Below are 112297 nucleotides of genomic sequence, written 5' to 3'. Positions count from 1 at the left end.
TGCGGACGGTCTGAAAGTCCTTTGCCCGGCGTGTTCAGACCGGCGGACGCGTATAGCTTCGTCTCGTCTACCATGGCGACCACCACGCCCCAGCCAGCCACCGGCACGATAATATGAAACCCGCTTTTACCAGAGGCCAGCCGGGCCGGGCCTGTCGTCATCGGGTGCATGGTGCTTTGGGCAGCTGCCACAGCTGCGCGCAGGTGCTCGACTTGCAGAAGGTCGGTGTTGAGCACCTCACGCATCTGGGACGCGGGATAGGCCACGCGAACAATGCCCGCCGGCGCCAGCGCCAGATACATCAGCGATGGGTTCTGCCGTAAGGTCAGTTGCGCATGCTGCGCCAATGTCGGCATGCTGATTCCCGGCTTATCCGTTATCACGTTGGTCAAGCCGCGAACGCTGATAACGGATGTATTGATCTCGCTGATCATACGCGCGGCAATCAACTCAAGCTGATTGCCTGTCCGTAACGATAATTCTTTCTGAAACACGGTTCGGCTGCGCAATTCCACCGCGTAGCCGATCCCGACAATGATCACTGTCGCGATGCCAGCCGGAATCAGCCCAAGTCTGACCCAATGGGTCAGGGCATGTCGAACCCCAGCAGTGCGGGCCAGCCTGATCAATCGTCTCTCCCCTTTAAATTAATGATTAGAAATATAAGTAATAAATAAATTGTAAAGTTTTTGGAATTTCAGGCAGAGTGCCAGCCGACGGTCGAGCCGACCGGTCAGATCATCTAAACGCTTCATTAACCATGATTATTTGGAGGAAGGCAAACCTGAAATGGCCTTGAGGGCGAGCAATTTTTGCCACATTCAGCTGGCATTCATGATGCCACGATGATTGACCTGATTCCCGAAGGTGTGAACCGATGCGCTATGTTGTTGCTGCCCTGATGGCCACCGCCAGCTTTTTATCGCCGCTTTCTGTCTTTGCCGAAAGCGCGGATATCGAGGCCACGATCACGAAAGTGGATACGAATGGCCTCAGCCTGTCGCTGGACGACGGCAAGAACTACCAGGCTCCCGAGGAGTTCAATTTTGATGGTTTGCAGCCGGGCGTGAAGGTCGTGGTGTTCTACACCGAGGTGGACGGCAAGCGCGTCATCAACGATCTCGAAATCGTTCAGTAAGCCTGCCAGCGCGTTTTCGTCCAACGGGATTTCGCAAACGCGCTTTCACGCTTGCTAGAGCATTTCCAGGGGAAACGGATTCGTTTTCACGTCCGCACAATGCGACAAATCAAAGAGTTCAAGCACCTCTGGTGAACATGCGTTAACTGGAAGTGCTCTAAATCCAGCGAACGCTGTCGCCGTTGATTTCCAGAATACGATCCTGATGCATTTCGGCCATGGCGGCTGCATCTTTCGTCATCGCGCCGGTCAGTTTGAAAACCGTGCGGATAATGCCGCCATGGGCAACGCAGACGGTTGGTTGCGTGACACTCTGCAACCATGAACCCACCCGCCATGACAGGATTTCATAGCTTTCCGCATCCTCGCCCGGCGGGATGAAGTCCCACTTGGCGCTCTCGCGTTCGCGGACCCGCTCCGGGTTTGCGATTACCAGCTCTTCCATGGTCGAGCCTTCCCAGTCGCCGAAAGACACCTCCTTGAGGCGGTCATCTGTCCGGTAACCCTCAGCGGGCAACCCCATGGCCACGCGAATGCGCTCCATGGTCTGGCGGGTGCGGGTGAGGGGGCTGCTGACGAAATCGAACGTGCCGACCCGGTCGCCGATCAGGCGACCCAAAGCGAGGCCGTTACCGGTTGCTTGCGCGCAACCGGTCTCGTTGAGCGGAATATCCTTTTGCCCTTGCAGCCGGGCTTCGGCGTTCCAGCTCGTCTGGCCGTGGCGGATCAAATAGATCAGCATGACCGGCGTTTATTCCTTGATGACGGAGATATCCGGCGCGTCCACAGCTTTCATGCCGACTGTGTGATAGCCGGAGTCGCAGTGGTGAATTTCGCCCGTCACGCCAGTGGACAGGTCTGACAGCAGATAGAGCGCCGAATTGCCGACCTCGTTGATGGAGACCGTGCGCTTCAGCGGCGCATTGTACTCGTTCCATTTGAGGATATAGCGGAAATCGCCGATGCCGGATGCGGCGAGAGTCTTGATCGGACCTGCGGAAATGGCATTGACGCGAATGCCGCGACCACCGAGATCGACTGCCAGATAGCGCACACTGGCTTCCAGCGCGGCTTTCGCGACACCCATGACGTTATAGTGCGGCATGACCTTTTCTGCGCCGTAATAGGTCAGCGTGATCATCGAGCCGCCGTCATTCATCATCTTTTCTGCGCGAGCGGCAACAGCGGTGAACGAGTAGACGGAGATATCCATGGTGCGGGCAAAGTTGTCACGGCTGGTCTCAACGTACCGGCCGGTCAACTCGTCCTTGTCGGAAAAGGCGATGGCATGCACGACGAAGTCGATCTTGCCCCATTTTTCTTCGAGTGTATTGAAGACGGCATCAATGGTTGTCAGATCAGTCACGTCGCAATGGCCCGCCATGACAGCATTCAGTTCTGCGGCCAGTGGCTCCACGCGCTTCTTCAACGCGTCACCCTGCCATGTCAGCGCGATTTCCGCGCCGGCGTCGGAACAGGCCTTGGCAATGCCCCAGGCAATCGAACGATTGTTGGCGACGCCCATGATCACGCCGCGCTTTCCCTTCATCAGGCCAGATGTGTTCGTTTGTTTGTCCTGACCGTCAGCCCCGTCAACCATGGTATGTCCTTTTTTATATCGCAACTCGCCCTGTGCACGGCATACCGCAAAGCCCGCACCGGCATACATATCCGCTTGGGAATGCCAGCCTCTGACATTCCCTCAAATTCAGGTATCAGCCTATGGCATAGGCTTCATCCCGGTTCAAGCGTGGGTGGTATCAGGAACTGTTAGTGACCGTAATAATGGGTGCGCAACCCGTTTCACTGCGAAACCGTGAGGTGACAGCTTACAAATACAGTCCCTCGCGCATGCTGCGCAGCAGGTCGGTAATTTTCGGGTCGGGTGTTTTCCACAGCATCAACCGGACATCCACCAGCAAATCGCCGCGTCCTCCATCGGGTTTCGGAAGGCCTTTGCCTTCCACACGGATGATCCGTTCGGAGTCCGACCACTCCGGCACGGTAATGGATACCAGCCCCGTGGGCGTCTCCACCGTGGTCTCGCATCCCAGAACACCGTTGGTCAGATCAAGCGGCAGCATAACGTGCAGGTCATGACCCTCGGCCCGGAAGCGCTCGTCGGTCGCAATGCGCACCGTCACCAGCGCATCGCCGCGCCGCATGTCGGGAAACCGGTAACCCTGGCCGGTCATGCGAATCACGTCGCCGTCCTTGACGCCGAGGGGCAGGGACAGCTTGACCGCCTGCCCATTCGGCAAGGTGACGGTTACGCGGGCTCGCGCAAAAACCTCGTCCAGTGTCACCACCACATCGCAGGCAATATCTGGAACCTGCTCCGGCGGTTCGGCCCGGCGCAAGGCCGCATCGCGGATTTTGCGCACGATGGACGATACCAGATCGGAGGCAGGCGCAGCGGTGCGCGCAGCCGTCGGGGGTGCCTCGGTATCGTTGCCTTCAGATGCTGGCTCTTCAACTCTTGCCGCTTGTGGCTCGACACCAAAGATCCGGGCAATAATGTCGTCGGCTGTTTCGGTCTTCTGGTCGTTCTGCGGGGCCGCTTCGGCTTCTGCCTGTTCCTGCATGCGGGCCTGTTTCATCCGTTCCATGCGGCGCAACTCGGCTTCGCGCCGCAGTTCCGCCTCGCGGCGCATGCGGTCATACCGGTCGCGCAGCGTGGGATTTTTCAAGACCTCGTAGGCTCTGCCAGCTTCGGCAAAACGCGCCGTGGCATCGGGATCGCTCTGGTTCTGGTCGGGATGAACAAGCTTGGCCAAGGCGCGCCATGCGGCCTTGATTTCTTCAGGTCCGGCATTTCTTCGAACACCCAGCACAGAATATGGATCGCGCATTGCCTCACCCCTGAACCGTCCGTCAACCCGAGATCATGTGGTTTCAGGCGTCTAATATAGCATCGAAACGCGCGTCATTCATCTCCGGTTCCGCTGGCAGATGAGGATGATCCCGAAAATATTAACGATGCCTTACCGAAGCTGTCTGCTAAGCAGCAGCTTCGTGTTCATCCGGTGTTTTAGAGGATTGTGGTTAATGTGGTGCTCAGCCCTGCGGCGCAAAGCTTAACATGTGCCATTCACCATTGGGCAGAAGGCAGGTCTGGCCGTTGAAGTTGGCAATGCCGCCATAGGAATGGCGCGTGGTGCTGAAATCCCGGCAGACGGTTCCGTCGGGGTCACGTTTTTCCGTAACGGCATTAATCACACCGGCGCTGCCCGATGTGGTGTTGGCCCACGGAATAGGCTGTTTGCCGACCATCGACAGATCGGCAGAGGTCACGGCATTGCGAACGGTCACCTGATCGGACACGTTGTCGGTGCTCTGGTCCTTCGGCAGGGAGCCGGTCTTCACCGTGCGATCTACCTTGAAGCTTTCGGCAATATCCAGCCCGCCGCCCATACATCCGGTGAGCATGATGCAGCTACAAATTGTCGCCACGCGCGCTGCATGTCTGCGCGCAGCCTTGGTCTTTGCCTTCGTCTTTGCTATGTGTCGCACGGATACCCTGTTCACACTTTCGAGCCTTGGCAATCAACTTGGCAACACACTTGCCAATATCAAGTACAGGACACTAGCATGACGGAAAATGGGTTAACAACCGGTGACTTCACAGAAACGAGCGAACCTTTTTCCCTGTTTGAAGGCTGGCTGAAAGAGGCCACAGCCAGTGAGATCAACGATCCCAACGGCGTCGCGCTGGCGACCGTCGATGCCAATGGCCTGCCGGATGTGCGCATGGTGCTGCTCAAGGGTTTCGATGAGCGCGGCTTTACGTTCTATACCAATTTCGAAAGCCAGAAGGGCCAGGAAATTCTAGGCAATATGAAAGCGGCCATGTGCTTCCACTGGAAGTCGCTGCGTCGTCAGGTGCGCATACGCGGCCCGGTTGAAATCGTCAGCGATCAGGAAGCCGATGAGTATTATGCAACGCGGCCCCGCGGAAGCCGGATTGGTGCCTGGGCTTCCAAGCAATCACGACCGCTGGAAAGCCGGTTTGCGCTGGAAAAGGCAGTGGCGGAGTACACCGCCCGCTATGCCATCGGCGAGATTCCCCGGCCTGCCCACTGGTCCGGTTTCCGCATCATGCCCACCTCCATCGAGTTCTGGAAGGATGGTAAATTCCGCCTGCACGACCGCATCGAGTTTCGCCGCGCGAGCATCGATCAGGGCTGGGACAAGGTGCGGATGTATCCGTAATCAGATTTTTCGAAGCCGAAAGGGGATGCCGGAGGCAAGCGCTGATACCGTCTCCGGCGTCTGATAATATCCATTGAGCGAAATGCGGGGCAGGGCGGTCAGTTCCTCGGTCACGTCTCCGGTCAGCACGCCCGGATGGGTGGTAACCGCCACCGCCACCCCGACTTGGCGTGCCAGCCGATACTCTCGCTCCCCGGCGCGGTGATCGCCGTAGGGATAGGCGAAGGTCGTGGGCCGCTGGCCGGTGATGGCCTCGATACTGTCCAGCGAGCCTGTGATTTCCCCGAGTGCCTCATCTTCGGTCAAGCGCGCCAGCGCGCGGTGGCTGATCGTATGGCCGCCGAGACTTGCCAGCGGGTTCAGCAAAAGCGTTTGCAGTTCCGTCGCGTGCAGCGTCAGCCGCTCCACGATCAGGTCCGGGTCCACCCGGTAGCGCCGTGCTGCGCGGTTCAGCGCTTCCACGGCTTGCGCCTCGTCACCGGTCGCAATATGGCTGGCAAACCGGTCGAATGCAGCCTGCCGCTCGGCGCTTGAGTGCAGGGGCACGAGGCGTTCACCCTTGCCAAAATCGAAGGTGATTTCGCTGTTGTTACCGAGCAGTTCGGCAAGTGTTTCCCACCACAGTGTGTGGGTCTTGTCGGTAAAGCCGCCGGTTACAAACAGGGTAAACGGCACCCGGTGCCGGGTGAAAACCGGCTGTGCATGTTCCACATTGTTGCGATAGCCATCGTCCAGCGTAAAGATCGCAACGGGCTGGCTGAAATCCCCTGCCGCCAGATAGGCGGGCAGGTCGGACAAGGCAAGAAAACGATAGCCGTCGCTGGTAAGTTGCGTCAGCGCGGCATCCAGAAACTCAGGCGTGACCTCCAGATGCGCGTTGGGTGCAAACTCCTTGTCGATCCTTGGTCGCACATGGTGCAGCGTAAAAATCGCCCCGATCCCGCGTGCGCCGGTCATTAGCCCGGCCTTCTGCATCATGCGGGATGCTTCCAGTCCGCCCGTGGTAACGGCACGGCGAAGCGAGTTGCGAAGTCGGTTAAAAATCATGGTCAGTCCGTACGCAATACAAGGTTATGAAGTGAGAAAGGCCAAACACACAACCCTTCAAAGGTCTTGCTCAGTCCTCTCCACCTTCATCTCTGTGCTTGGTCCACAGGGATCCACAGTTTCTAAACGGCAAGTGTTCGTGTGGGTGAATTCCTGTGGACCAAGCACAGGAATGAGGGAGGAGACAGGCGCGGCTGTGATCAGCATCGCGATGCTGTCGTAGTGCTCAGGCCAGCTTAAGTCCCCTTAAGCCCGCGTACCACCCACGGTAATCTGGTCCATACGCAAATGCGGCTGGCCCACGCCCACCGGCACCCACTGGCCGGCCTTGCCGCAATTGCCAATGCCGGTATCCAGCTTGCTGTCATTGCCGATCATGCTGACCCGTTGCATGGCATCGGGACCATTGCCGATCAGCATCGCCCCTTTGACCGGCGCGCCGATCTTGCCATCTTCAATCAGATAGGCTTCCGTGCAGCCGAACACGAACTTGCCGGAGGTGATATCCACCTGCCCGCCGCCAAAGCTCACCGCATATAGGCCCTTCTTCACCGATGAAATGATCTCTTCCGGCGTTTTGTCGCCCGAAAGCATATAGGTATTGGTCATGCGGGGCATGGGCGTGTGCGCATAGCCCTGACGGCGGCCATTGCCGGTGGCAGTCATGCCCATCAGGCGGGCATTCTGCCGGTCCTGCATGTAACCCACCAGCTTGCCGTCCTCGATCAGCACATTATAGGCCGAAGGCGTGCCCTCGTCATCGATTGTCAGCGAGCCACGGCGGGCGTCGATGGTGCCATCGTCCACCACCGTCACGCCTTTTGCCGCCACCTGCTGGCCCAGCAAGCCGGCAAAAGCAGAGGTCTTCTTGCGGTTGAAATCGCCTTCCAGCCCATGGCCGACCGCCTCATGCAGCATCACGCCCGGCCAGCCGGACGACAGCACCACATCCATCGTGCCCGCCGGTGCGTCGATAGCGGTGAGATTCACATGGGCCTGACGCAGGGCCTCGTCGGCGCTTTTCTGCCAGCTCTCCCGTGTGATGAAATCGCCGAAGCCGCGCCGCCCGCCGGTGCCGAACGAGCCTGTTTCCTGCCGGTCGCCATCGCCAACGACAACAGAAATGTTCAGCCGTGTCATCGGGCGGATATCGTGCATCCGGTGGCCATCGGCGCGTAGAATATCAACCACTTGCCAGCTTGCAGCAATCGACGCACTGACCTGCCGCACCGCCGGATCGCGGCGCAGATAGGCGTCGATCTCGGTCAAGAGCGCTGCCTTTTCCTCAAAAGAGGGTGCGCCGATCGGGTTTTCATCGCCGTAGAGTTTGCGGTTGGTGCCATGCGGAGCCGCAGAATAGGTGCCTTCATAGCCGCGCGAGACTGCGCCCACGGCATCACCGGCACGGCGCAACGCCGCCAGCGACAGTTCGCCGGAATGGGCATAGCCCACGGCTTCGCCCGCCACGGCGCGCAGACCAAAACCCTGATCGGTGTTGAAACTTCCGCCCTTCAGGCGGCCATTGTCGAACGACAGGGATTCCGACTGGATATGCTCAATGAAAAGTTCGCCATCATCGGCGCGCCCAAGCGTTTCGTTGAGAACGCTGCGAATAGCAGCCTCGTCGCCGTCAAACAGCGTAAGAAGATCGGTGTTCATAGCAATACTCCGCTCCGGCGCTGTCTTGCGCCGTGCTTATCGACCGCATGTAGGCGGCGCGAAGCGCTACGCCAAGATACAGTTTCAATATTATGGAAGGGCGTCGTAGCCCGCGCCAAAGCCCTTGAGGTCCACGGGAATGCCGATACCTTCTTCGGGGGTCTGGAAAACGATGAAGGTTGCGCTCGCGCCGCTGCGGAAAGTTTTCAGCAGTTCGTCTTCCAGAACGACTTCAGCATAGCAGCCATCGGCAAAACAGCGCACGAAATAGGCCCGGCCAATGTCCTTGCCATCCACGTTCAGCCCAAGACCATTGGGTAAAAGAACGCCGAGTGGGGCCAGAACGCGCAGGATTTTCGCTTTCCGGTCTGCCGTTTTCAGCACCACCACGGACAACCCAACCTCAGGCCGGTCCTCGGCAATCACGTTCTGCATCAGCGCGCATTGCTCGGCAGATGCGCCGGCGGGCTGATCGCAGACAATGGACCATGCGCCATGGCTGGACTTGACGGTACCTGGTGTTGTTGGACCGGGCGTTGTTGCTGGTCCCGGTGTGGCTGCGCCCGGCTGGGCCGCTGGCTGCTGTGCAGATGCCAGTCCGGGCGTGAGCGCTGGAAGGGCGATGACGGCAAGCCCGAATGCGACCTTCAACAGTCGGGAAAGGGAGAACAGGCCCATGAAAACCTCAAAAACTCGAATCATTGCGCTATTCTTGGAGTGCTGGTCTCCAAATGAAAAGCCCCGACGCTTCATTTCCAGCCGCATATGGCGGAAATTGGACGGTGCGTGCCCTCAATGGTGGCTGCTTTGCGGCAAACTGTGCTATGGTGTGCGTCGTGAACACTTTGTTGGACGCTTTAAAAGCAAGGCACGGTTTGTGCAAATTGCCGCATGACAGAGCTCTCGCGGCTGTTGCGGCGGCGCGGAAACTGTGGTTTGAACACGTATTACTATAGGGATCATGAGTTTCGGTTTGATTTCGGTCAAACCCTCGAGGGAGATAGGTAGTGACAAAGAGAGCGTATGCAGCGCTGGCAGCGATTGCCTGTCTGCTTTTTGCTTCCGGTGCGTATGCAGACAAGCCTGCCCCATGGCAGACGAATTTTCAGCCCGCCGCGACGAAAATGATGGAGGAAATCACATGGTTCGAGCATTACACACTTTGGTTTATCGTTCCGATTACACTGTTTGTGCTCGCGCTATTGATCACTGTCGTCATACGCTTTCGTGAGAAAGCGCACCCCACGCCATCCAGAACCAGCCATAACACGCTGATCGAAGTGATCTGGACCATTGGTCCGGTGGTGGTGCTGCTGTTTTTGGCGATTCCCTCGTTCCAGCTTCTGACTGCGCAGCTAACCCCGCCGCAGAACCCCGATATCACCGTCAAGGCCACGGGCTTTCAGTGGTACTGGGGCTATGAATATCAGGTGGGTGAAACGCCTGTGACGTTCGACAGCATTCTGTTGCAGGACGCTGACCGCGCCGGCCTTGGCAAGGACGACCGTACCGAATATCCCCGCCTTCTGGCTGTGGATAACGAGATCGTCGTGCCGGTCGGCAAAACGGTCCGTCTGCTGGTGACCGCTGCCGACGTGATCCATGCCTTCGCCATGCCGTCCTTCGGCGTCAAGATCGATGCCGTGCCCGGCCGTCTCAACGAAACCTGGTTCAGGCCGGAGCGTGAAGGTCTGTTCTACGGGCAGTGTTCCGAGTTGTGCGGCAAGGACCATGCGTTCATGCCGATCGCCGTGCGCGTCGTCTCCCAGGAAAAATACGATACCTGGCTTGCCGCTGCCGCCACCAATGTAGGTGAGGCGAACAAGGCTCTGATGGCATCTATCGATAGTGCGACACCCTCTGTCGCCGTCGCCGATGCTGCGCAATAAGAAGAAAGAGTGAGACCCATGGCCGGAACAACCGCACCTCACATTGGGCACCCCGGTCGCGAGACCTCGGAACATCTTGGTCGCGAGACCTTGACCCCGGATGCTCACGAACACGCCCCTCATGACCACAAGCCGCTCGGCTTTTTTGCCCGCTGGTTCCTATCGACGAACCACAAGGACATCGGCACGCTCTATCTGATCTTCGCCATTATGGCCGGGATTATTGGTGGTGCGATGTCGGTTGCCATCCGCGCGGAACTGCAGGAGCCCGGAATCCAGATTTTCCACGGCCTTGCGTCGATGGTTTACGGATTTGAAGGCGACGCTGCCACGGATGGCGGCAAGCAGCTCTACAACGTTTTTGTAACCGCCCATGCGTTGATCATGATCTTCTTTATGGTCATGCCTGCGCTGATCGGCGGGTTTGCCAACTGGATGATTCCGATCATGATCGGCGCGCCGGACATGGCTTTCCCACGGCTGAATAACATTTCCTTCTGGCTGATCATTCCCGCTTTCCTACTGGTCTGTCTTTCCATGTTCGTGGAAGGCCCTGCGGGCGGATTTGGCGCGGGCGGGGGGTGGACCATCTATCCACCTTTGTCGACGGCGGGAACGCCGGGTCCGGCGGTTGACCTCGTTATCCTCGGTTTGCATATCGCCGGTGCCTCGTCCATTCTCGGTGCCATCAACTTCATCACCACCATTCTCAACATGCGCGCCCCCGGCATGACGCTGCACAAGATGCCGCTGTTTGCCTGGTCGGTGCTGATTACAGCCTTCCTGCTTCTGCTGTCGCTGCCGGTTCTTGCCGGTGGTATCACCATGCTGCTCACGGACCGCAACTTCGGCACGGCGTTCTTCGCGCCGGAAGGTGGCGGCGATCCGGTGCTCTACCAGCATCTGTTCTGGTTCTTCGGCCATCCGGAAGTGTATATTCTGATCCTGCCCGGCTTCGGCATCATCAGTCACATCGTGTCCACCTTCTCAAGAAAGCCCGTTTTCGGTTATTTGGGCATGGCCTATGCCATGGTCGCCATCGGCGCGGTTGGCTTCATCGTGTGGGCGCACCACATGTACACGGTCGGCCTGTCTCTGGATGCGCAGCGCTACTTCGTGTTCGCCACCATGGTTATCGCCATCCCCACCGGCGTGAAAATCTTCTCGTGGATCGCGACGATGTGGGGCGGGTCGATCCGCTTCACCACGCCAATGATCTGGGCGATTGGCTTCATCTTCCTGTTTACCGTGGGCGGCGTAACGGGCGTTCAATTGGCCAATGCCGGTCTCGACCGCTCGCTGCATGACACCTATTACGTCGTAGCACACTTCCATTACGTGCTGTCGCTCGGTGCCGTGTTCGCCATCTTCGCAGCCTGGTACTACTGGTTCCCCAAGATGAGCGGGTACATGTACAATGAGACCATCGGCAAGCTGCACTTCTGGGTGATGTTTGTGGGCGTGAACATGGTGTTCTTCCCGCAGCACTTCCTTGGTCTTGCCGGAATGCCGCGTCGCTACATTGACTATCCCGATGCGTTCGCAGGCTGGAACCGTGTGTCGTCCTACGGCTCGTACATTACCGCGTTTGCCGTTCTGATCTTCCTCGTCGGCGTTGCTGAAGCATTCATGCGCAAACGCTTGGCGGGTGATAATCCGTGGGGTCCCGGTGCCGATACGCTGGAATGGTCGCTGACCTCGCCACCGCCGTTCCACCAGTGGGAGCAGTTGCCGCGCATCAAGTAAAGACGGCTTCAACGACCCGACAGCGCCGCGCGTCAGTCATGACGCGCAACGGACGCTGTAGGACTTTTAACGCTGCATAATTTGATCCTCAATCGGTTCCGATTGAACGAATTATGCAGGAGTTGCGGCAATTTGGTAAATTGTGAAAGTGGCGGGATGTCCTAAATAAGCCTTTGGACAAAGGCTTCCGCCACCCCAAGCCTCTCTGATGACGCATCGGTCTCCGGGTCCGATGCTGTAGGAACTGCCATGACGGTGATTGACACCAGCGCACCTTTTGCGACCGCTCCCTTTTCCGGTGATGACATTCGCCTGTCGGAGGCAAGCCCGCGCGATTATTTTCAACTGCTGAAACCACGGGTCATGTCGCTCGTGGTGTTCACGGCGCTTGCGGGCATGGTTCTGGCACCGGGACATATAAATCCCGTCATCGGGCTCGTTGCCCTGCTGTGCATTGCGGTCGGTGCCGGTGCATCCGGTGCGCTGAATATGTGGTATGATGCCGATATCGATGCGGTAATGACCCGCACCGCCACGCGGCCCATTCCGGCTGGCAAAATCCTGCCCAAGGAAGCCTTGGGTTTTGGCCTGACACTGTCGGCCTTTTCCGTCTGCATTCTCGGTCTGGTGGTCAACTGGCTATCGGCCGGCCTTCTGGCCTTCACCATCTTTTTCTACGCGGTCATCTACACAATCTGGTTGAAGCGCTCGACACCACAGAACATCGTGATCGGCGGCGCGGCCGGTGCCTTCCCGCCCATGATCGGCTGGGCCTGCATCACCAACAGCGTGTCGGTGGAAAGCATCGTACTGTTTCTCATCACCTTCCTGTGGACGCCGCCGCATTTCTGGGCGCTGGCGCTGTTCAAGATGAAGGAGTACGGCGCGGTCGGCATTCCCATGCTGCCGAATGTGGCCGGGCAGGCGACCACCAAGACACAGATCCTGATCTATGCCGTTCTCACCGCCATCATCGGCGTGGTGCCATCCTTGATGGGCTTTGCATCGGTCTGGTACGGCGTATTTGCAGCCCTGCTGGGGATCGGTTTTGTGTGGTACTCTATCGGCGTCTACCGCATGAATGAGCGTGACGAGAAGATGATCCCGGCCAAGAAGCTGTTCGGCTATTCGCTGGTCTACCTGTTTGCCATCTTTTCCGGGCTGATGGTGGATCGCGGAGTGCTGGCGGCAGTCGCCACTTTCGGGGCGGCATCATGATCGAGACTGTGACGCCTAGCGAAGCACAGAAGAAATCCCGGCGCGGACGCAACATCGCGCTTGGTCTCGTGCTTGCAGGGCTGGTCGTGCTGTTTTACGTTGTAACCATCATCAAGTTCAGTAACGGCATGTCAGGCTGATCATGAAGTGGGAGGGGACAGTGGACACAGCGAGGAAACCAGCAGAACGCCGTAACGGCGTTGTCGTCGCGTCCTGCCTGACCTTCGTCGTCGCCATGGTCGGCATGTCCTACGCGGCGGTGCCGCTTTATGATATGTTCTGCCGTGTTACGGGCTACAACGGCACGACCCAACGGGTGGAACAGGCGTCGGATGTGATTCTGGACCGCGATATCCGCGTCAGTTTCGATGCCAATATTGGCTCAGGCTTGCGGTGGGAGTTCAAGCCGGTGCAACGTTCCGTCGATATCAAGATCGGTGAAACGACGCAGATTATGTACCGTGCGAAGAACCTGTCGAAGGAGCCGGTAACGGGGCAGGCCATATTCAATGTAACCCCCATGGAAGCCGCTGTTTACTTCAACAAGGTGCAGTGTTTCTGCTTTACCGAAACCACACTGCAGCCCGGCGAGGAACTGGACATGCCGGTGGTGTTCTTTGTGGATCCCGCCATTGTCGAGACGGTGGAAACCCGCGATATCAAGACACTGACACTTTCCTACACATTTTACCCGCATGAAAAGACCAAGCCCGTGGCCTCTGCCGAGCCGGGCTTGCCAGTTTCATCCGGAAATCTTTGACACTTGAGGCGTTTCGGGATCAGATACCGAAATGAGGTTTAGAGCATAATCCGATCGGAGCGAAGCAAGGATCGATAAGATTATGCTGAACATATAGAGTTAGAGCGCCATCTGATGCCATCAGTAGAACGGCGCTCTAAAACACCGACTGGGGACACGACTATGGCCGATGCGCATCAGAAGAACCACGATTACCATATTATAGACCCTAGCCCATGGCCGTTTCTGGCGGCGGTCTCGTCCTTCGTCATGGCGTTTGGTGGCGTCTGTTATATGCGCTACCTGTCGGGTGGCGCGTTCAATCTATTCGGCTTCAACATGGCAAACCCGTGGGTGTTCTTCATCGGCCTCGTGCTGATGCTCTACACCATGTACGGCTGGTGGTCGGATACGATCAAGGAAGGCAATGAGGGCCACCATACCCGCGTCGTCTCGCTCCACCTCCGCTACGGGATGATCATGTTCATCGCGTCCGAGGTCATGTTCTTCGTGGCGTGGTTCTGGGCCTATTTTGATGCCAGCCTTTACCCGCATGAGGCGATTCAGGCGTCGCGTCTTGCCTTTACCGGCGGCACATGGCCACCAAAGGGCATCGAGGTTATCGACCCTTGGCATCTGCCACTTTACAACACCATCATTCTGCTTTTGTCCGGCACCACGGTCACATGGGCGCACCACGCGCTGCTGCACGGGGATCGCCGCGGCCTCATTCAGGGCCTCACGCTGACGGTGGTGCTGGCCGCGCTGTTCAGCTTCGTACAGTTCTACGAATATGCCCATGCGCCATTCGCTTTCAAGGATTCCATCTACGGTGCCACCTTCTTCATGGCGACCGGTTTTCACGGGTTCCACGTCTTCGTTGGCATGATCTTTCTGGCGGTCTGCCTCATCCGGGCCATGCGCGGCGCGTTTACGCCCACGCAGCATTTCGGGTTTGAAGCGGCGGCGTGGTACTGGCACTTCGTGGACGTGGTGTGGTTGTTCCTCTTTTTTGCCATCTACATCTGGGGTGGCTGGGGCGCGCCGCTCGCTGAGGGTTGAGAATGGCTGAAGGCTGATCATGTCCGACGACAACGCCCATTACGCCCCGGTCGAGCCCGTCATGACGGGTTTGAAAGGCCGTTGCCCGCGCTGCGGGCAGGGCAAGCTGTTTGATGGTTTCATCAAGGTGAAGCCGTCCTGCACCAATTGCGGGCTGGATTACAGCTTTGCCGATTCCGGCGATGGGCCGGTCGTGTTCGTTATTCTCATCATCGGCTTTATCGTGCTTGGCATGGCCCTGTGGATGGAGGTTAACTACAACCCGCCACTCTGGGTGCACTTTCTGTTGTGGATTCCCATTGCCGTGGTTGCCAGTCTCGGCCTGATGCGCGCGCTGAAAGGCATCCTCATCGCATTGCAATACCGCCATAAGGCGCAGGTGGGTACCATTGATCGCGGCTGAGCATCGGCCCCCCAACCAGCCAAAAAGCAAACTGGTCCTAACGGCGGTCGCAGCTTTGCTGCTGGCAGTTTTCGCCTGCCTGATTGCCCTTGGAACATGGCAGGTTCAGCGCCTGCACTGGAAGGAAAACCTGCTGTCGGCCATTGCCGAGCGCCGCACCGCGCCACCTGTCACGCTGCGCGATATCGAGGATAGCCAAGCGTCCGGTGCGGATATCGACTACCGCACCGTCACCGTATCCGGTACATTCGACCACAGCAAAGAGAGACACTTTTTCGCGACATGGCAGGGCCAGACAGGGTTCTACGTGTTTACGCCTCTGATGCAGGCCGATGGCCGCGCCGTGTTCGTCAATCGTGGTTTCGTGCCCTATGAGCGCAAGGAGCGCGCAACGCGTGAGATGGGTGAGGTGCCCGGTCCTGTCACCATCCACGGCCTTGCCCGCGTCAAACTCTCCGCCAAACCCTCATCGCTGGTGCCGGACAATGACGAAGCAAAAAACATCTTCTACTGGAAGGACCTCGATACCATGGCCCGCACGGCGGGGCTGGCCCCCGGTCAGGTTCTGCCCTTCTTCGTCGATGCGGATGGCGCGCCCAATCCCGGCGGCGTGCCGGTCGGCGGCGTCACCCAGTTCGATTTTCCCAACAGCCATTTGCAATACGCGCTGACCTGGTACGGGCTGGCGGCAACACTGGCTGTCATCTGCGGTGTGTCTTTCTTTCGCAGGAGATAAGCTTGTGTCGGCCCGTAACGGAGTTATATAAGGCACACAAACTTCGTTTCCTTTCGTGAAAGATGGCGCGTCCCATGCCAAAGCCACCGCTCACTCTTCGCCTTTGCGGCCCGCGCGGCTTCTGCGCCGGGGTGGATCGCGCCATTCAGATCGTCGTTCTTGCGCTGAAAGAGCACGGCGCGCCCGTCTATGTGCGACATGAGATCGTGCACAATCGCTACGTGGTGGAAGGGCTGGAAGCCAAGGGCGCTATCTTCGTCAAGGAACTGCACGAGATTCCGCCTGAACATCATGCGCAGCCGGTGATTTTTTCCGCCCATGGCGTACCCAAATCGGTGCCGGAGGATGCCGAACTGCGCAAGCTGTTCTACCTCGATGCGACCTGCCCACTGGTTTCCAAAGTTCACAAGCAGGCCATGCGCCACCAGCGGCTGGGCCGCCATGTGGTGCTGATTGGCCATGCAGGCCACCCGGAAGTTATCGGCACCATGGGACAACTGCCGGAAGGCAGCGTGTCGCTGGTGGAAACCGTGGAAGACGCCGCCGTCTACATGCCGCCGGACCCGGACAATCTTGGGTTTGTCACCCAGACCACGCTTTCCGTGGACGATACCAAGGGCGTGATTTTAAAATTGATGGAGCGGTTTCCGAACCTTACCGCGCCTGCGGCGGATTCGATCTGCTATGCCACCACCAACCGGCAGGAAGCCGTCAAACAGGCGGCCCCCGGTTGCGATGCATTCCTCATCGTTGGTGCGCCGAATTCCTCAAACTCCCGGCGGTTGGTGGAAGTGGCACTGAAAGCGGGCGCAAAACAGTCCGTTCTGGTGCAGCGCGCCTATGAGATCGACTGGGAAACCATGCGCGGAGTGCGCACGGTTGGCATTTCGGCGGGGGCGTCGGCGCCGGAGGTCATCGTCAACGAGATTATCGAAGCCTTCCGCGAGCGCTTCGATGCGACGGTGGAACTGGCCGATACGGTCGAGGAAACGGAAAACTTCCTCGTCAGCCGGGAATTGCGCCATGTGCCGCTGACCACAGCGGATATGGCTTTTGTGAATGGGGACTAAAGCATTTCCAGTGAAAGCGGCAACGCTTTCACATCAGGACAATGCGACGAGCAGGAGACCAAGCATTTGCAGTGAAAGTGGCAACGCTTTTTACATCAAGACACTGTGAAATAACTGCATATTAGAGCCTTATTATAGGCTCTAAGGGGAAAATAATGGCCGTCTATACTGATATCACCGAGGACGATCTCGCCCGGTTTCTGGAGGCCTATGGGGTAGGCCAACTCACCTCTTACAAGGGCATTGCGGAAGGGGTGGAAAACTCCAACTTCCTGCTGCACACCACCAGTGGATCCTACATCCTCACGCTGTACGAAAAGCGGGTGGAGCGCACTGATCTGCCGTTTTTCCTCGGCCTGATGCAGCATCTGGCAGATAACGGCCTGTCGTGCCCGCTGCCATTGCCCCGTGCCGATGGCGCGCTGTTGGGGGAACTGTCCGGCCGTCCCGCCGCCGTTATTTCCTTTCTGGAAGGCATGTGGCTGCGCAAGCCGGAGGCGCGCCATTGCCGCGAAGTGGGCAAAGCGCTGGCTGAGATGCATCTGGCCGGAGAGGGGTTTGACATTACGCGGCGCAACGCGCTGTCGGTCGAGGGTTGGCGTCCGCTCTGGAACAATGCTCAAGACCGCGCCGATGAGGTGCAGCCGGGGCTGGTGGATGAAATCGGCACAGAACTGGCATTTCTGGAGGCAAACTGGCCGCAAGACCTGCCCGCCGGTGTTATCCACGCCGACCTGTTTCCCGACAATGTTTTCTTTCTCAATGACCAGTTGTCTGGCCTGATTGATTTCTATTTCGCCTGCAATGATCTGCTGGCCTATGATGTGTCGATCTGCCTCAATGCCTGGTGCTTTGAGCGCGATGGGGCCTTTAACCTCACCAAAGGCATGGCGCTCATGGAAGGCTACGAGTCCGTGCGGCCCTTGAGCGCGGCTGAGCGCGCTGCCCTGCCGGTGCTGGCGCGTGGCTCGGCGTTGCGCTTCTTCCTCACCCGTCTGTATGATTGGCTGATGACGCCTGCCGGTGCGCTGGTGGTGAAAAAGGACCCGCTGGAATATTTGCGCAAGCTGCATTTCCACCAAACGGTCAGCGACGCCTCGGCCTATGGACTGCGGGACGCATCATGAAGCAGGTTGAAATTTTTACCGACGGTGCCTGTTCCGGCAATCCCGGTCCCGGCGGCTGGGGCGCGGTGCTGCGCTATGGCGAGCGGGAGAAGGACCTGTGCGGCGGCGAGGCTGAAACCACCAACAACCGCATGGAGTTGCTGGCGGCCATTACTGCGCTGACCTCGCTGAAGGAGCCTTGCGAGATCAACCTTCACACCGATTCCAAATATGTGATGGACGGCATCGGCAAGTGGATTCACGGCTGGAAGAAAAACGGCTGGCGCACGGCGGACAAAAAGCCGGTGAAAAATGCCGAGCTTTGGCAGCAACTGGACGAGGCCCGCTCCCGCCACAAGGTCACCTGGCACTGGGTCAAGGGCCACGCAGGCCACCCGGAAAACGAACGCGCAGACGAACTCGCCCGCAAGGGTATGGAGCCGTTCAAGCGTGGTGGCCGGGTGGCGGTTTAGCTCACTTTGCGCGCCGGAAGCGTTCACAAAAAACCCCGCTGTTTCCAGCGGGGTTTTGTTTGCAGTCTCTACTTCACGTCACCGGGATCCTTGATCTTCGACGCAATCGAGAAGGTCACGATGGCCGACAGAAGCATCAGCCCGCCAACGATGAACATCGGCAGCTCGTACAAGCCGGTCGCGTCTTTCACGTAACCGGTGATGTAGGGAGCGGCAAAGCCTGCCACATTGCCCATGGTGTTGATGAGTGCAATACCGGCTGCCGCACCTGCACCCGTCAGGAACCGCGCTGGCAGCGACCAGAAGTTTGGCAGAGCCGAGAAGATTGCGCAGGCCGTGATGGTGATGACGGCGATGGTGGTTGCAGGCGATGGCATGAACAAGGCCAGTGGAATGGAGAAGGCCCCCACCAGCGCCGGAATGCCGATATGCCATGGCTTTACACCGCGCCTGCTGGCATCGCGGCTCCACAAGGTCAACGCGACAGCGGCTGGCAGATACGGAATCGCCGTGATCAGGCCGCGCTGCATGACGGTGAACTTTGTGCCAAACTCCGCCTCGAAGCCGCCAATGATGCTCGGCAGGAAAAAGCCCAGCGCATACAGCCCATAGATGAAGCCGAAATAGATCAGCGACAGCAGCCACACCCGGCCGTCCATCAGGGCCTTGCCGGTCATTTTGCCGTGTGAGCTGACTTTGGCGGTTTCTTCCCTTGCGAGTTCATTGGTCAACCACTGCTTTTCGTCAGCGTTCAGCCATTTTGCATCATTGGGGGTATCCGGCAGGTAGAACCATGCGACGAAGCCGATGACGATGGCGGGAACGGAAACGCCGAAGAACATGATCCGCCAGCCTTCAAGGCCGAATGCGCCATGCGCTTCGATCAATGCCGAGGCCAGTGGCGCGCCGATGACGGTGGTCAGCGGCTGCGCAACGTAGAACACGGCTAGCACCTTGGCGCGGTGACGCGACGGCACCCACATGCTGAGGAACAGGATAGCGCCGGGGAAGAATCCCGCTTCGGCAATACCCAGCAGAAAGCGCAGGCCCACAAGCTGCGTATAGCTCTGCACCCAGGTAAACAGCAGCGAGACAATGCCCCAACTGACCATAATGCGCGACAACCAGCGCCGCGCGCCGTATTTGTGCAAGGCCAGATTGCTGGGAATTTCCAGAATGATATAGCCGAAAAAGAAGATGCCGGCGGCAAAGCCGAACTGCGCAGCGGTCAGGCCGAGATCGGCAGACATGCCGTTGGGACCGGCAAAGCCGATGGCCGTGCGGTCCAGAAAGTTGATGAAGAACATAAGGCCGATAAACGGTACAAGCCGCCAGATGACCTTGCTAATAGCAGTCTTTTCGACCGCAGATGGAACGAGCGTAGACACGGTAATCTCCCCCTTCAAACGTCACGGGTTTCTCCTAAACCCGGTACATCAGAATTTCCTACGAAGCTCCGGGACGCGGCGCAATCGATTTAAACTCTTAAGCCTGTGACTTGAAATCACACCAAAAGACACGCTATAGCCCTTAGGCAAGGAGTTTGCCATGGTCCAGCCGTTCCCTTCCGTCAACGCGCTTCGCGCTTTTGAGGCTGTCGCCCGCCATCGCAGCATGACCCACGCGGCGCGTGAGCTGCATGTGACCCACGGTGCCGTCAGCCGTCACGTCAAGGCGCTGGAGGAAACGCTGGGCGTGCTCCTGCTGACGCGAAACCCGCAATCGACCGATCCCACGCCGGAAGGCATCCGTCTGGCCGATGGACTCAGCACCGCTTTCAACCTGATGCGCGCCAGTGTGGAAAGTGTGAAGCCGGGCCCACTGACCCTGTCCTGCTCGTCATCCATCATGATGGGGTGGATTATCCCGCGCATTGCCAATTTCCACCTCCAGCACCCCAATATCGATATCCAGTTCAACATGAACTATGATCAAATCGACTTCGTGCGCGACAAGATCAGCGTCGCCATCCGTTCCAGCACCATTGTGCCGCCCCGTGATGCGGTCATTCGTGATCTGGTGACAGAGTGGATCGGCCCGGTCTGCTCACCGGATTATCTGCAAACCCACGGGCTGACGGAAATAGCTGATCTTGCGGGCGCGCGGCTTTTGTCCACCCGCACGCGGCCCGAAGCATGGGCGGATTGGTTCGCCCTGTCGGGCCGTGAATCACTGGACATTGGCGAGCAGCAAAGCTTCGATCATTTCTACCTGTTGATTCAGGCAGCGGTGTGCGGGCTCGGGGTGGCGCTGGTGCCGCAAATGCTGGTGCTGGATGATCTTGCGTCCGGCAAACTGGTGGCCCCGTTCGGCTTCACGCCGGGCCCAAGGCGGCTGATGCTGTGGATTGCCGGGCATCTGGCGGGCCGTGCCGATACACGGGCGCTGGAGGAGTGGCTGACGCGCGAAATGCGCGCCAGCGTTGAAGCTGGGCCCTAAATCTGTTCCAGAATGGCAGCGGCGGCCGATACGGTCGCCTGACCGGGATTTTCTTCCAGATTGACGGATTTGACCACGCCGTCTTCCACCACCATGGAGTAGCGCTTGGAGCGAACGCCCATGCCGCCCTTCGACAGATCGATGTCCATGCCGATGGCCTTGGTGAACTCGGCATTCCAGTCGGACAGAAAGCGGATCTTGTTGATGCCGCCGCTGGCGGTTGCCCATGCGCCCATGACATGCACGTCGTTGACCGCGACCACGACGAGTTCGTCTATGCCGCGCGACCGAATGGCGTCGTAGTTTTCCAGATAGCCGGGCAGATGGTTCAGCGAGCAGGTGGGCGTGAAAGCACCCGGCACGGCAAACAGAACCACACGCTTGCCCGCAAAAATGTCGCTGCTGGCAACATCAGCCGGGCCGTCAGTGGTCTTTTCCTTAAACGTTGCTGCAGGCAGCGTGTCGCCAACGGATATCGTCACATGCTTCTCCTTGAATCCGCCCCGCGAAAGCGAGGACCTCATCGCGAAAGATATAAGCGGGTCCTACTGAAACGCAAGCTGCGTTTCCATGGCCCGCCCATTTGCGGTGACAATCAGACGGCCTTCTTGCCCGCTGAGGCTCGTACCCTTGGGCGTGCGAAGCAGTTTGAACACCACGTCTGCGGTGTTTCCTGCGCCGCGCTTGATGTCCGGCTCGCCAAACGCAAAACCGGTTGGAGGCGCGAGAAACGCATTCAGCGCGTCCCCGGTCGTTTTCGGTGGCACAGCAAGCGTTATCCTCACCGTGCCATCAACAGGTGCCCTGACGGTCAGAACGCGAAACTCCGGCTGCGGCCCCGCTGGCATGGCCTGTTGCGCGGCAGTGTAAGCGAGCCGTTCCTGAGGGTTGACGTTTGCATCACTCGCCGGATCAAGGGTCAGCACGCCCTGCACCGGAATGCAGATATCCTTGCAAATGCCCAGAAAGATGGTCGCCGACAGCGGCGCTGCACGGGTTTCCGGCAGCCGTTTGAGCGTCATCGTAAACGCGACCGGCCGATCATACCCGGCATAGGCAACCGTGCCATCATCGAACAATTTGGGTGCTGGCATATGAAGGCGCGTCAGGTTCGTGCCATCGGCAAAGTTGATTTGCGGCGGAATGCCGCTTGCTCCCGGTTCCAGCCAGTAGGTCTTCCAGCCGGGTTTCAGATCAATGTCCAGCAGGGCTTCCACCGTGCCATCGGGAGAGGCGGGCAGGGCGGTAAGACGCACGCGCCCGCCTTCTGACACCAGCCACTGCGATGTGGCGGCATGGGCAGGTGCGCCTGCCAGAAGGACAAGGCCAAGCAACAAGAAGCGGAGGGTGCGCGACAGGATCATGCCGCTGTCTTAACGCCTGGAAGCGCACAGGTTCAACATTTTCCAGCTCACAGGCCATCATATTCACTTGATCGATTTGCGGGAGGGACTACCTTGAGCCATGAGGGGCACAATGGGAAAGGCAGCTTCATGGTTATCGCCACTTTGGACCCCAAGCGGGAACGCGGCTTTCTGGATGGGCAATTTCTGATTGCCATGCCGGGCATGGCCGAATCCAGTTTCGCCCGAACCGTCGTGTATATCTGCGCCCATTCCAGCGATGGTGCCATGGGCTTCATCATCAACAGGCCCCAGCCGCTGACATTCCCGGATATTCTGCGCCATCTGCAATTGATGGGCGAGGAGGAGATGATCCAGCTTCCCGGCCATGCCCGTGATATGCAGATACAGGAAGGCGGGCCGGTGGAAAGCGGGCGCGGTTTTGTGTTGCATTCGGATGATTTCCTCAGCGAATCCAGCATTCCCGTCAGCGATGATCTGTGCATGACCGCCACGCTCGATATTGTCAGAGCCATATCCAGCAACCGTGGACCCAGGCGTGCCCTGATGATGCTTGGTTATGCCGGTTGGGGTGCAGGCCAGCTGGAAAGCGAAGTTGCAGCCAATGGCTGGCTGAACTGCCCTGCCAACGACACCCTGATTTTCGACCGCAGCCTCGATACGAAGTACGACCGGGCTTTGGCATCCATGGGGGTTACGCCCGCCATGTTGTCCATGGATGCCGGACACGCCTGAAACAACACGCGTGAAACGAAATGCGTGAGGCATTTTCCATCGGTTTTTCCGAAAATATGGAACCTTTGCCGCCCTGATCCGTTCTCTGTGTACAAGGCTGACGCAGTCGGCGAGGCCTTCAACACTTAACGAGGAGACGTCATTATGGGTAGCATGTCCGACAAGATCAAAGGCACTGCAAACGAACTGGCCGGCAAGGCTAAGCAAGGTCTTGGTGACGCGATGGACGACACCAGCATGCAGGTCGACGGCGCAGCACAGGAAGCCAAGGGCAAGACCCAGAAGGCTGTTGGCGAGGCCAAGGACAGCGTCAAGAACACTGTCGACAAGATCTAAGTATCGGAGTGCGGCCTGAGCCGCGCTGAGATAACAAGAAAGTGCTCGCAAGCTTTTAGCTGCGAGCATTTTTTATGGATGACGACGACCCGTAGAGCGGACCGGTTCAGATGAAGCTTTTTACCTGTGACAGCTGCGGCCATGCCGTTCACTTTGATAACCGTGGCTGCGTAACATGTGGTCACCGTCTGGGCTTCAACACGGAAACTCTGGCCGTTCATGCGCTGGAGCCGTTGAACGATCTGGAATGGCGCATCCATACCCAACCGGACAAAGCATGGAAATTCTGTGCCAATGCCGCGTTTGATATCTGCAACTGGCTGGTGCCAGCGCAGTCCGGTGATCCCTACTGCATTGCCTGCCATCATAACCGCATCGTTCCGGTGACCAATACACCGGAGGGCCTGTCGCGCTGGCAGCGGATCGGGCAGGCGCAACGCCACCTGTTCTATTCGCTGCTGCGCTGGAAGCTGCCGCGCCCCACCCGTGCCGATGATCCACAGGGCGGGCTTGTTTTTGACTTTCTGGCTGATGAAATCGGGCCGGATGGCAATCCCGTCCCGGCGATGACCGGCCACGAAGACGGGTTGATCAGCCTTCGTGCTGCCGAGGCTGACGATGCCACACGGGAATCAATTCGCGTGGCCATGAACGAACCCTACCGCACACTTCTTGGTCATTTTCGCCACGAGATCGGCCATTTCTACTGGACGCAGCTGGTGCGCGACGACGAAACGCTGGCCGAGGCCCGCCGTATCTTCGGGGATGAGCGCGCGGATTATGCGCAAGCTCTGCAACGCAATTATGAGCAGGGCCCGCCCGCCGACTGGCAGGAGCGTTTCATCAGTACCTATGCAAGCTGCCACCCCGCCGAAGACTTCGCCGAGACCTGGGCGCATAATTTTCATATCGTCGATACGCTGGAAACCGCACGGTCGTTCGGCCTGACGGTCGATCCGGTACGCCATGATGACATGCAGGCCGAAGTGGATTTCGACCCCTACAACGTCTCCGATTCCAAGCGGCTGATTGACGCCTGGGTGCCACTCAGCGTTGCTTTGAACAGTATTCAGCGCAGCATGGGCCAACCGGATAGCTATCCATTTGTGCTCAATCAGCCGGTTATGGAAAAACTGGATTTTATCAACAGGTTGATCTACCGCGCAGGACATTAGCACCCCAACGTTACAATGGAATGACTGCGAGAAGTTGTCGGTGAGTTTCCTTAAATTGATTCTAAAATGCTCATTGCTGGTTCTACTTTAACATGTAATTAGCAATCTATGTATTAGGTGCACTGCAGCACGATTCATGCAGGTGACACCATGCTCTTCACACTTCGCAATACCCTCATCAGCCTTTTCATCGTATCCAGTCTTGCCCTCGCTTACGTCCTTGGCACGCAGATGTTCACCTCTGCCAAGCGATCCCGCGATCTTGCGGAAGTGGCGCAACTGGTTGCACTCGATAAGGCTTTGTTTGACGTCCTGTTGAGCTTTCGCAGCGAGCGGGGTGACAGCGCATCCGCCGTTACGCTGCCGCCCAATGAAAATTCCGGCTCCATTACGGCAGTGAGGGCTGCACGGCAGAAGGTCGATGTGGCGATGACCGCTGTCCGCGAACAGGCCAGTGCATTAACTCGTCCGGAACTGGTGCAGGCGCTTGCGCGTGTGGAGGATATCTTTACCCGGTTCGGCAGAGTGCGCGAAAAGGTGGACGCCAATATCGGCCTACCCTTGGCAAGCCGCACGGCGGGACTGGACAAGGAGATCCTGTCGACGGGCAATGATTTTCTGGGGTCGCTGGAAAGCGGTGCCGTGGCACTGGAAAACCAGATACGCTCGTTGGATGACACGCTGACGGACCTCATTCAACTGCGGTCCTTCGCATGGTCTACCCGCGCCTTGGGCGGCAGTGCCGCTGTCGTTGTCAATGGTGCTCTTGGCGGGGCGGGAACGCTGACGGAAACGGAGTATCGAACGCTTTCCTCCTACGATAGCAGTGCTGCCTTCGCGTGGAAGGCCGTGGGCGTGCTGATTGCGCATCCCGATACGCCCCTGTCACTCAAGGAGCAGTACAAAAAAGCTGACGAGACCTATTTCACCGGGCCGTTCTCTGTACAGCGTCGCGATTTGATTGCCGATCTTGCTGCCGCCCGGCCCGCCCCGATGACGCTGGATGCGTGGCGCACGGCAGTTACCGCCGCCCTGGGTGAAATCGCGAAAGTCTCATCGCTTGCGATGAACACGCTGAATGCGCAAGCCGATGATCTTGGCTATCAGGCATCGCTGGCGGCCAAAGCGTACCTCGCCGCGTTCCTGCTCTCGCTGCTGTTTTGCGGGCTTGGCACGCTGGTGATTGTGTTGCGGGTCGTCAAACCCATCGGTGACCTGACGCGCTGCATGACGGCACTGGCACAGGGAGACCTGACCGTGACGGTGCCCGGAGCGGCGCGACGGGATGAAATCGGTGCCATGGCACAATCGGTTGAAATCTTCCGGGCAGGCGGGCTTCGCAACCGTGAACTGGAGCGGGAGGCTGACGTAGCCAGAAACAAGGCGGAGCGCGACCGCATCGCACTGCAGCGCCACGCGGAGGAGGAGGCCAACAAGCGGCTGACCCTTGCCACGCAATCGCTTGCCAACGGGCTAAAGCGGCTGGCGTCCGGAGATATGCTGTGCGAAATCACGGTGCCGTTCGACGCGCAGTTTGAGGCCTTGCGCCACGACTTCAATGCGTCCGTCAGCCAGTTGCGCGAAGCGCTGGCCCGTGTCGGCCAGACGGTGGCCGTGGTAACAGAGGGGTCGCAGGACATCTCCGCCGCATCCGACACGCTCTCGCAGCGGACGGAGCAGCAGGCAGCTTCGCTGGAGGAAACCGCATCCGCACTGGAGCAGATTACCGCCAATGTCACCGCAACCTTCCGACGGACCGGTGAAACCCGCGAAACGGTGCGCGAGGCCCGCACCAAGGCAGACCAGTCGGCCATCATCGTCAGCAATGCCGTAACCGCCATGCAGCGGATCGAAGACTCCTCGCGGCAGATCAACCAGATTATCGGCGTGATCGATGAAATCGCCTTCCAGACCAATCTGCTGGCGCTGAATGCCGGGGTTGAAGCCGCGCGCGCCGGAGAAGCCGGCAAGGGCTTTGCCGTGGTGGCGCAGGAGGTTCGCGAACTGGCGCAGCGTTCGGCCAAAGCTGCCAAGGAGATCAAGCAGTTGATTGGCATGTCGGCGGTCGCAGTCGGCGAGGGAGTCAAGCTTGTGGGGGAAACCGGCACGGGCCTGAGCGAAATCGAAACGTTGGTCACCGCCATCAACGAGCATATGGAAGCGATAGCAACCGCTGCGCAGGAGCAGTCCGCCGGACTGGCCGAAATCAACATTGCCGTCAACCACATGGATCAGGCAACGCAAAAGAACGCGGCAATGGTGCAGGATGTCAGCCGCGCCGGCGTTGATCTGGCCCGCGAATGCGTGTCGCTCGAAGGGCTGCTGTCCCACTTTCAATTGGAAACCACGCAGGAGACAGAGAAGTATGGTGGAAACGTAACGCCATTTCGGCGGTGATCAGGGTCAGATAGGACGATCGTATCCCGTGTGAGTGGGCTCCTGTGCTTAAGGCCACAGGGGTCCATAACCCTCGCAAACTCAGGAAGAGGGTTTATACGGCGGACCCAAACGCGTTGACTCACTGCAACGCAATCGTCTCAACCGTACCTCACGCCCGTTTCATCAGTGGAAACCGTTCTTTCAACAGCCGCTGAACCGATTCCGTGCCAATGGGCGGACCGAACAGGAAGCTTTGGCCAAAATCGCAACCCATCTGCGACAGTTCGATGGCATCCTCTTCCGATTCGATGCCCTCCGCCACCACCTGCATGTTCAACTCCCGCGCCATGGAAATGACGGAGCGCAGCAGAATGGTGCGCTTGTCGCCGGGGTCCTTCACCAGTGCCTTGTCGATCTTGATCGTATCGAACGGGAAGCGGGTGAGATAGGAGAGCGACGAATGCCCTGTGCCGAAATCATCCAGCGCAAGCCTTAGCCCCGCGTCGCGCAGCTTGGTCAGCACCAGTCGGGCCTGTTCCGGATTTTCCATCACGACCGATTCCGTCAACTCGATCTTCATCTGGCTGGGGTCGCAATGGGTCTTGTGCAGCACGGCGCGCACATCGGTATACAGATCGTTGTTGAGAAGCTGGGCGCTCGACAGATTGACAGCGACGAAGATCGGCAGATTGCCGGACTGCATCTGCCATTCCATCAGGTCGGTCGCCGCCTGCTCGAAGGCGTAATTGCCGAGTTGGGTAATGACGTCACACCCTTCCGCCACCGGAATGAACTCGGATGGCGGAATATCTCCACGCTTGGGATGCTCCCAGCGCAGCAGAGCCTCAAAGCCCGCCACTTCGGCATCCTTGAGCCGCACGATTGGCTGGTAAACCAGAGTGAATTCCTTGCGTTCCAGCGCGCGGCGAATGTCCGTTTCCATCTGCAACCGGTCAGTGGAAGACGTGCGGAAGGCCGGACGGAACGGCTCGACGCGATTGCCCCCCGCCTTTTTCGCGCGGTACATGGCAAGCTCGGCATCAGCGATCAATGCCACTGCATTTTCCTGCTGGTCCACCCAGGACACAAGGCCGATAGAGGCGGTGAGGATCACCTCACGGTTGCCGAAGGTCAGGGGCACCATGATGGCCTTGCTGATCGCATCGGCAAAATCGGCAACCTTTTCCGGGTTGCGCTCCGACATCAGAATCAGTCCGAACTGGTCCCCGCCAAGGCGCGCCAGTGTATCCTGCGGTTTCAGCAGGCGGCGCAGACGTCGCGTGAGCGCAATGAGGATATTATCGCCCGCCGCGATGCCGAGCGAGTCGTTCACCTGCTTGTAGCGGTCGATATCGATCGTCATGATGGTCGGGCTGGTCGCGTCGCCGCTGGGCACCAGCGCCAGCACAGCCTGCAAACGGTCCAGAAAGATCTGGCGGTTGGGAAGGCCGGTCAGGTTATCGTGCAGCGCATCGTGCAACAGGCGGTCTACGGAGTTTTTCTGCTCGGTGATATCGACGATGGTGCCGACACAGCGGATGATTTCGCCATTGGCACCCAGCACCGGTCGCGCGCGGATGGCGAGCCAGTGGTAATGCCCGTCTTCTGCCCGCACACGAAAATCATGGTTCAGCCGCCCCTTTCGGTGTTCCAGCAGCACATCCAGCGTGGCGCGGAAGCGGTCGCGGTCATCGGGGTGCAGGCGGGGCAGCCAGTTGCGGGCAGGGCCGTGCATGGTGCCGGGTGCCAGGCCCAACTGCGCGGATACATCGGGGATCGTCACCACGCGGTCACGCGCCACGTCCCAGTCCCACACCGTATCGCCCGAGCCGGTGAGCGCCAGTGCCTGGCGCTCCAGATCGGAAAACAGGCCAAGGCTGTAGGCACCCCCGGCAAAGGCGTGCTGCATGACTGTGAAACCGATAAGCAGGACGATGAGCACCAGCCCACCGCCAAGGGCCGGCTGCACCACATCATTGTCCAGTTGCCCGGTGACGGCCAGCCAGCCGCCAAACAGCCATACGATGATCAGCGCCCAGGCGGGAACCAGCAGAATGGCCCGGTCATAGCGGTTCAGGCCGAGATAGGCGATCAGAATAATGCCCACGGTTGCCGTCAGCGCGAAGGACAGGCGGGCGATACCGGCGGCAATGGCCGGATCATAGATCGCGACCGCAAACAGCAGGCCGAGCCCCATGATCCAGGCCAGTGTGGCGTAGCTCAGGTGCGCATGCCAGCGGTTGAGGTTGAGATAGGTGAACAGGAAAATGACCAGCCCCGCCGCCAGAAACACCTCCGTTCCCGCGCGCCATATGCGCTCATCTCCCGATGTTACGCTGATCAGCTTCGACAGAAAGCCAAAATCCACGCAGATATAGGCCAGCACCGCCCAGGCGAGTGCGGCTGTGGCTGGCAGCATGGATGTGCCTTTCACCACGAACAGAATGGTGAGAAACACAGCCAGCAGACCGGCAATACCCAGCACGATGCCGCGATAGAGCGTGAAGGCATTGACCTGATCCTTGTAGGCATCCGGTTCCCAAAGATACATTTGCGGCAGATCGGGTGACGCCAGCTCCGCCACGAAGGTTACCACCGTATTGGGGTTGAGCGTGATGCGGAACACATCCGCTTCGTCACTCGCCTGCCGGTCCAGCGCAAAGCCTTCGCTGGGTGTAATGGACAAAATGCGCTGCGAACCAAGGTCGGGCCAGAACAGCTTGGAATTGACCAATCGGAAATGCGGTGCAACGATCACGCGCTCCAGCTGCTCTTCTGACACGTTGGCAAGCGCAAACACGGCCCAGTCGCCCTGATGGTTGTCTGTAGAAGAGCGCACTTCGATGCGCCGTACGATTCCATCGGTGCCGGGAGCGGTTGATACCTGAAAGGCCTCGCCGCGTCCGGTGTAGATTTCCGTGGTGGCAGTCAGGTCCAGCGCGGTGTCTTCGCGCGAAATCTTCACAGGTTCCACCGCATGGGCGGCGCCGCTCATCACGACAACGGCCAGCATAAACGCGCATAGCCATTGGACAGGTCGGTTAAGCCACCGTTTTACAAAACGCATCAGAAAGCATCAATCCTGTTGGGGTCAGCGGGTGTTGAGGAGCGAAAACATGATGTGGTCTCGCCACGCACCGTTGATTTTGAGGTATTCCCTTGCATAGCCTTCACGCTGAAACCCGGCCTTTTCAAGGACACGAATACTGCGCTCATTGTCTGGAATACAGGCTGCCTCGATACGGTGCAACTGAAGCACCGAAAAGATGTAGGGGATTGCAAGGTTCAGCGCTGCCAGCATGTGGCCTTTTCCGGCGTGCATCTGGCCCATCCAGTAGCCAATCATGCAGCTTTGCGCCGATCCGCGGCGGATATAGCCGATGGTCAGCCCGCCCAGAAGCACGCCGCCCTCACGTGCAAAGATCAGCAGCGAGACCGCCTGACCGGACGAATATTCCTGTTGATTGCGCAGCACCCGGCGCCGAAATGCACTTTCGGTCAGGTCGTCAGCGGCCCAGACCGGTTCCCAAGGCGTCAGAAAGGCGCGGCTGTCGCTGCGCAGGCGATACCACTGCGCGTAATCACTGGCGCGGGGAAGCCGCAGCACATGATGTGCGCCCACAAGGTCCACCGTATCCGGCTCACGCGACAGAAACCGAAACACCGATTTTGCCATCCTTGCCTCCGGGCCCGGCTAACACCTTGCGGGCGGGACTGTCAATGTCCGCAAATTCAGCGTGCGGAGGCCGCTTTCAGTTCCATGCGACCATTGGACAAACCAGCGGCAATCTCGTCCATGGGTGCCAGTTGCTCCAGCGGACCGATGGCCGAGAGGGTTGGCGTTGTATTGAAAAACAAACGGCCAGCCAGATCTGTCAGGCGTTCGATGGTAATGCCTTCCAGCCGTTCCATCATCTCGTTGTTGGGGATGATGCGGCCATAGAGCATCATCTGGCGGGCCAGTTGCCCGGCGCGGGCCGCAGGGCTTTCGCCACCCATGAGCAGTTGCGCTCGGATTTGGGCGCGTGCGCGCTCAATTTCCTGTTGCTCGATATGTTCGGACGATTTGCGCAGTTCATCGATGATGACCGGCACCAGTTCCGGCAGATTTTCGCCGCCGGTTGCCGCGTGAATGCCGAAAATACCGGTATCGGAAAAGCCCCAGTGGAACGCATAGACCGAATAGCACAGGCCGCGATGCTCGCGCACCTCCTGAAACAGCCGGGATGACATGCCTCCACCGAGGATATTGGCGAGGATTTGTGAACAGTAGAAATCCCGCGCGTGGTAGGCCTTGCCCTCAAACCCCAGCAGCACCTGCGCGTCCATCAGGTCGCGACCTTCGCGGCCTTCACCGCCGATATAGCGGGCAGGTTCCATCACGGGCGGTGCCACCGGCGCCATCGGTAGCGAAGCAAAACGCTCCTCGACCTGCCTGACGAAGGTCTCGTGATCCACTGCACCGGCAGCCACCACGAACATGCGGTCTGTGGTGTAGTTGCGACCGAGATAATGGCGGATCTGGTCCGGCGTAAATGACAGCACGGTTTCCGGCGTGCCCAGAATAGGCCGCCCGATGGTCTGGTCACGATAGGCAATCTGCGCGAAACGGTCGAACACCACATCGTCGGGCATATCGTCCGCCGCGCCGATTTCTTGCAGGATCACATGCTTTTCGCGCCGCAGTTCCTCGTCATCGAAGGAGGATTCCGTCAAAATATCGGCCAGAATATCCACGGCCAGCGGCACATGGTCTTTCAGCACCCGGGCATAATAGGATGTGGTCTCGGTCGAGGTCGCGGCGTTGACTTCGCCGCCGACATTTTCAATCTGCTCGGCAATCTGGCGCGCCGTGCGCCGGGCCGTACCCTTGAACGCCATGTGCTCCAGAAGGTGGGCAATGCCATGCTCTTCCTGCAACTCATTGCGCGAACCGGACTTGATCCACACCCCCAAAGCAACGCTTTCCAGGTGCGGCATGGTTTCGGTCACAACCGTCAACCCCGACTTCAGCCGGGTGCACTCTACACTCATGTTCAGTCTTTCCGCGCTGTCAGGTGTCACGTGCGGATGTGATCGCCGATATAGGATTCAACGGCTTTCAAATCAGCATCGAGAACGTCGAAGCGCTCCTCCCTGGTCATCATGCCAGCAAGCCACGTCGGAAGCGCCGGGTCAATACCACTGGCAGATTTTACTGCATCGGGGAATTTGGCCGGGTGGGCGGTGGCCAGCACCACCATGGGCGTTGTTGGGTCGCGGTACTGCTCGGCAACAAAAACACCGATGGCGGAATGCGGATCGAGCAGATAGCCGGTTTCCTCGCGGGTTTTGGCAATGGTTGCCTTCACCTCTGCTTCGCTGGCGCGCCCCGCAGCAAAATCGCGACGAATGGTGGTCAGCGCCGACGCTTCGATCTCAAATGCGCCGGACTGCTTCAGCCCATCCATGGCCGCGCGCACGCGGCTGGCGTCCCGGTCATAGGCTTCAAACAGCAGCCGCTCGAAATTGGAGGAGATCTGGATATCCATGGATGGCGACGTGGTGGCATGAACCTCACGCATTTCATAGCGCCCGGTTGCCAGCGTGCGGGCCAGAATGTCATTCTCGTTGGTGGCAACCACCAGCTTGTCGATAGTCAGGCCCATTTTCTTGGCGACGAAGCCTGCGAAAATATCACCGAAATTGCCCGTTGGCACCGTGTAGGACACAGCCCGTTCCGGCGCGCCGAGAGCAACCGCAGTCGTGAAATAATAGACGATCTGCGCCATGATGCGCGCCCAGTTGATGGAGTTGACGCCCGAAAGCGCCACCCGGTCCCGGAATGGTGTATCGTTGAACATCGCTTTCACGAGGCTCTGGCAATCGTCAAAATTGCCGTTGATCGCCAGCGCATGAACATTCACCTCTGTCGAGGTCGTCATCTGCCGCTGCTGCACGGCCGATACCTTGCCATGGGGAAACAGAATGAAGATATCGGTGCGCTCGCGCCCTGCAAAGGCGTCGATCGCCGCGCCGCCGGTGTCGCCGGAGGTGGCGCCGACGATAGTGGCGCGCGCGCCCTTTTGCGCCAGAACATAGTCCATCAGACGCGCCAGCAACTGCATGGCAACATCCTTGAATGCCAGCGTCGTGCCGTGGAACAGTTCCATGACGAAGGTATTGGGACCAAGCTGCGTCAGCGGTGCAATGGCGGTGTGGCGGAACGTGGCATAGGCTTCGTCGATCATTGCGCGCAGCACATCGGCTGGAATATCGCCATCGGTAAAGCGCGACAGCACGGTAAACGCCACGTCCTGGTAGGACTGTCCGCGCATCGCGCTGATCTCGTCCTTGGAAAAGACAGGCCAGGTTTCCGGAACATACAGGCCGCCATCACGGGCGAGACCCGCCATCAGCGCATCACAAAACTCAAGCGTTGGGGCTTCGCCCCGGGTGGAAACATATTTCACTGTGACTTTCCCTTACCTGATGCAGCGCTGGCCTGATACGACAGCCTGTCCCAGACACGATTTCGAAAACTGTTACGAAATCGTTGTGCGTTGTCGATTTTTTGCCGCGCCACTGCTATAGACCAAGCGCTGGGGTCGTGAAAAGCCCGGATGATAATTGTTTTAAGACTGATCCAAGGTCCATCAATTCGAGGTGATCATACGTGTCTGGTACATTTTTCCGTAGCCTTTGTGGTCTTTCGCTTCTTGCCGTGCTTGCAGGCTGTAACCAGACCGGCGGCGGCATTCTTCCAAAAGCGCCGCCTGCGGCAGGTCCCGCCGTGGTGCAAGGCAAATGCCCGCAGGTTTACCTGCGCGACGGCACTGCAACCCACCGTGTCTTCACCAAGGGCGGGGAGGGTGATGCGACCAAGATCATCTATCAGGCGTCGCTTGTCGATACGACCCGTCAATGCACCACGAGCGGCGACCAGTTGACCATTACCGTGCAGGCGCAGGGCCGTGCATTGGCAGGCCCGGCTGGCAAGGCTGGTCCGGTAAAGCTGCCCATCCGCGTGGCCGTGACTGATGGCAACAACACGGTCTATTCGCAGTTGACGCAGATGGCCGTGGATATTCCTGCGGGCTCCACCACCAACCAGTTCGTGTTCACGAAAACAGACGTGACCATTCCCGCCAATCTGGCCGAAATTGCCAAGGTCTATGTCGGCTTTGATGAAGGTCCGGGCAAAAAATAAAGAGCGTTTCAGGCTTGCCACTGCTTCAGGCAGTGGCAGCTTGTTGCCGTGTTCTAACCCGTCTGCGCATCCTGGTTCATCCAGATCAGCTCCCAGCCATGGCCATCCGGGTCCAGAAACGAACCCTGATACATGAAGCCAAAATCTTTGGCAGGTTGCGCTGGCGCTCCGCCATTGTGAAGCGCAGTCGCGACCATACTGTCCACATCCTCACGGCTGTCGCACGACAGACAGATCAGAACCTCGGCACTGTGCGCAGTGTCGCAAACGGCCTTCGGGGTAAACTGTTGGAACTTGTCTTCCGTCAGCAGCATCACATAAATCGTGTCCGACACGATCATGCAGGTTGCTGTTTCATCGGTAAAGACCGGATTGAACGCAAACCCAAGGCTGCCAAAAAACGCGATCGAGCGTTGCAAGTCCTTTACGGGCAAGTTGATAAAAACCTGTTGAGCCATTCTGTTTCCTCCCAAGACCAGCGGAGGATAACACCCAGCACATAGATTTAAAGGGGGCGCTTTGTTTCCAAAGCGCCGCCTTTCTACTTACTTCACATCAACAATCTTGCCATTATCCCAGCTGAACAGCGCAAAGCTCTGCGATGTCAGGTCGCCATTGTCACCATAGGTGACTTTGCCGATGGCGGTCGGGATGGCGTCGCCGGACTTGATGGCTTTGGCCACAGCTTCCGTATCATCAGCCGAACCAGCCTTTTCAATGCCAGCCTTGATCACCTGCACAGCCGCATAGGCATTGAGCGTAAAGGCTTCAGCCGGGATGTTTTTGGTTTGCAATGCCTTCACCGCATCCTGGCTATCGGCGTTTTTCAACGCGTCGGCAGCATTGGTGAAAATCGTGCCCTGTGCGGCATCGCCGCCAATGGCCCAAAGTTCGGTGTTGGACAGGCCTTCACCGCCAACCAGAACGGCTGCAACGCCCTGATCGCGCATCTGGCGCGAAAGCAGACCGCCTTCGGCGTGGTAGCCGCCAAAATAGACCACGTCGGCCTTTTCCGCCTTCAGCCGGGTGACAAGCGAGCTGTAGTCTTTCTCACCGGGGGTGACGGTTTCATACAGAATTTCAGTCACGCCGCCCTTGTTCAGCGCAGCCTTGAAGCCATCTGCCAAACCCTTGCCATAGGGTGCCTTGTCGTGAACGATGGCAATATTCTTGCCCTTGAATTTTTCCAGCACGTAGGCTGCGGCCACATCGGCCTGCTGGTCATCACGACCGCAGGTGCGCAGCACGTTCCACAGGCCACGGTTGGTCAGTTCCGGCGTCGTGGCCGTGGGCGTCACCATGATGACCCCGCTCTCGGCAAAAATGTCGGACACCGGCATCGATGTGCTGGAGATGACCGGACCGACAACGTATTTGATGTCTTCGCCGACGAACTGGTTGGCAACCGAAACGGCCTGCTTCGGCTCGCCCGCATCGTCGCCGATCTTGACGACGACCTGCTGGCCCAGAATGCCGCCAGCCTTGTTGATTTCAGCGACGGCGGTTTCAGCGCCGTTCTTCACCTGCTCGCCGAACGCGGCAACGGGGCCGGTCAGTGGAGCGACAATGCCGATGGTGATATCGGCGAACGCCACCGGGCCGAACGCAACGCTTGCCGCCAGTGTCAGGCCAATCAGTCTGGATAAACGCATATCAAATTCTCCTCATATGCACGCCGGGACGCGAAAATTGCCCCGCAACGCCGTAAAGCGCGGGATTTTGCGATGCAAAGCGCAAGAAAACCCGTTGCCGATAGCAGTATAATGGATATTTGTTGCGTCAAGCGCTGATTTGCGTTTCCAAATATTTCCGCCGTTAATCGCTCGACAACGGCGACCACTCCGATAGCGCCGTGATGACGTGCGGCAGTTCCTGCATCCGGGAGATAACCGTTTCGGCGCCGGCCTCCGTCAGCCGGTCGGCATGTGAGGGGTAGGTGTGGGACGCGCCCGTAAAGCCCACCACGCGCATACCGGCCGCCACGGCGCCGTGAACGCCATGAACAGAATCCTCCACCACCAAAACCCTCGAGGGGTCCGCCTTGAACTGCCTGGCCCCGTGCAGGAAGATATCGGGCTTGGGTTTCACACGATCCTCACCCAGATCCTTGGCGGAATAGATGTGCTTGCCGAACACTTCTTTCAGGCCGACCTTTTTCAGCATCATTTCCAGCCGGGGCATGGATGAGTTGGAGCAGATACAGTTGGGCAGTTTCAGCCTGGAGAGCATGGCCTTGACGCCATCCACCGCCTGCACATCGGCGGCCAGCCGTTCATCCAGAAGCTTTTCCGATCGGTCGAGCAGGGTTGCAGAGAAGGGAATGTCGGCCTCTTTTTCGATAGCCAGCAGGATATTGCGCCATGTCATGCCCGCAAAACGTTCGGCCATTTCGCCTGCATTGATGGGGTAGCCGGCTTCTGTAATCAGCGCCGCTTCCACCTCTGCGGCGATGATTTCCGAATCCACCAGAACACCGTCGCAGTCGAATATGATGAGGTCGAACCCGCTCATGATATGCCATCCTTGATAAAAACCACGTCCGCCTTTACAGGAAGGGCAGTAAAAGCTCAACTGCGACCCGGTGCGACCACTGCGCAACCTTGGTTGCGTATTCATGCTGCACGGAATCCTCATGGCAACTTCCACCACCGGCGATCATCACGACGACACCATCGCGGGCCGCATCGCCCGTGCGCTGGCAAGCCGCATCATCAATGGCGAGCTGGCCGCAGGCGCGCGCCTGCGTCAGGACCATGTAGCAGAGGAATTTGGCGCAAGCCACGTGCCAGTGCGTGAGGCCTTTCGCCGTCTGGAAGCGCAGGGGCTGGCCATCAGCGAGCCCCGCCGGGGTGTGCGCGTTGCTTCCTTTGACCTAAAAGAAGTGCGCGAAGTGGCCGAAATGCGCGCAGCGCTGGAAGGGCTGGCGCTGCGCCATGCCGCACCGCACCTCACCGCCGCCATTCTGGCCGAAGCCGAAGAGGCAACCCATGCGGGCGACAGCGCCCGCGACGTTCACGCTTGGGAGGAGGCGAACCGCCGCTTTCACCGCCTGATCCTCACCCCTTGCGATATGCCGCGCTTGCTGGCGTCTATCGACGATCTCCATGCCGTTAGCGCGCGTTTTCTATTTTCCGCCTGGCGTTCGGCGTGGGAGGCCCGCACCGACCACGACCACCGCGCCATTCTGGCCGCCCTGAGACAGGGCAAGACGGCAGAAGCCGCCACCATTCTGGAGCGCCACGTACAGTGGATTGGCCAACGCCCTGTCAAAACTGCGTCGGGTACGCGGGATGCGTTTGCCATCGTGGGGTGAGGCTTGGAGAACTGCTTCGATAATAAAACAAGCGTTCTTGTGTAAACTCGTCTTGGACGGTTTTACGCTGCTTCACTTATGGTCATTTCAACATGCAGGCCACTCTTGAGAGCCATCGTGATCAAGGTTCCTACGGAAAACTGATCAATCTTTCCGGTTACCAAAGCGGATATTCGGGGCTGCGTTACATTGAACCGCTTTGCCGCCTCTGCCTGGGTCCATTGCTGCTTGCGAATTTTTTCCCTTAGCGCCACCATTAGGCTCGCGCGCAATTTCAAGTCCTCTGCCTGCCTGGGGTCATTTTCAATCGCATCCCACACGTTATCAAACCGCTTGCCGCTCATGTCTTTCGCTCCCGCATCAATTGATTGTAGCGCGCTGTTGCCACTACGAAATCTGCCTGCCTCGTTTTTTGAGTTTTCTTCTCAAAGCAGTGGATTACGAACACAGCCTCGGCAAACTTTGCAAGATAGATAACGCGGTAGATTCCATTGTCATCCCGGATGCGAATTTCACGAACTCCGGTTCCGATGGACGGCATGGGTTTCCAGTCATCCGGGTCTCCGCCCCGTTGAACCTGATCGAGTTGAAACCCTGCTCGACGCCGGGCAAGTTCCGGAAATGACAACAGGTCATCGTAGGAAGACCCTAAAAATTCAACTGGTTTTCTCGTTGTCTCCATAAACAGTTATACAAGAATTTGTATATCAAAGCAACAAAAAATTGAATTACCCGTTGTCGGTATGATGCCATTCGTTCGGCAGACTGGGAAAATTTTTCGCAATTAGATCAAAAGCTTTCAGGATTTGGTAACCATATTCGGTAACCATAAGAGACAGTTAGAGCAGACCCTTGTTTTCCCGAGTCAGCGTGAGTGTCGAGTTACCATGTCCAGAGCTATTTCCAAGTTGCGTTCGTTCGCCCAGGCCATTCCAGCATCGGGCCAGCCAACAATCCAGACATCCTGGATCGATACCATCATTAAGGGCGACTGCGTTGCGGCGCTCGAAAAGCTGCCAGACCATTCGGTCGATGCCATTTTCGCCGATCCACCATACAATCTTCAGCTTGGCGGCTCCCTTCACCGGCCCGATCAGTCGCTGGTGGATGCGGTGGATGACGCGTGGGACCAGTTTGCGTCATTCGAGGCGTATGATGCTTTCACCCGCGCCTGGCTGCTGGCCTGCCGCCGTGTGTTGAAGCCAACGGGTACGCTGTGGGTCATCGGGTCCTACCACAATATTTTCCGTGTGGGTGCCACGCTTCAGGATCTCAACTTCTGGATCTTGAACGACATCATCTGGCGCAAGAGCAACCCCATGCCCAACTTCAAGGGCCGCCGGTTCCAGAACGCGCATGAAACGCTGATCTGGGCCAGCCCCAGCGCCAAAGCCAAGAATTACACCTTCAATTACGATGCGTTGAAGGCCTCAAACGACGATGTGCAGATGCGCTCCGATTGGCTATTCCCCATCTGCAATGGCGGCGAGCGCCTGAAGGGTGACGATGGCAAGAAGGTGCACCCGACCCAGAAGCCGGAAGCGCTTCTGGCCCGCATCATGATGGCCTCCACCAAGCCCGGTGATATCATTCTGGACCCGTTCTTCGGCTCCGGGACCACGGGCGCGGTAGCCAAGCGTCTCGGCCGTCACTTTGTCGGCGTCGAGCGGGAGCAGGTCTATATTGATGCAGCACAGGCGCGCATCGATGCGGTTGAGCCGCTGGGCAAGGCAACCCTGTCGGTGCTCAGTGGCAAGAAGGCCGAGCCACGTGTGGCATTCAACACGCTGGTGGAAAGCGGCATGATCAAGCCCGGTACGGTTTTGAGCGATGCCAAGCGCCGCTACAGCGCCATTGTGCGGGCCGATGGCACGGTTGCGTCCGGCGGCGAAGCCGGTTCCATCCACCGTCTGGGCGCCAAGGTGCAAGGGCTGGACGCCTGCAACGGCTGGACCTTCTGGCATTTCGACGATGGCGAAGGCCTGAAGCCGATCGACGATCTGCGCGCCGTTATCCGCAGCGACATGGCGCGGTTGAACTAAGCAATTCCAGCAAAAGTGCGAAGCGGTTTTGCGTCCGGAATTGCGTAAACGAGGGACCGCAATTCCAGCAAAAGTGCAAAGCGGTTTTGCGTCCAGAGTTGCGTAAAACCAGCACGATTTACAGGGAATTAACCATCCATGGTCTACAAGGATGGTGAAGGCAGATCGGTCCTGCGATCAACCGCACACGGTCTGTCCGTAACCGCTTGCCGCCGGTTTTTGGTACCTTCAGTCCCGGTGACAAGTGAAAACGCCCGAAGGCAACTTCGGGCGTTTTGTTTATAAAACTCCAAACCGCTCCAAATCCGCCCTCAACGTCTCCGCGTCAAAAAACTGAACCGCCTGCCAGCCTGCTGTCTTTGCGCCGGCAACATTGTCGGCGTTATCATCGATGAACAGTGTCCTTGCAGGGGTGAGGCCGAAATCGTGGGCATGTTTTTCGTAGATCGCCACATCCGGCTTGATCAGAAAAATATCGCCCGATACGGTTACGCCGCGGGCCAAGGTCAGGAACGGAAACTTGACCTTGGCTTCGGCAAAGGTGTCGCTGGCGAAGTTGGTCAGCATCGTTACATCACGGCCCTGTGCCAGCAATTCTTTAAGAATCTCGACCGTGCCGTCATAGGCGTGTGGCACCATCTCGGTCCAGTGTTTGCGAAAGTTGCGGATCTGCTCCTCGCGTTCCGGGTGGTCGGCAATCAGCAGCGCTTCGGCGTCTTCCCATGTGCGCCCCCGGTCCTGCTCCAGATTCCACTCGTGCGTACAGATGGTATCAAAAAACCATTGCCGCTCCGCCGCATCGGGAATGAGCCGCGAGAATGGCAGGTTCGGGTCGTAATGGATCAGCACCTTGCCGATGTCGAAAACGATATGGTCGATAGCATCCGTCATGATGTTCCCCTCAAATTGACAGACTGTTTGAACGCATCCGGCATGGCCTGCGCAATGACTTTCTTCATCACCGTCGGCAATGCCTGCTCTTTCAGGGTTTCGACTGGCTCCCACCAGCCATTGCCCGCCATTCCGCGCTTGGATACATCGGCCCGGTAGACCGTCAGGCGCAGTTCAAAATGGGTGAACACATGGGTCACCACGCCCTGCACCTGCCAGTCGGCTGCAAAGGGCTGGGCCGATACACTGGTTTCACCATCGATACGCGATGTCCACTCGGTGCCGGGCACCTCTGTCATGCCGCCCAGAAGCCCGGTTTCTCCACGTTTTTGCAGGTAGACGGCGGGCGTTGCATCCACGGCAACAAAAGCCGCACCCACCCGCACGGGCTTGGCCTTCTTGGCCGCCTTGCGCGGAAAGGTTTCCGGGTTGTGGTCCCGGAAGGCCAGACAGTGCGCGTTCAGCGGACAGAGCGAACAAACGGGCCGTTTGGGCGTGCAGATGGACGAGCCAAGGTCCATGACGGCTTGCGCAAAATCACCGGGCCGGTCTGTAGGGGTGATCAAGCCTGTCAGGCTGCGCAAATGGGGCTTGGCGGTGGGCAGGGGTGTCTCCACCGCATAAAGCCGCGAGACCACCCGTTCGATATTGCCATCCAGCACGGCTGCATGGCGGTTGAACGCAATCGCCGCGATGGCCGCAGCCGTATAATCGCCGATGCCGGGCAGGGCCTTCAACCCTTCTTCGGTATCGGGAAAGTGCCCGCCGTGGTCGCGTGCAACCACTTCGGCGCATTTTTTCAGGTTCCGGGCGCGAGCGTAGTAACCAAGGCCCGCCCAGGCCTTCATGACATCTTCAGAATCGGCGGCTGCCAGATCGGTCACACGCGGCCAGAGCGCGAGAAATTTTGCGAAATACGGCTTGACCGCTTGCACGGTGGTCTGCTGCAGCATTACCTCGGACAACCAGATGTGATAGGGGTCCGGCGTGTGGCCAGCCTTTGCCATGGACGGCGAGATCCGCCACGGCAGATCCCGATGATGGCGGTCATACCATTCGAGCAGAAGCTGCGATAAGGCAGGCTGCTGATCGGTGCACTTTGGCCGACGTTGCAAAAGTCCGGTCATACGCTGTTGAATTCCCCTGCGGTTTTATGGTTCAAGACCTTGTCGGACGCTATACTTACGCATATCAACTGACGCTAAAATAAGATGACTTTTGTCAAGAAATCCGCTTTGAATCGGCCAAAAATCATGAAAATTGCACTTTACGCCATCAATCTGGATCGCTCCGTGGAGCGATGGGAACGCCTGAATACACAGGCTGCCACGTTTCACTTTCCTCTCATACGATTTCCGGCTGTCGATGGACGACTTATAGCCAAGAAAGATCGGCTTGGCACGGATGAGACTAGTTTTGTCCACCGCAATGGCCGCCAGATGATGTCAGGTGAGTATGGCTGCTACCGAAGCCATGTTGCCATACTCGATACCATTCTGGCCTCCGACAGTGACGCAGCCATCGTTCTGGAAGACGATGTGGAACTGGTCCCGGACCTTCTGGCCCGCGCAGGCGCGATACTGGATGCCGTTCCCAAGGCCGAACTGGTCAAGCTCATTAATCACCGCACCTATGGTTTTGTTCGACGTGCAACGTCGTCGCTCGGAGACCGCATCGGGCGTTGTCTGCACGGCCCGCAGGGTTCATCTGCCTGCTATATCGTCACCCGCGCGGGCGCCGCCAAGCTGCGTGACGCGCTGGCGACCATGGAGTATGCCCATGATGTTGCGCTGGAGCGCGGTTGGCACACCGGTGTTGCGACATTTACTGTCCGCCACAACATCGTCCACTGGAACCCGCATACGACCCAGTCTCAGGTGGTGACAGATGGGGGCTACGCAGCCACGAAAATACGCGGGCTGAAACGCCTTCCTACCCATATATCCCGGGCAGTGGATTATATCAGGCGAATTGTCTATGCTCTAACCATGCGATAGACGCAGATTTTGAGGAAAGTGCTCACTATGGCCATGACGCCAAGACGCGGCCACATGCAAATCAGCGAGGTCGCCAACGGCATCCTCGATCCCGTTCTGGCCAAGCGGGCAGGCATCAATACGCTGCTGCTCGGCTCCTGGGATGAGATTGCCGGTGCCGATTTTGCCGATTGTACCCGGCCTGAAAAGATCACCTGGCCACGCCGTGCCTCTGAAATGCGCGGAGATGGCGGCGGGTATGAGCCCGGCGTGCTGACGATTGCGTGCGAGGGCGCCCGCGCCCTTTTTCTCACCCATGCGCAGGGTGAACTGATCCAGCGGATCAACGGTTTTTTTGGCTTTCCCGCCATCCGCCAGATGAAGATTGTGCAAAAACCGGTGTCGGCGCCCATGCGAAAGAACCGCAAGCCCAGACCGCTTACCGGTGCGGCGGCAGACAAACTGAACGATATGATTTCCGGTATCGAAGAAGACGCGTTGAAACAGGCATTGGCTCGGCTTGGAACCGCCGTTATGGGCGCGAGAAAATAACGGCTCACTCACGATTGTTTGACAATGCCGACGACGCCACCGCTTGTCCGCCACGATTTGCCACTATATTGAAAATGCTAAAGTTTCTTTTATCACAAGGATTATCCATGCCGCACCTTTTGAAGCGCCTCACGAGCGTTGCCGCTCTCGCCGCCGTTTTGTCTGCAGCCGCCCTTGCTGGCGCGCAGGCGCAGACAGCCGCGGCTCCGGCTGAAGCAACCTCGTCGGCTGCCGCCGCCGCGCCCGCAGACCTGCCACAGCCTGAAGGCACCGTGGACATGGCCAAGCTTCTGGAGCCGGGTGCGCTGCCGGAAATGGCGCTGGGTGAAGCCAATGCGCCCGTCACCATCGTTGAATACATGTCGATGACCTGCCCGCATTGCGCCGCCTTCCACAACTCCACCTTCGATGCGATCAAGGCCAAATACGTTGACAGCGGCAAGGTGCGCTTCATCGTGCGCGAATTCCCGTTTGACCCACGCGCGGCTGCCGCTTTCATGCTGGCGCGTTGCGCGCCCGAGGGTCAGTATTTCCCGATGGTCTCGCTCCTGTTCCGCCAGCAGCAGGCATGGGCTGCCGCACAGAATGGCCGCGATGCGCTGTTGCAGGTTTCCAAGGTTGCCGGGTTCTCGCAGGCTTCCTTTGAAAAATGCCTGACCGACCAGAAGCTTCTGGATAACGTCAACGCTGTTATGCAGCGCGGCGCCAAGGAGTTCGAGATTCAGTCGACACCAACCTTCATCATCAACGGCAAGAAATATGCCGGTGCTCTGTCGGTAGACGTTATGTCGGGCCTGATCGACCAGAACCTTTAGTATCTGCGGCATCCGCCAGCCTTGCGGCAACCATACCCGGCTGCTATTGACTGAACCCGCGCCCTGTTGACGGGCCAAGGGTTCAGTCGCATCCATGAAGTTTACAAAGCTCCGCCTTGTCGGATTCAAATCCTTTGTAGAGCCGTCCGAGTTCATCATCGAGCGCGGGCTGACCGGTGTTGTCGGTCCCAATGGCTGTGGCAAGTCCAATCTGGTGGAAGCGCTCCGCTGGGTGATGGGCGAAAACTCCTACAAGAACATGCGCGCCTCCGGCATGGATGATGTCATCTTTTCCGGCTCTGGCCACAGGCCTGCCCGCAACACCGCCGAAGTCGGCCTGTATCTTGATAATTCCGACCGCACAGCACCGGCGGCTTTTAATGATAGCGATGAAATTCAGGTATCGCGCCGCATCGAGCGCGAGTCCGGCTCGGTCTACCGCATCAATGGCAAGGAAGCGCGCGCCAAGGATGTGCAGTTGCTGTTTGCCGATGCGTCCACCGGTGCCCGCTCGCCCTCCATGGTGGGGCAGGGCCGCATCGGAGAGCTGATTCAAGCCAAGCCACAGGCCCGCCGCCAGCTTCTGGAAGAAGCCGCAGGCATTTCCGGCCTGCATTCGCGCCGCCACGAGGCGGAACTGCGCCTGCGCGGTGCCGAAACCAATCTGGAGCGGCTGGACGATGTCACCTCGCAGCTGGAAAGCCAGATCGAAAGCCTGAAACGGCAGGCGCGTCAGGCCAACCGTTTCAAAACGCTGTCGGCGGATATCCGCGCCCGTGAGGCATTGCTGTTGCACATGCGCTGGGTGGAGGCCAAACAGGCGACAAGCGAGGCCGAAAGTCAGCTGAACCAGATTACCTCGCTGGTGGCCGAAAAGGCGCAGGCGCAGATGGAAGCAGCGAAAACCCAGGCCATCGCCAGCCTGAAACTGCCGGAATTGCGGGAAGAAGAAGCCCGCGCCGCCGCCACGCTGCAACGGCTGCAAATCGCTCGCGCGCAACTGGATGAAGATGCCGCCCGCATCATGCGCCGCCGAGATGAGCTGACCCGCCGCTTGTCTCAACTGGCGCAGGATATTGCGCGTGAGGAAAAGCTGGTGGGCGATAATGTGCTTGCGCTGGAGCGGCTGGATGACGAGGAAGCCGATCTCACCCAAGCCTTGGATGATGCAGGAGACGAAGCTGCCGAGGCCGCGCAAATGCTGGCCGACGCCACCCAAAAGCTAAAAGACAGCGAAGCAGTTCTGCTTGCACTGACCGCCGAGCGGGCAGAAGCGCAGGCAACCCGTGCGCAGGTTGAGCGCGCAATCCGCGATCTGGACGAGCGCCGGAGCCGTGCCCGCCAGCAGGTGGAAGCCCAAGACCGCGAACGTGACGCCGTCGCCAGCCAGTTGGCGGCGCTGCCCGATCCGCTGGAAAAGCGCGAGGCGCTGGACGCGGCGCAAGCCGCACTGGAAGAGGCAGAGGCTCGTTTGGGCGAGGCCGAGGACCGGCTGGAACAGGCCCGCGCCACGGAAGCCAGCGCCCGCCCTCCGGTCGATCAGGCCCGCGCCGCGCTGGCCGGTCTTGAAACGGAGGCCCGTACTATTCAGCGTATTCTGGAGGCTGGGCAGGCGGGTGATGGCGCGCGTCCGATCGTTGATGAATTGAGCGTGGATCGTGGTTTTGAGACTGCCCTTGGCGCTGCCTTGGGCGAGGATCTGGAGTCGCCAACCGATACCACCGCAGTCGTGCACTGGCGGCAGCCGGGCGATGGGTCCGCCGATCCCGCCTTGCCACCGGGCGTCAAACCGCTTTCTGATCATGTTCAAGGCCCAACACTTCTTGCCCGCCGCTTGGCACAGGTGGGCGTGGTGGACCATGCAGCGGATGCGGAAGGAATCTTCGCGTCTCTCAGTCCCGGTCAGATGCTGGTCACGCCAGCGGGTGACGTCTGGCGCTGGGACGGACACGTCACGGGGGCGGATGCGCCGAGCAGTGCGGCCATTCGGCTGGAGCAGAAAAACCGCTTGGCTGAACTTGAAGCTTTGCGCGAAACCGCCGAAGTTGCGCTGGAAACGGCGGAGGCGGTCTTGCTCACCGCCGTCAAAGACAGCGCCGCGTGGGTCGAGCGCCAGCGCCAGCTGCGCGACGAAACGAAGGATCTCGGCCGCAGCGTGGCGCAAGCGCGTGACGATCTGGCAAAGGCCGAGCGCGCCGCTGGAGACCTTTTGCGTCGTCAGGCCGTTCTCGCGGAAACGCTGGGGCAACTGATATCACAACTGGATGATTTGAGTGAGCAGGCCGAGGCTGCACGCGATGCGCTGGCAGACGCGCCCGATCTGTCCAATCTCGATGTTCGCCTTCAAGCCCAAACCGCCGATGTCGGGCTGGACCGCGCCACGCTGGCACAGGCGCGTGCCGCCCATGATGGTCTGGCGCGCGAAAACGAGGCGCGCAAGCGCCGTTTGGTGTCACTTTCACAGGAGCGACAGACATGGGCGTCCCGCGCAGCGTCAGCCGATGAGCAGATTGCTACCCTGCGCGAACGCGAAGCGCAGGCCCGCGAGGAGGCCGAGGAGATCGAGGCGGCACCCGATGCCTTTGATGAGCGCCGGTTCGAACTGATGGACGCTTTAAGTAAAGCCGAAACGGCACGCCGCGCGGCCAGCGACCGGCTGGTGGAGGCCGAGACGCGCCAGCGCGACGCAGATGCCCGTGCGGCGACCGCACTTGCCGAACTGGCGGAATCCCGAGAAAAACGTGGACGCGCGGAAGAGCGGCTGATTGCCACCCGCGAAAAGCGCGTGGAAAGCGAAGCGCGTATCCGCGAGGTGCTGCAATGCGCCCCGCATGAGGCACTGCGTCTTGCCCATCATGCGCCAGATGCACCGATGCCCGATCCACGCACCGTGGAGCGCGATCTTGACCGCCTCAAAATCGAGCGCGAGCGTCTCGGTGCCGTCAACCTTCGGGCGGACGAGGAACAGGCCGATCTGTCAGCCAAACTTGCCTCCATCATCCGCGAGCGGGAAGATATTATCGACGCGATCCGCAAACTGCGCGCCGCCATCCAGAGCCTGAACCGGGAAGGGCGGGAGCGGCTTCTGGCCGCATTCGACGTTGTCAACGCACAGTTTCAGCGGCTGTTCACGCACCTGTTCAACGGCGGCACGGCCGAACTGCAACTGATCGAATCCGACGATCCGCTGGACGCCGGTCTCGAGATTCTTGCCCGCCCACCGGGCAAAAAGCCACAGACTATGACCCTTCTGTCCGGCGGTGAGCAGGCCCTGACCGCCATGGCGCTGATTTTTGCGGTGTTCCTCACCAATCCCGCGCCCATCTGCGTGCTGGACGAGGTTGACGCGCCGCTCGACGACCACAATGTGGAGCGCTACTGCAACCTGATGGACGAGATGGCGGCAACGACCGAGACCCGCTTCATCATCATCACGCACAACCCCATCACCATGGCCCGCATGAACCGCCTGTTTGGCGTGACCATGGCCGAGCAGGGCGTGTCCCAACTGGTATCGGTGGACTTGCAAGCTGCCGAGCGGCTTGTGGAAACAGCCTGAAAAGCAGTAGAGAAATCTAATAAACGGACTGCTATAACGCCTGCGTTCGCGGGCGCAAGCAGTATGCGTCAGGTCCAGGCTGGCGCGCTCATGAAGGTAGGCCACATGAGCACAGGCGAGTGCCTCGCCCTCGAACGGAGTGAAAAAAGATGATTCCTGTCTTTTTCACGCTGACGATAAGAAAAAGCCGCACGTCCTGGACTGTGACCGTGCGGCTTCATTTCTTAGCATAAGCGAAAAGGTTGGGGCGTTACCGCGCCCTGACCACTCCCATATATTAGACGAATGACGCATCCCGTCAAGCGCACAGGTATCGACCTACGTCTGTTATTAATAGCAGAGACTTCTAATTGAAATGTTGTTACAACGCCTGCGTTCACGGGCGCAAGCAGTATGCGTCAGGTCCAGGCTGGCGCGCTCATGAGGATCGGCCACATGAGCACAGGCGAGTGCCTCGCCCTCGAACGGAGTGAGACAAGATGTTTCCCATCTTTATCACGCTGACGATAAGAAAAAGCCGCACGTCCTGGACTGTGACCGTGCGGCTTCATTTCTTAGCATAAGCGAAAAGGTTGGGGCGTTACCGCGCCCTGACCACTCCCATATATTAGACGAATGGCCCATCTCGTCAATTGATCAAATTGATCAAAGTTATAAATTTTATAAAACCGATCATTTATGAAACGCCATTGATAATCCCTGTTCAACTTCCTCAACTGCCACGCTTTGTCCACTTTGCGTTTCCAAAAAGCCGAGTATAGGCTAGAGGTAGCTCTCATGCAGGGGAGGCGGCGGACGTGAAGTGGGTTTACAGGTTTGGCGATGGCCATGCCGAAGGCAGAGCGGATGATAGCGAGTTGCTGGGCGGTAAGGGGGCCAATCTGGCGGAGATGTGCGCGCTGGGGCTGCCCGTTCCCCCGGGCCTGACCATCATAACCCATGCCTGCCGCCATTTTCACGACAACAACCGCACGCTGCCCGATGACCTGAAAGACGAGGTCCGCAATGGCATCCGTCATATGGAAGCTCTGACTGGCCGGACCTTTGGCGACACAGTCCATCCGCTGCTTTTGTCCGTGCGCTCGGGCGCGCGCGCGTCCATGCCAGGTATGATGGATACGGTGCTGAACCTTGGCCTGAATGATCTAACGGTCGAAGCGCTGGCGGGCGATTCCGGCGATGCCCGTTTTGCGTGGGATAGCTACCGCCGGTTTATCCAGATGTACGGCGATGTCGTCATGGGCATCGACCACGAGATGTTCGCCGACATTTTGGAGGATGAGAAAGCCCGCCTCGATATCGAGCAGGATACGGATTTGTCCGTTGCCGATCTGCGTGATCTCGTCGCCCGCTACAAGGCCCTGATTGAGGATGAACTGGGGCAAACCTTTCCGCAATCGCCCGAGGTGCAGCTCTGGGGCGCTATCGGTGCAGTCTTTTCCAGCTGGAAAAATGCCCGTGCCATCACCTTTCGCGCGCTTCACGATATTCCCGATACCTGGGGCACCGCTGTCAGCGTGCAAGCGATGGTGTTTGGCAATCTCGGCAATTCGTCCGCCACCGGCGTCGCCTTCACCCGCAATCCCTCGACGGGTGAAAACGCACTCTATGGCGAGTTTCTGGTCAATGCGCAGGGCGAGGATGTGGTGGCGGGCATTCGCACACCGCAATCCATCACCGAAGCCTCGCGGCTGGAATCCGGGTCCGACCGGCCATCGCTGGAAAAGCTGATGCCGGACGTGTTTGTGGAATTCACCACCATCTGCGCCCGGCTGGAGCGACATTACGGCGATATGCAGGATATCGAATTCACCATCGAGCGCAGCAAGCTCTGGATGTTGCAGACCCGCACCGCCAGGCGCACCGCCCGCGCCGCGATGAAAGCGGCTGTGGATATGGCCGACGAGGGCCTGATTTCCCGAGATGATGCCGTTGCCCGCATCGATCCCGCCAGTATCGACCAGCTTCTGCACCCGACGATCGATCCCGCGGCCCGGCGCGATATTATCGGCGCAGGCCTTCCGGCCTCGCCGGGGGCGGCGACCGGGGCCATCGTTTTTACCTCGGAAGCTGCTGTGGCTGCCCGCAAGGAAGGGCGCGATGTCATCCTCGTGCGGGTGGAAACCAGCCCGGAAGACATTCACGGCATGCACGCCGCGCGCGGCATTCTGACCATTCGCGGTGGCATGACCAGCCACGCTGCCGTGGTGGCGCGCGGTATGGGCATTCCCTGCGTATCCGGCGCGGGGTCGTTGCGCGTGGACCAGCGGGCCGAAACACTGGTTGCCCGCAATATAACCCTCAACAAGGGCGATATCATTACTATTGATGGTTCCTCTGGCCATGTTCTGGTAGGGGCCATTCCCATGATCCAGCCGGAACTGTCCGGCGATTTTGGCTGCATCATGGCTTGGGCGGATGCGGCACGGCGCATGAGTGTGCGCACCAATGCCGATACGCCCGCCGATGCGCGCGCTGCCCGCTCGTTCGGCGCGGAAGGCATTGGCCTCTGCCGCACGGAGCATATGTTCTTTGAAGGAACACGCATCAATGTCATGCGGGAGATGATCCTAGCGGAGAACGAGGCGGGACGCCGTGCCGCACTGGATCAACTCCTACCCATGCAGCGGTCCGACTTCGCCGAGCTTTTCACCATCATGCAGGGCATGCCGGTGACCATCCGTCTGCTAGACCCGCCCTTGCATGAATTTCTCCCGAAAACCGAAGCCGAGGTGCGCGACGTTGCAGCCAATATGGGCCTCGACCCGGTGGGGCTGGCTCAGCGCATCGATGCGCTGCATGAGTTCAACCCTATGCTCGGCCACCGGGGCTGCCGTCTGGCTATTTCCTACCCGGAGATTGTGGAAATGCAGGCCCGCGCGATCTTTGAGGCTGCCGTTCTTGCCGCCCGGCAGACGGGCGCGCCGGTGCTTATTGAAATTCTGGTGCCGCTGGTCAGCCTGCGGGCCGAACTCGATTACATCAAATCCCAAATCGACACGGTTGCCAAAGCCGTCATCGGCGAGGCCGGTATTGCCATCGACTATCTCGTGGGTACCATGATCGAGCTGCCGCGCGCAGCGCTGCGCGCCCATATCATCGCGCAGGCCGCTGATTTCTTTTCATTCGGCACCAATGATTTGACGCAGACCACCTTCGGCATTTCCCGCGACGATGCGGCATCGTTCATCGCAACCTATCAGGCCAAGGGCATTATCAACCGCGATCCGTTTATATCACTGGACTTCGATGGCGTTGGGGAACTCATTCAACTGGGTTCCGAGCGCGGTCGCCAGACAAAGCCAAACCTGAAACTCGGCATTTGCGGAGAACATGCGGGCGACCCTACCTCCATCTGGTTTTGCGAAGAAACCGGGCTGGATTACGTGTCGTGCTCGCCGTTTCGCGTTCCCATCGCCCGCCTTGCTGCTGCGCAAGCGGCGATTGCGCAAGGGCGTTCACAAAGCCCTCAGCACCTGCCGCAAGCGCTGGTCAGTAATAACGGCGTGGGTGTACGACAATAACGCGTGGCTGGTAGAAGAACGGATCGTACCGGAAGAAGTCGTCATTGCGCCGCATCATCTCTCGCCGGTCGGCATTGCGGTCGAGGTCCAGATCCAGCAGGCATTGCGAGAAGCTGGCTGTGCCGCGCTTGAAGCCATAGGAGGCGCACGTGTTTTCATTGCGTGCGCGGATTTCGGCAGGCGACAATGTTTGGCACCCGGCTAAAACGACAGTCAAACCCACCAGCCCGAACATAGAAGACAGACGCATCCTATCACCTCCCAAAAGCAACTTGGCTTACTCACACGCAAATGTGTTGAATCAGAACTTTTCCAACACGTCAATAAAGGCATGCGCAAACCGCGCCAGTCCGGCACTGCGTTCGTTCGGCTCTTCTACGCGCACGGACGTGCCAGCATCGTTCAGGCAGGCGAAGACGGTTTGCATATCGCCGGATGCACCCATGGGCAATCTCAATACGGCGATGGTTTTGCAGTCTCCCACCAGACCGGAGGCCGGTAGCGTAAACAAAAGCTCGCCGCCGAAATCCTCGGCTGTTTGCTGCACAAAGCCTGAAAAATCGTCCTGCGAGGCGTTGAATGCTTCCAGAGACAGTTCCAGGCCAATCAGATCCAGAGAAATTTCGTTGGGGCTTATGGGGGTTCGGGCTGTGGCCAGCTCGGTAGATACCATCATTGTGCTCCTGTCACAGCTTTCGCCATTAACGATTCATTAAGGTTTTCGTTCCAGTGCTAAAGCGCATGTCTTTTCCCAAAACCGGTGTCTACTTTTAGGAGACATGCTTTATGCTGGCAGCAATCCGCAGGGGCCTGATGATTATTCCCTATGCAAGACCGGTTTCTCACGCGTCCTTCTGGGCGCGGCGTCTGGCATTGCTGGGACTGTTGGTCTGCATCGCCGCGCTTTTGGCCCATCGCTTCGGGCCGCTCATCACGCCTCATTTTCTGTTTTTTCAGGCTGTCGGCTCCGCACTCTGCGCCGTAGCGGTGGCGCTGGCGTTGATTGGGTTCGTGCAGTTATGGCGCGTTGCCGCCAAAGGCGGGCTGGCAGCGTTCACCGCATTGGTTCTGGCTGCGCCGCCCTTGGCAGTCGTTGTCTATGGCGCTGTGCTGACCATGACCCGTCCCGCCCTGTATGAAGTGACAACCGATACGTCCGAGCCGCTCAACTGGCTTCACGGCATCGTCGCCGAACAGGGGTGGCTTGGGTCTCGCCCGCCGTCTTCCTTGAGTGCCGCCGCGTTGCAGCGCGAGGCCTATCCCGGTCTGGTCGGCCGTCGCTACGAGGGCGCGCTGGACCGTGTACTGGAGGGCGTCAAAGCGGTCGCTCTTATGCAAGGGCTCGTTATCGAAGCGGAACCCATAGCCGATGCCGATGACACTTCTACGGTCTCACCGACCGATGAGCCATTGATTGCCCCACCTGTAACCGGCCCCGTCCCGGCAATGCGCCCAGGTCTGGTTTCGCCGCTGGCGACACCAGCGCAGACCGGTCCCCGCCCGGATGTCGTGCTGCAAGGGGTGTGGCGTGAGCCGGTGACCGGGCTGCCGGTCGATGCGGTCATCCGCCTGCGGGAAGAAGCCGAAACCACCCTTGTAGATATGCGCGCGGCAAGCCGGTATGGTCAGCGCGACCTCGGCCTCAGCGCCGATTTTGCCACGCATTATCTGCGCGCCTTGGATGCGCAGTTGCAGGGCATAGCGGGTGATTAGAGCATATTCCGACCGGAGTAAAGCGAAGATTGATAAGAATATGCTTATAAATTAAGATTCTGGAGCGCCGATCTGATGCAGTCAGATTGGAAAACGCTCAAGAAAATTTCCAGTGAAAACGGAGTCGTTTTTACGTCTGGACAATTCGACAAAACAGGGAGTTAGAGCACTACCGGTGAACACGTGTTCACCGGTAGTGCTCTAGAAAATTTCACTGTGTATAAACACCGAGCAGTGAAGGCGGCCCTTCGGTCCTTACGCGGCCCTGCGCTACCAGATCCTCAAGATGCGCCAGCACGGACAAAGCAGCCGCACCATGCAGACGCGGATCGGTTTCGCGGTAGATTACGCGCACCATTTGGGCAATGGTCCGGTCACCCTGGCGCACCCGTTCCAGCACGGCCCGTTCGCGCATTTTCCGGTGGGTTTTCAAGCCACGCATGAAGGCTGCCGGGTTGTCCACCGGCCCCCCATGCCCCGGTAGAAACTGCCGGTCATCGCGCAGCAGCAACCGGTCCAGCGAGGCCATGTAATCGGCCATGGCACCATCCGGCGGTGCGACGATGGAGGTTGCCCATCCCATCACGTGGTCCGCAGAAAAGACGATGCCGGTTTCTTCCAGCGCAAAAGCCATATGGTTGGCCGTATGGCCAGGCGTTGCCAGCGCTCTTAGCGCCCAGCCATCGCCATGCACCACCTCGCCATCCGCCAAAACCTGATCAGGCATGAAGGCGGTATCGGCGCTTTCCGCCAGTGGATTGATCTCGCCAAGATACAATGGTCGTGCCGCGCGGTGCGGGCCTTCGGCAATCACCCGCGCACCCGTCAACTCTTTCAACCGCGCAGCCAGCGGCGAGTGATCCCGGTGCGTGTGGCTGACGGCGATATGCGTCACTTCGCGGCCCGCGAGAGCCCGCGTCAGTGCCTCGAAATGCGAATCATCGTCCGGCCCGGGATCGATAACCACAACGGAGCGATCGCCGACAATATAGGTGTTGGTGCCATGAAAGGTCAGTGGCCCAGGGTTATTGACCGTGAGACGTTGCACATGGTTGGCAACAGGCACCGGCTCGCCATAGGCTGGCTGAAACGCAAGATTAAAGGACGGACTGTTCATGAAAGAACATTAGAGCATAATCCGACCGGAGCGAAGCGAGGATCGAAAAATGCTTACGAGGAGATGATTTGAGCGCCGATCTGATTCAATCGTATCGAACAGTGCTCCAGTTCATCTCTTGCGGAAACGGAAACCGTTTCGGGTTGCCAAGAAAATGTGCGATTTTCACACGTTACCCCATTGTCCGCCTTCGTCAGCTTTGCTAATGAGACGCTCGTTGACGCGGGGACAGAGTTTTGTCCGCGTGACAGTGTTGGGGCGTAGCCAAGCGGTAAGGCAGTGGTTTTTGGTACCGCCATCCCTGGTTCGAATCCAGGCGCCCCAGCCACCTCTTCCCTTCAAAGATTGATCTTTACCGTGGCGACGCAACGGCGTGCATCGCCACGAGACGTGATCAAACGCTGGTGAGATATTCCGCGCAGCGCGATGGGCCGCCATCGGTGGCGCGCGTGTCTGCCTGAATACGGATGGAGCGGATGGTGTAGGAGTCGTCCACCGTCAGTTGTACCTGGCAAACGAGGCGCTGTGTGCGTGCCGCCTGCTTTGGCTTGCCTTTGACGTCGGAAGGCGCAATCGTCGCCTTGGCGTAGCCACCGCGCCATGTGTAGAGCGTCTCGCCATTGCTGCCTTCTTCTTCCTTGGCCTGCGGGCCGAACTGGGCGAAGAACTGCCCGGCAGATTGTCCCTTCCAGCGTGCATCCACGGCATTGCTCTGCTTCACCACCGGCGCCTTCTCCGGCGTTGTGGTAGGGGTGGTGGTCGTGGTGGAGCACCCGGCAAGGGCCAGAGACAGGCCTGTTAGAGCCAACAGACGGAACGACATCGAAACGAATCCTCTTGAAGGGGGCGGGCCCTGGAATCCAGGGTCCGGCACGGCAAAACCTATGACAGTGTCCTGCTCTCGCGGGCAGGCTGATCTTGCTCCCATTTTCCTGATATTTTTGCAACGCCAATCGCGCTGACGCATGGGTCTGTCTGCGCTAAAATTGCGAATATGCTGTGCCTGTGATCACAAATCCATCTTGTCGAACGTCTCGCCCTGTTTTATAGAACCGCCGTTGGTCACGGAGTGTAGCGCAGTCTGGTAGCGCACGTCGTTCGGGACGACGGGGTCGGAGGTTCGAATCCTCTCACTCCGACCAGCGGATCGTTTCAATCCATTCACGTCACGCCAAGTTGCGCTTCGACAGCTGCCTTGTCCACAATGGACCAGACATCCGTGATTTTGTCGCCAGCAAACGTGTAAAAGACATTTTCTGCAAACGAGACGCGTCGTCCATTGACGGGAAGCCCCAGAAATTCTGCTTGGGGCGTAATGTCGAAGATCAGGCGTGCTGCAACCATAGCTTCGTCTGCGGTCAAGAGATGAATGTTGAAGTACAGGTCCGGAATGCTCCGAAATTCGTCCTGTCGCGCCTGTCGGTAAGCGTCGAGCCCGATGGGTTGTCCGTTATAGGACACTGTGTCATCGACGTAACGGCCAAGCTCTTCCCAGTTTTGGGTGTTCAGACAATCGATGTACCTACGGTAAATCTCGGCCAACCTGCGCTCGGTCATCTGTTTTCCCTCCAGCGTTTTTAGAGCGCTGTGCGTCCATTCGGACGCACAAAGGTCGCTCTAACTCTTTCAATCTACGCATCAGGCTTACCGAGAATCGATTCCGATTTTCGGGCCGATGCTGTAGCCGCCTATCTATCCCCAATGATTCATTTTTCACAACCGGAACGAGTCCCGCAGAGAGTCGTTGAGTCCGCGTTGGTAATGCGTTTGTAAGGGTGTGCGTTATGGAAAACCCGCAGTGGAGTTCCGCAGTTCGTCTTGAGTTTGGCGGGCAGCGGTCGAGAGTTGTGTTTGATACGGTTGAGGCGGCGCAAGTCTTGATGGGCGAATGGCCAACCGACACCGGAGTGAGCCTGACGGCGGCTAAGCGCGCGTGTCTGGCAGTCCTCGAAGGCAAGCGGCCGGCAGAAAGCGCGCGCACAGCCTTCCTGAAGGCAGCCAAAGAGGCCGGGTTGAAAGCGCTGGATACCGGCAAGGATCTCGCCAGATTCCCGCAGCTCTACAAGGTCATCTACGGACATCGCCAGACAGATCCGTGACGGGAATGTTAAGCCCGTGGTTCGCTGAGAAATCGGGCGGCTTGCTGCGCATTAGGGGGTGCCAACAAGCAACAGGTGACGAGATGGGTATGCACCTATCTGACAGGGATACGAAGTTCCTGTCACGCCCGCGCCAGGCTGGCAGCGACACTATGAATCATCTTTAAATTAGAATCAACTAATTTTTATCGATGAAAATTCATAGTTGCTCGTCTGTGAGAAGCCTTGCCAAACGTTGTTTTGTGGCGTCGCTGTCGAACGTTCGCTCGTGATTGTCGGCTGCCATGATATCGTCGCGCAAAGGGTTGAGGGCTTCGAGAATTTCCAGCAGCTTTCCGCCTGTCAGCATAGGCCAGGCCATCAACAACATACTGTGCTGAACACGGATTTTCTCCGTGCGAACAATCCCCTCCAACATTCTGTCCAGTGATTGCACGGCTCTGTCAGCTTCGCCTTCAGACAACAACCGCGCGGTAACATTCTGCCAGTTCTGGACCCAGTTGCGCACTGAATTTTCCTTTGATCGGCATTGATCTGCAAGCAAATCGTCAGCGCATCATACGCGCCGTTCGGTCAAACACATAGCGCTTAGTGACGAACTCAATGAAGCCGCAAATCGGCGATGGTTGTTTCAAACGGCTGCGTGTTCCCCAGGGCCTGCGACAACACAATGGCCCCTTGCACCCTGAGAACGGCATTCACTGCCATGGGATGGGCATTCTCCACGCCGCCTTGCCGGTAGGCAAGGGCCAACGCGTCGATCCAGCAGGTGAAGTACCGCGTGATCGCAGTCGCAAAACGGTCCCGTGTATCTGCCAGTGCGAATGCGCCGATCAAGCAAACCCGTCCACCCCTGTTGAAATAGGCGGCTACATGGTCCCACATGCCATCGGTATCACCGGTCAGACGGAGGGGGGAGAAAATGGCGCGCTCAAACCAGTCGTGGATATGGGTAATCACGGCTGTGGCCATCTCATCCTTGCCACCGGGAAAAAGATGATAGAGCGAGCCTTTGCCAAGGCCGGTTGCCGCCGATATTCGCGCAATGGATGCGCCTTCATAGCCATAGTGGCGGAAGACCTCGCCGAGCGCTTCAAGAACGTCGTCGCGGTTGCTCATCACGTCCGCGCAAGCGGGTAGGGAACCCGGTGGTAACGATGGTAAAAGGTGCCGATGACCACCAACAACACTGTTCCACTGAGGACGGGGAAGAACAGAAAGCCAATTCCCGGTTGCAAGGCCAGCACGATCAGCGGCGTGGCACCCGCAGGCGGATGGGTGACGCGGGCAAACTGCATAACCGCAATTGCAACACCCACGGCGATAGCCGCAGCCCACCAGACCGGCGGCAAAAGCGCTGCGCAGATCAGGCCCACCAATGCCGCAAGAAGATGGCCCCCAATGATATTGGCGGGTTGCGAGAGCGGGCTGGCGGGTGCGGAAAACATCAGCACGCATGTCGCTCCGAAGGGCGGGGTGAGATAGGCCAGATGCGTACAGTCCGCCAATCCGCCAAGTGTGGCAATGGCTGCGCCGCCGCCCATGCCCGCAATCAACGCCTTGCTCAGCGAACTATCGGGCTGGTGGCGGATAAAAAAGGTTCGCATGGGCTGATCCTGTACCGATCGTTACAATTCTCCTGCTCTACACACAGGCAGTTGCACCGTCAACGGCAGTCGGGTTCATCGACCAAGCGGCAGATCAAAATGCCGCAGGCCTCACGCGATTTTCTCGTGGACCCTGTGGGCGAGGGCGGATTACAGTAAATCCCTACAGAAAGCGGTTAAACGATGCAGGAATGGCCCCGATTATCTCCAATTCGAACCGGTTTGCGATGCAAATGTCCCCGATGTGGACAGGGTGAGCTGTTTCAGGGGTTCTTAACGTTGCGCCGGGAATGTCAGGCCTGCGGGCTGGATTATGGATTTGCGGATCCGGCGGATGGACCGGCATTTTTCATCATGATGTTCGGTTGTATTCCCAGCACCATTTTTGCCGTTTGGCTGCAGATCAACTTTGAGCCGCCGTTTTGGGTCCATTTCCTCACGACCGCACCCTTTATGGCGCTCACCTGCATTCCGCCGTTACGGCCAGTGAAGGGCTGGCTCGTCGCCAGCCAGTATTTTCACAAGGCTGAACAGGGGAAGCTTGCACGTCGGGACATGCCTTAAAGCAAAATCCGACCGGAGCGAACCGAGGACGATCAAGATTATGCTTTAACAATAAGGGTTTAGAGCGCCGTCTGATTCCATCAGAACGAAAAGCGCTCTAGATCCGTATTGTCAGGCGCTATGGTCGCTGTCACACAGGGCGTGGTCGGCAAGGGCGCGGATGACATAGCAATCGCCCACCGTGTGCCCCTGACAGTGGGAGACGATGCGCTCCAGCTCGTGCTCCAGTTTCTTCAACTGCGATATTTTCTCTCGCACGCTTTTCAGGTGGTCGGCGGCAATTCGGTCTGCATCGGCACAAGGTGCATCGGGATGCTGGCTGAGTGAAATCAGTTCTCGCATTGCATCGATGGACAACCCCAGATCTCGACCATGCCGGATAAAGGCCAGCCGTTCCAGCTGCATGCGATCATACCGGCGCTGGTTGCCTTCGCTGCGGTCCGGTTGGCTTAAAAGCCCCATCTGCTCGTAGTAGCGGATGGTCGGTATTTTCACACCGGTTTTGCGGGAAAGGTCGCCGATCGAATACATGTGCAAATCTCCAGTCTCTAGAGATATGCCATTTAACGTGTTTATTCAAGACTTTCCTCTTGAATGAAACTATAGTATACCCCCCTATAGTATCTTGGGAGCAAACTCATGTCGCACACCATCCGCGATCAGGCGAAACTGATGGCGCGCATCAAACGGCTGAAGGGCCAGTTGGAGGCTGTCGAGCGGGCGCTTCAAGCTCAGGCACCCTGCGGAGAAGTTCTGCAACTGCTGGCGTCTATTCGCGGTGCACTGACCGGGCTTACGACGGAGGTTCTCGAAGACCACCTGCATGAGCATGTGCTTCATGCCGAAAGCGAGACCGAGCGCGAACAGGCACTGAACGAGGTCTCCGCTGTTTTGAAAACCTACCTGCGGTAAGGCATCATGGAACACGAACACATCTATCTCGGGCAAAACCACAGCCGTAACGAACGTCGCGTCTGGTGGGTTATCGCGCTGACCACCGCCATGATGGTGGCCGAAATCATCGGAGGTACGCTCTGGGGGTCCATGGCGCTGGTGGCCGATGGCTGGCATATGGCAACCCATGCCGGCGCCATGTTGATTGCCGCGCTGGCCTATGGATTTGCGCGCAAACAGGCCCGCAATCCGCGCTTTACCTTCGGCACGGGCAAGGTGGGTGACCTTGCGGGGTTTGCCAGCGCCATTGTGCTGGCTCTGGTCGCGCTCATGATTGCCTATGAAAGTGCGCTGCGGCTGGCCGATCCGGTGCCAATTGCGTTCAGTCAGGCCATCGTGGTGGCCGGTCTCGGTCTGGCGGTCAATCTCGTCAGCGCATGGTTGCTGCGCGATGATCATCATCAAGCCGGGCATCATCATGACGGGCATCATCATGAAGGGCATCACCATGACCATCATCATGGCCACGATAACAACCTGCGTGGCGCGTATCTCCATGTCATTGCCGATGCCTTGACATCGGTTCTGGCCATCGTAGCGCTGACGCTGGGTTCGCTCTATGGCTGGCTGTGGCTGGATCCGGCCATGGGTATCGTCGGTGCGCTGGTGATTGCGCGCTGGTCCTGGAGCCTGATCCGCACCACCGGCCTCGTGCTGATGGATGCAGTCCCCGGGGGTGACGATGTGCCGGGCGAAATCCGCACCGTTCTGGAAGCGGATGGCGACCGGATCACCGATCTGCATGTGTGGCAGGTCGGGCCGGGCCATTGTGCCGCCATTATCGCGCTGGCAACGCCAAAGCCGCAAACCCCTGCATTTTATAAGCAGAAGCTGGCTGTGGTTCACGAGCTGTCGCATATTACCGTTGAGGTCGCGCCGGTTGACGCGTTGCTGGTAAAGGCGGGGTAGCGCCCGCACTCATTACAGCGCAACCACCCGGTCATCGCCGCGGATCACGCTTTTGCGATGCGTAATGGCAAGGACTGTTACCCTGTCGCTAAAGCCCCGGATGCGCTCCATGATATCGCGTTCGGTTGCCTCATCCAGCGCCGAACTGGCTTCATCCAGCAGCAGCACAGCCGGATCCGCATAGAGCGCCCGGGCGATGGCAATGCGCTGGCGTTCCCCGCCAGACAGTTTCAGGCCGCGTTCGCCGACATTGGTCTCGAACCCGTCCGGCAGCGCGGTGATAAAGTCGAAAATTTCGGCCTTCCGGGCCGCTTCGTTCAGCCTCTGCGTATCGAATTCCCGCCCAAGCACGATATTGGCCACCAGCGTATTGTTCAGCAGCGCTATGTCCTGCGGCACCACCCCGACATGGGCGAACCAGTCGGCCCGCGACACATCAGCAAGATTGGTGCCGTCGATCATCACCCGCCCGGCGTCCGGTGCCAGTGATTTCAAAAGCAGCTTGAACACGGTGGACTTTCCGGCGCCGGTTTCCCCGACGATATAGGTGATCCGCCCTCGCTCTGCCGTGAATGTGACACCTTTGATACCCCGCCCGCCTGAGTATTGAAAGCTGACAGCGTCGAAGGCTATATGTCCTTCGCTTACACGCAGTGCGCGGTGATTTTCCGGCTCGTATTCTTCATCGGCGAGCCAGAGCGTCGCGAACGGGCGAAACCGGGCGGCCATCTGGAACAGATCGTCTATAGCATTGCCGATCATCTGGAATGGAGTGGACAAGTTCAAAAGCATTGTGTTGAACAGCACGATATCCCCAACGGAAAGCTCGCCATTTTGATATCGCGGCAAGAGCAACACGAAAGTTACGGCAATCTGCGCGCACAACATCAGGCCAAAGACACTAGCCGCCCCCATCTGGTAAAAGCAGTAGCGCCGCCAGTTCTCCCATATTTGTTTTGCGCGCAGGGTGAATGTCTGCGCCATCCATCGCTCGCTGCCAAACTGTCGAAGCGTTTCCATTGCCGTAAAGGCGTTGCCGACAAAACTGGCGTTGGCCTGGGTTTCGTCTATCGTCTTGTACAGCAGGGGCGATGTATGCTGATTGATATACCAGGTCAGGCCGATCAGAAGCGCACCGTAGACAAACACGATCAAGGTAACTTGCCAATTGATGATCGCACCAAGCAAGGACAGGCTGAACGAAATCGTCATGATACCCGGAATAAAAACAACCAGTACAAGCTGGATCAACGCGGCAAGGCTTGACGCACCTTCACCATTGGCGTTCTGAACCTCAGCGGGATTGTGTGTCACAAAAAATACGGGTGTCTTTTTGAGTATCCGGTCGAAGAAGCGAACGGAGGTCGTATACATCAGGCTTTGGGATGTAATGTAGGATAAGGCGGAGGTCAACCCGTCCAACGCGTGCGACAGGCCCATGAGACCGGCGTAAAGCAGAAAGCCCAGCACCAGTGTTTCCGCATGGATTCCGCCGTTCATACGGTCGATGATACGGGAAAAAACATAGGGAGCGGCCACAGATGCCAGTGATGACAGCACAATGATCGCAGCTGTCAGCAACAGAATCCATTTTGCCGACGCCCAGTAACTCGCCAGAACGATCCGCGCTGGACCAAACATTTCCCGATAGGACATGGCGCTTCCCCAGAGCATGTCGCGCAAAAGTGTGCTGCGGTTTTGCGATACGACATGCGAAAACAATGACCCAAAGCGTGGAAAGCGAATCTCAAAGATCGCGATACGCTTCAGGATCAGGTCAAGCGCGTCTCCTGCGAGGATGTTCTAATCCTATCACCTGCCGGTTGCGTGTTCGCTGCTGCTTTATCCGGCGCATCCTGATCGCTGCCTCCGGTCAAAGCCTGCTTGATTTTCTCTGCAATCTCACGCTCCACAGCCTCCTGTTGCGCTGCGGGCAGGGCTGCCAAGCTTTCTTCTGTCAGGTTTCTCTCCTGCAGGATTTGCGCGCGGATCCATTTGTCAAGGGTCATCGTAGACAGACGAAGGACCTCGCTCACCCCGGGGCTTTCCTGTCTTTGCGTGGGTCGCGCACCCTCCTTCGAAACCCAAAGACTGGAGCTCAAAGACGAAGGGATCTGGACCGGCATCAGGTCTCTGCTACGCGCCTCCAACGCTTGGGAGAAGGGCGGGATCGTTCCAACGTGACGTGACGACAATCCGGCGAAGCTGGAATAGGCGGAAACGCTGTCGGCAATTCGCATGATGCACCCCCGTTCAATGGTTACCAAAACGTTAACCGTTAAAGCGGGTGTGAGGCTTGTATGCAAGGGAAAACTAAAAGAGGCTGGCAGTTGCCTGCCAGCCTCTTTAGAGATGAAAGCTGTGCCTTATTTTGGCAGCGTGTAGGCGATGACGTAATCGCCGGGCTTAGTGCCCACCGAACCGTGACCACCGGCAACAATCAGCACAAATTGCTGGCCGTCGTCCGTTGCATAGGTCATGGGCGTGGACTGTCCGCCCGCAGGCAGGCGACCCTTCCACAGCACCTCACCGGTCGTCAGATCATAGGCGCGCAGATAATCGTCCACCGCCGCACCGAGGAACACGACGCCACCGGCTGTAATCATCGGGCCGCCAATGCCGGGTACGCCGACATTGAAGGGCAGAGGCAGCGGGGTCATATCCCGCACCGAACCGTTGCGATGCTTGTAGGCGATCTTGCCGGTCCGCAGGTCAACGCCCGATACGTAGCCCCATGGCGGGGCCTGGCAGGGCACGCCGAGCGGCGAAAGGAACGGGCCCATATAGACGCCGTAGGGTGCACCATCATTGCGGTTCAGGCCCTGTTCACTGCCTTTTTCATCCTGCCCACGCGGTGGAACCTGATCGCGCGGGACAAGCTGTGACGTGAATGCCAGATAGGTCGGCATACCGAACATCACCTGACGAACAGGATCAACCGCAACACTGCCCCAGTTGAACACGCCGAAGTTACCGGGATAAACCAGCGTGCCTTCCAGCGAAGGCGGCGTATAGCGACCCTCATATTTCAGCCGCTTGAAGTTGATGCGGCAGGCCAACTGATCGAACATGGTGATACCCCACATGTTCTTGTCGGTCAGCGGTGGCGGTGAGAAGGTCAAATCGGAGATCGGCTGTGTCGGTGCGGTAAAGTCCTCCGCAATCGCACCACCCGGTGCGGGGATTTCCTTGACCGGAATGATCGGCTCGCCCGTGCGGCGGTCCAGCACGTAGAGATCACCCTGCTTGGTGGGGCCCACAAGGGCCGGCACCGGGCCATTGGCGGTGGTGATGTCCAGCAGACTTGGCTGTGCCGGTACGTCCATGTCCCACAGATCGTGGTGAACGGTCTGGCGCACCCAGCGCACCTGTCCGGTGTTGATGTCCAGCGCTACGATGGAGGAGGAATATTTCTCCACATTTTCGCTGCGGTTCATGCCCAACTGGTCCGGGACCTGATTGCCGAGCGGAATGTAGATCAGGCCCAATGCCTCGTCCACGCTGGAAACACTCCAACTGTTGGGCGAATTGGTCGTATAGGTCTGGCCCTCCGGCAGTGGTGTTGTGACATCCGGGTTGCCCGAGTCCCAGTTCCACACCAGTGCACCGGTGTTGATATCGAAGGCGCGGATAACACCGGACTGCGATTCGGTTGAATAGTTATCGTTGACGGCGCCCCCGACGATAATCTTGTTGCCGACGACCACCGGCGGCGAGGTTGAGTAGTAGTAACCGGCGGGGTTATAGCGCATGCCGGTTTTCAGTTGCAGCGTGCCATTGTCTGCAAAGCTTGGGCAGATCTGGCCGTTGGCCGCATCCAGAGCAATCAGGCGGGCGTCAGACGTTGGCAGATAAACACGCTCTGCACAGGGCTGGCCAGCGGTGGCTGCCGGATCGGCATAATAGGAAACACCACGGCACGTCTGGTGCTGGCGGTTCGGGTTCATGCCGGAGTTGGAATCAAACTTCCATTTTTCCTTGCCGGTCTTGGCATCCAGCGCAATGGCCCAGTTGTGCGGCGTGCACAGGTAAAGCGTGTCGCGCACTTTCAGCGGCGTCACCTGATAGGTGGTTTCGCCCACGTCATCGGGCAGTTTTACGTCGCCGGTCTGGTATTGCCACGCCACCTGCAACTTGTCGACATTTTGAGGCGTAATGCCCGCAAGCGGCGAATAGCGCTGCCCAAAGGCCGTGCGGCCATACTGGTGCCAATCGCCATCCGGCATCGCATTGCCAAGGTTTGGTGTTTGCGCAACCTGTTCCGTGCTCAGAGTACCCTTGATTTTCAGGGGGTCCATGAACATGGAGACCACGGCAACAACGACGGAGAGCCCAACCGCTCCTGCCAGAATGCCACCTTTGGCCGCATAGGTCTGGCCTGACGGGCTGATGAAGCCAAGCGAGCGCCGAATGGATGGAAGCAACAGCCACAAGCCAAGCAGGATGACAACGCCACCGCGCGGCCCAAGCTGCCACCAGTCCATGCCCACTTCCCACAGCGCCCAGGCAAGCGTGCCCAGGATTACGGCCGCATAAACCCAAAGGGCTGCGGCATGGCGGCGAAGAAGCAGAACTGCGGTGATGAAAAAGCCGATTCCGGCGAAGATATAATACCAGCTGCCACCCAAAGCGGCGAGCCAAAGCCCGGCGGCACCAATCCCGAGCCCGATGAGCGCGAAGATGATGCCCGTAACAATCAGAAACATGCTGACTCTCCTGCAATGCAAGTGCCAGTAATTAGGGCAACCCGATTGGAAATCAATGTGGCCATAAAGGGATAAGTTTAAGGCAGCATCAAGTCCGCGCTAGAGAGTTGATCCAGTCTGCTTCGCGTTGCAGGCGCTGCCTGTCATCTTCAAATGCCAGCGCTGCCTGTCCCCGTGACAGCGATGAGCGTGCAAACGAGACAGCTGCTTGCGCTACATCGCGGTTGGTGCTGCTGGCAAGGGCGCGAAAAGTCTTCTGCAAACGAATGCCGACCTCAAGCAGGCCCGCACCATCGCGGATCAGAGGCAAAAAGGCATCCTCAAAAAAGTCCTGCACTTCGATGGGCCGGATGAACACCCCCGGCAACACCTTGGCGGGGCTGGGTTCTGTACACGCAAGCGGCTGCAACAGCGAAACCATGTTGGACACCACCCGGATGGCCGTGCCGGAATCGTTGATGGCGGCTGATAGGGCGCGCGAACCGATTTCACACATGACAATCAATCCGAAGCGCGGGTCTTCATCAAATAAACGCTCCTCACCGACGTCGAATGCCTGACACATCCGTTCGGTTATGCCGTCCTTCAGCGTCGCGTCGGTATCGTGGAACACCAGATAGGCTATAGGCCGGGTTGGTTCACAGAATGCACCGGGTCGAAGAGCAACATAGATATCTGCGTCACTGGCACTGGCGACAGCGCTTAGGCTCGCCATGTTCAATCCCTGTATGTAGCCCGTCTGTTGATGGTGGATGGCGATGGCGCCGGGAGGGACGGCTGTAAACGCTTGCCCACCCAGAAGCGGATCACGCGCATACGCCTTCATCGTCTGCTCACAGTTCTGACTGACGCGATGGATCGTTTCCCCAAGCCGCCCCATCCGGCCAAGATGATCGATCCAGCGCAACAGTGTCGTGACGATGAGGGCCACCACGCCAAGGGTCACGACAAACAGAACCAGCCGTCCACCTTCGCCATACAGGCCCGTATTCAGCGCTATAATGCCAACAAGACTGAACAGGAACGAGCCGAGAAAGGTTGATAGCGCTGTTTGCGCAGTCTTGTCTTCCAGCAGCAGACCGGTGGCACGCGGGGTTGCGCCACTGGCGGCGGCAGAAGCCGCTGATACCAGCGTGCTGAGCGAAAACGTGGTAACTGCCAGCATGGAGGAAGCCAGAATTGTCAGGATCGACCCGACCGCGTCTGCTCCCAGCTTCCGGGTAAACTCCGGCGGCAACCATGGCCCAACGACAACGCCAATAAGAGCGGTGACAATACCGACCACGCAATAGAGCGTGGCCCGAAACCACAGCCGCTTGGTCACACGTTTCATTGTCACTGCCACTCTCGCCACGGCTTGCTCCCCGGTTGCAACCGTTTTCTTAGGCCAAAGACGCTGTATTTGGAAAGGCTAAACCAGCAAATTTTGATGACTTAAAGGCGCTCTGTTTACCAATTGTCCGTTTTTGAAAACGGTTCTGCTGCTCCAGGAAGTGTTGATACGCTATGCCGTTTGCAAGCGGCCATCATCAGGTCTTTGAGTTTCGCAGATTCCGGTGAAGCGTTTCCAGTGCCGGTGTGAAGGTACAGCGCTATTTTACCCAAGGGCGGAAGTGGTTCGTGCGCAATGTCCAACACGCGCAGATGCGCCGGTACACTATCGGCTATTCGCACAGTCATGCCCAAGCCCGCAGTCACGGCCGCCCATATCCCAGAAAGACTTAAGCTTGAAAATGTGTGCCGCCACTGCATATCTGCACTGTCCAGTGCCCTGATGGCCGCATCCCTGAATGCACAGGGCATGTCAAACATCACCAGCGACAAAGGCTTGGTAGGGTCTTGATTGTTGAGCGGGTTTTCAATCCAAACCAGCTGATGGTCAGCTACGTGTTCTCCCAGCGGATTGTTCATATCTCCCCACGTCAGTGCCAGATCAAGTTTACCGTTTCGCAAGGCGTTGATGAGCGCGTTGCCTGAGTCCACCTGCGCCTCGACACGAATCTTGGGATAGTACTGTGCAAACTTGGTCAGCAACGCTGGAAACCACGTCTCCGCAAAATCCGGAGGAATGCCGACACGAAGCCAACCTTCCAGGTCGGTCAGCGCATGGATGGCGGCAAGTGCCCCATCATTCAACTGCAGTATTCTACGCGCATAGCCGATGAGAATTTCACCGGCTTCCGTAAGTACCAGACCACGACCGTTCTTCCGGAGCAGAGGGTGCCCAACCTGCTCTTCCAGTTTGCGCAATTGAAGACTGATTGCGGACGGAGAGCGTCCAAGACGGTCCGCCGCTCTGGCAAAGCTGCCAAGCTCTATTCCGGTTACAAATGTGCGCAGGATATCCATATCAATGTTGGAGGGCATATCGACCGTTCAGCTTTTTAAAAGGATCAGTTCGGAAGTACGCGATAGTCGAAATGGATCGAGCATGGCACCTATTGGCGGGCAAACAAGAACGGGAGAACCAAACCATGCCTTTTGTTCATATTCGTACCATGGGTTTCCATTTTGAACAGGCACAAGTTGCAAACCTGCAAAAAGAAGCCGTCAGGCTCATGGCAACCATTTTGCACAAAAAGCCGGACCTGACGGCTGTTTTGGTCGATCAGGCAGACAGCGGCAGTTGGAGCGTTGGGGAAAACGCCGTACCGGTTGCAGCGCATCTCGATGTCAAGATCACAGCAGACACGAACTCAGTGGCTGAAAAGGCAGAATTTGTACAACAGGCACATGCGCTTTTACGCGCGTCTTGTAACAGAACATTGCCGGTCGCAACCTATGTCGTCATCCATGAAATTGCCGGGGACGCATGGGGCTATGATGGCAGGACACAGGCATCCCGCCGCAATCCTGCCTCGTCCGGTTAACGGTGACGCTTACACCTAAGGGAGCCTTTCTTGTGTACGAAAGGCTCCCGCTCGGGCTTTATCCCCGCCCGGTCACCTTCAACGCAAAGGCGTATTCGTAGGCGATTTCTTCCAGGCGCTGGAATCTGCCGGAGGCGCCGCCATGGCCCGCGTCCATATTGGTTTTCAGCAGAATGGGCTGGTCGCCCGTGGTGTGGTCGCGCAGGCGGGCAACCCATTTGGTCGGTTCCCAGTAGGTGACGCGCGGGTCGGTCAGGCCGGACAGTGCGAGAATCGCCGGGTAGGGTTTCTCGCCCACATTGTCATAGGGGCTGTAGCTGGCAATGTGGTCGTAGTCGTCTTTGGACTCGATCGGGTTGCCCCATTCGCGCCATTCCGGCGGGGTCAGCGGCAGCGTGTCGTCCAGCATCGTGTTCAGCACGTCGACAAAGGGAACGGCGGCAATGATGGCGCGGAATTTCTCCGGGGCCAGATTGGCGACTGCGCCCATCAACATGCCGCCCGCAGAGCCGCCTTCGGCGACAATCCGGTCATGGCTGGTAAAGCCTTGTGCGACCAGATGATCGGCGCAGGCGATAAAATCGGTAAAGCTGTTGGTCTTGTTCGCGAGCTTGCCGTTTTCATACCAGGCATAGCCCAGATCCTGACCGCCGCGGATATGCGCGATGGCGTAGACGAAGCCGCGATCCACCAGCGACAGCGCCGTGGTGGAGAAGCTCGCCGGAATCGTCATGCCATAGGCGCCGTAGCCGTAGAGCAGGCAGGGAGCGGATCCGTCAAGCGGCGTGTCGCGACCGTAGAGCAGGGTCACGGGAACCAGTGTTCCATCCTTCGCCGGTGCCATAACGCGGCGCGTCACATAGTCCTCGATGACATGGCCGGACGGCACCTCCTGCGTTTTTAAGAGCGTGCGTTCCCGTGTCACCATGTCATAGTCATACAACTGCGTTGGCGTCGTCATGGAGGAGTAGGAAAAGCGGATGACGGTGCTGTCATACTCGGCAGCGCCTTGCAGGCCCAGCGAATAGGCTTCCTCGGCAAAGGCAATGGCGTGTTCCTCGCCGCTCACCCGGTCGCGGATGATGATCTGCGGCAGGCCCTTTTCGCGCTGCAACCACACCAGATGGCGGGCAAACGCCATATGGCTTAAAATCAGCGTGCCGGGCTTGTGTGCCACCACATCGCGCCAGTGCTCACGGCCCGGCGTTGCCACCGGCGTTTCCATGATCTTGTAGTCCTTGGCCCCATCGGCATTGGTGAGGATGTAGAAGACCTCGCCGCCTTCGGTCAGGTCGTATTCCAGCCCCTGGGTGCGCTCTGCCACCACCTTCGGCTCGGCGGTCAGATCATCGGCGGAGATCAGCCGGTATTCGGTCGTCTCATGGTCGTGAATGCTGATGAACATAAAATCATCCAGCATGGAAGCCGAAATATCCATGAAAAAGCTTGGGTCCGCCTCCTCATAGACCAGCCGGTCCGCCGATTGCGGTGTGCCGATGATGTGGTGGAAAATCTTCGAGGTGCGGTGGTTTTCATCCAGTTCCGTGTAGAAAAAGCTCATGCTATCGGGTGCCCATGCGCCGCCGCCAGCGGTGTTTTCCACGATGTCGTCCAGATCCTTGCCAGTTGCCAGATCGCGCACCCGCAGGGTGTAATATTCCGAGCCCTTGTCATCATAGCCCCAGATGGCGCGGCTGTGATCGGTGCAGTGGTCCACATCCGACAGGTCGAAATAGGGGCGGTCGGCAGCCTCGGCGTCGCCGTCCAGTAGAATTTCGCGTGGTCCCCCCTCGCGCGGTGTGCGGAAGAAATGCGGATGCTCGCCACCGGTCACGTAGAACGTGCCATAGGCATAGGGGCCATCGGCCATGGGCACGGAGGAATCATCCTCCTTGATGCGGCCCTTCATCTCGGCAAACAGCGTCTTGCGCAACTCTGCCGTGTCGGCCATCGCGGCCTGCTGATAGGCATTTTCCGCCTCCAGATGCGCGCGGATCGCCGGGTCGAGCAACGTCGGGTCACGGAACATCGCTTGCCAGTTATCCGCCCGCAGCCAGGCATAGTCGTCGATGCGGGTTATGCCGTGGCGCGTATCGTCCACCGGCCTTTTGTCAGGTTTCGGCGCGGCGGGCAGGTCTTGGAACACTGGTTTTGGGAAGGACGTCAAAGCAAACTCCGAACTTGATTTCAGCCCTCAGAAATAGAGAGGATGACGATGCGCTTCAAGCCGCAATCGGCATATCCCGCGCTTTGAACGTCGTCACCACATGGTCGATAAAGGCGCGAAGCTTTGGCGTGGTGGCGTTTCTGTCGGGGTAGCAGATGTGATAGTCCAGCGGCTCCACATCGGCGTGGGTTGAGAGATTGTCGCTGTCGCGAAACAGCGGCACCAGTTTGCCCTCACGCAGCAGTGGATCGGCAATATAGGTCGAAATGCGCGTGATGCCCGCGCCGCCAACGGTGAGTTTCACCAGCGTATCGATATCATTGCTGATGATGGCCGCTTTCAGGCGGGGTTCAAACCGCACGCCATCGCGTAAAAAGCCCCATGGCAACAGGCGTCCATCGGTCGGCATGCGCAGCACCAGACAATCGAAATGCTCCAGATCTTCCGGAGTTTGCGGCGTGCCTTTCTCGGCCAGAAAGTCAGGCGATGCGCAGATCATCAGCGGGCAAAAACCGATGCGGCGCGTTATCAGTCCCGGCTCCAGCTGGTATTGCAGGCGAATGCTGACATCGACATCCTCGGCAATATGGTCGACGCTGCGGTCGGTCATGATCAGTTCAATCGAGACATCGGGGTAGCGCTTGCAGAAATCCGGTATCATCGGCGCAATGACGTGGCGACCGAAGGCCGTTGAACAGGATATGCGCAAGCGGCCCTGTGGTGTGGCGTTGAGGCTGGAAACGGCGGCTTCCGCATGGGCAAGGTCCTGCACCACATGGCGCACACGCTCATAGTAGAGTTTGCCGCTTTCCGTCAGCGCCAGTTGGCGCGTGCTGCGCAGCAGAAGCCGGGAGCCAAGGGCGTGTTCCAGCCGCGCAATATTCTGACTGGCGGCGGCCGGCGTAATGCCGAGCTTGCGGGCAGCACCTGCAATACTGCCTTCTTCCACCGCCCGGACGAAGTTTTCAATACCCCGTAATCTATCCATAACCGTCACTCTGTTGCCATCCAGTCGATAGTTTAGCTTTCGACTGTACCCGGACGCAAGCGGCTAGTGGGCAGCCGACGACATGGATAAACAGGCTGCAACCAGTTGACGGAGAGACGCATGACAGCAGACTTTACGGCGCGTTCGCGCAAACTTCATCCACGCTACACCCCGTTCGTGTTTGCCTTTTTCATGGCAGGCATTATGGGATTGCTGATGAGCAGCGTGATCGTGGCCGCCAGCAGCGGCATTGATGCGAGCTTTCCCAACCGGGTCATCGAGGCTTACGTGCTGGCGGCACCCGTTGCGTTCTTCTGCGTGCTGCTGGTGCGCCCCGTCGTTGCCCGCATCGTATCGCTGATTGTGCGCAGTTGTTAAGGATTCATCTCTTCAGCCCCAGCGTCAGGCCAATACCCCACGGGTCGGTCAGTGCCACACCATTGGCCGTGCGCCTGGTTGGCATCTCCAGCGCCTCGGCAGCAGCAACCGCCTTGTCCAGCTCCGCCTTGTCGTTGAACCGGATCGTGTAATCGGACAGTCCGGTCATGGCACTTTCGCGTTTTGGTGCGTTGCGGGAGTTCCAGATATTGGCACCGATATGGTGGTGGTACTGGCCGCTGCCGAAAAACGTAGCGCCGGGGTAGCGCGCCATCACACCCAGACCCAGCACATCGCGGAAGAATGCTTCGGCTTCGGGAATATTGGAGACCTGAAGATGAATATGGCCGAGCGCCGTGCGCGCCGCCATGCCGTGCCAATCGGTCTTCGGCGCTTCATCATAGAGCGCTTGCAGATCCAGCGGCAGCGTGGCCATGGCCACCATGCCGCCCGGCTGGAAATTCCAATCCTCGCGCGGCTTGTCGCGGTAGACCTCTATGCCGTTGCCCTCGGGGTCCGAGAGGTAGATGGCTTCGCTCACCAGATGGTCGGATGCGCCGTCCAGCGCCACATTATTGTGGGCGGCATGTGCCAGCCAGCGTCCAAGTTCCAGCCGGTCAGGCACCAGAAACGCCGTGTGAAAAAGCCCCGGTGCATTGCGTGGTGCCTGCGCCGCCTGGCTGTCCGTCGTCAGCGACAGCAACGGCTGACCGTCGACGCCCAGAACCGCGCCGCTTGCGCTTTTTTCCAGTGTCGTCAGGCCCATAATCGATTCGTACCAGCCGCGCATCGCGTCGACATCGCGCACCACAAGATGGGCGTGGTCGATAAACGCTGGCATGGCTAACGGGTGGTGGGGGTGGTGTTCGGGTGCAAACATCTGTGTGATCCTTTGTTACCCCAAATATGCTGATGTCGACGCATGTACGAAAGAGGGAACATTGGCGATTCAGTGTTCGTTATTCGTTGACAAACTAAAGTCTTGTCAACGCGTTGTAGCAACATAAAATTGACGTATGCCTGGGTTATACCTTCGCATACATTCACCGGACTTGCGCGATGACCTCAGGACCCATTCACTGGAATTACGACCGTCATGAACTGATTGCCGATGGCGTGGTTCATGCCATCGGCGTGCTGGCGGCGGTTATCGGCGTGTCCATCATGATCTATCATGCCACGGTGTTTACCACCGCTGGGCAGCTGGTGGCCACCAGCATCTACGGTACGGGCCTGATCCTGACACTGACCATGTCGTTCCTCTACAATGCCTGGCCTGTGTCACGCGCCAAATGGGTGCTGCGGCGGTTCGATCATTCGTCCATCTTCGTGCTGATTGCCGCAACCTACACCCCGTTTTTGCAGCGCGGATGGGATAATCCACTGCTGTTCTGGCTGCTTGTGGGCATGTGGGGCATTGCCGCGCTTGGGGTTGCGATCAAATGTCTGCTACCCGGCCGTTTCGACCGGCTGGCCATTCTTTTGTATCTGGCAATGGGATGGAGCGGCGCGCTGGCCTTCGGTCCGCTGTCGGACCGGCTTTCGACGTCAACACTGATGCTGATCGTCGCGGGGGGCGTCATCTATTCCGCAGGCGTCATCTTTCATGTGTGGGAAAAGCTGCGGTTCCAGAACGCCATCTGGCATGGTTTCGTCGTGACGGCTGCGGCCACCCATTACATGGCCGTCATGTCCAGCCTGTGAATTTGACCGGACGGAAGACCGGGCCTTGATCAGCCCGGTCTCGCCAAGTTTATTTCCCTTCGTCGAAGGTCAGCGCCACGCCATTCATGCAGTAGCGCAGACCGGTTGGTGCCGGTCCATCCGGAAACACGTGGCCCAGATGCGCATCACAATCGGCGCAGCGAATTTCTGTGCGCGTCATGCCATAGGATGAATCACGATGCTGTGTAACAGCATCCGCCGAGATCGGCTGGTAAAAGCTTGGCCATCCGGTGCCGGAGTTGAACTTTGTATCTGACGAGTACAGGGCATTGTCGCAACAGACGCAATGGTAAACGCCGTGCTTCGACAGGTCGAAATCCGGGCTGGAAAAAGCCCGCTCCGTGCCGTGTTCGCGGGTGATGCGATACTGCTCCGGCGTCAACTGTTCACGCCATTCGGCGTCGGTCTTGTGCACTTTCAATGTTTTCGTGGCTTCCATGATCACGATCTCCTTTGCATCAAAATATAGGAAGCCGTGTCGGATCCGACAATAAACGGCGGAAAATTCCTGCGTGTCTTTCCAAAATCTTCGTCCTCGTCCGCCGGGATAGTATCCCGAATGGAGAAAGGTTATGCCAGCAGGAAAAATCACCGCTGTATTGCTGGCGAAAGATCGCTTTTATCTCCGCTCTTTCCTATAAATAATACTGGACTTTTAACGTGGCGATGCTAATCGGAAGCATCGCTGGTTGCTCCAACGATACACTGACATTCATTGACAGCCGCACCCAGTAATAGAGAAATTTTCGAAAAAAGACATTTTGTGCAATATGCCTTTTATCCATCCTGCTATATGTCGCGATATGCTATAAGCAGGTCTTGATTTCTGTAGGATTGAGTGGCTGCACGTTCACGTTGTTGTTATGTAACGTTGCCTTAACCTATACTTATATTGATGGTATGTGCATATTGCTTTGCACCCTGCCATGATGACAGGAGATTGAAATGACAGAGACTATAAGTGGCCGGGCGCATGATCTGCTGGTGGAACTCACCGCCGATATCGTTGCCGCCTATGTTAGCAACCATGTGGTGCCGGTATCCGATTTGTCCGGCCTGATTGCTGACGTTCACGCCGCTTTGAACAATACATCCTCGCCAGAGGCCGCCGTTATCCCCGTGGTGGAAAAGCAGAAGCCGCCGGTTTCTGTGCGCAAGTCTATCCAGAACGACTATCTGATCTGCCTTGAAGACGGTCAGAAGTTCAAATCACTGAAGCGCCACCTGATGACGCACTACAATATGACGCCGGAAGAATATCGCGAGAAGTGGGATCTGCCAGCCGACTATCCCATGGTGGCTCCGGCCTATGCAGAGGCCCGCTCGCGCCTTGCCAAGGAAATGGGTCTGGGTCAGCGCCGCAAGCGCCGCGCGACCAAGGCAACAGCCTGACATCTATCGGATAAAGTATCATAACCGGTCTGCTTGCAGGCCGGTTTTTGTTTGCGTTCAAGCGAAAATATACCTAACTCGTTAAGCTTGAAACGCATTGTGTCATAAATAACCGGGACAATCTTATTTTGTTCTGGATTTTTTCATTCGTTTCTGCTTATGAATAAGGAGTAAATTCCTAGTTCATGGAGTTCGGTATGTCAGCCCAGGAAGTACGATCCACTCAGCAGAAAGCGAAACCAGGCGTCGGCCCCTTTGTGGCTCCGCCAGCAAACAGGCCGCGCGCGCCAGAGACCAAATCGTTCCCGGCTGGTATCCCCGATGACGCGGAACGCCGCCGCCAACTGCGCCTGATGTGTGAGACGGTGCGTCGTGTGGTCGCCGAACTTCAGGGCATGACGGACGACCGCAAGCAGGAGCGCACCGATATGCGTCGCGCTGCCTGCCATGTGCGCCAGATCGGCATGTATGTCTGCCACGTTTCCTTGCAGCTTTCGTTGACGGATATCGGCTTCGGGTTTGGCCGAGATCGCACCACCGTTGCCCATGCCTGCAAGATGGTGGAGGACCGCCGCGACGATACGGCCTATGACGAGTTTGTCAGCCTGGTGGAGCGTCTCATCCTGTGTGTGTTCAGCCCCATACAGGCTGCAGTGCCGGGTGGCAACCATGAGTGAGCCGAAGACTGCGGCCATGCTGAAACTGCTGCGCTTCGTGATGGGCCACCGGGTTCTGGTTGAAAGCCGGACTGAGAGCGATATCGTGCTCACGCGGGGCGAGGGGTGCTCGCGCACATTCGCCCTCGGCCTGGTTCAGCATGGCCTGTCTCAAGGGCTGTTAAGCACAAGCGGCGGCCTGCTGGCCGCCACGCCCACCGCCTGCGCTTTCATCCGCCGGGCGCTGGTTTCGCCGGACGAAGCCTTTGCTAACCAGCATCGGGACACGGGCCACAAGACGATGATTGTGGAGGAAGTGACTGAAAGCGTTCGGGTGAACCACGCGGAATCACCTTTGTCAGCGCTGGCCCGCCTCAAGGAGAAATCCGGTGCGCCGTTTCTGGAGTCGCAGGCCATTGCGGCGGGCGAGCGTCTGCTCGCAGATTTCACCCGGGGGCAGTTACAGCCACGCATGACGATGACCTATGCCCCGAAACTGGAGAGCAAGGCTGCAGGCGCACGGTCTGGCGAGCACGATCTGAGCGACAGTGCGCTTAGCGCCCGACGTCGGGTGCGCTCAGCGGTGGAGGCCATGGGGCCTGAACTGTCCGGCGTCGCGCTGGATATCTGCTGCTTTTCAAAAGGTCTCGAAACTGTCGAGCGCGAACGGCAGTGGCCCGTGCGCTCCGCCAAGGTCATGCTGCGGGCTGCCTTGCAGGCGCTCGCCCGTCACTATGAATCGCATTGTCGCCCCCATAGAAGACATCCGGAAGAGGCTGCGCAGGTGTTAGACACGCAACTGTGATCTCTAAGCATGTCCAGTAAAAACGGAGGCCCTTTGACGTCTGGACAATGCGTTACAACAAGACGTTAGAGCATGTCTGGTCAACACGTGTTCGCCAGCCATGCTTTAATGGACGCTGGCCATGCGGCGCGCTGCCTCGGACTTGATCCGCCCGATCATGGAGCGCAGGCCGTTGGCGCGCTGGGAGGACAGATGCTCCACCAGACCGATTTTGCCGAACACGTCCAGTGCATCCAGTGTAGCGATCTCCGAGGCGGCTTTGCCCGAATAGGTGGCCAGCACGATGGCCACCAGCCCCCGTACGATATGGGCATCGGAATCGCCTTCAAAGGTCAGGACCGGATCGGCCTCGCCACCCTGTTGATGTGTGACCAGCCAGACCTGGCTGGCGCAGCCCTGCACCTTGTTTTCCGCCGTGCGCTCGGTTTCCGGTAGGTCCGGCAGGGATTTTCCCAGTTCGATCACATAGCGATACCGGTCTTCCCAGTCGTCGAGATAGGAAAACTCGTCGATGATCTCATCAATCGTCATGGCAGTTTTGGGCGTGTTCATCGAAACCTGCGTGCAGCGAATTTGAGTATTTACAGCGACCTTTGCGCGTTTGACGCGCGGCGCTGTAATGCTGTTTGCCATATAAGCGCTCCCGCCCGAAAAGCCAGCATAAAGCTTGGGATCATAGCGGCCGAATCAGAAATGCCGTGAGGGGAGGTCTCCTCACGGCATCCTGTATTTTTGAACGAGAGTATCAACCTTTGCGGGAACAGCGTCGGTCTTCACCTCTCACGTCACTTCTGGCATATTTTTAAATCAAGTCAATAAGAATCAGCTTTTAAAGATTATTATAATTCTCGATCAGCCACGGGCGGCTGATATGGCTTGATGGTGGAATGCGGTCGGGGTGCCGAAGGTGCCTTGACGGAGACAGGCTCGACAGGCTTACCGCCCGTTGCAGGGGTTTGGGTTGCGAGTTCCGGAACGTTGCTGGATGCCGGTTTGGCGGCGGCTTGCGCCACCGTTTCAGTGGCAAACTGGGTGTTCAAAAACTCATAGGCGATGCGTGCACCCTCACGGGCGCGGTGACCGAGGGCTACAAACGTCTCCCCGCCTTTTTCGCAGACCTCCGGTTTTTCCACGCACAAGCCTTTGAGATAGGAAATCGCTTCGGTCGCCGCCGATAAGGTCTCGCCGATGGCCATCTGCGGTGCGCCGTCCAGCTTGTTGGACGCAGCCGGACTGAAGAACGGCAGCATGACCAGCACCAGCGTAAACCAGAAACCTGCCTTGATCAAAAACCACATCGTCTTGCTCTCATTCAGCCTGCCACAACCCGGCACCATCCAACATGCCAGCACTATCCACCAGGATCGCCAACAGTCCGTTACCGTACGCTCTGGCATTTGTTTTAATACGCGGCAATTCGGTTAGCTTTATGGTCATCGCAGACCCTTTTAGACACATTTTAGCGATCCGCGTTAAGGATCAAGGCGGCACGCCATGCCGAACCCCCTGAAGCACATGGAAACGGGCCGCCACACAAGTTAATAAAACCGGAAAAATGCACCATTTTCCGATGCTTACGCCCCGTTAACCACATTTGACGAAGTTCACCGGATTTGGGCCAAACTCCCGTGTTTGCGCCCGAAGCCAAGCCCGCAGGGCCCTGTTTTTATTCTTTCCTTAAGCCCCGGCTGCGACATTCACACCAGTTTCAGGGTCTGTTTTCGACAGAGAAAAGTGTGCGTGTATTGAGTAACATCGCTGAAAGACTGCCTCCCCCGGCAAAGCCCGGCAGAGACCGCGAAAACGCGGCGCTGCGCATTGTGGCGCTGTGTGCGGGTGTAGGCACCGTGCTGGTATCTGCGGCCCTCTCGGCTGTTCTGCCGGTGTCGACGGCGCTGCCCGTGGGTGCCGCTCTGGTGGCGGCGCTGGCGCTCATCGGTGGCGTGGTTGCCGTGTCTGTTCTGCGCCTTACCGCTATTTCTGCGCCTGCCAATAACAATGTCGTCCACGCTGGCTCCAGCCTGCGCGCACAAGCCTATGATTGCTTTGCCGGGCTGGTTACTCTGCATGATGCACGCGGAAGCGTGGTGTCTGTCCATGGCCGCGACCGCGCCGCCATGCTGGGCTGGATGCGCGATCCCATGGGACGCGGGTTTCTGGAGCAGGTTCATGTGTCGGACCGCATCCTGTTTCTGCAGGCTGTCGACCGCCTTCGGCTGGGCGCGTCCAGCGCTCGCCTCGATATTCGCATGGACCGGGCACGGCTTGCCGATCCTCGGTCACAATTTGCCTATCTACGATGCCAGATGACGGCGCTTGCCGATGTCGAGGGTGAACTTACCGGCATTCTGGTCCAGTCCACCACGATTGACAGTGAGGCCGCATTGAGGGCGGAAGTTGCGGAAAAAACCTCCGCTGCCGACGCCGCCAATGAAGCAAAAACCCGGTTTCTGGCCGCCGTCAGCCATGAGCTGCGCACGCCGCTGACGGCGATTCTTGGCTTTTCCGACAGTCTGGCCCACGGCTATTGCGGGGATCTCGGCAATGACCGCCAGCGGGAGTATGTCGGCCTCATTCACCAGTCCGGTACGCATCTTCTGGCGCTCGTTAACTCCATGCTGGATATGACGCGGATCGAGTCCGGCCATTACCGGCTGTCGCCTGAGCCGTTTGCCGTGGCCGATGCCGTGCTTGCCTGCGAGGCGATGCTGAGCGGGCAGGCCCGCGACAAGGGCGTGAGTCTCACCAGCCGCGTGCCGCGCCTCACAGGTGAGGTCGTCACGGACCGCCGTGCATTCCAGCAGATTTTGATCAACCTGATCGGCAATGCCCTGAAATTCACGGCCAAAGGCGGCGTGGTCACCGTGGATGCCGCGCGCACTGCCGACACCATGGTGCTGACGGTCAGTGATACCGGTATCGGCATTGCGCCGGAGCATCTCAGCCTGATCGGCCAGCCGTTTGTGCAGGGCAATACCCCGCCGGAAAACGAACAGGCCGGAACGGGGCTGGGGCTCTGCCTCGTGAAAAGCCTTGTCGATGTGCTGGGCGGCACCTTCGCCATCGTCAGCGCGCCGGGCGAAGGAACGGTGGTGACCATCCGCCTGCCAGTGATAGTTGCGCAACACGCCACCGTGCCTGCCGCAGAACCCAAGGCACTGGCCCCCAGCGCGTTTCCACCCCGGTTGAAAGGGGCTGAACCTCCAAGATCTGTCCAGAGTGTCGTTCCACGGCCTGCTGTGTCTGCTGTTGCGCCCGCTCCCGGTAGCGCTCGGGCGACCATGAGGCCTGGACGAAGTGAATACGGAGACGCACACCATGACGGCGCGCACGCGAAAATCGCCTAAATCGAAAAAGCCGGCTCCCAAAAAGTCCGGCATACTGGCCCGAGGCCTGAAGACAGGCCTGTCGACGGTTGTGGGTGCCATTGTGAGGACTGCATCGCGCTACCCTGTGGCGATTGCTGGTGGTACGGCGTTTGCCGTGGTCTACAGCTTCGTCGCAACCAATGCGATCTGGTATCAGCACGGCACGCATCCATCCCCGTTCTTCCGTACACGCGACCCGCTGGTGACGGAGCGAAACGTCACCGCAGAACCGAAGAAAGTCACCACCTTCGTCATCCAGCGCGAAGGTGAAGGAGAGGATGCAGGCGTGGACCGTGACGTGGCAACCGGCACGGTGGCGGCAGACGAAATCGCTGCGTCCTCTGCCGACGATGCGCCCGCTCTGCCATCCACCTCGTCATCAATGGATGCGCCTGTTGCGGTGGTTACGCCCACGGCGCGGCCCTACGAACTGGCCTCGCGCGCGGCGAAGCCACAGGCAGACGCCGACCCGGTGGCCGCCGCTATTCGCGATGCGGACAAGCCCGCCGGACCCAACACGGCGCTTCAGGCGCAGACCAAGCTGGTTGTCACCATCCAGCGCGGCCTGTCCAACATTGCCTATGATGGCGTGACGGTCGACGGTGTGGCGGGCGAGCAGACGCGAACGGCCATCCGCCGTTTCGAGAAGCATTACAAGCTGCCGGAAACCGGACAGCCCAATGAAAACGTTTTGAAAAAACTGAAAGAAATCGGCGCCCTTTGATGGGGGACGCTGGTTTGCGATTTGTTGTACCGGGATTTGAACGATCATGCGCCTGAAATCGGAGATATTTGTATCGGCCCTTTTGCGCCGCGTTTACGCGACCGGCGATTACGCCGCCGTGTTGCATCGCGGTGCAGATGAGGCTGGCGCAATCTTCATCCGCCAACGCGAGCGCAGCGGGCTGGAAACACTTTACGCGCCAGCGCCGCAGAGCGCCTTCGACGACGATAGCGCAGCCCACGACCGCCTGTTCGAAATCCGCTTGGAAAAAGCAGACACCGCCGAAGTCGACGCCCAGATCATCCGCGAACTGCGTTTCGATCCGGACTGTTGGGTGGTGGAAATCGAAACCGAAAATCGCGGCGATCTATTCCTGCTGGCGAAGGTGAAGTGACCGCTGAATAGAAATTCTCTACCCCTTGCTGACAGCGCGCTGCATGTCCCCGTTTTGACGCAAGAGGTTTTGCGCTGTGTTAGTGCGGGGATCAGGCTTGCGGGTGGGGGCGTGTATGGGGTCGTGTGTGGTAGCGCGTTCCAGTCTTTGCCACGCCACAAGACGGGCGCGGGCATGGGCGGGGTCTGCTGCGTTTAGCAGATGTACGGCGTCTGATACGCCATCTGTCAGACGGGACAGATGCGGGTAGAATTGCTGTAGAATATAGGCGGTGTTCATCTTGGGCAGGCCCAGCGCCAGCAGGGTTTCAGCAAGTTGCTGACCGGTTGTATCCAAAAGAATGCGGGTTGCCAAAGCGCGGCTGGCGGACAAGGCGTCTGCCAGAACGGAGGCAAACAGGGGTGCTTCCACCGAGCGGGCAAAGCGGACCATCAGGCCCGCATGCACGGCGGAAGTCGGGCGCAGGTTCGGCAGGGTTGGTGGCTGGATCTGGGCCGCGGGCTTGCGGCCGGGCATGACCATGCGTTTCAGTTCCTGCCGCAGGCTTTCGGCCAGATCCGGGGATTTCGGGGAGGGGGATTCCTCTTGATCGGGAAGCTGGAGCCATGCAGCGTGCGGGGCCAATGGGACATCTGCGATTGATGGCTCATCAACGGGCATAAGCAGCGAGGTCTGCGGCGTGGGCCCGGCCAGACTGTTGCGATGGCGCGCGACCAGCGCATCCACCACGGCGGGTGGAAGGTCGTCGCGGCGCGAAAGTGCGTTGACGTGAGCGTCGGTGCCGTCGCGCACCACGTCCAGCAAAAGGTCTTCATCCAGCGTGCTGGACCGGCTGAGATAGAGGGCTGCAATGCCGATCGGCTGGCGGACAATGAAGCGTGCAACCTCGACGGGGACATGGGGGCACCGGGAGAGTGCGGCGACGGCCTGACGGCGGGCTTCCTCGGTGGAGGCGGGGAACAAGGCTTCAAACAGTTCGGTAAACTGGCGCAATTGCCGGCGCGAGGCGTGATGGTGCGCTTCAAAGCTGGTCACGGTTGCCAGCAGAACCACATCCTTGAACCGCTTCGTCTGCGGTTGCTCTAACTCACGAAACCGGTCCGCCAACACACATCCCCAACGCAATACTAAAGTTTGTCAGGGAAAAGTGAAAACCGGTTTTCCCGAAAGACAAACGACAACAATGTCTGCCCCTTACACGCACATAAACTCGGCAATGGAAACGGGGTGAAACACTTCACTAGAGTTAGAGCAAAAGCGTTATCCAACCATTAACTATGGAGTTGTCCACAGGCGCATTCTTATTGCCCATTGCTTAAAGAGGCCGGGAACAAATTCACGTTTCAAGCATTACCTGCCCGAGCAAACTTTGATGATCAACTAGGAGCGAGTGACATGGCGAGAACAAACAATCCTGAACTGGAAGGCGAAGCCGCAGAAGCCGAAGCACAGGTGGACACCGCACGCGCTGATCTGGAAAATCAGGTTCAGGAATTGCGGGCCGAAATTTCGCGGATTTCCGGGTCTGTCTCCGCACTGAGCAGCGGCGCGAAGGCCGTTGTCAGCAAGGAAGCGGAAATCCTCGGCGAGCGCGTCAAGGATCGCGTCCGTGAAGAGCCGCTACAGACTTTGGGTATCGTGGCCGGTGTTGCGTTCCTTATGGGCGTCATCATGAGCCGCTAAGCGGTATAGCTATCGAACAAACGATAGTACGGATTATAGCCTCGCGGTTGTCAAATAAGATAACGCGGGGCTTTTCTGTCAATACCATTCGGTTTTCTGAGTATAAATTGCATATTAAGAACTTGTTAACTATGATATGGCTGAGTAAGACGGATATAACCTGACCGGTGTCCAACAATGGAGGCGCGCGTGGCAGACATAATCCAGATTCGCGACCGAATGAGCGCCACGCCGAAGGATGCGAAACGGCTGCTTACGGTTGCGCAAGTGCTGCTGTTTACCGGCGTGCGGTACGAGCGCCTGACCACGGGAAAGACGCCCGGCAAAGGGGGCAGCAGGTCTCTGAAGAAGGCTTGAGGGCGCGGCTGTTACCTTAACGCTCCTGTTGCAAGTGCACGTTGTATGCCTCTTACATCGCTTCCTTTTTTCAAGGTTTTTTGTATTGGATGAGCGTTACCGGAAACCCAGATTTTCAATTCGGAATCCAGATCGAATGTGCCTGCGGTTTCGACTGAAAAGCGGGTGATAGCCCGATAGGGTATCGACTGATAATCAACCTTGCTACCGGTGATACCCTGGATATCAACTAGGATAACACGCGACTGTGTGAACACCATGAAATCCCGGATGACCTTGAACGCAAGCTGAACGGTTTCACCCTCAATCAGGACACCATCAAGACGTTTGGCCAAATCAGCTGGATTAACCACGCTGCCATGGCCCATTAAACCGTCGAAGATACCCATGTGGTTTCCGCTTTCCCGCGAGTCTATACTAGAAGGTTATCGTGAAGTGGGGATTTTGGTCAAGGTTGCAGCGCCGGGTCAAACTCCTCGCACGCCGATTGCGTGATAAAGTCCTGTGCCGCCGGCAGCAGGCTGGGCACGGGGGCGAAGGCGCGCAAGACCGCGTAGCCTTCGGTATCGGGCATCTCGACCAGAATGGAATTGGTGAGCGCTGCGGGCAGGGATTTGCGCAATGTGATCAATTGCGCGTTGGAGGCGATGACGACGTCGAGTGTGCCGGTCACGGAGGTTTCGTCGTTCATGCTGAACACCTCGTTGGAAGCCGAATCGTAGATCGCCAGCGACCAGAACGGCACTTTGCCCACAGCTTGCAGCCGGGTTGCAAGCTCGCTGATGGAAAAGCTGCAAACGGCCACTTGCAGAAACGGGTCGCCATTGGCGAGGCCGGTAAAGCCGGGTTTGGCGTCCAGCGGGAAGAAGCGGTCCATCTCAAACAGGCCGAGCACGCGGGTGTAGGCGTCCTTGCCGGTTAATTGTGGAAGGGTCAGAATGATGACGATGTGGAGAAGCGCCGCACCGATCAGGCCGATGAGAACGGCAAAGAGAGAACCGCGGAACAGGGATTTCATGAGGTGAAACTCTTGCCACAACCGGTTTTGGTCAGCGTTGGCATGGTCAGGTCAATCAGGCCGGTGCTGCCCGCAGTCGGGGTATCCAATAGGGTGAGAACGAGTTTGAACGGGCCGCTGTGGCGGGTTGCAAGCCATGAGCCAGCGTGAGCATTGGGCGATACGGTGATGTGGAAGCTGTTGTCGGAAGCGCGCAGCACCGTCCATGAATTCAGCGCGCCGGGGAGGTCGTTGCCGGCGGACAACACCGTATCGGCCATATCGGTTGCGAAAAGGGTGAAGGCGCGGGCGGGTGGATTGATGCCGGAAAGGACATAGGTGCAAGCCCCGTTGAGCGGCTGTCCCGCAGCGTCTTTGGTGGCGGTGAAGGACAGGCCTTCGGCCCCCCCTAAAAGCAGTTTTCCGGCGCGGGCGCGGTGCGCTTTGGCGTAGGGGTCGGCGGTCGCCATCTGGGCTTGCGGGAAAGCTTCCCACGTGCCGAGGCGGATGCCGCCGAAGCCAGCCGTGGCCTTCAACGCTTCCACGGCAGACCATGTGCCAAGCCCGAAGGTGATGATGAGCGCGAGAGCCACCAGAAACGGAATGCGGAACAGGCCTGCCATGTTACCGGACCGCAGGTTGCGCGATGGCGGATGTGGTTTCAGGCGAGACCGAGGTTGCGGTTTTGATGGCGATAAGAGGCGCAGCCGTTTCGAGCGATTGGCCGATGGATTTCAAGAGCCGGGTGGAGTCCGCAGACAGCGAACGCGGGCGCACCAGCGGGGGCAGACCGCCATCCTCAGGCGGCTTGGCGGCGGCGACTTGCGCCGGCTTTGTGGGTTCTCCGGGCAGCGGGTTCTGAATGCCGGGAATGGCGCGCAGTTCTATGCCCTGATGGGCGTAGTCCATCAGGCGCTTGAAGGTCATGGCGGGGAGAGAGCCGCCGGTCATCTTGTTTGTGGAGGTGTAATCATCGTTACCGAACCAGACAGCGGCCGTGTAATTGCCGGTGAAACCGACAATCCACGCATCGCGATAGGCCTGCGTCGTCCCCGTTTTTGCACCAGCAATAATGTTGTGATCCAGTGCCGCGCGGCGCGCCGTGCCGATGACGGGAATCTGCGTCAGCATGAAATTCATGGAGGCAGTGGCCTTTTCCGACAGAACACGTTGAGGCGGTGGCGTGTCGCGGGCAAAGTCGTAGAGAATGTCGCCATCATAATTGATGATCTGCGTGATGCCGTGGCGGCGCGCCTGCATCCCGCCTGCGGGAAAGACCGAGTAGCCGGTGGCCTGATCGAGTACCGTAACCTCAGACGTGCCAAGGGGCATGGTCTTGTCCGTGCGGATGGGCGTTTCCACGCCAAAGGCCTTGGCGGTGGCGGCAATCAGGTCCGTGCCAAGCGTATCCTTGGCAAGGCGCACAGGAACCGTATTGATGGATTTGGCCATGGCGGTGAGCAAGGTGATGCGGCCTGCATAGCTGCGACCGTAGTTTTGCGGCGACCAGCCGCGCCATGTGATGGGGGCGTCCATGATGGTGGTTTCCGGCGTCATGCCCTTTTCCATCGCGGCGGCGTAGGTATAGGCCTTGAAGGACGAACCGGGCTGGCGCAGCGCCCGTGTGGCGCGGTTGAACTGGCTTTCGCCATAATCACGCCCACCGACCATGGCACGCACCGGGCTTCCGTTCGTCTGGTTCGCATTTTCCAGCATGACCAGAGCGCCCTGCTTGACGCGGTAGCTTTCGCCATATTGGCGCAGGCCCGTTTCCACCGCTTCCTCGGCGGCGGCTTGCAGACCCATATCAATGGTGGTGCGCACCACGAGGCTGTGCTGCTTGAAGGGTTTGGCAATGCGCTGGACTTCCTCGAACGCCCAATCGAGGAAGAAATCCGGTGCTTTGACCTCATTGCGATCAATGACGCTGGCGGGGTTGCGCCGCGCCGCGATAACCTGACCTTCCGTCATCAAGCCGCCTTGCACCATGTTGGTGAGAACCTCATTGGCGCGGGCGCGGGCGGCTGGCAGGTTCATGTGGGGGGCGTAGCGGCTGGGGGCCTTGAACAGACCGGCGAGCATGGCGGATTCGGCCAGATCGACATCGGTGATGCTTTTGCCGAAATAGAACTGCGATGCCGCTGCCGCGCCAAACGCGCCGCCGCCCATAAAGGCGCGGTCGAGATAAAGACGCAGGATTTCTTTTTTCGACAGATTGGCTTCGAGCCAGACGGCAAGGAAAGCTTCCTTGATCTTGCGCTCGATGGTGCGCTCATTGGTCAAAAACAGGTTTTTGGCCAATTGCTGCGTGAGGGTGGAGCCGCCCTGAACCACGCCACCGGCGCGGGCATTTTCCGTCATGGCGCGGGTCAGGCCCAGAAAATCAATGCCGTAATGCTGGAAAAACCGGCGGTCTTCGGTGGCGAGAACCGCCTTGATGAAATGGTCCGGCAGGGCATCAATCGGCACGGCATCTTCGTGGATAATGCCGCGATGGCCGATCTCGTTGCCGTAGCGATCCAGAAACGTGACGGCGAAATCGCTCTGGGCGCGCCAGTCCCCTTTGGTTTCTTCAAAAGCAGGCAGCGCCAGCGCCAGCATGAGCACAGACCCGGCGGTGCCGAGCGTAAAGGCCTCGCCTGCCAGTTCAAACACCACACGCTTGGGCCCGCGCACGCGAAAGCGGCGGAAGAAAATGGTGATATCTTCCCAGATCTGGGCAAAGCGGAAACCGGCATTCCAGACGGTCGAATCGATCCACGAATCGATGCGCAACAGAATGTGGCGTCGTTTACGCGGGGATTTCGGGGATGGTGTTTGTTCCGGTTCGCTCATGCGGGTGTCGTTTCCCTCTTGCTCATGACTTTTGCATGGCGAAGGTTTCCATTCCATGGGCATAAGCGTATATCAGCCTTAAAAAACCGGTAATATCGCACAGAAGAAGGTAAGATCATGGGTGAAATTCCCTTCTGGAAAGCAAAGTCACTGGAGGAGATGTCACCTGTCGAATGGGAAAGCCTGTGCGACGGCTGCGGCCTGTGCTGCCTGAACAAGCTGGAAGACTGGGACACCGGGGCCATTGCGTGGACCAACATTCACTGCACGCTGCTGGATGGGGAGAGCTGTCGGTGCTCGGACTATCCCAACCGGCGCGACACGGTGCCGGAGTGCATTCAGCTAACGCCCGAGGCGGTGCACGACATTGGCTGGCTGCCGCCGACCTGTGGCTATCGCCTGGTGCGCGATGGCGAGGATTTGTATTGGTGGCACCATCTGCTGTCCGGCGACCCCGAAACGGTGCATATTGCCGGTATCTCTGGCCGGGGGCGCATGGTGAGCGAGGACGGGGTGCATGTTGATGATTTTGAGGACTATCTGGTGATGTGGCCGCTGACGGTGGGCGAGACGAAAACAGCGCAATGTCCGCCGCCTGCTGTTTTAGATAAAAAGAATAATGTAGGAAATTAGTCCTTGACACCGTGACGGTCGTTTGATAGGTTTATGGCACAGTCGGAAAAGTGGGTGAGGCGGATGTCTCACCCTGACGACACTGGAAATTTTCAAAACCACTGGGCGGTGCCCGGTGGTTTTTGCGTTTACGGAGGCTAACCATGGATGTGCCGGATATCGACTCCGGGTTGTTCGGTCTTGTGCTGGACACCAAGGCGGGGCCTAGCGACCCAACCGCCGATTATCAGGACATGTTGGCGGCGATGACGCGGGAGTTGCGTGAGCGGTTTCAAGCCTTTCAGCAGCAGCGGCTGATTGCCGAGCGGCTGGCGGCGGATGAGGAGGCCGGGGAGGCGGCGCGCAAGGGCGCACAGGCGGATGCCAAGGCGGCCTCTGACACGCTGCTGCTGATGGTGCGCATTCTGGAAAAGATCGACACCTTACAGAGGGCTGTTGCGCATGACCGGGAAGCGCGGGCGGAAACGGACTTTGACGGGCAAGCCTATGACCGGCTGCGGGCCGAATTTGGCGTGCTTGTCGAAGCCCGGGCCAAAGAACTGGCAGGCGATCTGGCTGCCGAGCTTGTCTCCAGAAACAAGCAATGCGAACCGGACCGACCGGGCGTGGCGCCGCCACCTGACCAATCAGGGCAAGAGGCTTGAGCGCATGATTGCCAAAACCACGGCGGGGGTGGTGGAGATCGAGCAGGCACGTGTGGGGGCAAAGCTGTTTGCCAGGCTGGATGCGGTGGCATCGACGTTGGCAGGGGAGATGGCGACGGACGCGGCGGCGGTGGGGCCGAAGGATGATCTGGCGGCAAAGGTTCGGCTTTACCGGCGGTTTTGTAGCGACTGGGCATTTTGCGGGCGGCGGGCGCAGAAAGCGCCGCCGGGGGACTGGCGGACATGGCTGCTGATGGGCGGGCGTGGCAGCGGCAAGACCCGGGCGGGGGCCGAATGGGTTCACGCACTGGCAAGTGCCAACCGCACGGCGCGCATCGCGCTGATTGCCGAAACGCTGGGGGATGCGCGTGAAGTGATGATTGACGGTATCTCCGGCATCTGCCGGATTGCGCGCATCAACAGGCCGGATTTTGAAATTTCGCGCAAGCGGCTGGTTTGGCCGAATGGCGCGGTGGCGCATATCTTTTCCTCCGAGGACCCGGAGAGTTTGCGCGGGCCGCAATTTGACTTTGCCTGGTGCGATGAACTGGCGAAATGGAAGCATGGGCCCGAATGCTGGGACATGCTGCAATTTGGCCTGCGGCTGGGCACACGACCGCAGGCGCTGGTGACGACGACGCCGCGCCCGGTGCCGTTGATCAAGACGCTGATGGCGGACCCCGGCACGGTAACGCGGACCATTCGCACCGTGGATAATGCGGACCATCTGGCCCCGGGCTTTATCGACGCGATGGCCAGCCGCTACGGCGGTACGCGGCTGGGGCGGCAGGAACTGGATGGCGAGCTTATCGCCGACCGGGATGATGGCCTGTGGAAGCGCGACATGATCGAAGCGCTGACGCTGAAACGCTCCAGTGAGATGCGGCCGATGGGGCGCATTGTGGTGGCGGTGGACCCGCCGGCATCCGCCAGCGCGAAGGACAGTTGCTGCGGTATTGTGGTGGCGGGCCTGGACGGCCAAGGCCGCGCGGTGGTGCTGGCGGATTGCTCTGTGGAAGGGGCCACGCCTGCGGGCTGGGCCAATGCCGTGGTGCGGGCCTATCGCCGGTTTGATGCGGACCGGGTGGTGGCGGAAATAAACCAGGGCGGCGACATGGTCTCTGCCATGCTGAAAAGCGTGGATGCGACATTACCCATTACAACCGTGCGGGCCAGCCGGGGGAAGTGGACACGGGCCGAGCCGGTGGCCGCACTTTACGAGCAGGGGCGGGTGCTGCACGCCGGCGCCATGGCGCAACTGGAGGACCAGATGTGCGAATTCGGCCCCGACGGCCTTGCCTCTGGTCGCTCACCAGACCGGGTGGATGCGCTGGTGTGGGCGCTGACGGCGCTGATGCTGGAGGGACACGGGGAGCCGAAGATACGGGGGGTGTGATCAGCCAAGATGGTGCAGGAAGGCGAACTGTAGCGCACATGCGCAAAGAAGGACGCAGGCGATGGTAATCACGTACAAGGAAAGCCGGGGAGGATGGCCGAGGGCACTGCGAACGACGATCCAGTTGCCGATGATCAGTACGACGAGAATGCCCAGCGACAGGGGAAACGCATTGGTTCCGCCGGGTGTAAACAGGTGAACGGGCAGCACGACGCAGGATCCCACCGGCAGATAAAACAAAGCGGTACGGGCCGGTGCGAAACGTTCGGGCATCCCGGTCTCGCTCCACGCGACCGGGATGGGCGTATCTGGCTCCACATATTTACGAGCCCAGATCGATAACGCAAAGTTTAGGCCAATCAAAACAAGCAATGCTGCAAGCAATGACCATCTCCATTTATCAGATGAGGTCCGTTAGGGCAGGACGGTAGACGAATTCTACACTCACACACAACCGGATATGTGCGCATCGGCTAAACCCGGTGCCGCTCCCCCTTGGGAAAAGGACATAAGGATGAAAGTGTCTTTGACGCGGTTCTGGCGAAAGCCGGAGATGAAAGCAGCCACGGGGTATGTGGCCTTTGCCACGGAGGGGCGGGCGCATTGGTCGTCGCGGTCTTATGGGTCGCTGGCGCGCGAAGGGTTTATGCGCAACCCCGTGGCTTACCGCGCCGTGCGGATGATCTGTGAGGCGGCGGCGTCCATTCCGTGGCTTGCCTATGAAAACGGGCGGGAGGTGAGCGACCATGCGGCGCTGAAACTGCTGGCGCGGCCCAATGGGCGCAGTGCGGGCAATGAGTTTCTGGAGGCGCTCTATGGCCATCTGACGCTTTCGGGCAATGCCTATGTGGAGGCGCTGGAGGTGGATGGGCGCCTGCGCGAACTGCATCTGTTGCGGCCCGACCGGGTGCGGGTGATCGACGGGCGGGATGGGTGGCCGGAAAGCTACGAGTACCGCGTCGGCAGTACCGTGCGACGGTATGGCGCGGATGGAGAGGAGCGGCTTTTACATCTGCGGCTGTTTCACCCGGTGGACGATCAGCTTGGGTTTCCACCGCTGGAAGCGGCCCATATGGCGCTGGATCTGCACAATGCAGCGGCGACCTGGAACAAGGCGCTTCTGGACAACTCGGCGCGGCCATCCGGGGCGCTGGTGTACCAGCCGAAGGAGGGCGGCAATCTTTCGTCCGACCAGTTCGACCGGCTGAAGGCGGAACTGGATGAGGGCTATTCCGGGCCTGCGAAGGCGGGGCGTCCGTTGCTGCTGGAGGGCGGGCTTGACTGGAAAAGTATGGGGCTCTCGCCCAAGGACATGGATTTTGTCGAAGCCAAAAATGGCGCGAGCCGGGATATCGCGCTGGCGCTGGGCGTGCCGCCGATGCTGATGGGGATTCCCGGAGACAACACCTATTCCAATTATCAGGAAGCCAACCGGGCGTTTTACCGGCTAACGGTTTTGCCGCTGGTGATGCGCACGGGGGGCGCTTTGTCCAACTGGATGAGCGGCTTGTATGGCGCGGACCTGAAATTGACGGCGGATCTGGATCAGGTGGCGGGCTTGTCTGCCGAGCGGGACCAGCTGTGGGCGCGGGTGTCTGCGGCGGATTTTCTGAGCGACGCCGAGAAACGAGACGCTGTGGGGTATGGGAGCGGGGAAGCGTGAAGTTTCAATGGGTTGGAGTGAGCGGCGGAATCCGGTTGGGTGCTGCGTGAAGTTGGTGATTCAAGAGTTGAACGAATCTGGCTAAAGGATTCCAAGGATTCGGAAAAACCATACTTTTAAAGTGGTTTCGAGGGGGAGGTGACCTATTCACGCAAAGGACTTCGCGTGGTTGGATTTCTGTGACCAGCACAGGAATGAGGGAGGATGGACCGGTCCGTCATCTCCGAATTCGATTGTATTGAGGATAAGTTAACACTTTCTGACTGTGCTTCAGCGCCTTAACGCGCAACTCATGTGAGCGATAGGTGTGGCGCTCAACTCTCTCCATCCCTCATTCCTGTGACCAGCATAGGAATGAGGGCGTGAGCGCGGCTCAGCCAATAGCCACCGCTGCGGCGGGCGGATTTTCCAAAACATCAAAAATTTCTGACTGTGCCGAAAGGGTGTGAACCATGACCGACAGGACGGGCGTGCAGCCGCGTCGCACTGCGAATCTGGCACTGGATGACACGGGCGAGGGGCGGTTTTCGGGCTATGCCAGCGTGTTTGGCGAGGTGGACCTCGGCAAGGACGTGATCGAGCCGGGGGCGTTTTCAAGCTCGCTGACGAGGCGCGGGGCGGCGGGGGTGCGGATGCTGTTTCAGCATGACCCCAACCAGCCCATCGGGCGCTGGACCACCATCCGCGAGGATGCGCGGGGGCTGTATGTCGAGGGGCGGCTCTCGCTGGGCGTGACGCGGGCCGCCGAGGTGCATGCGCTGTTAAAGAACGGCGCTCTCGACGGGCTTTCCATAGGATTTCAAACGGTGAGGGCGCGCACGGACCGCAAGAGCGGCGTGCGGCGCATTCTGGAGGCGGACCTCTGGGAAATCTCCGTTGTGACCTTTCCCATGCTGGCTTCGGCCCGCATTGCGGATGTGAAAACCGCGTGGACGCACCCGCGCGGAACGACCGGGCTGCTTGCCGCCATGCGGGCAGCGGCACGGATGATGAACAACACTGTTTCAATAAAGGACCGATAGATGAGCCAAGCACCTGTTCACGAGACACCTGTTCACGCACCGGAGATCAAGGCGTCTCACGATACGATCGGCGCGGCGTTCGAGGATTTCATGGGGGCATTCGAGGCCTTCAAGGACACCAATGACCGCCGGTTGCGCGAGGTGGAAAGCAAGCTGACCGAGGACGTTGTAACCCGCGACAAAATGGAGCGGATCAACCGCGCCATGGACGACCAGAAGCGGGCGCTGGACCAGCTCCTGCTGAAAAAGGCACGACCGGCCATCGGCGGGCGTGAGGCCGTGGGCGATGTAGAGCATAAGACTGCCTTTGAAGCCTATGTGCGCCACGGGGATGAGACGGGCCTGCGTGAGGTGGAAAGCAAGTCCTTCTCCGTTGGCAAGGATGGTGGCTTTCTGGTGCCTGCCCAGATGGATACCGAGATTGGCCGGATGCTGACGGCGATTTCGCCGATCCGTTCACTGGCGACGGTGCGGCAGGTTTCCGGCTCCGTGCTGAAAAAGCCAGTGGCGGCCAATGGGCTGAAAGCCAACTGGGTGGGCGAGACCGACAAGCGCCCGGAGACGGACACGCCGAATTTTGTGGAACTGTCGTTTCCGACCATGGAGCTTTACGCCATGCCTGCGGCGACCGTGGCGCTGCTGGACGATGCGGCGGTGGACATTGAAAGCTGGATTGCCAGCGAAGTGGACATTGCGTTTGCCCAGCAGGAAGGCACGGCCTTTGTCAGCGGTGATGGTGTGAACAAGCCAAAGGGCTTTCTGGCGGAACCGCAGGTGGCGGATTCTGGCTGGGCGTGGGGATCGCTCGGCACGCTTGCCAGTGGCGCAGCAACAGGGTTCAAGGCTGCGGACCCATCCGATGTGCTGGTGGACCTGATCTATTCGCTCAAGGCAGGCTACCGCCAGAATGCGCGCTTTGTGATGAACCGGCGCACGCAGGGGGAAATCCGCAAGTTCAAGGATCGCGACGGCAACTATCTGTGGCAACCACCGGCAGCGGCGGGGCAGGCGGCATCGCTGATGGGCTTCGGCGTTGTTGAGGCCGAGGATATGCCGTCTATCGGGCAGGGCACGGTGCCGCTGGCCTTCGGTGATTTCCGTGCGGGCTATCTGGTGGTGGACCGCACCGGCGTGCGCATCCTGCGCGATCCGTACTCCAACAAGCCATATGTGCAGTTCTACGTGACCAAGCGCGTGGGCGGTGGCGTGCAGAACTTTGAGGCGATCAAGCTTCTGAAGATGGCGGCGTAACCATGGCTTATGCGGAAATTGTTGCGCCACCGGCCGAGCCGCTGGCGCTGTCCGACCTCAAGGCACATTTGCGCCTTGAGGGGGAAGAGGAGGATGCGGTTCTCGCCCGCCTCATCAAGGCGGCGCGCCAGCATCTGGAACAGGAAACGGGGCTGTGCCTGATCACCCGCCGGTGGCGGCTGTATCTGGACCGGTGGCCGGGTCCTTGCTTGATTCAGATCAGCAAGGGACCGGTGCAAACGCTTGAGGCAATGACGGTTTATGACGCTGCTGGCGCACCGCAAGAACTGGATTCTTCGCTCTATGCGCTGGACAAAGGCGGGCGGCTCGAAGGGCCGTCGCCGGGGGGTGGGCCACTGGAGATCGACTTTACCGCCGGGTTCGGCCTGACGGGTGACGATGTGCCGGAGCCGCTGCGCCAGGCCATGCTGCTGCACGCAGGCCAACTCTATGAATATCGCGGGCAGGTGCCGCTGGCGCTGGCTGTGGCGGCGGTGCCTGCCGGGTATGACCGGCTGGTGGGGCCCTGGCGAAGGGTCAAATTATGAGCGCGCCTACGATTGGAATGATGAGCGCAGCGGCGGCGTTGCATAAGGCAGTGCTGCGGGTGCTGGCCGGGGATGGGCCGCTGCGGCGGCTGGTGGGGCCAGGGGGTATCTCCGACCGGCCGGCGCCCACGGGCACGGCGGGGGCGCATGTGCTGGTGGGCGCGATCACCAGCGCGGACTGGTCCACCTCGACCGAAGCCGGTGAAGAGCACCGGCTTGTGGTGGAGGTCAGCGGGGGTGCGGCGCTTCTGGCCGTGGTGGCGCGGGTTCAAACCGTGCTGACGGGAAGTGCGATGACTTTGCCGGGGCAGGTGCTCGTCAACTTTGAACACAGGGAAACCAGGGCGCGGCGCGAGAAGGCAGACATGGTTTTTCGCGCCGTGACGGAGCCGACAACTGAATATTAGAGCATTTCCAGTGAAAGCGGGATCGCTTTCACGTCCGGACAATGCGTCGAAACAAAAGGTTACAGCATTTCCGGAAACATTTGTTCGAAGGAAATGCTCTAGGAGGTGAGGCGATGGTGGCTCAGAAGGCACGGGATTTCCTGCTGAAAATCGGGGGTGGCGGCGGGTTTGTGACAGTGGCGGGACTGAAGTCCAAGAAGCTGGCATTCAATGCGGAGACGGTGGATGTGACGGACGCCGAATCCGAAGGGCGGTGGCGTGAGCTGCTGGGCGGCGCAGGGGTGCAGCGAGCCAGTGTTTCCGGCTCGGGAATTTTCAAGGATCAGGCGTCGGATGCGCTGGTGCGCGCAGCATTTTTTGCGGGCGATATCGTGCCATGGCAGATGGTGATACCCGGCCTTGGCATCATCGAGGCGGCGTTTATGATCACGGCGCTGGAATATTCCGGCCAGCATGTGGGGGAGCTGCAATTCGATATCGCGTTGGAATCCGCAGGTGCGCTGACCTTTCGGGAGGCGGCGTGATGGCGCGGGCGAACCGACACCGGGGCGAGGTGGAGGCGATGCTGAATGGCGAGCGTAGGATTTTATGCCTGACGCTCGGCGCATTGGCGGAACTGGAAACAGCCTTTGCGGCGGACAATCTGATGGACCTGGCGGCCCGGTTTTCCACCGGGCGACTGAAGGCTGGCGATATGATCCGCATTTTAGGCGCGGGGCTGCGGGGTGCCGGAAATCTGCTGGATGACGAAGACGTGGCGACCATGACTATGGAGGGTGGCGTGGCAGCGCTGGCGGCCCTTGTGGGTGAACTGCTCTCGGTGACCTTTGGGGTGGCCAAGGACACAACCGAAGAAAACCCTCCGTTGCCGTAGCAGGCGCGCGGTCCAATGCGGCGTTTCCGTGGGAACGGGTGCTGCATACCGGGCTGCATCTGCTGCGGCTGGAACCACAGGTTTTGTGGGCGATGACGCCCAAGGAATTTCATGCCGCGACAGGCGGGTTGGTGAGACACGAGGCAACGCTGACGCGGGCCGATCTCGCCGCGCTGATGCGGCAATTTCCCGATGAGGTGACGAATGGACGATGAGCGGACCGTGAAGGTGGGCTTCGATTACGATGCCGAGCCGTTGAAGCGCGTGTTTGATGATCTGGAAGGGCGCTCCCGGTCGTTCGGGCGGGCACTGACCTCGGCGCTGACGGGTGCTGCGCGCGATGGCAAGGGGCTTGAGGATAGCCTGCGCGGTGTGGCGCTGCGCATCAGCGCGATTGCGCTGTCTGCGGGAATGAAGCCGGTGGAAAGTCTGCTGAGTTCAGCGGTGTCCAGCCTTCTTGGGGGGAACCTGCTTGGGGGGAAGGTGAAGGCGTTTGCCGATGGCGGGGTGGTGTCGTCCCCGACCTATTTTCCGCTGTCTGGGGGAATGGGCCTGATGGGGGAAGCGGGGGCGGAGGCCATTTTGCCGCTGAAGCGCGGCGCGGATGGTTCGCTGGGCGTGGCGGCAGGCGCGGGCGGTGGTGGCGTGAACGTGACCTTCAATGTCACGGCGACAGATGTGGCGAGCTTCCGCAAATCGGAGGGGCAGATTTCCGCCATGCTGACGCGCACGGTGGCGCGCGGCCGAAGAGGGCTGTGATGGAGGGCTGTGATGACGGGATTTCATGACGTGCGGTTTCCGCTGCGGCTGGCGCTGCGCACCAGCGGCGGACCGGTGCGGCGCACCGATATCGTCAATCTTTCCAATGGCGGCGAGCACCGCAACAGCCGCTGGCGGGATGCGCGCAGGCACTATGATGCGGGGTCCGGGGTCCGATCCATCGACGATCTCTATGTCGTGGTGGCGTTTTTCGAGGCACGGATGGGGCAACTCTACGGGTTCCGGTTTCGCGATCCGGTGGATTTCAAATCCTGCGCACCGGGCGAGGTGATCTCTCCGTTTGACCAGAGCATTGGCACGGGGGACGGGCAGGCCACCGGGTTTCAGCTGGTGAAAACCTATAGCGATGCGGGTGGACAGACGCGGCGCGAAATCGCCAAGCCCGTGGCAGATACGGTGATGGTGGCTGTGAATGGGAAGCGGGTGGATGCTTTCCGGGTCGATCCAGCAACCGGCATGGTGCAACTCGCTATTGCCCCGCCGGTGGGGGCGTTGGTGCAGGCGGGCTTTGAGTTCGATGTGCCGGTGCGGTTCGATACGGACCGGATCGAGATCAATCTGGCGCAGTTCAATGCGGGTGCCATTCCGGCTATCCCGTTGATGGAGATACAGCCATGAGGCACGTTCCAGCAGCGCTGGCGGCGCATCTTAAGGGGTGTGCCACGACCACCTGCCATGCATGGCGGCTGACGCGGCACGACAGGGTGGTGCTGGGCTTTACCGAGCATGACCGTGATCTGGTGTTCGACGGTACGCGGTTTCTGGCGGCCAGCGGCTTTCTGGCGAGTGATACGGATACGGGTGCGGGGCTATCGGCCGAAAGCGGTGATGTGGCGGGCGCATTTTCGCATGATGCCATTACGGCCGAAGATATTTCCGCCGGGCGCTATGATGGCGCGCGGGTTGAGGTGTTTCTGGTCAACTGGGCTGAGCCGCAGCAGCATCTTCTGTTGCGGGTGCAGGACATCGGCGAGGTGACGCTTTCGGGCGGGCAGTTTCGTGCGGAACTGCGACGCATGACGCATCGGCTGGATCAGGTGCAGGGGCGCATTTACAGCCGCCGCTGCGATGCCAAGCTTGGCGACCGGCGCTGCAAGGTGAAGCTCGATGGATATAGACACAACGGCGTGGTGCTGGCGGTGGAGGATGAGGTGCGGTTTCGCACGGCGCTGGGCCGCCAGACGGGGGATCGGTTTCGCTATGGTGTGCTGACCTTTACCTCGGGAGCCAATGCTGGGCTGTCGATGGATGTGGAAAGCCAGATGAACCAGGGGCATGAAACTGTGCTGACGCTGTGGTTGCCGCCGCCAATGGCGATGGCAGAGGGCGATGCGTTTACTGTGACAGCGGGGTGCGACAAGAGCTTTGGCATGTGCCGGTCGACCTTTGGCAATTCGATCAATTTCCAAGGGTTTCCACACATGCCGGGGCCGGATTTTGCCATGTCATATGCCGATGGCGAGACCGTGCATGATGGAAGGCCGTTGATACCATGAGCACCACGGCAGACCGCGTGCTGGAGATTGCGCGCACATGGATCGGCACGCCCTACCGGCATCAGGCGGCGCGCCGTGGTGTGGGGTGTGACTGCCTTGGACTGGTGCGCGGCGTGTGGCGGGAACTCTACGGCCATGAGCCGGATGTGCCGCAGGCCTATGCGGCAGACTGGGCGGAGCGCTGTGGCGAGGACCGGATGATTGCGGGTGCGGAGCGCCATTTCGGACCATCTTTGGCGCTGAGCGATGTTCAGCCCGGGGACCTGCTGCTGTTTCGCTGGCAGCCGGACTGTGCGGCCAAACATGCGGGCATTTACAGCCGGGCGGGGTATTTTATCCATGCCTATGAACAGGCGGAGGTGATGGAGTCACCGCTGGTGCCAAGCTGGGTGCGGCGGGTGGCGGCGGTTCATCGTTTTCCCCAGCCCGCATTCAACCAATAATGGGCTGCAAACGGCTGTTTCCTCCGCTCACTTGCCTTGAGTACGGCTGAAGCTCCGGTTCCCGGAAACAACCGTTTTCGCCGCATTCCTTGCTGAATATTTCTCCTTGATAATAAGAAAGACAAGAATGGCGACGATTGTTTTGCAGGCGGCGGGCGCGGCGATTGGCGGGCTTTTCGGGCCGATGGGTGCGGTTGTCGGGCAGGCTTTGGGGGCCGTGGCCGGGTCTGCGGTGGATCAGGCCCTGTTTTCGCCAAGCCAGACGGTGCAGCGCGCGCGCTTGTCCGATGCGCGTTTTCCCGGCGCAGAAGACGGCGCGGCGATCACCCGTGCCTACGGCACGGTGCGGGTGGGTGGCACTCTGATCTGGGCGACGCGGTTTGAAGAGGACGTGACGGTGGAGCGCCGGGGCGGCAAGGGCGCCAAGGGTACGCGGGTCGAGACGTTCAGCTATTTTGCCAATATCGCCGTTGGCCTGTGCGAGGGCGAGATTGCGGGCGTGCGCCGGGTGTGGGCCGACGGGCGGGAACTGGACCTCGACGGGGTGGACATGCGCGTCTATCGCGGCACCGCGGACCAACTGCCGGACCCGCTGATCGTGAAAAAGCAGGGCGTGGATGCACCGGCATTTCGCGGGCTGGCCTATGTGGTGTTCGACCGGCTGCCGCTGGCAGCCTATGGCAACCGGCTGCCCATGCTACAATTTGAGGTGCTGAGACCCGTGGGGCGGCTGGAGCGCGATGTTCGTGCGGTCACGATCATTCCCGGTGCCAGCGAGCACGGCTACAACCCCCAACAGGTGCGCGAAACACCGTGGGCTGGCAGCGCCCGGTTGCTGAACCGGAATGTGTTTCAAGCCCATACGGACTGGGAAGCATCCCTCGACGAATTGCAGGCGCTCTGCCCCAACCTGAAGCGGGTGGCGCTGGTCGTGTCGTGGTTTGGCACGGATTTGCGGGCGGGACACTGCCGCATTCTTCCCGGCGTGGAGACGCTGGAGCGACCCGGCGAAAGTGCTGTCTGGTCTGTTGACGGGCAGACGCGAGAGATGGCGCATCTGGTCAGCACGAAGGATAACGCGCCCGCGTACGGCGGCACCCCCAGTGATGACGGTGTGGTGGCGGCGATCCGCGACCTCAAAAGGCGCGGGCTGGAGGTGTATCTCTATCCCTTTATCATGATGGACGTGCCTGATGGAAATACTCTGCCCAATCCGTATGGCGGGCCCTATGGCGGCGTTGGACAGCCAGCCTATCCCTGGCGGGGGCGCATAACCTGCGATGCCGCTGGCGATGACGGTACGGCGGCGGTGCGCACGCAGATCGACGCATTTGTGAAGGGCCGAAAGGCGGGGGAAGGGTATCGCCGGTTGGTGCTGCACTCTGCGGCGCTTGCAAAGACGGCGGGAGGGGTAGCGGGCTTCATCATCGGCTCGGAAATGCGCGGGCTGACACGGCTGCGGGATGGGACGGGGGCGTTTCCCTTTGTAGAGGCCTTGCAGGAACTGGCAGGGGCGGTGCGCGGGGAACTGGGGGCAGGCACGAAGCTGACCTATGCGGCCGACTGGAGTGAGTATTCCTGCTATCAACCGCAGGATGGTTCCGGCGATCTCTTGTATCCGCTGGATGCGCTGTGGGCCTCCCCGCATATCGATGCGGTGGGCATTGACAACTATATGCCGCTGGCGGACTGGCGCGATGGTGATCTGGCCGAAGGCAACCCGGATGGGTTTTTGCTGGCCGATGACAGCGAGGCCATGGCGCGCATGATCAGCGCAGGCGAAGGGTTCGACTGGTATTATGCGACAGACGAGGACCGAAGCGCGCGCAAACGCACGCCGATCACCGACGGGCTGGCGGGCAAGCCATGGGTGTACCGGTACAAGGACCTGGAAAACTGGTGGAGCCAGCCACATCACGAGCGGCGCGGCGGGCGGGAAATGACACAGGCGAGCAGCTGGGTTGCGCGAGGAAAACCGATCTGGTTTACGGAACTCGGTTGCCCGGCCATCGACAATGGCGCCAACCAGCCCAATGTGTTCATGGATCCGAAATCCTCGGAAAGCATGGCACCCTATCATTCCCACGGCAACCGATCGGACTCCATGCAGCGCAGGTTTTTGCAGGCGCAGTTGTCCCACTGGGCGGGACACCGGGCGCCTGCGGGCATGGTGGACCCGGACCATATCTTCCTGTGGACATGGGATGCGCGCCCGGCACCGGCCTTTCCGCAAAAGCAGACCCTGTGGTCGGACGGTGGGAACTGGCACACGGGCCACTGGCTGAACGGGCGGCTGGGCGCGGGAACACTGGCCGATATCGTGGCGGCGGTGCTGGCCGACCATGGGGTTGATGACATTGACACCAGTCTGGTGAGCGGTGATCTGACCGGCTACGTGCAGGGCGAACAGGCGTCTGCGCGGGCGGTGCTGGAACCGCTGATGGCGGCGTTTCAACTGGATGCGGTGGAGGATGGCGGGCGGCTGCGGCTGCGCTCACGCATGCGGGTGGCGCTGCCTGCACGTACGCTGACGGTGCTGGCGGAAAAAGCAGGGCAGCCGCTGACTGAGGAAACGCGCGGGCAGGCGAGCGATCTGGCAAGCGAGGCCATTCTGGAAAGCTTCAACGCCGGGGCAAGCTATGAGCGGGTGACGGCGCGCTCGCGCCGGGTGAGGCCCGCCATTGAGCGCGTGATTCGCCTGTCGCTGAGCGGTGTTCTGCATGAGGAAGGGGCCGCGGGACTGGCGGAAAGCGCGCTGCGCGACAACCATGCGGGCGCGCGCACGGTGCGGTTCAGCCTGCCCCCCAATACGGTGGATGTGCAACCCGGAGATGTGGTGCGTCTTGGGCAGGGGCCCAATTTTCCGGGGCATCAGGGATTGTTTATCATCAGCCGTGTGGATGACGGACAGATGCGCGATGTGGAGGCCCGCTCGTTTCTGCACGCAGCGGGCGGTACGGCACGGCAGATCAGCACCGGAGCCAGTGAAACACGGGATGCGGCGGACGGGTTTGCGCCGGTGGTGCATCTGATAGACTTGCCGCAATACGAGCCGGGTAACGCGGAGAGTTTTGCCCGGTTTGGGGTGTTTGCGCGCCCGTGGCGACCGGTGATGCTATCGTCATCGCTGTTTTCTGAAGGCTTTACCGCGCGGGCAACAGCATCTCGACCAGCGCGAACAGGAACGCTTGCGGCACCGCTGATGCCGGGTGTGACCGGCCGGTTCGACCGGGCCAATGCGCTGATGCTCGACCTGCATTTCAGTGCGCTGGAAAGCGTATCGCCGCTTTCGGTGCGCGCAGGGGAAAACCGGATTGCAGTGTCTGCCGGGGATGGGCGATGGGAGATCATCGGGTTCTGCCATGCGGAGGAAACCGCCCCGGGGCGCTGGATGCTGACCGGTTTGCTGCGAGGATTGGCGGGAACGGAGGATGCGATCGGAGCTGCCACTGGCGCGCCTGCTGTTGTGCTGGACCGTGCCGTGCAGCTCATGGGGCTGACGGCGGCGGAAATCGGCCAGAGCATGAACTGGACGGTGGACCCGGTGGGGGCTGCGAGCCTGTCCAAGGACAGCACAGAATTTACGGGCGGAATCATGGCGCACAGGCCGCTTTCGCCGGTGCACCTGCGGTGGCGGCAACGGATGGCGGGCGATGTGGAGGTGACGTGGATACGCCGGGCGCGGGTGGATGCGGACCACTGGCTGGACGGGGACATTGCGCTGGACGAGGCGCACGAAGCCTACCGGGTAGAGGTGCTGGACGCCGGGGGCGTGGTGCGGCGGGTTCAGGAGGTGACAGAGCCGCGTTTCCTGTATGGCGCGGGAGAACGCCGAGCGGACTTCGGCGCGGTTGAGGCGACGGTTCGCATTCGCGTGCGGCAGAAGGGCGCCAAGGTGGCGCTGGGGGCATCGGCGGAGGGGGCATTCACACTGCCAGAAGCTTAAAACAAATTCCGACCGGAGCGAAGCGAGGATCGAAAATAATATAATTTAGAAACAGTATGTTCGAGCATTTTCAGATCCGATCCGGTCAGATCGGAAACGCTCCCATTGTTCAGTTTCGTTGAAACAAACAGCTGTATGGCTAATGTAAGGTTGTACGAAAGCCTTACATTCATTTGCCATTCAGACGCGGTTGTCTAAATATGGACCATAGAATTCCGAGTGCCCTGAAAGTTTAGCCCCCTGAAAGTTTCGCTATGGCTTCGCCTTTGATCATTGCTGTCCTTGCGACCCATATGGCCGGTTTTGCTGCGCCCGGCGGCGATGTGTCCTATCAACTGGCGCGTGCAGCCAATGATTGCAGCCAGGCCGCAGCCGAAGTCGTGGACAAGACCGGGGGCGATCTTTTATCGGCGCAGCCGACCGGCGATGGTGCCTGTATTGTCACTGTTCTGGTGAAGGGCAATGGCGGACGGCCGAAAAAAGTGACAATGAAGGTAGAGCAATAACCAGGTTCCCTGTTTAGGGCGTTGTTTTACCGCAATTCCGGACGCAAAACCGCTTCACACTTTTGCTGGAATTGCTTTCTTGGCGGGACGTGAATGCGCATTCTTGTTGTTGAAGACGATACGACACTGAACCGGCAACTGGCCGACACGCTGAAAGAAGCGGGCTATGTTGTTGATCAGGCCTATGATGGCGAGGAAGGCCATTATCTGGGCGAGGGCGAGCCCTATGATGCGGTGATCCTCGATATAGGCCTGCCGGAAATGGACGGCGTTACGGTTCTGGAAAAATGGCGGGCGGCGGGCAAGACCATGCCGGTCCTCATCTTGACGGCGCGTGACCGCTGGAGCGACAAGGTGGCGGGCATCGACGCCGGTGCCGACGATTATGTGACCAAGCCATTTCATGTGGAAGAAGTGCTGGCGCGCATCCGCGCGCTGATCCGCCGTGCGGCGGGCCATGCCTCATCGGAAATTGTTTGCGGGCCAGTGAAGCTGGACACCAAGGGTTCGAAAGCGCTTTTCAACGGGGTGCAGTTGAAGCTGACCTCGCATGAATTTCGTTTGCTGTCCTACCTCATGCACCATATGGGGCAGGTTGTTTCGCGCACGGAACTGGTGGAACATATGTACGACCAGGATTTTGACCGGGACTCCAACACGATCGAAGTGTTTGTGGGACGGCTGCGCAAGAAAATCGGCAATGAGATGATCGAAACCGTGCGGGGTCTTGGCTATCGTATGCAGGCACCCGATCATGCCGCAAGTGGCTAACCTCTCCCTCAAGCATAATCCGACCGGAGTGAAACGAGGATCGACAAGATTATGCTGAAAAGCAAAGGGTTAGAGCGCCAATTTGATTCAATCAGATTGAATAGCGCTCTAAAACCGAGATCGCTGACGGCGCGTGTGCTGCTGGTGTCCACCGTATGGGCGGCGGTGGCGCTGGTTGTGATTGCTGTGGTGATTTCGGAACTTTACCGGCAGGGATCGGAACGCGGGTTTCAGGAAACGCTGCGGGCGCAGCTTTACAACGTCATCAACTCGATCTCGGTCAACGACAATGCGGCACTGGCTGGCAGCCCGCAGCTTGGGGATTTGCGCTTTTCACAGCCGCAAACCGGCTGGTACTGGAGTGCGGAGCCAATTGGCAATTTCAACACCCAGCCGCTCTATTCAACGTCGCTTGGCTCCGGCGAACTGCCGGTGGCCAGTGTGAAAGACGTGCCGTTCGATACCAGTTACGAGCGATTCTACACGGTGCAGGACCCGTTCGGCAATCAGGTGGAGGTGGCCGAAACCGAAGTGGTGCTGGATATCGAAGGACGCACAGCGCGCTTTCGCGTGGCGGGCAACCGCGATGTGCTGGAGCGCGATATTCGTGACTTTTCGCAAAACCTGTATATTGCACTCGGTGTGTTCAGCCTTGGCAGCTTTGCGCTGAATGCGCTGGCCATTCTCTATGGATTGAAACCTCTGGATCAGGTGCGCCGTTCGCTGGAGAAAATCCGCGCCGGGGACAGTGAAAAGCTGGACGGGGAGTTTCCACGGGAAATCCAGCCGCTGGCCAATGAGGTCAATGCGCTGATTGACAGCAACCGACGCATCATCGAGCGCGCGCGCATGCAGGTGGGCAATCTGGCGCATTCGCTGAAGACGCCCCTGGCGGTGCTGCTGAACGAATCGCGTGTGCTGGAACAATCCCATGGCGATCTGGTGCGCACGCAGGCCGAGGCCATGCAGGGGCAGGTGCAATCCTACCTGAACCGGGCGCGCATTGCCGCGCAGCGGGATTCGCTGTTGGCGCGCACCGAGGTGCAGCCGGTGGTGGAACGGCTGATCCGGGTGATGCGGCGGCTGAACCCGGACAAGGAATTTACCGTGCATCTCGACACGCCCGGGCTGGTGCTGGCGATGGAGCAGCAGGACGTGGAAGAAACGCTCGGCAATCTGCTGGAAAACGCCGCCCGGTTTGCCGTGCAAGGCGTGTCCATTACGGCAGAGCCTGCAAAAGACCTGCCCCCGGGCGAGGATTCCGGACGGCGCACATGGATTTCCGTGACCATCGAGGATGACGGGCCGGGGCTGGAACCTCACGAGATTCGCGAGGCGCTGAAACGCGGGCGGCGGCTGGATGAGAGCAAGCCCGGCACGGGGCTGGGTCTTTCCATCGTCAGCGAGATTACCAGCGAATACAAAGGCGTATTTGCGCTATCGCGCGCCGGTGCGGGTGGACTGCTGGCAACATTGACTCTGCCTGCGATGATAAAGGATGTTGCTTGAAACAGGCTGCAATGTCACAACAGATTATAACAGAATTTCCGCACCTTTGGATAAAACCATGACTTCATTTTCCGCATCTGCGTTGCTGATCGTTCTGGCCGGCGGTGTTCTTCTGAGCGGGTGCGGCACGGCAGCGCGCAAAACGCCCGGCGTGGCGGCGCTGGCAAGCCCGACGCCCGTTGCCACATCACAGACCTATATTGCGGCGCTGGGTACAGGCGTGATCGGGCGCAACGCGGCGGCGGACTTGAGCAAGGCGGACCGGGTGCGGGCGCTGGAAGCGGAATACCGTGCCCTGGAAGCTGCCCCCGGCGGGCAACCGGTGGTGTGGGCCGGGCGCGATGTCAGCGGCTCGGTGGTTGCAGCGGCACCCTATCAGGTCGGCTCACAGAACTGCCGCCAGTACAGCCACACGCTGACCATCAAGACCCAGCAGACAATGACCCGAGGGGCCGCATGCCGCAACCCGGATGGGACTTGGACGCCGCTCACGTAGGCGCTTGTGTAAGGCGGATGCGCTGATGCGCACGCACAACCACTGCTGCGGAGATAACACAGACTTCGAAACTTAGCAGGACGCGCAGCCAGTGCGGGGTGATTGCAAGTGCTCCGCGCGTGGCTTGCATCCTTCGACAAAAAACGCTAGGTCCAGATTGTTACGGTATTACATTACAGTAATTAAGATGGATAGTATTTTGCGAGGGATCACTGAATGAACACGCTGAGCAAAACGCTTGGATTTGGCGTTGCCGTGTCTTGCGTTCTGGCATTTGCGGGGAGTGCCAACGCAGGCACCGCATCGGACCAGAAAGGCAGCATTTCGCACACACAGACGGCCGCGGAAACGAAAACGGCTTCTGACGCGAAGAAAGATGACATCCGGGACCGCGCGCTATCGGACTGGGCGGGCGTCTGGCAATCGGTCTATCCTTATCTGATGGATGGAACGCTGGAGCCGGTTATGGCGAAAAAGGCGACAAAGGGTGACAAGAGCGCGGCTGAGTATCGGGCATACTATGAGGCTGGCTACAAGACCGATGTGAACCGGATCGACATCAACGGCCAGTATATCCGTTTTTTCCGGGGCAAGGACGTTGCTGCCGCTACCTATGACGCCGACGGATACGAAATCATCACGTATTCAAGCGGTGGATGGGGCGTTCGCTACATCTTCAAAAAGATACGCGGCGACAATGCAGCGCCGGGTTTCATCGCGTTCAGCGACCACACCACTGTGCCCAAGGTTTCCGATCATTATCATCTGTATTCCAGCAATGACCGGGCGACCTTGCTGAAGGAAATCGATAACTGGCCGACATACTATCCCGCAAGGCTGGACGCCAAGGGAATCGTTGAGGAAATGCTGGCGCATTGATCTCAAATTTACGTCTGGACAACACGTCACTACAAAAGATTAGAGCATTTTTGGTGAACAACGTGCTCGCCGAAAATGCTCTCAATGCGTTGATCTGAACGGATCAGATCGACGCATCCGGTCGATCCTCGCTGGTTTCAGCGGCTTGATGCTCGAGATCGCGTACCAGAAGCCTGCGTGGGGCCCTGATTTTTTCGACCATCAGGTCCCGGTTGAAAACCAGAATTTCGTCCGTGTCGTCTGTGCGGGCCGGGTAGATTGGGACGTTCACCGGTTTTTGAATGGCCTTGAGGCGCGACAGGCGGAAGCGCATGGCCATGCGGATCAACGCCAGAAGAAACAAAGGTGGGATGATCAGCCAGAGGGCTTTGATCCAGTCCGTGGATGACTGAAAGGTATCCAGCAGGTCCCTCCAAAAATTTTACTCGTTCATGGCGCAACTCCTCAAACTCCTGATTGTGTCGCATTGTCCGGACGTGAAAACGCAACCGTTTTCACTGGACATGCTTTTAAGGGGTTGGTCACCGGAGGTTTCCCTCTGGTGACCGGGGAGGTGAGAAGTCGTCCACAGGCGACCGCCCCGGCCTTTAAGCCAAAGCTCTGGACATACGCCGAAGCCTCCCCGGCCCTATAGAGGTCGAGGCGGTGCTATTACGGTCAAACACCGACCGCTGTGAAAGGGGTTCTCACACCCCGGGACCGATCATTTCACCGGTCCCGCACCATCTCTAGCGCATAAGGCTTCAAACGGGAATTGGTTCGGCCGAAAAATTTCAGCACTTGCGCATGAACGACGATTGGCTGTGTGGCTGCTACACCCAGGGCTGCGGCTCGGTTGGCGGTTGTTCCAGCAGCGGTGACGTGGGGCTTTTGTTGTTCTGCGCCGGTGCGGGATAGGCAGGCTCCGGCGTCGGTTCCGGTTTCCGGCTGGCGATTTTGTAGCACATGATCATCCCAATCAGCACCAGCAGAAACGTGGGCGGGATCACCAGCCAGAGGGCTTTTATCCAGTCTGATGAGGCGTGATATGCCGTTAGCAGGTCTTTCCACAGAACATACAAGTCCATTTCGCCGAACCCCTGAAAGAGAGACGGCCACCGAGGTTTCCCTCTGGTGACCGGGGAGTTCGTAAGCCGCACGCAGAGCGACCGCCTCGGCCTTTAAGCCAAAGCTCTGGACATACGCCGAGGCCTCCCCGGCCATAGAATGGACGAGGCGGTGCCTTTATAGGTCTATGACGACCACTACGTGCGGGGTTACGACGCCCCAGAACTGCTCAAATGACCAATTCCGCACCTTCTGTAGCCTATAAGCTTTCAAACCGGAATTGGTTCGAAACAAATTTGAGCAGTTGCGCACAGAAGCTTGGACGCTCGCAACTTGCGGCGAAACGCCTCAAATATTCTTGAGATGGGCTTTTGCTCTTGGATGTGCGGGCTGCTCAATGGTATTGAGCGGCATGTTGTTCTGGATCCTCGTTGCCATTTTAACAGCGGCTGTTGCCGTTTTCCTCCTTATGCCGCTGTGGACGCGCAGAGATGACGTGGCTGCGGGCGATGGCTATGACGCGGAAGTCTACCGCGATCAGTTGGCTGAACTGACCCGCGACCAGGCGGCAGGGATTATCAGTGAACCGGATGCGCAGGCCGCGCGCACGGAAGTTTCCAGACGTCTGTTGAAAGCCAGCGAGGATATGACGCCGAGGGTGCGTGGCGGCGGACGTGGATGGAACCGGGTGGCACAGGCACTGGTACTCATCTGTCTTCCCGCCATCGGGCTCTGTCTTTACTTGACGACAGGCAGCCCCGGTGTGCCGGCAGCGCCGCTGGCCGCCCGGCTGGCCGAGCCTGCGGGCACCGACATCAATATCATGATTGCGCGGGTGGAAAGCCATCTGGCGCAAAAGCCCGATGATGGAAAAGGCTGGGCTGTGCTGGCACCCATTTATATGCGCAATGGCCGCATGGAAGAGGCTGCGCGTGCCTACGCCAATGCTGGGCGGTTGCTGGGCGAAACACCGGAACAACTGGGCGGATTTGCCGAAGCGACTATCGCCGTGAACGATGGCATCGTGACCGGGGACGCCGTGCAGGCGCTGCAAAAAGCTCTTGTGATGGACCGGAACGATCCGCGCGCCCGGTACTTTCTGGCGCTGGCCCTGAAACAGGGTGGTGAGAGCGCGAAGGCAAGGGTGGCTTTCGACACTATTCTGGCATCGTCGCCTGCGGATGCGCCATGGGTTCCGCTGGTGAGGGAGCAACTGGCGGGGCTGGAAAGCGGACCGACGGTGGGCGCGGCGGCCAGCAAGACGGGGCCTGATCTGCAGGATGTAGCCGCAGCGCAAAGCCTTTCGACAACGGAGCGCAGCGATATGATCGCGGGCATGGTGGATGGGCTGGATGCCAAATTGCGCGCGCAGCCGGACGATATCGAGGGGTGGTTGCGGCTGGTGCGCTCCCGGCTTGTTCTGAATCAAAGAGGACAGGCGGTTGATGCGCTAGAACGGGGCTTGCAGGCCTTTCCAAACGACGGCGCGGAACGGCAGCAACTGAAAATGCTGGGTGTGGAACTGAAATTGACGCCAGCGGACCGGCAGGCCGATGGACGTCCAGACAATAGCGAGGAGCCGGCCATAGGCCCTGTACTGAATCCGGGCGTCGGTTTGGGAGTGCCGGGGTTGGCGGTTCCGGGTGTCGGGTCCCTATCAAATGCACAGGGGACAAATGGGCAGGGTATGGCGGTGCAAGACCAAATTATACACAGTCTGGGTTTGCAGGACGAGGGAAGCCGCACCATGGGTGTGAAGCCTATCGGCGTGCAGCGCTCGTCTGTTCCCCTGTTTGACCCCAGCAATGTCACGACCTTTGACGCGCAGGATGGCCTGTCGTCCGGGGGTACTGTCAATTGACCCGCAAGCAGAAGAAACTGACCTTGATCTGTTCGGGCGTCGCGTTTCTCGCGACGGCGGTTTTTCTGGTCATGTTCGCGTTCAGCCAGGCGGTTGCCTATTTCTATGTGCCGGGTGACCTGCAAAAGGTGAATGTGCCGCCTGAAACGCGCATACGGCTGGGCGGGCTGGTGGCGGAAGGCACGGTGAAGCGCGGCGAGGGTTCCACCGTTTCCTTTGGCGTCACGGACCATGTCGGCACAGTGAACGTAACCTATAAGGGCATTTTGCCAGACCTGTTTCGCGAGGGGCAGGGGGTGGTAACGGAAGGCAAATTCGTCGACGGCAGCGGGGTTTTCGTGGCCGATACGGTGCTGGCCAAGCATGACGAAACCTATATGCCCAAGGACGTGGCCGACCGCCTGAAAGAACAGGGCGTGTGGAAGGGGCAAGCTGACAAAGTGCAGGCTCAACACTTGCAGGGTGGGGACGCCCCAGCCGAGGAAGTCCGCGCCGAAACAGAACAGGGCGTAAGCCGATGATCATCGAGCTGGGACATTACGCGCTGGTGCTGGCGCTGGCGACCGGGCTGATCCAGTGTCTTGTGCCGCTGGTGGGTGCCATGCGCCACGATGCGGGCATGATGAAGGTGGGTTCGACCGCGGCGATTGCGACCTTTGCGCTGGTGGCATTCGCGTTTTTCGTGCTGACGACAGCCTATGTCGTCTCTGACTTTTCGGTCCAAAACGTTTGGGAAAACTCGCATTCGCTAAAACCGATGATTTACAAGATTTCCGGCGTGTGGGGAAACCATGAAGGCTCCATGCTGCTGTGGCTGCTGATCCTCACGTTCTTTTCCGCCCTTGTGGTGCTGTTCGGTGGCAACCTGCCCGATACGCTGAAGGCCAATGTGCTGGCGGTGCAGGCGCTGATTGCGGTTGCATTCAGCCTGTTCATTCTGCTGACATCCAACCCGTTTGCCCGGCTGATACCGGCACCGGCGGAGGGCAAGGACCTGAACCCGGTATTGCAGGATATCGGGCTGGCAATCCATCCGCCGCTTCTCTATCTCGGCTATGTTGGCTTTTCCGTGTGTTTCTCCTTTGCGGTGGCGGCGCTGATTGACGGGCGCATTGATGCCGCGTGGGCGCGCTGGGTGCGGCCGTGGACGCTGGCGGCGTGGACTTTTCTGACGGCGGGCATTTCCATGGGCTCGTACTGGGCCTATTATGAACTGGGCTGGGGCGGCTGGTGGTTCTGGGACCCGGTGGAAAATGCGTCCTTCATGCCGTGGCTGGCAGGCACCGCGCTGCTGCACTCAGCACTGGTAATGGAAAAGCGCAACGCACTGAAAATCTGGACCGTGCTTTTGGCGATCATGACGTTTTCGCTGTCTCTGCTCGGCACGTTTCTGGTGCGCTCCGGGGTGCTGACATCCGTGCATGCCTTTGCCACCGATCCGCGCCGGGGCGTGTTCATTCTGGCGATCCTCATCGTCTTTATCGGGGGCGCGTTCAGCCTGTTTGCGCTGCGTGCGACGCGGCTGAAGGCAGGCGGGTTGTTTGCGCCGATCTCGCGCGAGGGTGCGCTGGTCTTCAACAATCTCATCCTGACCACGGCGGCGGCGACAGTGCTGACCGGCACGCTGTATCCGCTGCTGCTGGAGGCGCTGACAAACGACAAGATCTCGGTCGGCGCGCCGTTCTTTAACATGACCTTCGGGCTGCTGATGATTCCCCTTTTGCTGGCGGTGCCGTTTGGCCCGCTGCTGGCGTGGAAGCGGGGGGATGTGCTGGCGGCGGGGCAGCGGTTGTTTGCGTCTGCTGCCATTGGCCTGCTGGTGGCGATGGGTGTGTATTATGCCCACAATGGCGGGCCAATTCTGGCCGCCTTGGGGATTGCGCTCGGTATCTACATGATTTTGGGCGCGCTCACCGATCTCTGGCTGCGCGCGGGCATCGGCAAGGTGGCGGGGGCCACGGCGTGGCGGCGTTTTGCGGGACTGCCGCGCTCGGTGTTTGGCACGGCGCTGGCACATCTTGGACTGGGGGTCACGCTGATCGGCATTGTGGCGGTAACGGCGTTTCAAAGCGAACATGTGGAGGCGATGAAGCCGGGGCAGATTGTCGAGGCGGGCGGCTATGGCCTGCGGTTTGACGGCATGCGCGAAGGACAGGGGCCAAACTATTCCGAAACCATCGCCCGATTCACCATTCTGCGCGGCGGCGTGATGCGCGAGACGGTCGAGTCCTCCAAACGGTTTTATAGTGTACGGCAGATGCCGACGACGGAAGCTGGTATCACGACATTTGGGGCAAGCCAGCTCTATGTGTCGCTGGGCGACCAGATGGACAATGGCGGTGTTGTCGTGCGGGTCTGGTGGAAACCCTTCATTCTCTTCATCTGGGGCGGCACACTCTTCATGATGGCCGGCGGGGTGGTGTCGCTGAGTGACCGCCGGTTGCGCGTGGGTGCGCCCGCGCGCAAACGCCGGGAACAGGCCCGGCTTGTGGCGGAGCCTGCGCAATGAGGTGGCTTGTCATTGCCGTCTTCGGGGCCTTCTTCGGGCTGTTTTTGACCTGCGGATCGGCATGGGCGGTCAACCCGGATGAGGTTTTGTCCGATGCGAACCTTGAGGCGCGGGCGCGGGCTCTTTCCGCGCAATTTCGCTGCATGGTGTGCCAGAACCAGTCCATCGATGATTCCAACGCAGAACTGGCGCGCGACCTGCGCGTGCTGGTGCGCGAGCGGCTGGTCAACGGCGATAGCGACGAGGCGGTGGTAAACTATGTGGTGTCACGCTACGGAGAATTCGTGCTGCTGAAACCCCGGTTTGAGGGGAAGACCCTTATTCTGTGGGGTACACCGATCCTGCTGCTGGCAGGCGGTGCCGTGGCCATGGCGGTCTATGCCGTGCGGCGGCGTGTGCGACATGAGCCGGACCCGCTGAGTGCAGAGGAGCAGGAAAAGCTGGAGCGGATTTTGCGGGAATCCTAAAGCATGTCGCGCAAAAGTGCGAAGCGGTTTTGCGAAACCGGTATGCGATAAAACAAGAGCTTAAAGCGTGTAGAGCGAATCTGAAAGATTGCGACACGCTTTAAGCCCACTGAATGCCTTTCCCGTGATTCAATCGCTCCCACAAAGGCTTTCACAGGGTGAGCGATGCTCGCAATATGCTACTTCTGACAGTTTGTGGCTTAGAGAGCCGTCTGATTGAAACAAAACGGCGCTCTAAGTCTGTACTCTTAAACCATATGCTTCTCGATCCTCACTTCGCTCGAGTCGGATTAATTATCCGGTTCCATCAGTTTGATACCGTTGCGGCGGCAGAACCATATACACAGCGGTATCTCCATGAAAAACATAGTTAAAAATGAAAACCAGAACCAATTGGTGGAGAAAAGCACGAGCGCAAACGCTTGCTCTGTCCCCCAGAACAGCCCACCAGCCACAAGCAAGCTAAGGCTTGTGAGTACGATGTCGTTTGCTGCAATTTTATTCAACGTTAAATCGTGCAGCGATGGGTAAATGCCAAAATACGCGATGACTACAATCACGGCGTTGATGATAAGAAGCTGGAACTCCGGGGCCAAAGCCATGAAAACCTCAATCAACATAAATTAAACAATTATAATATATGCAGATTACGTCCATTGTCTACGGGAACAGGTTCGGCTAGCTGTCATATTACCAAAATTTCATGTGGCGGACAGAGACCTGTAAGGTGGACTGCCCTATCTCTTGCTCAACGGTTGGCAACAACCCGAGCGACGCAGTTGAAACGCTGGCCGCGATAGAGATATTCACGACTGTGCCGGATGATAGCGTCAGGCAGTCGCACCCGAAAGGCAAAACGAATGGTACCGAACAGATCTTTCCGTCCTTCCCTCAGAACCGTTTTGAAGACATCAACGGTCGCAGGTCTTGCCGCCGTCATGCTGTCGACCGGTATTCCTGCGCAGATCATGCAGTCCTTTGCCGCGCCCGTCACCGTTGAGGCACCGCAGGTGCCGAGCTTTGCGACGGTTGTAGATGCGGTTTCGCCCGCCGTTGTTTCGGTGCGCGTTCAGTCACGGGAGAAGACCTCCGATCAGGCGGACAATGGCTTCGGCTTCGAGTTCGGTGGTCGCGGGTTTGATGATCTGCCCGACAATCACCCGTTGAAGCGCTTCTTCAAGGAATTTGGCCCGCAGGGTGAAGGACGGGGCGAAGGGCGGGGTGATGACCGCGCCGAGCGCGGCCGCCCGGACCGTGGTCCGCACAGTGAGCGCCGCGAAGGACGTCTGCGTCCGACTTCGCAGGGCTCCGGCTTCTTTATCTCCGAAGACGGCTACATCGTGACCAACAATCA

At 59.1% G+C, this 112297-nt stretch carries 117 protein-coding genes, 2 tRNA genes and 2 pseudogenes (2 of these 121 running past the window's edge); 70 read left to right on the top strand and 51 right to left on the bottom strand.

The genetic code is table 11. The features are described 5' to 3' along the window. Window positions 1–629 carry the 5' portion of a bifunctional diguanylate cyclase/phosphodiesterase gene (locus IFT84_RS01915; protein ID WP_192116948.1) on the bottom strand. It extends 2059 nt beyond the left edge of the window, so the window shows 629 of its 2688 coding nt (coding positions 1–629); it begins with the start codon at window positions 627–629; the stop codon falls past the left edge of the window. 248 nt (window positions 630–877) lie between these two features. Between IFT84_RS01915 and IFT84_RS01910 the strand changes: the two genes are divergently transcribed. Further along, complete coding sequence (locus IFT84_RS01910) at window positions 878–1138, top strand: DUF1344 domain-containing protein (RefSeq protein ID WP_192116947.1); 261 nt, start codon at window positions 878–880, stop codon at window positions 1136–1138. Window positions 1139–1295: 157 nt separating this feature from the next. On the opposite strand, the gene IFT84_RS01905 is transcribed toward IFT84_RS01910, so the two are convergent. From IFT84_RS01905 to IFT84_RS01890, 4 genes are all read right to left on the bottom strand, one after another. Continuing rightward, window positions 1296–1880, bottom strand: coding sequence for a histidine phosphatase family protein (locus tag IFT84_RS01905; RefSeq protein ID WP_192116946.1), 585 nt, complete (start codon window positions 1878–1880; stop codon window positions 1296–1298). Between the two features lie 9 nt (window positions 1881–1889). Continuing rightward, window positions 1890–2738 (bottom strand): enoyl-ACP reductase FabI, encoded by an 849-nt coding sequence (fabI, locus tag IFT84_RS01900; RefSeq protein WP_192116945.1) that lies wholly within the window; start codon window positions 2736–2738, stop codon window positions 1890–1892. 229 nt (window positions 2739–2967) lie between these two features. Then, window positions 2968–3990: a DnaJ C-terminal domain-containing protein gene (locus IFT84_RS01895; protein ID WP_192116944.1), complete on the bottom strand. Its 1023-nt coding sequence runs from the start codon at window positions 3988–3990 to the stop codon at window positions 2968–2970. 205 nt (window positions 3991–4195) lie between these two features. Further along, complete coding sequence (locus IFT84_RS01890; protein WP_342212820.1) at window positions 4196–4651, bottom strand: RT0821/Lpp0805 family surface protein; 456 nt, start codon at window positions 4649–4651, stop codon at window positions 4196–4198. Window positions 4652–4729: 78 nt separating this feature from the next. Here IFT84_RS01890 and pdxH point away from each other — a divergent pair, with 78 nt between their 5' ends. After that, entirely contained in the window at window positions 4730–5350 is a 621-nt protein-coding gene (gene pdxH / locus IFT84_RS01885) for a pyridoxamine 5'-phosphate oxidase (protein WP_192116943.1), read from the top strand. Here the strand turns inward: pdxH and IFT84_RS01880 are convergent, their stop codons facing one another. The 3 genes from IFT84_RS01880 to IFT84_RS01870 all read right to left on the bottom strand — a co-directional run bounded on the left by IFT84_RS01880 (window position 5351) and on the right by IFT84_RS01870 (window position 8734). Continuing rightward, window positions 5351–6397 (bottom strand): polysaccharide deacetylase family protein, encoded by a 1047-nt coding sequence (locus IFT84_RS01880; RefSeq protein WP_192116942.1) that lies wholly within the window; start codon window positions 6395–6397, stop codon window positions 5351–5353. It abuts the gene before it with no gap. A 246-nt stretch (window positions 6398–6643) separates the two neighbouring features. Beyond that, window positions 6644–8056, bottom strand: a complete 1413-nt coding sequence (gene tldD, locus IFT84_RS01875; protein WP_192116941.1) for a metalloprotease TldD — start codon at window positions 8054–8056, stop codon at window positions 6644–6646. 90 nt (window positions 8057–8146) lie between these two features. After that, window positions 8147–8734 (bottom strand): invasion associated locus B family protein, encoded by a 588-nt coding sequence (locus IFT84_RS01870; RefSeq protein ID WP_446737569.1) that lies wholly within the window; start codon window positions 8732–8734, stop codon window positions 8147–8149. A 329-nt stretch (window positions 8735–9063) separates the two neighbouring features. On the opposite strand from IFT84_RS01870, the gene coxB reads away from it, so the two are divergent. From coxB to rnhA, 11 genes are all read left to right on the top strand, one after another. Further along, window positions 9064–9945 (top strand): cytochrome c oxidase subunit II, encoded by an 882-nt coding sequence (coxB, locus tag IFT84_RS01865; RefSeq protein WP_192116939.1) that lies wholly within the window; start codon window positions 9064–9066, stop codon window positions 9943–9945. A gap of 18 nt (window positions 9946–9963) precedes the next feature. Continuing rightward, window positions 9964–11691, top strand: a complete 1728-nt coding sequence (gene ctaD / locus IFT84_RS01860) for a cytochrome c oxidase subunit I (protein WP_192116938.1) — start codon at window positions 9964–9966, stop codon at window positions 11689–11691. A 249-nt stretch (window positions 11692–11940) separates the two neighbouring features. Next, window positions 11941–12909 carry a heme o synthase gene (locus IFT84_RS01855; protein WP_192116937.1) on the top strand — a complete coding sequence of 323 codons (969 nt, stop codon included), beginning with the start codon at window positions 11941–11943 and terminating at the stop codon, window positions 12907–12909. Further along, window positions 12906–13049: a hypothetical protein gene (locus IFT84_RS01850; RefSeq protein ID WP_192117616.1), complete on the top strand. Its 144-nt coding sequence runs from the start codon at window positions 12906–12908 to the stop codon at window positions 13047–13049. The genes IFT84_RS01855 and IFT84_RS01850 overlap by 4 nt, the downstream gene beginning before the upstream one ends. A 2-nt stretch (window positions 13050–13051) precedes the next feature. Further along, window positions 13052–13669: a cytochrome c oxidase assembly protein gene (locus IFT84_RS01845; RefSeq protein ID WP_192116936.1), complete on the top strand. Its 618-nt coding sequence runs from the start codon at window positions 13052–13054 to the stop codon at window positions 13667–13669. A gap of 162 nt (window positions 13670–13831) precedes the next feature. Then, complete coding sequence (locus tag IFT84_RS01840) at window positions 13832–14710, top strand: cytochrome c oxidase subunit 3 (protein WP_192116935.1); 879 nt, start codon at window positions 13832–13834, stop codon at window positions 14708–14710. 19 nt (window positions 14711–14729) lie between these two features. Continuing rightward, window positions 14730–15113, top strand: a complete 384-nt coding sequence (locus IFT84_RS01835; protein WP_192116934.1) for a DUF983 domain-containing protein — start codon at window positions 14730–14732, stop codon at window positions 15111–15113. Then, window positions 15100–15849: an SURF1 family protein gene (locus IFT84_RS01830; RefSeq protein WP_192116933.1), complete on the top strand. Its 750-nt coding sequence runs from the start codon at window positions 15100–15102 to the stop codon at window positions 15847–15849. Before IFT84_RS01835 ends, IFT84_RS01830 begins: the two co-directional genes overlap by 14 nt. Window positions 15850–15923: 74 nt before the next feature. Next, complete coding sequence (gene ispH, locus IFT84_RS01825; RefSeq protein ID WP_244651049.1) at window positions 15924–16919, top strand: 4-hydroxy-3-methylbut-2-enyl diphosphate reductase; 996 nt, start codon at window positions 15924–15926, stop codon at window positions 16917–16919. 155 nt (window positions 16920–17074) lie between these two features. Further along, window positions 17075–18046: a homoserine kinase gene (locus tag IFT84_RS01820; RefSeq protein ID WP_192116931.1), complete on the top strand. Its 972-nt coding sequence runs from the start codon at window positions 17075–17077 to the stop codon at window positions 18044–18046. Then, on the top strand, window positions 18043–18498 hold the full coding sequence (gene rnhA / locus IFT84_RS01815; protein WP_192116930.1) for a ribonuclease HI: 456 nt from the start codon (window positions 18043–18045) through the stop codon (window positions 18496–18498). The genes IFT84_RS01820 and rnhA overlap by 4 nt, the downstream gene beginning before the upstream one ends. Window positions 18499–18566: 68 nt before the next feature. On the opposite strand, the gene IFT84_RS01810 is transcribed toward rnhA, so the two are convergent. Then, on the bottom strand, window positions 18567–19886 hold the full coding sequence (locus tag IFT84_RS01810; RefSeq protein WP_192116929.1) for an MFS transporter: 1320 nt from the start codon (window positions 19884–19886) through the stop codon (window positions 18567–18569). 160 nt (window positions 19887–20046) lie between these two features. On the opposite strand from IFT84_RS01810, the gene IFT84_RS01805 reads away from it, so the two are divergent. Further along, on the top strand, window positions 20047–20937 hold the full coding sequence (locus IFT84_RS01805) for a LysR substrate-binding domain-containing protein (protein WP_192116928.1): 891 nt from the start codon (window positions 20047–20049) through the stop codon (window positions 20935–20937). Here IFT84_RS01805 and IFT84_RS01800 read toward each other — a convergent pair. Beyond that, complete coding sequence (locus IFT84_RS01800) at window positions 20934–21419, bottom strand: redoxin family protein (RefSeq protein ID WP_192116927.1); 486 nt, start codon at window positions 21417–21419, stop codon at window positions 20934–20936. The genes IFT84_RS01805 and IFT84_RS01800 overlap by 4 nt on opposite strands. Before the next feature lie 63 nt (window positions 21420–21482). After that, window positions 21483–22301, bottom strand: a complete 819-nt coding sequence (locus IFT84_RS01795; protein WP_192116926.1) for a protein-disulfide reductase DsbD domain-containing protein — start codon at window positions 22299–22301, stop codon at window positions 21483–21485. A gap of 129 nt (window positions 22302–22430) precedes the next feature. On the opposite strand from IFT84_RS01795, the gene IFT84_RS01790 reads away from it, so the two are divergent. The 4 genes from IFT84_RS01790 (at window position 22431) to IFT84_RS01775 (ending at window position 26944) form a co-directional block, all read left to right on the top strand. Continuing rightward, window positions 22431–23036, top strand: a complete 606-nt coding sequence (locus tag IFT84_RS01790) for a YqgE/AlgH family protein (protein ID WP_192116925.1) — start codon at window positions 22431–22433, stop codon at window positions 23034–23036. A 144-nt stretch (window positions 23037–23180) separates the two neighbouring features. Then, window positions 23181–23372 carry a CsbD family protein gene (locus IFT84_RS01785; protein ID WP_192116924.1) on the top strand — a complete coding sequence of 64 codons (192 nt, stop codon included), beginning with the start codon at window positions 23181–23183 and terminating at the stop codon, window positions 23370–23372. A gap of 110 nt (window positions 23373–23482) precedes the next feature. Further along, window positions 23483–24547 (top strand): zinc-binding metallopeptidase family protein, encoded by a 1065-nt coding sequence (locus IFT84_RS01780; protein WP_192116923.1) that lies wholly within the window; start codon window positions 23483–23485, stop codon window positions 24545–24547. Between the two features lie 150 nt (window positions 24548–24697). Further along, window positions 24698–26944, top strand: coding sequence for a methyl-accepting chemotaxis protein (locus IFT84_RS01775; protein ID WP_192116922.1), 2247 nt, complete (start codon window positions 24698–24700; stop codon window positions 26942–26944). Window positions 26945–27095: 151 nt separating this feature from the next. Here the strand turns inward: IFT84_RS01775 and IFT84_RS01770 are convergent, their stop codons facing one another. From IFT84_RS01770 to thrC, 4 genes are all read right to left on the bottom strand, one after another. After that, the gene (locus IFT84_RS01770; protein WP_244651079.1) at window positions 27096–29939 is read right to left on the bottom strand and encodes an EAL domain-containing protein; all 2844 of its coding nucleotides are present in this window, start codon (window positions 29937–29939) and stop codon (window positions 27096–27098) included. Window positions 29940–30017: 78 nt separating this feature from the next. Continuing rightward, window positions 30018–30602, bottom strand: coding sequence for a GNAT family N-acetyltransferase (locus tag IFT84_RS01765; protein WP_192116920.1), 585 nt, complete (start codon window positions 30600–30602; stop codon window positions 30018–30020). A gap of 56 nt (window positions 30603–30658) precedes the next feature. Then, window positions 30659–31960: a M16 family metallopeptidase gene (locus tag IFT84_RS01760; protein ID WP_192116919.1), complete on the bottom strand. Its 1302-nt coding sequence runs from the start codon at window positions 31958–31960 to the stop codon at window positions 30659–30661. Between the two features lie 26 nt (window positions 31961–31986). Then, window positions 31987–33378 (bottom strand): threonine synthase, encoded by a 1392-nt coding sequence (thrC, locus tag IFT84_RS01755; protein WP_192116918.1) that lies wholly within the window; start codon window positions 33376–33378, stop codon window positions 31987–31989. 203 nt (window positions 33379–33581) lie between these two features. Here thrC and IFT84_RS01750 point away from each other — a divergent pair, with 203 nt between their 5' ends. Beyond that, on the top strand, window positions 33582–34115 hold the full coding sequence (locus IFT84_RS01750; RefSeq protein ID WP_192116917.1) for a hypothetical protein: 534 nt from the start codon (window positions 33582–33584) through the stop codon (window positions 34113–34115). Between the two features lie 53 nt (window positions 34116–34168). On the opposite strand, the gene IFT84_RS01745 is transcribed toward IFT84_RS01750, so the two are convergent. From IFT84_RS01745 to IFT84_RS01735, 3 genes are all read right to left on the bottom strand, one after another. Further along, the gene (locus tag IFT84_RS01745) at window positions 34169–34573 is read right to left on the bottom strand and encodes a VOC family protein (protein WP_192116916.1); all 405 of its coding nucleotides are present in this window, start codon (window positions 34571–34573) and stop codon (window positions 34169–34171) included. An 87-nt stretch (window positions 34574–34660) separates the two neighbouring features. Then, the gene (locus IFT84_RS01740; protein ID WP_192116915.1) at window positions 34661–35767 is read right to left on the bottom strand and encodes a branched-chain amino acid ABC transporter substrate-binding protein; all 1107 of its coding nucleotides are present in this window, start codon (window positions 35765–35767) and stop codon (window positions 34661–34663) included. 163 nt (window positions 35768–35930) lie between these two features. Further along, complete coding sequence (locus IFT84_RS01735) at window positions 35931–36626, bottom strand: HAD family hydrolase (RefSeq protein ID WP_192116914.1); 696 nt, start codon at window positions 36624–36626, stop codon at window positions 35931–35933. A gap of 121 nt (window positions 36627–36747) precedes the next feature. Between IFT84_RS01735 and IFT84_RS01730 the strand changes: the two genes are divergently transcribed. After that, entirely contained in the window at window positions 36748–37428 is a 681-nt protein-coding gene (locus IFT84_RS01730) for a GntR family transcriptional regulator (protein WP_192116913.1), read from the top strand. Window positions 37429–37490: 62 nt separating this feature from the next. On the opposite strand, the gene IFT84_RS01725 is transcribed toward IFT84_RS01730, so the two are convergent. Together IFT84_RS01725 and IFT84_RS01720 are read right to left on the bottom strand one after the other, a co-directional pair. Beyond that, entirely contained in the window at window positions 37491–37772 is a 282-nt protein-coding gene (locus IFT84_RS01725; protein WP_192116912.1) for a helix-turn-helix domain-containing protein, read from the bottom strand. After that, on the bottom strand, window positions 37769–38110 hold the full coding sequence (locus IFT84_RS01720) for a type II toxin-antitoxin system RelE/ParE family toxin (protein WP_192116911.1): 342 nt from the start codon (window positions 38108–38110) through the stop codon (window positions 37769–37771). The genes IFT84_RS01725 and IFT84_RS01720 overlap by 4 nt, the downstream gene beginning before the upstream one ends. A 205-nt stretch (window positions 38111–38315) precedes the next feature. Here IFT84_RS01720 and IFT84_RS01715 point away from each other — a divergent pair, with 205 nt between their 5' ends. Next, window positions 38316–39470 (top strand): site-specific DNA-methyltransferase, encoded by a 1155-nt coding sequence (locus IFT84_RS01715; RefSeq protein ID WP_192116910.1) that lies wholly within the window; start codon window positions 38316–38318, stop codon window positions 39468–39470. A gap of 279 nt (window positions 39471–39749) precedes the next feature. Here IFT84_RS01715 and IFT84_RS01710 read toward each other — a convergent pair whose 3' ends face one another. Both IFT84_RS01710 and mutY read right to left on the bottom strand, forming a co-directional pair. Then, window positions 39750–40361 (bottom strand): HAD family hydrolase, encoded by a 612-nt coding sequence (locus IFT84_RS01710; protein ID WP_192116909.1) that lies wholly within the window; start codon window positions 40359–40361, stop codon window positions 39750–39752. Further along, complete coding sequence (mutY, locus tag IFT84_RS01705; protein ID WP_192116908.1) at window positions 40358–41488, bottom strand: A/G-specific adenine glycosylase; 1131 nt, start codon at window positions 41486–41488, stop codon at window positions 40358–40360. Before mutY ends, IFT84_RS01710 begins: the two co-directional genes overlap by 4 nt. Window positions 41489–41614: 126 nt before the next feature. On the opposite strand from mutY, the gene IFT84_RS01700 reads away from it, so the two are divergent. From IFT84_RS01700 to ppdK, 5 genes are all read left to right on the top strand, one after another. Beyond that, entirely contained in the window at window positions 41615–42358 is a 744-nt protein-coding gene (locus IFT84_RS01700; protein WP_192116907.1) for a glycosyltransferase family 25 protein, read from the top strand. A 27-nt stretch (window positions 42359–42385) separates the two neighbouring features. Next, the gene (locus tag IFT84_RS01695; protein WP_192116906.1) at window positions 42386–42889 is read left to right on the top strand and encodes a DUF721 domain-containing protein; all 504 of its coding nucleotides are present in this window, start codon (window positions 42386–42388) and stop codon (window positions 42887–42889) included. A gap of 107 nt (window positions 42890–42996) precedes the next feature. Beyond that, on the top strand, window positions 42997–43704 hold the full coding sequence (locus IFT84_RS01690) for a DsbA family protein (RefSeq protein WP_244651048.1): 708 nt from the start codon (window positions 42997–42999) through the stop codon (window positions 43702–43704). A gap of 94 nt (window positions 43705–43798) precedes the next feature. Continuing rightward, complete coding sequence (locus IFT84_RS01685) at window positions 43799–47263, top strand: chromosome segregation SMC family protein (RefSeq protein ID WP_192116904.1); 3465 nt, start codon at window positions 43799–43801, stop codon at window positions 47261–47263. A gap of 797 nt (window positions 47264–48060) precedes the next feature. After that, on the top strand, window positions 48061–50787 hold the full coding sequence (gene ppdK / locus IFT84_RS01680) for a pyruvate, phosphate dikinase (protein WP_192116903.1): 2727 nt from the start codon (window positions 48061–48063) through the stop codon (window positions 50785–50787). Here the strand turns inward: ppdK and IFT84_RS01675 are convergent. Beyond that, complete coding sequence (locus IFT84_RS01675) at window positions 50756–51037, bottom strand: hypothetical protein (protein ID WP_192116902.1); 282 nt, start codon at window positions 51035–51037, stop codon at window positions 50756–50758. The genes ppdK and IFT84_RS01675 overlap by 32 nt on opposite strands. Before the next feature lie 51 nt (window positions 51038–51088). Next, complete coding sequence (locus IFT84_RS01670) at window positions 51089–51460, bottom strand: hypothetical protein (RefSeq protein ID WP_244651047.1); 372 nt, start codon at window positions 51458–51460, stop codon at window positions 51089–51091. A gap of 113 nt (window positions 51461–51573) precedes the next feature. Here IFT84_RS01670 and IFT84_RS01665 point away from each other — a divergent pair, with 113 nt between their 5' ends. Continuing rightward, window positions 51574–52500: a DUF1499 domain-containing protein gene (locus tag IFT84_RS01665; protein ID WP_192116900.1), complete on the top strand. Its 927-nt coding sequence runs from the start codon at window positions 51574–51576 to the stop codon at window positions 52498–52500. A gap of 211 nt (window positions 52501–52711) precedes the next feature. Here the strand turns inward: IFT84_RS01665 and IFT84_RS01660 are convergent, their stop codons facing one another. Continuing rightward, window positions 52712–53617, bottom strand: coding sequence for an MBL fold metallo-hydrolase (locus IFT84_RS01660; RefSeq protein ID WP_192116899.1), 906 nt, complete (start codon window positions 53615–53617; stop codon window positions 52712–52714). Between the two features lie 254 nt (window positions 53618–53871). On the opposite strand from IFT84_RS01660, the gene IFT84_RS01655 reads away from it, so the two are divergent. Beyond that, window positions 53872–53945 (top strand) — tRNA-Gln (locus tag IFT84_RS01655). A gap of 66 nt (window positions 53946–54011) precedes the next feature. On the opposite strand, the gene IFT84_RS01650 is transcribed toward IFT84_RS01655, so the two are convergent. Continuing rightward, complete coding sequence (locus tag IFT84_RS01650) at window positions 54012–54440, bottom strand: hypothetical protein (RefSeq protein WP_192116898.1); 429 nt, start codon at window positions 54438–54440, stop codon at window positions 54012–54014. 242 nt (window positions 54441–54682) lie between these two features. On the opposite strand from IFT84_RS01650, the gene IFT84_RS01645 reads away from it, so the two are divergent. Continuing rightward, window positions 54683–54759: transfer RNA gene (locus IFT84_RS01645), tRNA-Pro, on the top strand. A gap of 19 nt (window positions 54760–54778) precedes the next feature. On the opposite strand, the gene IFT84_RS01640 is transcribed toward IFT84_RS01645, so the two are convergent. Next, window positions 54779–55174 carry an ester cyclase gene (locus IFT84_RS01640; protein ID WP_192116897.1) on the bottom strand — a complete coding sequence of 132 codons (396 nt, stop codon included), beginning with the start codon at window positions 55172–55174 and terminating at the stop codon, window positions 54779–54781. Window positions 55175–55401: 227 nt separating this feature from the next. On the opposite strand from IFT84_RS01640, the gene IFT84_RS01635 reads away from it, so the two are divergent. Continuing rightward, complete coding sequence (locus tag IFT84_RS01635; RefSeq protein WP_192116896.1) at window positions 55402–55716, top strand: DUF982 domain-containing protein; 315 nt, start codon at window positions 55402–55404, stop codon at window positions 55714–55716. Between the two features lie 199 nt (window positions 55717–55915). Here IFT84_RS01635 and IFT84_RS01630 read toward each other — a convergent pair whose 3' ends face one another. The 3 genes from IFT84_RS01630 to IFT84_RS01620 form a co-directional block, all read right to left on the bottom strand. Then, complete coding sequence (locus IFT84_RS01630; RefSeq protein WP_192116895.1) at window positions 55916–56224, bottom strand: hypothetical protein; 309 nt, start codon at window positions 56222–56224, stop codon at window positions 55916–55918. 92 nt (window positions 56225–56316) lie between these two features. After that, window positions 56317–56835, bottom strand: a complete 519-nt coding sequence (locus IFT84_RS01625) for a TetR/AcrR family transcriptional regulator (protein WP_192116894.1) — start codon at window positions 56833–56835, stop codon at window positions 56317–56319. Then, entirely contained in the window at window positions 56835–57323 is a 489-nt protein-coding gene (locus tag IFT84_RS01620) for an HPP family protein (protein WP_192116893.1), read from the bottom strand. The genes IFT84_RS01625 and IFT84_RS01620 overlap by 1 nt, the downstream gene beginning before the upstream one ends. Before the next feature lie 183 nt (window positions 57324–57506). On the opposite strand from IFT84_RS01620, the gene IFT84_RS01615 reads away from it, so the two are divergent. After that, the gene (locus tag IFT84_RS01615) at window positions 57507–57887 is read left to right on the top strand and encodes a DUF983 domain-containing protein (RefSeq protein ID WP_192116892.1); all 381 of its coding nucleotides are present in this window, start codon (window positions 57507–57509) and stop codon (window positions 57885–57887) included. Between the two features lie 111 nt (window positions 57888–57998). Here the strand turns inward: IFT84_RS01615 and IFT84_RS01610 are convergent, their stop codons facing one another. Beyond that, on the bottom strand, window positions 57999–58418 hold the full coding sequence (locus tag IFT84_RS01610; RefSeq protein WP_192116891.1) for a MerR family transcriptional regulator: 420 nt from the start codon (window positions 58416–58418) through the stop codon (window positions 57999–58001). A 108-nt stretch (window positions 58419–58526) separates the two neighbouring features. On the opposite strand from IFT84_RS01610, the gene IFT84_RS01605 reads away from it, so the two are divergent. Then, window positions 58527–58799 (top strand): metal/formaldehyde-sensitive transcriptional repressor, encoded by a 273-nt coding sequence (locus IFT84_RS01605; protein WP_192116890.1) that lies wholly within the window; start codon window positions 58527–58529, stop codon window positions 58797–58799. A gap of 6 nt (window positions 58800–58805) precedes the next feature. After that, window positions 58806–59750, top strand: a complete 945-nt coding sequence (gene dmeF / locus IFT84_RS01600; RefSeq protein ID WP_192116889.1) for a CDF family Co(II)/Ni(II) efflux transporter DmeF — start codon at window positions 58806–58808, stop codon at window positions 59748–59750. Window positions 59751–59762: 12 nt separating this feature from the next. Here the strand turns inward: dmeF and IFT84_RS01595 are convergent, their stop codons facing one another. The 5 genes from IFT84_RS01595 to IFT84_RS01575 all read right to left on the bottom strand — a co-directional run bounded on the left by IFT84_RS01595 (window position 59763) and on the right by IFT84_RS01575 (window position 66805). After that, window positions 59763–61406, bottom strand: coding sequence for an ABC transporter ATP-binding protein (locus IFT84_RS01595; RefSeq protein WP_192116888.1), 1644 nt, complete (start codon window positions 61404–61406; stop codon window positions 59763–59765). Window positions 61407–61522: 116 nt separating this feature from the next. Next, the gene (locus tag IFT84_RS01590; RefSeq protein WP_192116887.1) at window positions 61523–61990 is read right to left on the bottom strand and encodes a hypothetical protein; all 468 of its coding nucleotides are present in this window, start codon (window positions 61988–61990) and stop codon (window positions 61523–61525) included. Between the two features lie 126 nt (window positions 61991–62116). Beyond that, on the bottom strand, window positions 62117–64456 hold the full coding sequence (locus tag IFT84_RS01585) for a glucose/quinate/shikimate family membrane-bound PQQ-dependent dehydrogenase (protein ID WP_192116886.1): 2340 nt from the start codon (window positions 64454–64456) through the stop codon (window positions 62117–62119). Window positions 64457–64544: 88 nt separating this feature from the next. Next, on the bottom strand, window positions 64545–65789 hold the full coding sequence (locus IFT84_RS01580; protein WP_192116885.1) for a DUF2254 domain-containing protein: 1245 nt from the start codon (window positions 65787–65789) through the stop codon (window positions 64545–64547). Between the two features lie 116 nt (window positions 65790–65905). After that, window positions 65906–66805 (bottom strand): LysR substrate-binding domain-containing protein, encoded by a 900-nt coding sequence (locus IFT84_RS01575; protein ID WP_192117553.1) that lies wholly within the window; start codon window positions 66803–66805, stop codon window positions 65906–65908. Between the two features lie 125 nt (window positions 66806–66930). Here IFT84_RS01575 and IFT84_RS01570 point away from each other — a divergent pair, with 125 nt between their 5' ends. Beyond that, window positions 66931–67326 (top strand): tautomerase family protein, encoded by a 396-nt coding sequence (locus tag IFT84_RS01570; protein WP_192116884.1) that lies wholly within the window; start codon window positions 66931–66933, stop codon window positions 67324–67326. 58 nt (window positions 67327–67384) lie between these two features. On the opposite strand, the gene IFT84_RS01565 is transcribed toward IFT84_RS01570, so the two are convergent. Beyond that, complete coding sequence (locus tag IFT84_RS01565; protein WP_192116883.1) at window positions 67385–69493, bottom strand: S9 family peptidase; 2109 nt, start codon at window positions 69491–69493, stop codon at window positions 67385–67387. A gap of 55 nt (window positions 69494–69548) precedes the next feature. Next, complete coding sequence (locus IFT84_RS01560) at window positions 69549–70481, bottom strand: LysR family transcriptional regulator (protein ID WP_192116882.1); 933 nt, start codon at window positions 70479–70481, stop codon at window positions 69549–69551. 120 nt (window positions 70482–70601) lie between these two features. Between IFT84_RS01560 and IFT84_RS01555 the strand changes: the two genes are divergently transcribed. After that, a complete protein-coding gene (locus IFT84_RS01555; RefSeq protein WP_192116881.1) occupies window positions 70602–70859 on the top strand; it encodes a DUF2798 domain-containing protein in 258 nt (85 codons plus the stop codon). A gap of 4 nt (window positions 70860–70863) precedes the next feature. Here the strand turns inward: IFT84_RS01555 and IFT84_RS01550 are convergent, their stop codons facing one another. Then, window positions 70864–71739 (bottom strand): VOC family protein, encoded by an 876-nt coding sequence (locus tag IFT84_RS01550; RefSeq protein ID WP_192116880.1) that lies wholly within the window; start codon window positions 71737–71739, stop codon window positions 70864–70866. A 179-nt stretch (window positions 71740–71918) separates the two neighbouring features. Between IFT84_RS01550 and trhA the strand changes: the two genes are divergently transcribed. Beyond that, window positions 71919–72563: a PAQR family membrane homeostasis protein TrhA gene (trhA, locus tag IFT84_RS01545; protein ID WP_192116879.1), complete on the top strand. Its 645-nt coding sequence runs from the start codon at window positions 71919–71921 to the stop codon at window positions 72561–72563. A gap of 49 nt (window positions 72564–72612) precedes the next feature. On the opposite strand, the gene msrB is transcribed toward trhA, so the two are convergent. Then, window positions 72613–73023 (bottom strand): peptide-methionine (R)-S-oxide reductase MsrB, encoded by a 411-nt coding sequence (msrB, locus tag IFT84_RS01540; RefSeq protein WP_192116878.1) that lies wholly within the window; start codon window positions 73021–73023, stop codon window positions 72613–72615. 506 nt (window positions 73024–73529) lie between these two features. Between msrB and IFT84_RS01535 the strand changes: the two genes are divergently transcribed. From IFT84_RS01535 to IFT84_RS01525, 3 genes are all read left to right on the top strand, one after another. Beyond that, complete coding sequence (locus IFT84_RS01535; protein WP_192116877.1) at window positions 73530–73976, top strand: MucR family transcriptional regulator; 447 nt, start codon at window positions 73530–73532, stop codon at window positions 73974–73976. Window positions 73977–74173: 197 nt separating this feature from the next. Further along, window positions 74174–74653, top strand: coding sequence for a helix-turn-helix domain-containing protein (locus IFT84_RS01530; protein ID WP_192116876.1), 480 nt, complete (start codon window positions 74174–74176; stop codon window positions 74651–74653). Next, window positions 74646–75437 carry a DUF6456 domain-containing protein gene (locus IFT84_RS01525; RefSeq protein ID WP_192116875.1) on the top strand — a complete coding sequence of 264 codons (792 nt, stop codon included), beginning with the start codon at window positions 74646–74648 and terminating at the stop codon, window positions 75435–75437. The genes IFT84_RS01530 and IFT84_RS01525 overlap by 8 nt, the downstream gene beginning before the upstream one ends. Before the next feature lie 105 nt (window positions 75438–75542). On the opposite strand, the gene IFT84_RS01520 is transcribed toward IFT84_RS01525, so the two are convergent. Both IFT84_RS01520 and IFT84_RS01515 read right to left on the bottom strand, forming a co-directional pair. Continuing rightward, window positions 75543–75968, bottom strand: a complete 426-nt coding sequence (locus IFT84_RS01520; protein WP_192117552.1) for a SufE family protein — start codon at window positions 75966–75968, stop codon at window positions 75543–75545. Between the two features lie 308 nt (window positions 75969–76276). Next, complete coding sequence (locus IFT84_RS01515) at window positions 76277–76735, bottom strand: DUF5330 domain-containing protein (protein WP_192116874.1); 459 nt, start codon at window positions 76733–76735, stop codon at window positions 76277–76279. Window positions 76736–77173: 438 nt separating this feature from the next. Between IFT84_RS01515 and IFT84_RS01510 the strand changes: the two genes are divergently transcribed. The 3 genes from IFT84_RS01510 to IFT84_RS01500 are packed head-to-tail and all read left to right on the top strand — an operon-like array spanning window position 77174 to window position 79923. Beyond that, window positions 77174–78784, top strand: a complete 1611-nt coding sequence (locus tag IFT84_RS01510) for an ATP-binding protein (RefSeq protein WP_192116873.1) — start codon at window positions 77174–77176, stop codon at window positions 78782–78784. Further along, entirely contained in the window at window positions 78756–79529 is a 774-nt protein-coding gene (locus tag IFT84_RS01505) for a peptidoglycan-binding domain-containing protein (RefSeq protein WP_192116872.1), read from the top strand. Before IFT84_RS01510 ends, IFT84_RS01505 begins: the two co-directional genes overlap by 29 nt. Window positions 79530–79575: 46 nt before the next feature. Continuing rightward, a complete protein-coding gene (locus IFT84_RS01500) occupies window positions 79576–79923 on the top strand; it encodes a DUF1491 family protein (protein WP_192116871.1) in 348 nt (115 codons plus the stop codon). Window positions 79924–79941: 18 nt separating this feature from the next. Here IFT84_RS01500 and IFT84_RS01495 read toward each other — a convergent pair whose 3' ends face one another. Beyond that, the gene (locus IFT84_RS01495; RefSeq protein WP_192116870.1) at window positions 79942–81030 is read right to left on the bottom strand and encodes a DUF2336 domain-containing protein; all 1089 of its coding nucleotides are present in this window, start codon (window positions 81028–81030) and stop codon (window positions 79942–79944) included. 288 nt (window positions 81031–81318) lie between these two features. On the opposite strand from IFT84_RS01495, the gene IFT84_RS01490 reads away from it, so the two are divergent. Both IFT84_RS01490 and IFT84_RS01485 read left to right on the top strand, forming a co-directional pair. Further along, entirely contained in the window at window positions 81319–81606 is a 288-nt protein-coding gene (locus IFT84_RS01490) for a glycine zipper domain-containing protein (RefSeq protein WP_192116869.1), read from the top strand. Window positions 81607–81795: 189 nt separating this feature from the next. Next, complete coding sequence (locus IFT84_RS01485) at window positions 81796–81963, top strand: hypothetical protein (protein ID WP_192116868.1); 168 nt, start codon at window positions 81796–81798, stop codon at window positions 81961–81963. Window positions 81964–81974: 11 nt separating this feature from the next. On the opposite strand, the gene IFT84_RS01480 is transcribed toward IFT84_RS01485, so the two are convergent. The 4 genes from IFT84_RS01480 to IFT84_RS01465 are packed head-to-tail and all read right to left on the bottom strand — an operon-like array spanning window position 81975 to window position 85795. Beyond that, window positions 81975–82352, bottom strand: a complete 378-nt coding sequence (locus tag IFT84_RS01480) for a PH domain-containing protein (RefSeq protein WP_192116867.1) — start codon at window positions 82350–82352, stop codon at window positions 81975–81977. Between the two features lie 59 nt (window positions 82353–82411). Further along, entirely contained in the window at window positions 82412–82981 is a 570-nt protein-coding gene (locus IFT84_RS01475) for a DUF1254 domain-containing protein (protein ID WP_192116866.1), read from the bottom strand. Then, window positions 82978–83574, bottom strand: coding sequence for a DUF1214 domain-containing protein (locus IFT84_RS01470; RefSeq protein ID WP_192117551.1), 597 nt, complete (start codon window positions 83572–83574; stop codon window positions 82978–82980). The genes IFT84_RS01475 and IFT84_RS01470 overlap by 4 nt, the downstream gene beginning before the upstream one ends. 10 nt (window positions 83575–83584) lie before the next feature. Beyond that, the gene (locus tag IFT84_RS01465) at window positions 83585–85795 is read right to left on the bottom strand and encodes a transglycosylase domain-containing protein (RefSeq protein WP_192116865.1); all 2211 of its coding nucleotides are present in this window, start codon (window positions 85793–85795) and stop codon (window positions 83585–83587) included. 117 nt (window positions 85796–85912) lie between these two features. Between IFT84_RS01465 and IFT84_RS01460 the strand changes: the two genes are divergently transcribed. From IFT84_RS01460 to IFT84_RS01450, 3 genes are all read left to right on the top strand, one after another. Beyond that, a complete protein-coding gene (locus tag IFT84_RS01460) occupies window positions 85913–86428 on the top strand; it encodes a YcgN family cysteine cluster protein (protein ID WP_192116864.1) in 516 nt (171 codons plus the stop codon). 143 nt (window positions 86429–86571) lie between these two features. After that, on the top strand, window positions 86572–87072 hold the full coding sequence (locus IFT84_RS01455; RefSeq protein ID WP_192116863.1) for a hypothetical protein: 501 nt from the start codon (window positions 86572–86574) through the stop codon (window positions 87070–87072). 4 nt (window positions 87073–87076) lie between these two features. Then, complete coding sequence (locus IFT84_RS01450; protein WP_192116862.1) at window positions 87077–88468, top strand: DNA-packaging protein; 1392 nt, start codon at window positions 87077–87079, stop codon at window positions 88466–88468. On the opposite strand, the gene IFT84_RS01445 is transcribed toward IFT84_RS01450, so the two are convergent. Beyond that, the gene (locus IFT84_RS01445; RefSeq protein ID WP_192116861.1) at window positions 88469–88852 is read right to left on the bottom strand and encodes a hypothetical protein; all 384 of its coding nucleotides are present in this window, start codon (window positions 88850–88852) and stop codon (window positions 88469–88471) included. A 130-nt stretch (window positions 88853–88982) separates the two neighbouring features. On the opposite strand from IFT84_RS01445, the gene IFT84_RS01440 reads away from it, so the two are divergent. The 18 genes and pseudogenes from IFT84_RS01440 to IFT84_RS01355 all read left to right on the top strand — a co-directional run bounded on the left by IFT84_RS01440 (window position 88983) and on the right by IFT84_RS01355 (window position 105059). Further along, the gene (locus tag IFT84_RS01440; protein ID WP_192116860.1) at window positions 88983–90131 is read left to right on the top strand and encodes a phage portal protein; all 1149 of its coding nucleotides are present in this window, start codon (window positions 88983–88985) and stop codon (window positions 90129–90131) included. 452 nt (window positions 90132–90583) lie between these two features. Continuing rightward, on the top strand, window positions 90584–91153 hold the full coding sequence (locus IFT84_RS01435) for an HK97 family phage prohead protease (protein WP_192116859.1): 570 nt from the start codon (window positions 90584–90586) through the stop codon (window positions 91151–91153). Beyond that, a complete protein-coding gene (locus IFT84_RS01430; RefSeq protein WP_192116858.1) occupies window positions 91154–92404 on the top strand; it encodes a phage major capsid protein in 1251 nt (416 codons plus the stop codon). Window positions 92405–92406: 2 nt separating this feature from the next. Next, window positions 92407–92952, top strand: a complete 546-nt coding sequence (locus tag IFT84_RS01425) for a head-tail connector protein (RefSeq protein ID WP_192116857.1) — start codon at window positions 92407–92409, stop codon at window positions 92950–92952. Then, a complete protein-coding gene (locus IFT84_RS01420) occupies window positions 92949–93359 on the top strand; it encodes a DUF3168 domain-containing protein (protein WP_192116856.1) in 411 nt (136 codons plus the stop codon). The genes IFT84_RS01425 and IFT84_RS01420 overlap by 4 nt, the downstream gene beginning before the upstream one ends. Before the next feature lie 113 nt (window positions 93360–93472). After that, window positions 93473–93883 carry a phage major tail protein, TP901-1 family gene (locus IFT84_RS01415; protein WP_192116855.1) on the top strand — a complete coding sequence of 137 codons (411 nt, stop codon included), beginning with the start codon at window positions 93473–93475 and terminating at the stop codon, window positions 93881–93883. After that, window positions 93883–94233: a gene transfer agent family protein gene (locus tag IFT84_RS01410; RefSeq protein ID WP_192116854.1), complete on the top strand. Its 351-nt coding sequence runs from the start codon at window positions 93883–93885 to the stop codon at window positions 94231–94233. The genes IFT84_RS01415 and IFT84_RS01410 overlap by 1 nt, the downstream gene beginning before the upstream one ends. Before the next feature lie 35 nt (window positions 94234–94268). Beyond that, a pseudogene (locus tag IFT84_RS01405) lies at window positions 94269–94448 on the top strand (phage tail assembly chaperone); the annotation flags it as partial. Beyond that, the gene (locus tag IFT84_RS01400; RefSeq protein WP_192116852.1) at window positions 94438–94992 is read left to right on the top strand and encodes a phage tail tape measure protein; all 555 of its coding nucleotides are present in this window, start codon (window positions 94438–94440) and stop codon (window positions 94990–94992) included. The pseudogene IFT84_RS01405 and the gene IFT84_RS01400, both read left to right, overlap by 11 nt. Window positions 94993–95004: 12 nt before the next feature. After that, on the top strand, window positions 95005–95631 hold the full coding sequence (locus IFT84_RS01395) for a DUF2460 domain-containing protein (RefSeq protein WP_192116851.1): 627 nt from the start codon (window positions 95005–95007) through the stop codon (window positions 95629–95631). Then, a complete protein-coding gene (locus IFT84_RS01390; protein WP_192116850.1) occupies window positions 95628–96509 on the top strand; it encodes a DUF2163 domain-containing protein in 882 nt (293 codons plus the stop codon). The genes IFT84_RS01395 and IFT84_RS01390 overlap by 4 nt, the downstream gene beginning before the upstream one ends. After that, window positions 96506–96952 carry an NlpC/P60 family protein gene (locus IFT84_RS01385; protein WP_192116849.1) on the top strand — a complete coding sequence of 149 codons (447 nt, stop codon included), beginning with the start codon at window positions 96506–96508 and terminating at the stop codon, window positions 96950–96952. The genes IFT84_RS01390 and IFT84_RS01385 overlap by 4 nt, the downstream gene beginning before the upstream one ends. 127 nt (window positions 96953–97079) lie before the next feature. Then, entirely contained in the window at window positions 97080–100898 is a 3819-nt protein-coding gene (locus tag IFT84_RS01380; RefSeq protein ID WP_192116848.1) for a baseplate multidomain protein megatron, read from the top strand. Between the two features lie 254 nt (window positions 100899–101152). Beyond that, window positions 101153–101404: a hypothetical protein gene (locus tag IFT84_RS01375; protein WP_192116847.1), complete on the top strand. Its 252-nt coding sequence runs from the start codon at window positions 101153–101155 to the stop codon at window positions 101402–101404. Window positions 101405–101497: 93 nt separating this feature from the next. Next, window positions 101498–102175, top strand: a complete 678-nt coding sequence (locus IFT84_RS01370; protein ID WP_192116846.1) for a response regulator transcription factor — start codon at window positions 101498–101500, stop codon at window positions 102173–102175. A gap of 51 nt (window positions 102176–102226) precedes the next feature. Then, complete coding sequence (locus IFT84_RS01365) at window positions 102227–103684, top strand: ATP-binding protein (protein ID WP_192116845.1); 1458 nt, start codon at window positions 102227–102229, stop codon at window positions 103682–103684. 58 nt (window positions 103685–103742) lie between these two features. Next, on the top strand, window positions 103743–104180 hold the full coding sequence (locus tag IFT84_RS01360) for a hypothetical protein (protein ID WP_192116844.1): 438 nt from the start codon (window positions 103743–103745) through the stop codon (window positions 104178–104180). 216 nt (window positions 104181–104396) lie between these two features. After that, complete coding sequence (locus IFT84_RS01355) at window positions 104397–105059, top strand: ZinT family metal-binding protein (protein WP_192116843.1); 663 nt, start codon at window positions 104397–104399, stop codon at window positions 105057–105059. 103 nt (window positions 105060–105162) lie between these two features. Here IFT84_RS01355 and IFT84_RS01350 read toward each other — a convergent pair whose 3' ends face one another. Next, window positions 105163–105378, bottom strand: coding sequence for a hypothetical protein (locus IFT84_RS01350; RefSeq protein WP_192116842.1), 216 nt, complete (start codon window positions 105376–105378; stop codon window positions 105163–105165). A 493-nt stretch (window positions 105379–105871) separates the two neighbouring features. Further along, window positions 105872–106126: a hypothetical protein gene (locus IFT84_RS01345; RefSeq protein WP_192116841.1), complete on the bottom strand. Its 255-nt coding sequence runs from the start codon at window positions 106124–106126 to the stop codon at window positions 105872–105874. Window positions 106127–106518: 392 nt separating this feature from the next. Between IFT84_RS01345 and ccmI the strand changes: the two are divergent. The 4 genes and pseudogenes from ccmI to IFT84_RS01325 form a co-directional block, all read left to right on the top strand. After that, a pseudogene (gene ccmI, locus IFT84_RS01340) lies at window positions 106519–107631 on the top strand (c-type cytochrome biogenesis protein CcmI); the annotation flags it as partial. Between the two features lie 332 nt (window positions 107632–107963). Further along, window positions 107964–108488, top strand: coding sequence for a cytochrome c maturation protein CcmE (gene ccmE, locus IFT84_RS01335; RefSeq protein WP_192116839.1), 525 nt, complete (start codon window positions 107964–107966; stop codon window positions 108486–108488). Then, window positions 108485–110476, top strand: coding sequence for a heme lyase CcmF/NrfE family subunit (locus IFT84_RS01330; RefSeq protein ID WP_192116838.1), 1992 nt, complete (start codon window positions 108485–108487; stop codon window positions 110474–110476). Before ccmE ends, IFT84_RS01330 begins: the two co-directional genes overlap by 4 nt. Then, window positions 110473–110943: a cytochrome c-type biogenesis protein gene (locus IFT84_RS01325; RefSeq protein ID WP_192116837.1), complete on the top strand. Its 471-nt coding sequence runs from the start codon at window positions 110473–110475 to the stop codon at window positions 110941–110943. The genes IFT84_RS01330 and IFT84_RS01325 overlap by 4 nt, the downstream gene beginning before the upstream one ends. A 290-nt stretch (window positions 110944–111233) precedes the next feature. On the opposite strand, the gene IFT84_RS01320 is transcribed toward IFT84_RS01325, so the two are convergent. Continuing rightward, the gene (locus IFT84_RS01320) at window positions 111234–111545 is read right to left on the bottom strand and encodes a hypothetical protein (RefSeq protein ID WP_192116836.1); all 312 of its coding nucleotides are present in this window, start codon (window positions 111543–111545) and stop codon (window positions 111234–111236) included. A 258-nt stretch (window positions 111546–111803) separates the two neighbouring features. On the opposite strand from IFT84_RS01320, the gene IFT84_RS01315 reads away from it, so the two are divergent. After that, window positions 111804–112297: the beginning of a Do family serine endopeptidase gene (locus IFT84_RS01315; RefSeq protein WP_192116835.1), read on the top strand. It continues 1102 nt past the right edge of the window; 494 of the gene's 1596 nt are visible here — the first part of the coding sequence; the start codon lies at window positions 111804–111806; the stop codon falls past the right edge of the window.

It is taken from the genome of Rhizobium sp. CFBP 8762, assembly GCF_014841565.1.
Classification (GTDB): domain Bacteria; phylum Pseudomonadota; class Alphaproteobacteria; order Rhizobiales; family Rhizobiaceae; genus CFBP-8762.
Note: the sequence above shows the minus strand (reverse complement) of the source record. Positions and strands in the feature narration are given on the sequence as shown.

Bases quoted from the DNA above. Each gene is read 5' to 3' on its own strand.
- IFT84_RS01395 (WP_192116851.1), top strand. From the start codon at position 95,005: ATGACGGGATTTCATGACGTGCGGTTTCCGCTGCGGCTGGCGCTGCGC.
- IFT84_RS01560 (WP_192116882.1), bottom strand. From the start codon at position 70,481: ATGGATAGATTACGGGGTATTGAAAACTTCGTCCGGGCGGTGGAAGAA.
- IFT84_RS01550 (WP_192116880.1), bottom strand. From the start codon at position 71,739: ATGTTTGCACCCGAACACCACCCCCACCACCCGTTAGCCATGCCAGCG.
- IFT84_RS01455 (WP_192116863.1), top strand. From the start codon at position 86,572: ATGGATGTGCCGGATATCGACTCCGGGTTGTTCGGTCTTGTGCTGGAC.
- IFT84_RS01450 (WP_192116862.1), top strand. From the start codon at position 87,077: ATGATTGCCAAAACCACGGCGGGGGTGGTGGAGATCGAGCAGGCACGT.
- pdxH (WP_192116943.1), top strand. From the start codon at position 4,730: ATGACGGAAAATGGGTTAACAACCGGTGACTTCACAGAAACGAGCGAA.
- IFT84_RS01585 (WP_192116886.1), bottom strand. From the start codon at position 64,456: ATGTTTCTGATTGTTACGGGCATCATCTTCGCGCTCATCGGGCTCGGG.
- IFT84_RS01820 (WP_192116931.1), top strand. From the start codon at position 17,075: ATGGCCGTCTATACTGATATCACCGAGGACGATCTCGCCCGGTTTCTG.
- IFT84_RS01780 (WP_192116923.1), top strand. From the start codon at position 23,483: ATGAAGCTTTTTACCTGTGACAGCTGCGGCCATGCCGTTCACTTTGAT.
- IFT84_RS01665 (WP_192116900.1), top strand. From the start codon at position 51,574: ATGCTGGCAGCAATCCGCAGGGGCCTGATGATTATTCCCTATGCAAGA.
- IFT84_RS01640 (WP_192116897.1), bottom strand. From the start codon at position 55,174: ATGACCGAGCGCAGGTTGGCCGAGATTTACCGTAGGTACATCGATTGT.
- IFT84_RS01650 (WP_192116898.1), bottom strand. From the start codon at position 54,440: ATGTCGTTCCGTCTGTTGGCTCTAACAGGCCTGTCTCTGGCCCTTGCC.
- IFT84_RS01320 (WP_192116836.1), bottom strand. From the start codon at position 111,545: ATGGCTTTGGCCCCGGAGTTCCAGCTTCTTATCATCAACGCCGTGATT.
- IFT84_RS01385 (WP_192116849.1), top strand. From the start codon at position 96,506: ATGAGCACCACGGCAGACCGCGTGCTGGAGATTGCGCGCACATGGATC.
- dmeF (WP_192116889.1), top strand. From the start codon at position 58,806: ATGGAACACGAACACATCTATCTCGGGCAAAACCACAGCCGTAACGAA.
- IFT84_RS01845 (WP_192116936.1), top strand. From the start codon at position 13,052: ATGAAGTGGGAGGGGACAGTGGACACAGCGAGGAAACCAGCAGAACGC.
- IFT84_RS01880 (WP_192116942.1), bottom strand. From the start codon at position 6,397: ATGATTTTTAACCGACTTCGCAACTCGCTTCGCCGTGCCGTTACCACG.
- IFT84_RS01675 (WP_192116902.1), bottom strand. From the start codon at position 51,037: ATGCGTCTGTCTTCTATGTTCGGGCTGGTGGGTTTGACTGTCGTTTTA.
- IFT84_RS01615 (WP_192116892.1), top strand. From the start codon at position 57,507: ATGCAGGAATGGCCCCGATTATCTCCAATTCGAACCGGTTTGCGATGC.
- IFT84_RS01375 (WP_192116847.1), top strand. From the start codon at position 101,153: ATGGCTTCGCCTTTGATCATTGCTGTCCTTGCGACCCATATGGCCGGT.
- mutY (WP_192116908.1), bottom strand. From the start codon at position 41,488: ATGACCGGACTTTTGCAACGTCGGCCAAAGTGCACCGATCAGCAGCCT.
- IFT84_RS01720 (WP_192116911.1), bottom strand. From the start codon at position 38,110: ATGGAGACAACGAGAAAACCAGTTGAATTTTTAGGGTCTTCCTACGAT.
- IFT84_RS01910 (WP_192116947.1), top strand. From the start codon at position 878: ATGCGCTATGTTGTTGCTGCCCTGATGGCCACCGCCAGCTTTTTATCG.
- IFT84_RS01715 (WP_192116910.1), top strand. From the start codon at position 38,316: ATGTCCAGAGCTATTTCCAAGTTGCGTTCGTTCGCCCAGGCCATTCCA.
- IFT84_RS01730 (WP_192116913.1), top strand. From the start codon at position 36,748: ATGGCAACTTCCACCACCGGCGATCATCACGACGACACCATCGCGGGC.
- IFT84_RS01490 (WP_192116869.1), top strand. From the start codon at position 81,319: ATGGCGAGAACAAACAATCCTGAACTGGAAGGCGAAGCCGCAGAAGCC.
- IFT84_RS01480 (WP_192116867.1), bottom strand. From the start codon at position 82,352: ATGGGTATCTTCGACGGTTTAATGGGCCATGGCAGCGTGGTTAATCCA.
- IFT84_RS01765 (WP_192116920.1), bottom strand. From the start codon at position 30,602: ATGGCAAAATCGGTGTTTCGGTTTCTGTCGCGTGAGCCGGATACGGTG.
- IFT84_RS01795 (WP_192116926.1), bottom strand. From the start codon at position 22,301: ATGATCCTGTCGCGCACCCTCCGCTTCTTGTTGCTTGGCCTTGTCCTT.
- IFT84_RS01425 (WP_192116857.1), top strand. From the start codon at position 92,407: ATGGCTTATGCGGAAATTGTTGCGCCACCGGCCGAGCCGCTGGCGCTG.
- IFT84_RS01370 (WP_192116846.1), top strand. From the start codon at position 101,498: ATGCGCATTCTTGTTGTTGAAGACGATACGACACTGAACCGGCAACTG.
- IFT84_RS01360 (WP_192116844.1), top strand. From the start codon at position 103,743: ATGACTTCATTTTCCGCATCTGCGTTGCTGATCGTTCTGGCCGGCGGT.
- IFT84_RS01390 (WP_192116850.1), top strand. From the start codon at position 95,628: ATGAGGCACGTTCCAGCAGCGCTGGCGGCGCATCTTAAGGGGTGTGCC.
- IFT84_RS01690 (WP_244651048.1), top strand. From the start codon at position 42,997: ATGCCGCACCTTTTGAAGCGCCTCACGAGCGTTGCCGCTCTCGCCGCC.
- IFT84_RS01710 (WP_192116909.1), bottom strand. From the start codon at position 40,361: ATGACGGATGCTATCGACCATATCGTTTTCGACATCGGCAAGGTGCTG.
- IFT84_RS01525 (WP_192116875.1), top strand. From the start codon at position 74,646: ATGAGTGAGCCGAAGACTGCGGCCATGCTGAAACTGCTGCGCTTCGTG.
- IFT84_RS01580 (WP_192116885.1), bottom strand. From the start codon at position 65,789: ATGAAACGTGTGACCAAGCGGCTGTGGTTTCGGGCCACGCTCTATTGC.
- IFT84_RS01500 (WP_192116871.1), top strand. From the start codon at position 79,576: ATGCGCCTGAAATCGGAGATATTTGTATCGGCCCTTTTGCGCCGCGTT.
- IFT84_RS01330 (WP_192116838.1), top strand. From the start codon at position 108,485: ATGATCATCGAGCTGGGACATTACGCGCTGGTGCTGGCGCTGGCGACC.
- ctaD (WP_192116938.1), top strand. From the start codon at position 9,964: ATGGCCGGAACAACCGCACCTCACATTGGGCACCCCGGTCGCGAGACC.
- IFT84_RS01895 (WP_192116944.1), bottom strand. From the start codon at position 3,990: ATGCGCGATCCATATTCTGTGCTGGGTGTTCGAAGAAATGCCGGACCT.
- IFT84_RS01365 (WP_192116845.1), top strand. From the start codon at position 102,227: ATGCTGAAAAGCAAAGGGTTAGAGCGCCAATTTGATTCAATCAGATTG.
- IFT84_RS01505 (WP_192116872.1), top strand. From the start codon at position 78,756: ATGACGGCGCGCACGCGAAAATCGCCTAAATCGAAAAAGCCGGCTCCC.
- ispH (WP_244651049.1), top strand. From the start codon at position 15,924: ATGCCAAAGCCACCGCTCACTCTTCGCCTTTGCGGCCCGCGCGGCTTC.
- IFT84_RS01770 (WP_244651079.1), bottom strand. From the start codon at position 29,939: ATGCTGGCCGTTGTCGTGATGAGCGGCGCCGCCCATGCGGTGGAACCT.
- IFT84_RS01430 (WP_192116858.1), top strand. From the start codon at position 91,154: ATGAGCCAAGCACCTGTTCACGAGACACCTGTTCACGCACCGGAGATC.
- IFT84_RS01725 (WP_192116912.1), bottom strand. From the start codon at position 37,772: ATGAGCGGCAAGCGGTTTGATAACGTGTGGGATGCGATTGAAAATGAC.
- IFT84_RS01530 (WP_192116876.1), top strand. From the start codon at position 74,174: ATGTCAGCCCAGGAAGTACGATCCACTCAGCAGAAAGCGAAACCAGGC.
- IFT84_RS01735 (WP_192116914.1), bottom strand. From the start codon at position 36,626: ATGAGCGGGTTCGACCTCATCATATTCGACTGCGACGGTGTTCTGGTG.
- IFT84_RS01570 (WP_192116884.1), top strand. From the start codon at position 66,931: ATGCCTTTTGTTCATATTCGTACCATGGGTTTCCATTTTGAACAGGCA.
- IFT84_RS01350 (WP_192116842.1), bottom strand. From the start codon at position 105,378: ATGGCCATGCGCTTCCGCCTGTCGCGCCTCAAGGCCATTCAAAAACCG.
- IFT84_RS01605 (WP_192116890.1), top strand. From the start codon at position 58,527: ATGTCGCACACCATCCGCGATCAGGCGAAACTGATGGCGCGCATCAAA.
- IFT84_RS01325 (WP_192116837.1), top strand. From the start codon at position 110,473: ATGAGGTGGCTTGTCATTGCCGTCTTCGGGGCCTTCTTCGGGCTGTTT.
- IFT84_RS01465 (WP_192116865.1), bottom strand. From the start codon at position 85,795: ATGAGCGAACCGGAACAAACACCATCCCCGAAATCCCCGCGTAAACGA.
- IFT84_RS01400 (WP_192116852.1), top strand. From the start codon at position 94,438: ATGGACGATGAGCGGACCGTGAAGGTGGGCTTCGATTACGATGCCGAG.
- IFT84_RS01415 (WP_192116855.1), top strand. From the start codon at position 93,473: ATGGTGGCTCAGAAGGCACGGGATTTCCTGCTGAAAATCGGGGGTGGC.
- IFT84_RS01760 (WP_192116919.1), bottom strand. From the start codon at position 31,960: ATGAGTGTAGAGTGCACCCGGCTGAAGTCGGGGTTGACGGTTGTGACC.
- IFT84_RS01610 (WP_192116891.1), bottom strand. From the start codon at position 58,418: ATGTATTCGATCGGCGACCTTTCCCGCAAAACCGGTGTGAAAATACCG.
- IFT84_RS01775 (WP_192116922.1), top strand. From the start codon at position 24,698: ATGCTCTTCACACTTCGCAATACCCTCATCAGCCTTTTCATCGTATCC.
- IFT84_RS01475 (WP_192116866.1), bottom strand. From the start codon at position 82,981: ATGAAATCCCTGTTCCGCGGTTCTCTCTTTGCCGTTCTCATCGGCCTG.
- IFT84_RS01420 (WP_192116856.1), top strand. From the start codon at position 92,949: ATGAGCGCGCCTACGATTGGAATGATGAGCGCAGCGGCGGCGTTGCAT.
- IFT84_RS01790 (WP_192116925.1), top strand. From the start codon at position 22,431: ATGGTTATCGCCACTTTGGACCCCAAGCGGGAACGCGGCTTTCTGGAT.
- IFT84_RS01440 (WP_192116860.1), top strand. From the start codon at position 88,983: ATGAAAGTGTCTTTGACGCGGTTCTGGCGAAAGCCGGAGATGAAAGCA.
- IFT84_RS01380 (WP_192116848.1), top strand. From the start codon at position 97,080: ATGGCGACGATTGTTTTGCAGGCGGCGGGCGCGGCGATTGGCGGGCTT.
- trhA (WP_192116879.1), top strand. From the start codon at position 71,919: ATGACCTCAGGACCCATTCACTGGAATTACGACCGTCATGAACTGATT.
- IFT84_RS01805 (WP_192116928.1), top strand. From the start codon at position 20,047: ATGGTCCAGCCGTTCCCTTCCGTCAACGCGCTTCGCGCTTTTGAGGCT.
- IFT84_RS01745 (WP_192116916.1), bottom strand. From the start codon at position 34,573: ATGGCTCAACAGGTTTTTATCAACTTGCCCGTAAAGGACTTGCAACGC.
- IFT84_RS01625 (WP_192116894.1), bottom strand. From the start codon at position 56,835: ATGAGCAACCGCGACGACGTTCTTGAAGCGCTCGGCGAGGTCTTCCGC.
- msrB (WP_192116878.1), bottom strand. From the start codon at position 73,023: ATGGAAGCCACGAAAACATTGAAAGTGCACAAGACCGACGCCGAATGG.
- IFT84_RS01660 (WP_192116899.1), bottom strand. From the start codon at position 53,617: ATGAACAGTCCGTCCTTTAATCTTGCGTTTCAGCCAGCCTATGGCGAG.
- IFT84_RS01855 (WP_192116937.1), top strand. From the start codon at position 11,941: ATGACGGTGATTGACACCAGCGCACCTTTTGCGACCGCTCCCTTTTCC.
- rnhA (WP_192116930.1), top strand. From the start codon at position 18,043: ATGAAGCAGGTTGAAATTTTTACCGACGGTGCCTGTTCCGGCAATCCC.
- IFT84_RS01520 (WP_192117552.1), bottom strand. From the start codon at position 75,968: ATGACGATTGATGAGATCATCGACGAGTTTTCCTATCTCGACGACTGG.
- IFT84_RS01850 (WP_192117616.1), top strand. From the start codon at position 12,906: ATGATCGAGACTGTGACGCCTAGCGAAGCACAGAAGAAATCCCGGCGC.
- IFT84_RS01840 (WP_192116935.1), top strand. From the start codon at position 13,832: ATGGCCGATGCGCATCAGAAGAACCACGATTACCATATTATAGACCCT.
- IFT84_RS01635 (WP_192116896.1), top strand. From the start codon at position 55,402: ATGGAAAACCCGCAGTGGAGTTCCGCAGTTCGTCTTGAGTTTGGCGGG.
- IFT84_RS01575 (WP_192117553.1), bottom strand. From the start codon at position 66,805: ATGGATATCCTGCGCACATTTGTAACCGGAATAGAGCTTGGCAGCTTT.
- IFT84_RS01740 (WP_192116915.1), bottom strand. From the start codon at position 35,767: ATGCGTTTATCCAGACTGATTGGCCTGACACTGGCGGCAAGCGTTGCG.
- IFT84_RS01700 (WP_192116907.1), top strand. From the start codon at position 41,615: ATGAAAATTGCACTTTACGCCATCAATCTGGATCGCTCCGTGGAGCGA.
- IFT84_RS01870 (WP_446737569.1), bottom strand. From the start codon at position 8,734: ATGGGCCTGTTCTCCCTTTCCCGACTGTTGAAGGTCGCATTCGGGCTT.
- IFT84_RS01905 (WP_192116946.1), bottom strand. From the start codon at position 1,880: ATGCTGATCTATTTGATCCGCCACGGCCAGACGAGCTGGAACGCCGAA.
- IFT84_RS01685 (WP_192116904.1), top strand. From the start codon at position 43,799: ATGAAGTTTACAAAGCTCCGCCTTGTCGGATTCAAATCCTTTGTAGAG.
- tldD (WP_192116941.1), bottom strand. From the start codon at position 8,056: ATGAACACCGATCTTCTTACGCTGTTTGACGGCGACGAGGCTGCTATT.
- IFT84_RS01355 (WP_192116843.1), top strand. From the start codon at position 104,397: ATGAACACGCTGAGCAAAACGCTTGGATTTGGCGTTGCCGTGTCTTGC.
- IFT84_RS01345 (WP_192116841.1), bottom strand. From the start codon at position 106,126: ATGGACTTGTATGTTCTGTGGAAAGACCTGCTAACGGCATATCACGCC.
- IFT84_RS01595 (WP_192116888.1), bottom strand. From the start codon at position 61,406: ATGTCCTATCGGGAAATGTTTGGTCCAGCGCGGATCGTTCTGGCGAGT.
- IFT84_RS01535 (WP_192116877.1), top strand. From the start codon at position 73,530: ATGACAGAGACTATAAGTGGCCGGGCGCATGATCTGCTGGTGGAACTC.
- IFT84_RS01460 (WP_192116864.1), top strand. From the start codon at position 85,913: ATGGGTGAAATTCCCTTCTGGAAAGCAAAGTCACTGGAGGAGATGTCA.
- IFT84_RS01620 (WP_192116893.1), bottom strand. From the start codon at position 57,323: ATGCGAACCTTTTTTATCCGCCACCAGCCCGATAGTTCGCTGAGCAAG.
- fabI (WP_192116945.1), bottom strand. From the start codon at position 2,738: ATGGTTGACGGGGCTGACGGTCAGGACAAACAAACGAACACATCTGGC.
- IFT84_RS01555 (WP_192116881.1), top strand. From the start codon at position 70,602: ATGACAGCAGACTTTACGGCGCGTTCGCGCAAACTTCATCCACGCTAC.
- IFT84_RS01410 (WP_192116854.1), top strand. From the start codon at position 93,883: ATGGCGCGGGCGAACCGACACCGGGGCGAGGTGGAGGCGATGCTGAAT.
- IFT84_RS01590 (WP_192116887.1), bottom strand. From the start codon at position 61,990: ATGCGAATTGCCGACAGCGTTTCCGCCTATTCCAGCTTCGCCGGATTG.
- IFT84_RS01515 (WP_192116874.1), bottom strand. From the start codon at position 76,735: ATGTGGTTTTTGATCAAGGCAGGTTTCTGGTTTACGCTGGTGCTGGTC.
- IFT84_RS01695 (WP_192116906.1), top strand. From the start codon at position 42,386: ATGGCCATGACGCCAAGACGCGGCCACATGCAAATCAGCGAGGTCGCC.
- IFT84_RS01435 (WP_192116859.1), top strand. From the start codon at position 90,584: ATGACCGACAGGACGGGCGTGCAGCCGCGTCGCACTGCGAATCTGGCA.
- IFT84_RS01835 (WP_192116934.1), top strand. From the start codon at position 14,730: ATGTCCGACGACAACGCCCATTACGCCCCGGTCGAGCCCGTCATGACG.
- IFT84_RS01670 (WP_244651047.1), bottom strand. From the start codon at position 51,460: ATGGTATCTACCGAGCTGGCCACAGCCCGAACCCCCATAAGCCCCAAC.
- IFT84_RS01785 (WP_192116924.1), top strand. From the start codon at position 23,181: ATGGGTAGCATGTCCGACAAGATCAAAGGCACTGCAAACGAACTGGCC.